Origin of the sequence: Rodentibacter caecimuris, from assembly GCF_001019715.1 — a bacterium.
In the GTDB taxonomy this organism is placed as follows: Bacteria; Pseudomonadota; Gammaproteobacteria; order Enterobacterales; family Pasteurellaceae; genus Rodentibacter; species Rodentibacter caecimuris.
Genome location: NZ_BBXJ01000001.1, coordinates 807,402 through 922,744, shown reverse-complemented (window position 1 = coordinate 922,744; position 115,343 = coordinate 807,402). Strand labels below are relative to the sequence as shown.

The 115,343-nt window shown below is 41.1% G+C and carries 110 protein-coding genes, 2 tRNA genes and 3 rRNA genes (1 of these 115 only partly in view); 77 read left to right on the top strand and 38 right to left on the bottom strand.

The genetic code is table 11. The annotated features are described in order from the left end of the window. The first annotated feature begins 112 nt into the window (after positions 1-112). From rimO to asd, 3 genes are all read left to right on the top strand, one after another. A complete protein-coding gene (gene rimO / locus PNEUHYL_RS04440) occupies positions 113-1,450 on the top strand; it encodes a 30S ribosomal protein S12 methylthiotransferase RimO (RefSeq protein WP_059368814.1) in 1,338 nt (445 codons plus the stop codon). 23 nt (positions 1,451-1,473) lie between these two features. Continuing rightward, positions 1,474-3,501 (top strand): UDP-glucose:protein N-beta-glucosyltransferase, encoded by a 2,028-nt coding sequence (locus PNEUHYL_RS04435; protein ID WP_059366045.1) that lies wholly within the window; start codon positions 1,474-1,476, stop codon positions 3,499-3,501. A 145-nt stretch (positions 3,502-3,646) separates the two neighbouring features. Next, entirely contained in the window at positions 3,647-4,762 is a 1,116-nt protein-coding gene (gene asd / locus PNEUHYL_RS04430; RefSeq protein WP_059366044.1) for an aspartate-semialdehyde dehydrogenase, read from the top strand. A gap of 60 nt (positions 4,763-4,822) precedes the next feature. On the opposite strand, the gene PNEUHYL_RS04425 is transcribed toward asd, so the two are convergent. Continuing rightward, a complete protein-coding gene (locus tag PNEUHYL_RS04425) occupies positions 4,823-5,881 on the bottom strand; it encodes a tetratricopeptide repeat protein (protein WP_059366043.1) in 1,059 nt (352 codons plus the stop codon). After that, the gene (locus tag PNEUHYL_RS04420; RefSeq protein ID WP_059366042.1) at positions 5,882-6,430 is read right to left on the bottom strand and encodes a tetratricopeptide repeat protein; all 549 of its coding nucleotides are present in this window, start codon (positions 6,428-6,430) and stop codon (positions 5,882-5,884) included. Between the two features lie 299 nt (positions 6,431-6,729). Between PNEUHYL_RS04420 and PNEUHYL_RS04415 the strand changes: the two genes are divergently transcribed. The 3 genes from PNEUHYL_RS04415 (at position 6,730) to mutS (ending at position 11,825) form a co-directional block, all read left to right on the top strand. After that, entirely contained in the window at positions 6,730-7,677 is a 948-nt protein-coding gene (locus tag PNEUHYL_RS04415) for an alpha/beta fold hydrolase (protein ID WP_059366041.1), read from the top strand. Between the two features lie 213 nt (positions 7,678-7,890). Next, positions 7,891-8,937, top strand: coding sequence for an extracellular solute-binding protein (locus tag PNEUHYL_RS04410; protein WP_059366040.1), 1,047 nt, complete (start codon positions 7,891-7,893; stop codon positions 8,935-8,937). Positions 8,938-9,242: 305 nt separating this feature from the next. Next, positions 9,243-11,825, top strand: coding sequence for a DNA mismatch repair protein MutS (gene mutS / locus PNEUHYL_RS04405; protein WP_059366039.1), 2,583 nt, complete (start codon positions 9,243-9,245; stop codon positions 11,823-11,825). 100 nt (positions 11,826-11,925) lie between these two features. Here the strand turns inward: mutS and purL are convergent, their stop codons facing one another. Then, a complete protein-coding gene (gene purL / locus PNEUHYL_RS04400) occupies positions 11,926-15,819 on the bottom strand; it encodes a phosphoribosylformylglycinamidine synthase (protein WP_059366038.1) in 3,894 nt (1,297 codons plus the stop codon). Between the two features lie 157 nt (positions 15,820-15,976). Here purL and PNEUHYL_RS04395 point away from each other — a divergent pair, with 157 nt between their 5' ends. Continuing rightward, on the top strand, positions 15,977-16,516 hold the full coding sequence (locus tag PNEUHYL_RS04395; RefSeq protein ID WP_059366037.1) for a DUF924 family protein: 540 nt from the start codon (positions 15,977-15,979) through the stop codon (positions 16,514-16,516). 47 nt (positions 16,517-16,563) lie between these two features. On the opposite strand, the gene PNEUHYL_RS04390 is transcribed toward PNEUHYL_RS04395, so the two are convergent. The 3 genes from PNEUHYL_RS04390 to lpxH all read right to left on the bottom strand — a co-directional run bounded on the left by PNEUHYL_RS04390 (position 16,564) and on the right by lpxH (position 18,942). Beyond that, on the bottom strand, positions 16,564-17,358 hold the full coding sequence (locus PNEUHYL_RS04390) for a formate/nitrite transporter family protein (protein ID WP_059366036.1): 795 nt from the start codon (positions 17,356-17,358) through the stop codon (positions 16,564-16,566). 193 nt (positions 17,359-17,551) lie between these two features. Then, entirely contained in the window at positions 17,552-18,097 is a 546-nt protein-coding gene (locus tag PNEUHYL_RS04385) for a carboxymuconolactone decarboxylase family protein (protein ID WP_059366035.1), read from the bottom strand. Between the two features lie 134 nt (positions 18,098-18,231). Next, complete coding sequence (lpxH, locus tag PNEUHYL_RS04380; RefSeq protein WP_059366034.1) at positions 18,232-18,942, bottom strand: UDP-2,3-diacylglucosamine diphosphatase; 711 nt, start codon at positions 18,940-18,942, stop codon at positions 18,232-18,234. 86 nt (positions 18,943-19,028) lie between these two features. On the opposite strand from lpxH, the gene PNEUHYL_RS04375 reads away from it, so the two are divergent. The 3 genes from PNEUHYL_RS04375 (at position 19,029) to PNEUHYL_RS04365 (ending at position 21,781) form a co-directional block, all read left to right on the top strand. Next, complete coding sequence (locus PNEUHYL_RS04375; protein ID WP_059366033.1) at positions 19,029-19,769, top strand: 1-acylglycerol-3-phosphate O-acyltransferase; 741 nt, start codon at positions 19,029-19,031, stop codon at positions 19,767-19,769. Further along, positions 19,762-21,171, top strand: coding sequence for a multicopper oxidase domain-containing protein (locus tag PNEUHYL_RS04370; protein ID WP_059366032.1), 1,410 nt, complete (start codon positions 19,762-19,764; stop codon positions 21,169-21,171). Before PNEUHYL_RS04375 ends, PNEUHYL_RS04370 begins: the two co-directional genes overlap by 8 nt. 127 nt (positions 21,172-21,298) lie before the next feature. Further along, entirely contained in the window at positions 21,299-21,781 is a 483-nt protein-coding gene (locus PNEUHYL_RS04365; protein ID WP_059366031.1) for a hypothetical protein, read from the top strand. A gap of 44 nt (positions 21,782-21,825) precedes the next feature. On the opposite strand, the gene PNEUHYL_RS04360 is transcribed toward PNEUHYL_RS04365, so the two are convergent. After that, positions 21,826-22,047: a SlyX family protein gene (locus PNEUHYL_RS04360; protein ID WP_059366030.1), complete on the bottom strand. Its 222-nt coding sequence runs from the start codon at positions 22,045-22,047 to the stop codon at positions 21,826-21,828. Between the two features lie 91 nt (positions 22,048-22,138). Here PNEUHYL_RS04360 and PNEUHYL_RS04355 point away from each other — a divergent pair, with 91 nt between their 5' ends. From PNEUHYL_RS04355 to rplQ, 22 genes are all read left to right on the top strand, one after another. Beyond that, on the top strand, positions 22,139-22,861 hold the full coding sequence (locus PNEUHYL_RS04355; RefSeq protein ID WP_059366029.1) for an FKBP-type peptidyl-prolyl cis-trans isomerase: 723 nt from the start codon (positions 22,139-22,141) through the stop codon (positions 22,859-22,861). Positions 22,862-22,960: 99 nt separating this feature from the next. Continuing rightward, the gene (locus PNEUHYL_RS04350; RefSeq protein WP_059366028.1) at positions 22,961-23,623 is read left to right on the top strand and encodes a helix-turn-helix transcriptional regulator; all 663 of its coding nucleotides are present in this window, start codon (positions 22,961-22,963) and stop codon (positions 23,621-23,623) included. Beyond that, positions 23,623-24,003 carry a sulfurtransferase complex subunit TusD gene (tusD, locus tag PNEUHYL_RS04345; protein ID WP_059366027.1) on the top strand — a complete coding sequence of 127 codons (381 nt, stop codon included), beginning with the start codon at positions 23,623-23,625 and terminating at the stop codon, positions 24,001-24,003. The genes PNEUHYL_RS04350 and tusD overlap by 1 nt, the downstream gene beginning before the upstream one ends. Further along, on the top strand, positions 24,000-24,359 hold the full coding sequence (gene tusC, locus PNEUHYL_RS04340) for a sulfurtransferase complex subunit TusC (protein WP_059366026.1): 360 nt from the start codon (positions 24,000-24,002) through the stop codon (positions 24,357-24,359). Before tusD ends, tusC begins: the two co-directional genes overlap by 4 nt. A 9-nt stretch (positions 24,360-24,368) precedes the next feature. Next, the gene (locus PNEUHYL_RS04335) at positions 24,369-24,656 is read left to right on the top strand and encodes a DsrH/TusB family sulfur relay protein (protein WP_059366025.1); all 288 of its coding nucleotides are present in this window, start codon (positions 24,369-24,371) and stop codon (positions 24,654-24,656) included. 162 nt (positions 24,657-24,818) lie between these two features. After that, a complete protein-coding gene (gene rplN / locus PNEUHYL_RS04330) occupies positions 24,819-25,190 on the top strand; it encodes a 50S ribosomal protein L14 (RefSeq protein ID WP_005548786.1) in 372 nt (123 codons plus the stop codon). A 13-nt stretch (positions 25,191-25,203) separates the two neighbouring features. Then, entirely contained in the window at positions 25,204-25,515 is a 312-nt protein-coding gene (gene rplX, locus PNEUHYL_RS04325) for a 50S ribosomal protein L24 (protein ID WP_059366024.1), read from the top strand. 17 nt (positions 25,516-25,532) lie between these two features. Next, positions 25,533-26,072 (top strand): 50S ribosomal protein L5, encoded by a 540-nt coding sequence (gene rplE / locus PNEUHYL_RS04320; protein WP_018356926.1) that lies wholly within the window; start codon positions 25,533-25,535, stop codon positions 26,070-26,072. An 11-nt stretch (positions 26,073-26,083) separates the two neighbouring features. Further along, positions 26,084-26,389, top strand: coding sequence for a 30S ribosomal protein S14 (gene rpsN / locus PNEUHYL_RS04315; protein WP_005701877.1), 306 nt, complete (start codon positions 26,084-26,086; stop codon positions 26,387-26,389). 36 nt (positions 26,390-26,425) lie between these two features. Then, the gene (gene rpsH / locus PNEUHYL_RS04310; protein WP_059366023.1) at positions 26,426-26,818 is read left to right on the top strand and encodes a 30S ribosomal protein S8; all 393 of its coding nucleotides are present in this window, start codon (positions 26,426-26,428) and stop codon (positions 26,816-26,818) included. A 15-nt stretch (positions 26,819-26,833) separates the two neighbouring features. Further along, a complete protein-coding gene (gene rplF / locus PNEUHYL_RS04305; protein ID WP_059366022.1) occupies positions 26,834-27,367 on the top strand; it encodes a 50S ribosomal protein L6 in 534 nt (177 codons plus the stop codon). A 13-nt stretch (positions 27,368-27,380) separates the two neighbouring features. Further along, positions 27,381-27,734 (top strand): 50S ribosomal protein L18, encoded by a 354-nt coding sequence (gene rplR / locus PNEUHYL_RS04300; RefSeq protein WP_018356923.1) that lies wholly within the window; start codon positions 27,381-27,383, stop codon positions 27,732-27,734. A gap of 14 nt (positions 27,735-27,748) precedes the next feature. After that, positions 27,749-28,249, top strand: a complete 501-nt coding sequence (gene rpsE, locus PNEUHYL_RS04295; RefSeq protein WP_059366021.1) for a 30S ribosomal protein S5 — start codon at positions 27,749-27,751, stop codon at positions 28,247-28,249. A gap of 6 nt (positions 28,250-28,255) precedes the next feature. Then, a complete protein-coding gene (gene rpmD, locus PNEUHYL_RS04290) occupies positions 28,256-28,435 on the top strand; it encodes a 50S ribosomal protein L30 (RefSeq protein WP_005543631.1) in 180 nt (59 codons plus the stop codon). Between the two features lie 3 nt (positions 28,436-28,438). Next, positions 28,439-28,873 carry a 50S ribosomal protein L15 gene (rplO, locus tag PNEUHYL_RS04285; protein WP_059366020.1) on the top strand — a complete coding sequence of 145 codons (435 nt, stop codon included), beginning with the start codon at positions 28,439-28,441 and terminating at the stop codon, positions 28,871-28,873. A gap of 7 nt (positions 28,874-28,880) precedes the next feature. Beyond that, the gene (secY, locus tag PNEUHYL_RS04280) at positions 28,881-30,206 is read left to right on the top strand and encodes a preprotein translocase subunit SecY (RefSeq protein WP_059366019.1); all 1,326 of its coding nucleotides are present in this window, start codon (positions 28,881-28,883) and stop codon (positions 30,204-30,206) included. Between the two features lie 30 nt (positions 30,207-30,236). Next, positions 30,237-30,350, top strand: a complete 114-nt coding sequence (rpmJ, locus tag PNEUHYL_RS04275; RefSeq protein WP_005625868.1) for a 50S ribosomal protein L36 — start codon at positions 30,237-30,239, stop codon at positions 30,348-30,350. 140 nt (positions 30,351-30,490) lie between these two features. Continuing rightward, complete coding sequence (gene rpsM, locus PNEUHYL_RS04270; RefSeq protein WP_059366018.1) at positions 30,491-30,847, top strand: 30S ribosomal protein S13; 357 nt, start codon at positions 30,491-30,493, stop codon at positions 30,845-30,847. Between the two features lie 12 nt (positions 30,848-30,859). Beyond that, entirely contained in the window at positions 30,860-31,249 is a 390-nt protein-coding gene (gene rpsK, locus PNEUHYL_RS04265; RefSeq protein WP_005543603.1) for a 30S ribosomal protein S11, read from the top strand. A gap of 29 nt (positions 31,250-31,278) precedes the next feature. Beyond that, the gene (gene rpsD, locus PNEUHYL_RS04260) at positions 31,279-31,899 is read left to right on the top strand and encodes a 30S ribosomal protein S4 (protein WP_059366017.1); all 621 of its coding nucleotides are present in this window, start codon (positions 31,279-31,281) and stop codon (positions 31,897-31,899) included. 31 nt (positions 31,900-31,930) lie between these two features. Continuing rightward, positions 31,931-32,914 carry a DNA-directed RNA polymerase subunit alpha gene (locus PNEUHYL_RS04255; protein WP_059366016.1) on the top strand — a complete coding sequence of 328 codons (984 nt, stop codon included), beginning with the start codon at positions 31,931-31,933 and terminating at the stop codon, positions 32,912-32,914. A 40-nt stretch (positions 32,915-32,954) separates the two neighbouring features. After that, the gene (gene rplQ / locus PNEUHYL_RS04250; protein ID WP_059366015.1) at positions 32,955-33,338 is read left to right on the top strand and encodes a 50S ribosomal protein L17; all 384 of its coding nucleotides are present in this window, start codon (positions 32,955-32,957) and stop codon (positions 33,336-33,338) included. Positions 33,339-33,670: 332 nt separating this feature from the next. On the opposite strand, the gene galU is transcribed toward rplQ, so the two are convergent. The 8 genes from galU to PNEUHYL_RS04210 form a co-directional block, all read right to left on the bottom strand. Beyond that, on the bottom strand, positions 33,671-34,558 hold the full coding sequence (gene galU / locus PNEUHYL_RS04245; protein ID WP_059366014.1) for a UTP--glucose-1-phosphate uridylyltransferase GalU: 888 nt from the start codon (positions 34,556-34,558) through the stop codon (positions 33,671-33,673). A gap of 19 nt (positions 34,559-34,577) precedes the next feature. Continuing rightward, positions 34,578-34,772, bottom strand: coding sequence for a carbon storage regulator CsrA (gene csrA / locus PNEUHYL_RS04240; RefSeq protein ID WP_059366013.1), 195 nt, complete (start codon positions 34,770-34,772; stop codon positions 34,578-34,580). A gap of 80 nt (positions 34,773-34,852) precedes the next feature. Beyond that, positions 34,853-37,477, bottom strand: a complete 2,625-nt coding sequence (alaS, locus tag PNEUHYL_RS04235) for an alanine--tRNA ligase (RefSeq protein WP_059366012.1) — start codon at positions 37,475-37,477, stop codon at positions 34,853-34,855. A 261-nt stretch (positions 37,478-37,738) separates the two neighbouring features. Then, positions 37,739-38,164 carry a universal stress protein UspA gene (uspA, locus tag PNEUHYL_RS04230; RefSeq protein ID WP_059366011.1) on the bottom strand — a complete coding sequence of 142 codons (426 nt, stop codon included), beginning with the start codon at positions 38,162-38,164 and terminating at the stop codon, positions 37,739-37,741. Between the two features lie 93 nt (positions 38,165-38,257). Beyond that, the gene (gene pepP / locus PNEUHYL_RS04225) at positions 38,258-39,556 is read right to left on the bottom strand and encodes a Xaa-Pro aminopeptidase (RefSeq protein ID WP_059366010.1); all 1,299 of its coding nucleotides are present in this window, start codon (positions 39,554-39,556) and stop codon (positions 38,258-38,260) included. 29 nt (positions 39,557-39,585) lie between these two features. Beyond that, positions 39,586-40,134 carry a YecA/YgfB family protein gene (locus PNEUHYL_RS04220; protein WP_059366009.1) on the bottom strand — a complete coding sequence of 183 codons (549 nt, stop codon included), beginning with the start codon at positions 40,132-40,134 and terminating at the stop codon, positions 39,586-39,588. A 109-nt stretch (positions 40,135-40,243) separates the two neighbouring features. Further along, entirely contained in the window at positions 40,244-41,887 is a 1,644-nt protein-coding gene (gene groL, locus PNEUHYL_RS04215; RefSeq protein ID WP_059366008.1) for a chaperonin GroEL, read from the bottom strand. Between the two features lie 56 nt (positions 41,888-41,943). Further along, positions 41,944-42,234, bottom strand: a complete 291-nt coding sequence (locus PNEUHYL_RS04210; protein WP_018356907.1) for a co-chaperone GroES — start codon at positions 42,232-42,234, stop codon at positions 41,944-41,946. 222 nt (positions 42,235-42,456) lie between these two features. Between PNEUHYL_RS04210 and aspA the strand changes: the two genes are divergently transcribed. Next, positions 42,457-43,875: an aspartate ammonia-lyase gene (aspA, locus tag PNEUHYL_RS04205; RefSeq protein ID WP_059366007.1), complete on the top strand. Its 1,419-nt coding sequence runs from the start codon at positions 42,457-42,459 to the stop codon at positions 43,873-43,875. A 188-nt stretch (positions 43,876-44,063) separates the two neighbouring features. Here aspA and pckA read toward each other — a convergent pair whose 3' ends face one another. Next, a complete protein-coding gene (gene pckA / locus PNEUHYL_RS04200; protein ID WP_059366006.1) occupies positions 44,064-45,680 on the bottom strand; it encodes a phosphoenolpyruvate carboxykinase (ATP) in 1,617 nt (538 codons plus the stop codon). 183 nt (positions 45,681-45,863) lie between these two features. Further along, on the bottom strand, positions 45,864-48,173 hold the full coding sequence (locus PNEUHYL_RS04195) for a Tex family protein (RefSeq protein WP_059366005.1): 2,310 nt from the start codon (positions 48,171-48,173) through the stop codon (positions 45,864-45,866). Between the two features lie 111 nt (positions 48,174-48,284). Between PNEUHYL_RS04195 and greB the strand changes: the two genes are divergently transcribed. Next, positions 48,285-48,764, top strand: coding sequence for a transcription elongation factor GreB (gene greB, locus PNEUHYL_RS04190; RefSeq protein WP_059366004.1), 480 nt, complete (start codon positions 48,285-48,287; stop codon positions 48,762-48,764). A 58-nt stretch (positions 48,765-48,822) separates the two neighbouring features. Here greB and PNEUHYL_RS04185 read toward each other — a convergent pair whose 3' ends face one another. After that, positions 48,823-49,725, bottom strand: coding sequence for an AraC family transcriptional regulator (locus tag PNEUHYL_RS04185; protein ID WP_059366003.1), 903 nt, complete (start codon positions 49,723-49,725; stop codon positions 48,823-48,825). A 196-nt stretch (positions 49,726-49,921) separates the two neighbouring features. Between PNEUHYL_RS04185 and hchA the strand changes: the two genes are divergently transcribed. Next, entirely contained in the window at positions 49,922-50,791 is an 870-nt protein-coding gene (gene hchA / locus PNEUHYL_RS04180; RefSeq protein WP_059366002.1) for a glyoxalase III HchA, read from the top strand. A gap of 76 nt (positions 50,792-50,867) precedes the next feature. Further along, positions 50,868-51,842 (top strand): NAD(P)H-quinone oxidoreductase, encoded by a 975-nt coding sequence (locus PNEUHYL_RS04175; RefSeq protein WP_059366001.1) that lies wholly within the window; start codon positions 50,868-50,870, stop codon positions 51,840-51,842. 44 nt (positions 51,843-51,886) lie between these two features. Here the strand turns inward: PNEUHYL_RS04175 and PNEUHYL_RS04170 are convergent, their stop codons facing one another. Then, entirely contained in the window at positions 51,887-52,198 is a 312-nt protein-coding gene (locus tag PNEUHYL_RS04170; RefSeq protein ID WP_059366000.1) for a DUF5389 family protein, read from the bottom strand. Positions 52,199-52,331: 133 nt separating this feature from the next. Here PNEUHYL_RS04170 and PNEUHYL_RS04165 point away from each other — a divergent pair, with 133 nt between their 5' ends. Continuing rightward, a complete protein-coding gene (locus tag PNEUHYL_RS04165; protein ID WP_059365999.1) occupies positions 52,332-54,830 on the top strand; it encodes a class I adenylate cyclase in 2,499 nt (832 codons plus the stop codon). Between the two features lie 129 nt (positions 54,831-54,959). Next, positions 54,960-55,589, top strand: a complete 630-nt coding sequence (locus tag PNEUHYL_RS04160) for a response regulator (protein ID WP_059368813.1) — start codon at positions 54,960-54,962, stop codon at positions 55,587-55,589. 56 nt (positions 55,590-55,645) lie between these two features. Here PNEUHYL_RS04160 and PNEUHYL_RS04155 read toward each other — a convergent pair whose 3' ends face one another. Beyond that, positions 55,646-56,488: a divergent polysaccharide deacetylase family protein gene (locus PNEUHYL_RS04155; protein ID WP_059365998.1), complete on the bottom strand. Its 843-nt coding sequence runs from the start codon at positions 56,486-56,488 to the stop codon at positions 55,646-55,648. Beyond that, complete coding sequence (envC, locus tag PNEUHYL_RS04150; protein WP_418066649.1) at positions 56,488-57,705, bottom strand: murein hydrolase activator EnvC; 1,218 nt, start codon at positions 57,703-57,705, stop codon at positions 56,488-56,490. Before envC ends, PNEUHYL_RS04155 begins: the two co-directional genes overlap by 1 nt. 218 nt (positions 57,706-57,923) lie before the next feature. Here envC and PNEUHYL_RS04145 point away from each other — a divergent pair, with 218 nt between their 5' ends. Together PNEUHYL_RS04145 and PNEUHYL_RS04140 are read left to right on the top strand one after the other, a co-directional pair. Then, positions 57,924-58,607, top strand: coding sequence for a 2,3-diphosphoglycerate-dependent phosphoglycerate mutase (locus PNEUHYL_RS04145; RefSeq protein ID WP_018356893.1), 684 nt, complete (start codon positions 57,924-57,926; stop codon positions 58,605-58,607). 61 nt (positions 58,608-58,668) lie between these two features. After that, positions 58,669-59,304 (top strand): hypothetical protein, encoded by a 636-nt coding sequence (locus PNEUHYL_RS04140; protein WP_059365996.1) that lies wholly within the window; start codon positions 58,669-58,671, stop codon positions 59,302-59,304. A 162-nt stretch (positions 59,305-59,466) separates the two neighbouring features. Here the strand turns inward: PNEUHYL_RS04140 and PNEUHYL_RS04135 are convergent, their stop codons facing one another. Next, positions 59,467-63,921: an autotransporter outer membrane beta-barrel domain-containing protein gene (locus tag PNEUHYL_RS04135; RefSeq protein ID WP_059365995.1), complete on the bottom strand. Its 4,455-nt coding sequence runs from the start codon at positions 63,919-63,921 to the stop codon at positions 59,467-59,469. A gap of 210 nt (positions 63,922-64,131) precedes the next feature. Here PNEUHYL_RS04135 and phoU point away from each other — a divergent pair, with 210 nt between their 5' ends. The 7 genes from phoU to phoR all read left to right on the top strand — a co-directional run bounded on the left by phoU (position 64,132) and on the right by phoR (position 70,660). Then, positions 64,132-64,833, top strand: coding sequence for a phosphate signaling complex protein PhoU (gene phoU / locus PNEUHYL_RS04130; RefSeq protein WP_059365994.1), 702 nt, complete (start codon positions 64,132-64,134; stop codon positions 64,831-64,833). 157 nt (positions 64,834-64,990) lie between these two features. Beyond that, on the top strand, positions 64,991-66,010 hold the full coding sequence (pstS, locus tag PNEUHYL_RS04125) for a phosphate ABC transporter substrate-binding protein PstS (RefSeq protein ID WP_059365993.1): 1,020 nt from the start codon (positions 64,991-64,993) through the stop codon (positions 66,008-66,010). 44 nt (positions 66,011-66,054) lie between these two features. Continuing rightward, positions 66,055-67,002: a phosphate ABC transporter permease subunit PstC gene (gene pstC, locus PNEUHYL_RS04120; protein WP_110890438.1), complete on the top strand. Its 948-nt coding sequence runs from the start codon at positions 66,055-66,057 to the stop codon at positions 67,000-67,002. Next, on the top strand, positions 67,003-67,854 hold the full coding sequence (pstA, locus tag PNEUHYL_RS04115) for a phosphate ABC transporter permease PstA (RefSeq protein WP_059365991.1): 852 nt from the start codon (positions 67,003-67,005) through the stop codon (positions 67,852-67,854). Between the two features lie 6 nt (positions 67,855-67,860). Further along, positions 67,861-68,619: a phosphate ABC transporter ATP-binding protein PstB gene (gene pstB, locus PNEUHYL_RS04110; RefSeq protein ID WP_059365990.1), complete on the top strand. Its 759-nt coding sequence runs from the start codon at positions 67,861-67,863 to the stop codon at positions 68,617-68,619. Between the two features lie 50 nt (positions 68,620-68,669). After that, entirely contained in the window at positions 68,670-69,365 is a 696-nt protein-coding gene (gene phoB, locus PNEUHYL_RS04105; protein WP_059365989.1) for a phosphate regulon transcriptional regulator PhoB, read from the top strand. Then, positions 69,365-70,660 (top strand): phosphate regulon sensor histidine kinase PhoR, encoded by a 1,296-nt coding sequence (gene phoR / locus PNEUHYL_RS04100; protein WP_059365988.1) that lies wholly within the window; start codon positions 69,365-69,367, stop codon positions 70,658-70,660. The genes phoB and phoR overlap by 1 nt, the downstream gene beginning before the upstream one ends. 32 nt (positions 70,661-70,692) lie before the next feature. Here the strand turns inward: phoR and recX are convergent, their stop codons facing one another. The 4 genes from recX to PNEUHYL_RS04080 all read right to left on the bottom strand — a co-directional run bounded on the left by recX (position 70,693) and on the right by PNEUHYL_RS04080 (position 74,710). Then, positions 70,693-71,151: a recombination regulator RecX gene (recX, locus tag PNEUHYL_RS04095; RefSeq protein WP_059365987.1), complete on the bottom strand. Its 459-nt coding sequence runs from the start codon at positions 71,149-71,151 to the stop codon at positions 70,693-70,695. A 68-nt stretch (positions 71,152-71,219) separates the two neighbouring features. Further along, the gene (gene recA / locus PNEUHYL_RS04090; protein ID WP_059365986.1) at positions 71,220-72,329 is read right to left on the bottom strand and encodes a recombinase RecA; all 1,110 of its coding nucleotides are present in this window, start codon (positions 72,327-72,329) and stop codon (positions 71,220-71,222) included. A 142-nt stretch (positions 72,330-72,471) separates the two neighbouring features. After that, positions 72,472-73,023, bottom strand: coding sequence for a TIGR00645 family protein (locus PNEUHYL_RS04085; protein WP_059365985.1), 552 nt, complete (start codon positions 73,021-73,023; stop codon positions 72,472-72,474). Positions 73,024-73,102: 79 nt separating this feature from the next. Continuing rightward, positions 73,103-74,710 carry a DNA recombination protein RmuC gene (locus PNEUHYL_RS04080; RefSeq protein WP_059365984.1) on the bottom strand — a complete coding sequence of 536 codons (1,608 nt, stop codon included), beginning with the start codon at positions 74,708-74,710 and terminating at the stop codon, positions 73,103-73,105. A gap of 180 nt (positions 74,711-74,890) precedes the next feature. Here PNEUHYL_RS04080 and hslV point away from each other — a divergent pair, with 180 nt between their 5' ends. Continuing rightward, positions 74,891-75,418 carry an ATP-dependent protease subunit HslV gene (hslV, locus tag PNEUHYL_RS04070; protein ID WP_059365982.1) on the top strand — a complete coding sequence of 176 codons (528 nt, stop codon included), beginning with the start codon at positions 74,891-74,893 and terminating at the stop codon, positions 75,416-75,418. Between the two features lie 10 nt (positions 75,419-75,428). Then, positions 75,429-76,763, top strand: a complete 1,335-nt coding sequence (hslU, locus tag PNEUHYL_RS04065; RefSeq protein WP_059365981.1) for an HslU--HslV peptidase ATPase subunit — start codon at positions 75,429-75,431, stop codon at positions 76,761-76,763. A 49-nt stretch (positions 76,764-76,812) separates the two neighbouring features. Here the strand turns inward: hslU and ypfJ are convergent, their stop codons facing one another. Next, complete coding sequence (ypfJ, locus tag PNEUHYL_RS04060) at positions 76,813-77,643, bottom strand: KPN_02809 family neutral zinc metallopeptidase (protein ID WP_059365980.1); 831 nt, start codon at positions 77,641-77,643, stop codon at positions 76,813-76,815. 168 nt (positions 77,644-77,811) lie between these two features. Here ypfJ and lysM point away from each other — a divergent pair, with 168 nt between their 5' ends. The 8 genes from lysM to rplA all read left to right on the top strand — a co-directional run bounded on the left by lysM (position 77,812) and on the right by rplA (position 84,193). Then, the gene (lysM, locus tag PNEUHYL_RS04055; RefSeq protein ID WP_059365979.1) at positions 77,812-78,252 is read left to right on the top strand and encodes a peptidoglycan-binding protein LysM; all 441 of its coding nucleotides are present in this window, start codon (positions 77,812-77,814) and stop codon (positions 78,250-78,252) included. 210 nt (positions 78,253-78,462) lie between these two features. Next, a complete protein-coding gene (gene tig / locus PNEUHYL_RS04050; RefSeq protein WP_059365978.1) occupies positions 78,463-79,761 on the top strand; it encodes a trigger factor in 1,299 nt (432 codons plus the stop codon). 118 nt (positions 79,762-79,879) lie between these two features. Further along, positions 79,880-80,461, top strand: coding sequence for an ATP-dependent Clp endopeptidase proteolytic subunit ClpP (gene clpP / locus PNEUHYL_RS04045; protein WP_059365977.1), 582 nt, complete (start codon positions 79,880-79,882; stop codon positions 80,459-80,461). A 9-nt stretch (positions 80,462-80,470) separates the two neighbouring features. Further along, the gene (gene clpX, locus PNEUHYL_RS04040; RefSeq protein WP_059365976.1) at positions 80,471-81,721 is read left to right on the top strand and encodes an ATP-dependent protease ATP-binding subunit ClpX; all 1,251 of its coding nucleotides are present in this window, start codon (positions 80,471-80,473) and stop codon (positions 81,719-81,721) included. A 142-nt stretch (positions 81,722-81,863) separates the two neighbouring features. Further along, positions 81,864-82,277 carry a preprotein translocase subunit SecE gene (secE, locus tag PNEUHYL_RS04035; RefSeq protein ID WP_059365975.1) on the top strand — a complete coding sequence of 138 codons (414 nt, stop codon included), beginning with the start codon at positions 81,864-81,866 and terminating at the stop codon, positions 82,275-82,277. A 1-nt stretch (position 82,278) separates the two neighbouring features. Continuing rightward, the gene (nusG, locus tag PNEUHYL_RS04030; protein WP_059365974.1) at positions 82,279-82,836 is read left to right on the top strand and encodes a transcription termination/antitermination protein NusG; all 558 of its coding nucleotides are present in this window, start codon (positions 82,279-82,281) and stop codon (positions 82,834-82,836) included. A gap of 234 nt (positions 82,837-83,070) precedes the next feature. Further along, positions 83,071-83,499 (top strand): 50S ribosomal protein L11, encoded by a 429-nt coding sequence (rplK, locus tag PNEUHYL_RS04025; protein WP_007241834.1) that lies wholly within the window; start codon positions 83,071-83,073, stop codon positions 83,497-83,499. Positions 83,500-83,503: 4 nt separating this feature from the next. After that, the gene (gene rplA, locus PNEUHYL_RS04020) at positions 83,504-84,193 is read left to right on the top strand and encodes a 50S ribosomal protein L1 (RefSeq protein WP_059365973.1); all 690 of its coding nucleotides are present in this window, start codon (positions 83,504-83,506) and stop codon (positions 84,191-84,193) included. Between the two features lie 234 nt (positions 84,194-84,427). Here rplA and PNEUHYL_RS04015 read toward each other — a convergent pair whose 3' ends face one another. The 3 genes from PNEUHYL_RS04015 to metN are packed head-to-tail and all read right to left on the bottom strand — an operon-like array spanning position 84,428 to position 87,007. Beyond that, positions 84,428-85,255, bottom strand: a complete 828-nt coding sequence (locus PNEUHYL_RS04015) for a MetQ/NlpA family lipoprotein (RefSeq protein ID WP_059365972.1) — start codon at positions 85,253-85,255, stop codon at positions 84,428-84,430. A 35-nt stretch (positions 85,256-85,290) separates the two neighbouring features. Next, a complete protein-coding gene (locus PNEUHYL_RS04010; RefSeq protein WP_059365971.1) occupies positions 85,291-85,980 on the bottom strand; it encodes a methionine ABC transporter permease in 690 nt (229 codons plus the stop codon). Beyond that, positions 85,970-87,007, bottom strand: coding sequence for a methionine ABC transporter ATP-binding protein MetN (gene metN / locus PNEUHYL_RS04005; protein WP_059365970.1), 1,038 nt, complete (start codon positions 87,005-87,007; stop codon positions 85,970-85,972). The genes PNEUHYL_RS04010 and metN overlap by 11 nt, the downstream gene beginning before the upstream one ends. A 173-nt stretch (positions 87,008-87,180) precedes the next feature. Between metN and gmhB the strand changes: the two genes are divergently transcribed. From gmhB to hemN, 9 genes are all read left to right on the top strand, one after another. Next, positions 87,181-87,735 (top strand): D-glycero-beta-D-manno-heptose 1,7-bisphosphate 7-phosphatase, encoded by a 555-nt coding sequence (gene gmhB, locus PNEUHYL_RS04000; protein WP_059365969.1) that lies wholly within the window; start codon positions 87,181-87,183, stop codon positions 87,733-87,735. 335 nt (positions 87,736-88,070) lie between these two features. After that, positions 88,071-89,606, top strand: a 16S ribosomal RNA gene (locus tag PNEUHYL_RS03995). 81 nt (positions 89,607-89,687) lie between these two features. After that, positions 89,688-89,764, top strand: a tRNA-Ile gene (locus tag PNEUHYL_RS03990). Positions 89,765-89,814: 50 nt separating this feature from the next. Then, positions 89,815-89,890 (top strand) — tRNA-Ala (locus tag PNEUHYL_RS03985). 269 nt (positions 89,891-90,159) lie between these two features. Continuing rightward, positions 90,160-93,057 (top strand): 23S ribosomal RNA (locus PNEUHYL_RS03980). 173 nt (positions 93,058-93,230) lie between these two features. Beyond that, positions 93,231-93,346 (top strand): 5S ribosomal RNA (rrf, locus tag PNEUHYL_RS03975). The 16S, 23S and 5S rRNA genes sit together here with 2 tRNA genes alongside, the layout of an rRNA operon. Positions 93,347-93,554: 208 nt before the next feature. After that, positions 93,555-94,112 carry a Der GTPase-activating protein YihI gene (yihI, locus tag PNEUHYL_RS03970; RefSeq protein ID WP_059365968.1) on the top strand — a complete coding sequence of 186 codons (558 nt, stop codon included), beginning with the start codon at positions 93,555-93,557 and terminating at the stop codon, positions 94,110-94,112. 3 nt (positions 94,113-94,115) lie between these two features. Then, on the top strand, positions 94,116-94,562 hold the full coding sequence (locus PNEUHYL_RS03965; protein ID WP_059365967.1) for a DUF2489 domain-containing protein: 447 nt from the start codon (positions 94,116-94,118) through the stop codon (positions 94,560-94,562). Further along, complete coding sequence (gene hemN / locus PNEUHYL_RS03960; RefSeq protein WP_059365966.1) at positions 94,562-95,929, top strand: oxygen-independent coproporphyrinogen III oxidase; 1,368 nt, start codon at positions 94,562-94,564, stop codon at positions 95,927-95,929. Before PNEUHYL_RS03965 ends, hemN begins: the two co-directional genes overlap by 1 nt. Before the next feature lie 34 nt (positions 95,930-95,963). On the opposite strand, the gene PNEUHYL_RS03955 is transcribed toward hemN, so the two are convergent. Further along, a complete protein-coding gene (locus PNEUHYL_RS03955; RefSeq protein ID WP_059365965.1) occupies positions 95,964-96,872 on the bottom strand; it encodes a LysR family transcriptional regulator in 909 nt (302 codons plus the stop codon). A 182-nt stretch (positions 96,873-97,054) separates the two neighbouring features. Here PNEUHYL_RS03955 and PNEUHYL_RS03950 point away from each other — a divergent pair, with 182 nt between their 5' ends. Further along, on the top strand, positions 97,055-98,185 hold the full coding sequence (locus PNEUHYL_RS03950) for an alpha/beta hydrolase (protein WP_059365964.1): 1,131 nt from the start codon (positions 97,055-97,057) through the stop codon (positions 98,183-98,185). 61 nt (positions 98,186-98,246) lie between these two features. Further along, positions 98,247-98,648, top strand: a complete 402-nt coding sequence (locus tag PNEUHYL_RS03945) for a cyclophilin-like fold protein (RefSeq protein ID WP_239690331.1) — start codon at positions 98,247-98,249, stop codon at positions 98,646-98,648. A gap of 285 nt (positions 98,649-98,933) precedes the next feature. Here PNEUHYL_RS03945 and cysK read toward each other — a convergent pair whose 3' ends face one another. Beyond that, positions 98,934-99,881, bottom strand: coding sequence for a cysteine synthase A (cysK, locus tag PNEUHYL_RS03940; RefSeq protein WP_059365963.1), 948 nt, complete (start codon positions 99,879-99,881; stop codon positions 98,934-98,936). 131 nt (positions 99,882-100,012) lie between these two features. Further along, positions 100,013-100,861, bottom strand: coding sequence for a sulfate transporter CysZ (gene cysZ / locus PNEUHYL_RS03935; RefSeq protein WP_059365962.1), 849 nt, complete (start codon positions 100,859-100,861; stop codon positions 100,013-100,015). A gap of 148 nt (positions 100,862-101,009) precedes the next feature. On the opposite strand from cysZ, the gene zipA reads away from it, so the two are divergent. The 4 genes from zipA to PNEUHYL_RS03915 all read left to right on the top strand — a co-directional run bounded on the left by zipA (position 101,010) and on the right by PNEUHYL_RS03915 (position 105,394). After that, positions 101,010-101,963 (top strand): cell division protein ZipA, encoded by a 954-nt coding sequence (gene zipA, locus PNEUHYL_RS03930; protein WP_059365961.1) that lies wholly within the window; start codon positions 101,010-101,012, stop codon positions 101,961-101,963. Between the two features lie 103 nt (positions 101,964-102,066). Then, positions 102,067-104,076 carry an NAD-dependent DNA ligase LigA gene (gene ligA / locus PNEUHYL_RS03925; protein ID WP_059365960.1) on the top strand — a complete coding sequence of 670 codons (2,010 nt, stop codon included), beginning with the start codon at positions 102,067-102,069 and terminating at the stop codon, positions 104,074-104,076. A gap of 221 nt (positions 104,077-104,297) precedes the next feature. Beyond that, entirely contained in the window at positions 104,298-104,954 is a 657-nt protein-coding gene (locus PNEUHYL_RS03920; protein WP_059365959.1) for a cation diffusion facilitator family transporter, read from the top strand. Positions 104,955-105,001: 47 nt separating this feature from the next. After that, positions 105,002-105,394, top strand: a complete 393-nt coding sequence (locus PNEUHYL_RS03915; RefSeq protein ID WP_059365958.1) for a MerR family transcriptional regulator — start codon at positions 105,002-105,004, stop codon at positions 105,392-105,394. An 87-nt stretch (positions 105,395-105,481) separates the two neighbouring features. Here PNEUHYL_RS03915 and PNEUHYL_RS03910 read toward each other — a convergent pair whose 3' ends face one another. Genes PNEUHYL_RS03910 through tsaD form a run of 4 tightly spaced genes read right to left on the bottom strand, consistent with a single transcriptional unit; the run spans position 105,482 to position 108,607 of the window. After that, on the bottom strand, positions 105,482-106,702 hold the full coding sequence (locus tag PNEUHYL_RS03910; RefSeq protein WP_059365957.1) for an aromatic amino acid transporter: 1,221 nt from the start codon (positions 106,700-106,702) through the stop codon (positions 105,482-105,484). 52 nt (positions 106,703-106,754) lie between these two features. Further along, on the bottom strand, positions 106,755-107,336 hold the full coding sequence (locus PNEUHYL_RS03905; RefSeq protein ID WP_059365956.1) for a thymidine kinase: 582 nt from the start codon (positions 107,334-107,336) through the stop codon (positions 106,755-106,757). Then, complete coding sequence (locus PNEUHYL_RS03900) at positions 107,336-107,569, bottom strand: hypothetical protein (protein ID WP_059365955.1); 234 nt, start codon at positions 107,567-107,569, stop codon at positions 107,336-107,338. The genes PNEUHYL_RS03905 and PNEUHYL_RS03900 overlap by 1 nt, the downstream gene beginning before the upstream one ends. Before the next feature lie 9 nt (positions 107,570-107,578). Continuing rightward, positions 107,579-108,607, bottom strand: coding sequence for a tRNA (adenosine(37)-N6)-threonylcarbamoyltransferase complex transferase subunit TsaD (gene tsaD / locus PNEUHYL_RS03895; RefSeq protein WP_059365954.1), 1,029 nt, complete (start codon positions 108,605-108,607; stop codon positions 107,579-107,581). A gap of 221 nt (positions 108,608-108,828) precedes the next feature. On the opposite strand from tsaD, the gene rpsU reads away from it, so the two are divergent. The 3 genes from rpsU to rpoD all read left to right on the top strand — a co-directional run bounded on the left by rpsU (position 108,829) and on the right by rpoD (position 112,925). Then, entirely contained in the window at positions 108,829-109,044 is a 216-nt protein-coding gene (gene rpsU / locus PNEUHYL_RS03890; RefSeq protein WP_018356521.1) for a 30S ribosomal protein S21, read from the top strand. Between the two features lie 135 nt (positions 109,045-109,179). Continuing rightward, complete coding sequence (gene dnaG, locus PNEUHYL_RS03885) at positions 109,180-110,964, top strand: DNA primase (protein WP_059365953.1); 1,785 nt, start codon at positions 109,180-109,182, stop codon at positions 110,962-110,964. A 65-nt stretch (positions 110,965-111,029) separates the two neighbouring features. Beyond that, entirely contained in the window at positions 111,030-112,925 is a 1,896-nt protein-coding gene (rpoD, locus tag PNEUHYL_RS03880; RefSeq protein ID WP_059368811.1) for an RNA polymerase sigma factor RpoD, read from the top strand. 131 nt (positions 112,926-113,056) lie between these two features. Here the strand turns inward: rpoD and PNEUHYL_RS03875 are convergent, their stop codons facing one another. Beyond that, positions 113,057-114,259, bottom strand: coding sequence for an aromatic amino acid transport family protein (locus PNEUHYL_RS03875; RefSeq protein WP_059365952.1), 1,203 nt, complete (start codon positions 114,257-114,259; stop codon positions 113,057-113,059). A 155-nt stretch (positions 114,260-114,414) separates the two neighbouring features. Here PNEUHYL_RS03875 and PNEUHYL_RS03870 point away from each other — a divergent pair, with 155 nt between their 5' ends. Next, positions 114,415-115,278 (top strand): YicC/YloC family endoribonuclease, encoded by an 864-nt coding sequence (locus PNEUHYL_RS03870; RefSeq protein WP_059365951.1) that lies wholly within the window; start codon positions 114,415-114,417, stop codon positions 115,276-115,278. A gap of 8 nt (positions 115,279-115,286) precedes the next feature. Next, positions 115,287-115,343 carry the start of a CAF17-like 4Fe-4S cluster assembly/insertion protein YgfZ gene (ygfZ, locus tag PNEUHYL_RS03865; RefSeq protein WP_059365950.1) on the top strand. It continues 783 nt past the right edge of the window, so 57 of the gene's 840 nt are visible here — the first part of the coding sequence; it begins with the start codon at positions 115,287-115,289; the stop codon falls past the right edge of the window.

Here is a 115,343-nt window from a genome sequence, read left to right as displayed (position 1 = left end):
TGAAAAATAAAAATATAGTTAATTTTATAATCTTTTGCTTTTCTTTGGTCGCATTTTACTCGGAAATTCAGTAAAATTAGGCGCTTTATGGATGTGGAATAGAGATAAACTTATGCAAAATTCAACCCCGAATATTGGCTTTGTGAGCTTGGGTTGTCCTAAAAACTTAGTGGATTCTGAACGTATTCTGACAGAATTACGTAGTGATGGTTACAATATCGTACCGAATTATGAAAACGTTGATTTGGTGATCGTCAATACATGCGGTTTTATTGATAGCGCAGTGCAAGAATCTTTAGAAGCCATCGGAGAGGCGTTAGAAGAAAATGGTCGGGTGATTGTTACCGGTTGTCTTGGTGCAAAAGAAGATCGTATTCGTGAGGTACACCCGAAAGTATTGGAAGTCTCCGGTCCTCATAGCTATGAAGCTATAATGGCTCAAGTACATAAATACGTGCCGAAACCGACACATAATCCTTACTTTAGCCTTGTGCCTAAACAAGGGGTGAAATTAACCCCAAAACATTATGCTTATTTGAAGATTTCTGAAGGCTGTGATCATCGCTGCACATTTTGCATTATACCTTCCATGCGTGGTGATTTGGAAAGCCGCTCTATCACTCAGGTATTAGAGGAAGCCAAACGTTTAGCTGAAGCCGGGGTGAAAGAGTTGCTCGTCGTATCGCAAGATACTTCCGCCTATTCTCTGGATTTAAAACGCCAAGAGGGAGGGGTAAAAACCTCATTCTGGAACGGAATGCCGATTAAAAACGATTTAATGACGCTTTGTAAACAGCTAGGGAAACTCGGCATTTGGGTCCGTCTGCATTATGTTTATCCGTATCCACACGTTGATGATTTAATCCCTCTTATGGCAGACGGTACGTTATTGCCTTATTTGGATATTCCTTTGCAGCACGCCAGCCCGAAAATTCTCAAAGCAATGAAAAGGCCGGGAAGTATTGACCGCACTTTAGAGCGGATTAAAAAATGGCGTGAAATTTGCCCCGATTTAACCTTGCGTTCCACCTTTATTGTGGGTTTCCCGGGTGAAACGGAAGAAGATTTTCAATTATTACTTGATTTCTTGAAAGAAGCCCAACTCGATCGTGTCGGCTGTTTTAAATTTAGTCCGGTGGACGGTGCGCCTGCAACGGATATGCCGGATCAAGTGCCGGAAGAGGTTAAAGAAGCACGTTTCCATCGCTTTATGCAATTACAACAGAAAATTTCAGCCGAGCGTTTAACACAAAAAGTGAGAAAAACCTTAGATGTATTGGTCGATGAAATAGATGAAGAAGGTATCATCGGACGTTCCAAAGCGGATGCACCGGAAGTGGATGGTCTGGTTTATGTTGAGAATATCAGCGGCATGGATGTGAAAGTCGGTGATGTAATTAAAGTTACTATTACCCAATCAGATGAATATGATCTGTGGGGAACTTGTTAAATTAAAATAAAAAGGAAAATAAAATGTCTGAAGTGAAAAAGCCAAGTGTTGTACGTTTTGAAGAAAAAGTGGCAGCCAAAAACTATGAAGACGCTTGCGTTGAGCTACTTGATATTCTTGGTCAGATCGATTCAAATTTCGGTGAAATTAAGGATATTGAAATTGATGTTCCCAAACAGCTTGAACATCTTACCCAAGATAGACATATCTACTTTGCTACTCGCATGGCGGTAGCTATTACAGAATTATTCACCGACCCGAAATTAGACATTTCTGTTTCCGGCGCACGACGTTTCTTAACGTTACAACGCTGGCTAAATCTGATTTTTGCTGCATCGCCTTTTGTTAATGCGGATCATATTTTACAAACCTATAATCGGAAGCCAAATCCTGAGAACCCGTTAGATATTCATTTGGATACGTCAGAATCTGCATTGATTAAGTTCTGCATTTTATATTTGCCAGAATCAAATGTTAACCTTAATTTAGATGCGTTATGGAATATTAATCCGGAACTTTGTGCCTCTCTGTGTTTTGCATTACAGTCACCTCGTTTTATTGGTACGGAACAATCATTTGGTAAACGTGCAGCCCTCTTGCAATGGTTCCCTAAAAAATTAGCGCAGATTGAAAATCTAAACAATCTTCCTAGTGGTATTTCTCATGATGTATATATGCATTGTAGTTATGATGTTGCACAGAATAAACATGATGTAAAACGGGGACTAAACCAGGTTATACGTCGCTTTCTTCTTGAGCAAGGCTGGACTGATCGTGATGTAACAAAATTAGGTGAGCGTAATGGTAAGCCGGTGATGGTTGTACTTTTAGAACATTTCCACTCCGCACACTCAATCTATCGCACGCATTCAACATCAATGATTGCCGCACGTGAACATTTCTATTTAATTGGTATCGGTGGTAAGGCTGTGGATGATTCGGGTAGAGGCGTATTTGACGAGTTCCATTTAATCAACGGTAATAATATCCTTGATAAATTGACGTTCTTAAAAGGGATTTGTGATGAAAACGGCGCAGCTATATTTTATATGCCAAGTATTGGAATGGATCTCACAACCATTTTTGCCAGCAATACCCGCCTTGCGCCGATTCAGACTATTGCATTAGGGCACCCAGCCACGACTCACTCAGACTTTATTGAATATGTGATTGTTGAAGATGATTACGTGGGTTCGGAAGCCTGTTTTAGTGAAACCTTATTACGTTTACCAAAAGATGCACTTCCTTATGTGCCATCCGCTCTCGCACCACAGAATGTGGAATACCGATTACGCGCTCATCCGGAAGTGGTGAATATCGGTATTGCCTCCACAACAATGAAATTAAATCCTTATTTCTTGGAAGCATTAAAAGCCATTCGTGATCGTGCTAACGTAAAAGTACACTTCCATTTTGCATTGGGGCAATCTAGCGGTATTACCCATCCTTATGTAACACGTTTTATTAAATCTTATCTAGGTGATGATGCCACGGCACACCCACACTCGGCTTATCACCAATATCTTCAAATTTTGCATAATTGCGATATGATGGTAAACCCATTCCCATTTGGGAATACAAACGGCATTATTGATATGGTGACTCTTGGTTTAGTCGGTATCTGTAAAACCGGTTCTGAAGTACATGAACATATTGATGAAGGCTTATTCAAACGTTTGGGCTTACCTGAATGGCTAATTGCCAATACCGTCGATGAATATGTAGAAAGAGCGATTCGTTTAGCTGAAAATCATGAAGAACGTTTGGCATTACGTCGTCATATTATTGAAAATAACGGCTTACAAACTCTCTTTACCGGTGATCCAAGCCCGATGGGGAAAGTCTTGTTAGAAAAATTTAATGAGTGGAAAGTGGTTAATTTAGGTGAAAAAACCAAGAAAAAAACGGTAACGAGAAGACCGGCAACAAAAAAAGCGACCACTCAAGCAAAAACTTCAAAAACTACAGCTAGGAAAAGTGCGGTCAAATCTGAAACTAAATCTACTTCGAAAAAAGTTGCAGTGAAAAAAGCAACCGGCAAGACAGCTTAAAAAAATGAAAATCCCCGAAAGGGGATTTTTTGTTGGTAAGAATTAATGAATTTCTTGAGATTAATTATAAAAATACTTGATTTTGACTGCGCTATCTTGTAATTAATAAACCCATTCAAACACAACATAAACAAAGGAAAAAACTATGAAAAACGTCGGTTTTATCGGATGGCGCGGAATGGTCGGTTCCGTATTAATGGATCGTATGGTGCAAGAAAATGATTTTGCCAACATCAATCCTATTTTCTTTACCACTTCCCAAGCCGGGCAAAAAGCCCCTGTCTTTGCCGGCAAAGAGGCGGGCGAACTCAAAAATGCTTTCGATATTGACGAACTTAAAAAATTAGACATTATCGTCACTTGTCAAGGTGGCGACTACACCAACGAAGTGTATCCAAAATTAAAAGCAACGGGTTGGAACGGTTACTGGGTTGATGCAGCCTCGGCATTACGTATGGAACAAGACGCCATCATCGTACTCGATCCGGTAAACCAAAATGTGATTGACGAAGGCTTAAAAAATGGCATTAAAACCTTTGTAGGTGGAAACTGCACAGTAAGCCTAATGTTAATGGCGATCGGCGGTTTATTTGAACGTGATTTGGTGGAATGGGTCTCTGTGGCAACCTACCAAGCAGCCTCAGGTGCAGGGGCGAAAAATATGCGTGAATTGCTTTTGCAAATGGGCTTATTACGTGATGCCGTGAAAGATGAATTGGCCAACCCTGCGGCTTCTATTTTAGACATTGAACGTAAAGTCACCGTAGAAATGCTTTCAAATGATTTCCCAACAGAAAACTTTGGTGCCGCATTGGGTGGCAGCCTTATCCCTTGGATCGACAAATTATTGCCTGAAACCGGACAAACCAAAGAGGAATGGAAAGGCTATGCGGAAACTAACAAAATTCTTGGTTTAAGCGACAACCCGATTCCGGTTGACGGTTTGTGTGTGCGTATCGGTGCATTACGTTGCCACAGCCAAGCCTTTACTATCAAACTGAAAAAAGATTTACCGTTAGCGGAAATTGAACAAATCATTGCCTCACACAATGAATGGGTGAAAGTGATTCCAAACGACAAAGAAACCACATTACGCGAATTAACCCCTGCGAAAGTTACCGGCACATTAAGTGTGCCTGTCGGACGTTTACGCAAACTCGCTATGGGGGGCGAATACCTCGCTGCGTTCACCGTGGGCGACCAACTCTTATGGGGTGCGGCAGAACCGGTTCGCCGTATTTTGAAACAGTTGGTGGGGTAGGTTTTACTCGCTAACGTAAAAACGGTCGGTTGTTTAACAGAACAGCCGACCGTTTGTTATTTACTCGTTCTTCATTTCTTTTTCATTAATTTCACGATATTTATCGCAACCTTTCTGGCTACCAAAATCACAGGCAGAACCAAAATAACCTTTGGCTTTTGTTTGATCTTCCGTTTTCTCACCTAATTTTAGCCAAAACTCAGGATCACGGTTGCTATTCATTTCAGCCTCTAAAATTGCCACTCGTTCTTGGTATGCTTTCGGAATATCCATGGTTAAAATCTCAGCTTTTAATTCATCAAGGGTTAATTCTGTTTTTAGGAATATCTTCAATACCGCATCTTGTAAAAGTGCATTTCTCTCCGCTAATAACTGTTGGGCTTTAGCTTCATTTTTTTCTGTGCCAATCCCTAATAAATAGAAAATTGCCAACTGTTTATAGGTGTCTTCAAGCCAAAGATTGGTATTTTTCATTTCCAGAACAACTGCCGGTTCAACTGCTGCCACATTTAACGCTTTTGCTTGTCGATAAGTTTGTAACGACCAATCAAAGGCTTTCTCCCAGTTTTGTTTTACCCCGATTCCTTCTCGATATATTCCGGGTAATAAGGACATTGCCTGAAAATAACCTGCCTTAGCTGATTTTTCAGCCAACATTGCTGCGGTGAGTTCATCATTTTCCAAATAAAAAATCATCGCTAAATCATAATCAGCTTCAGCATCCCCCAAGGCTGAGGCTTTTTCTAACAAGGCTTTTTTATCAGATTGGTTTTCCTCAAGATCCGCCAATTTCACATAAGCACGAGCCATTTTCTGCTCGGCGGCTTTTTCATACCATTTTTTCGCTAATGTATTATTCTCATTTTCCTGATAAAACTCAGCCAATCCGTATTGAGCGACAGCATAGCCTTTTTCTGCCAGCACTCTCAATCTCTCGGGGGTGATTTCTTTTTCTTCGGAATCAGATAATTTAAATGTGCCACCATAATAATCACGTTGAATTTGTTTTTCCAACTGACGAGCCTCAGCTTGCTCAGGATAATACTGGGTAAAATAAACCCCAGCCCCAATACCTAAGGCTAAAACGAAGCCGCAAAGTAATAAATTTTTGATTTTCATTTATATCCCTTCCTCTAACATAGCCAACACTTCACACCCGTCCTGATTTCCGCCCTTACAGGCTTGGCTTGCCCAATATTTTGCTTTCGAAATATCTTGTTTAACGCCTTGCCCAAGCCTATACATAATCCCCAAATTAGTTTGAGCCATAGCCTCTCCTTGCTCCGCTGCTAAGGTGTACCATTTCACCGCTTGGTGATAATCTTGTTTTATGCCTAGCCCTTGATGATACATCACCCCCAAATTATATTGAGCATTTGCATACCCTTGCTCTGCTGCCAAGCGGTACCATTTCACCGCTTGGTGATAATCTTGTTTTATGCCTAGCCCTTGATGATACATCACCCCCAAATTATATTGAGTCGATGAATCCCCTTGCTCTGCCAACGGTTTCCAAAGATTGTAAGCGGTTTGATAATCGCCTTTTTCTGCGGCTTCAACGCCTTGTTGAAATTGGCTTGCATTATCCGCATAAACCACAGAGCTAATCGTTGCGGTAGAAAATGCAAAAAGTGCGGTGAAAAATAGGGTGGTTTTATTGAATTTCATTGGGTTTTCCTCTTTGGTTAAATCGTTGAATTGGTTAAAAAATGATTATAAGTTGTTTTTTTGGGGGCGCAATATTTTATACTTTAGTCTTCATTAATTGATTGAAACTTGGGTGATATTGGAAAGGTCGGAGGAAAAGGAAGGCTGAACTTAGCACAATTAATGATATAATGCGCCCATTCCATTCTTTTAAGTGCAGTCGTTTTTGGTTGATTTTCTGAATGATGGCATGACATCGAAATATGACAAAAGCCCATTAATTGCGTTATTTTTATCCAAAAGCCGTTGGAATAATGATTATGATTCGAGAACCCCGTTTTTGCCAATTTGCCTTAGTGGAATTATTGCCTTTTTTTGAAAGCACGCCGACTCAATATCTTCTTGGAAAAGGAAATATTCGTATTGCTTATCGTCATTTCGTGCAGCCTGCAAGTAAAACCAAAAAATTGATGATTTTGGTGAACGGGCGGACGGAAAATATGATGAAATGGTCGGAGCTGAGCTATGATTTTTATCATCAGGGCTACGATGTGTTGTTATTTGATCATCGCGGGCAGGGCTATTCCGAACGGCTTTTAAACGACCCGGAAAAAGGGCATTTGGATGAATTTCGTTTTTATGTCGCGGATATGCAAAAAGTGATCGAAAAAACTACCGCACTTTTTGACTATCAAACCCAACATTTGGTGTCGCATTCCCTTGGTTCGTTGATTGCTGCCTACTATTTGGCGAATTGCGATCATCATATTGAAAAAGCTGTGTTATCTTCGCCTTTTTTCGGCGTGCCGTTAAAACATCCGCTGCGTGATGAATTGATTATTGCCACCATGAATTTACTGGGGCAGGGCACGCGTTATGTGTTTGGCAAAGGGGCTTACAAACCGGCACATCTTGAACGTAATGAATTAAGCTTTTGTAAAACCCGAATGAAATGGATGAATCGAATCAACCGAAAATATCCTGCTCTTCATCTTGGCGGCCCGACTTTTCGCTGGGTGCATTTATGCCTCAATGCGATAAAACGCCTTCCTTCTATTCTCCCCCGGATTGAAATTCCCGTGCTGATTTTGCAATCGGAAAAAGAAAAAATCGTGGACAACAAAACTCTGCAAAAACTGACCGCACTTTTCCCCAATGCAAGTTGTGAATTGGTTCATCAGGCAAAACATGAGATTTTATTTGAACGGGACGGTTTAAGGGAAAATGTCATGAAAAACATCACGCAATTTTTTGAAAAGCCGAATTGATAGCCATTGGCTTTTTCTGCGTTTAAAAACTCATCATATATCGCATTATTTCCAATCCCGATATGGGGTGAATGTTAAAAAGATGTTGCAAATTTGACCTTTTGCCCTACAATCACTGAGCCTCAAATACTAAGGTTCTTCCCTCTTTGAGTGTGGCGATCTTACTTTACGGAGATCTGGTTTTATTTTCTGTTACTAGGAGAATAAAAAATTATGAAAAAATGGACCGCACTTTTTACTTCAAGTGTATTTTTATTAGGCACTCACAATATTGCAACCGCAAATGACAATACGGTTTATCTCTATACTTGGAGTGAATATGTGCCGGAGGGGTTACTGGATAACTTTACCAAGGAAACCGGTATTAAAGTCATTGTGTCCAGTTTGGAATCAAACGAAACAATGTATGCCAAACTGAAAACGCAAGGCGAAAACGGCGGTTATGATGTGATTGCGCCAACCAGCTATTTTGTATCCAAAATGATACGGGAAAATATGCTGAAAGAATTAAATCACGAAAAACTGCCCGTTATCAAAGAATTAGATCCGAATATGCTGGATAAACCTTTTGATAAGGGCAACAAATATTCATTACCGCAATTATTCGGGGCGACCGGCATTGCCTATAACGCAGAAACACAGAATCCCGCCCAATTTCAATCTTGGGGCGATCTATGGAACGCTGAATTTAAGGGGCGCTTACAAATGTTGGATGATCCAAGAGAATTGTTCAATATTGCCCTGTTAAAAATGAACAAAGACCCGAATACGCAAGATCCAAAAGTATTGGAAGAGGCTTATCAAGAATTGCTCAAGTTGCGTGGGAATATCTTGGCATTTAATTCGGATAATCCGTCCAACAGCTTTATTTCGGGAGAAACCGAAGTGGGCTTATTGTGGAATGGCTCCGTGCGTATTGCAAAAAACGAAGGGGTTAAAATTGACATGGTTTACCCGAAAGAGGGCACGATGCTCTGGATTGATAATTTAGCTATTCCGAAAACCGCTAAAAATGTGGAAGGGGCACATAAGCTGATTAATTATCTGTTAAGCGCCGATGTAGCTGAGAAACTGACCTTACAAATCGGTTATCCCACTTCCAATCTCAATGCATTGAAACGTTTGCCGAAAGAATTGACGGATGATCGTGCGACATTTATCGCTCAAGATGTGATCGATAGAAGTCAATGGCAACTTGATGTTGATGATGCCATTGAGCTGTATGAAGGCTATTATCAAAAATTAAAAGCCGCTCAATAAGATTGACGATGGCAACATAAACCGCACAAAAGTGCGGTTTATTTTTCTTTAGTTTTATTCCTCGTAGATAATCAAACCTAATTTGAGCCTCTCATTAAGTAGTAAAAGCAAGCAGCGTAGTAAGTTTTAAATAAAAACCAATGTTATAACGACCGCACTTTTTCTTGTGTTTTGGTTCATCATTTCAGTGCCACAGTAATTGTGATTGGCTTTTTCCTCTCTCAACCTCTAAAATAGCCTACTCGAAAACCTATATTTGCCGGCCGATATTGCCGTCTATTTTCTTATCAAAAACAGGTAACTCAATGATTTCAGAAGATAATTTTTCTCAGCACACTCCCATGATGCAACAATATCTCAAACTCAAAGCAGAAAATCCGGATATTTTGCTGTTTTATCGTATGGGGGATTTCTACGAGCTGTTTTATGACGATGCTAAAAAAGCCGCCGCCTTGTTGGATATTTCCTTAACCAAAAGAGGACAATCGGCAGGCGAGCCGATCCCGATGGCAGGTGTACCCTATCATGCCGTTGAAGGTTATTTAGCGAAGTTAGTTGCATTGGGCGAGCCGGTGGCAATTTGTGAACAAGTGGGCGATCCGGCAACGAGCAAAGGGCCGGTAGAACGCCAAGTCGTGCGTATTGTGACGCCCGGTACGGTGAGTGATGAAGCCCTGTTACCGGAACGCCAAGACAATTTGATTGCCGCTGTGTATCAAGAAAAAGACAAATTTGGACTGGCGACGCTGGATATGACATCCGGTCGCTTTCAGCTATGCGAACTCGACGGCAAAGAAACCTTGCAAGCGGAACTGCAACGTATTGCACCGGTAGAATTACTGTACTGTGAAGATTTCGGTGAGATGGCATTAATTGAGCACTACAAAGGTTTACGCCGTCGTCCTATTTGGGAATTTGAACTTAGTACGGCGATTAGCCAGCTCAACCGTCAATTCGGCACGAGAGATCTGCGCGCCTTTGGCGTAGAAAAATCACCGCTTGGACTGAGTGCGGCGGGTTGTTTGTTGCAATATGCAAAGGAAACCCAACGTACGGCATTACCTCATATTCAAAGCATTAGTGTCGTGCAAAATCAAGATTACGTTCAGTTGGATGCCGCAACCCGACGCAATTTAGAATTAACGCAAAATCTTGCCGGTGGGAGTGATAATACATTGGTTGCCGTATTGGATAAATGTGTAACCCCAATGGGTAGCCGTCTTTTGAAACGTTGGATTCATCAGCCGATCCGTCATATTGAAAAACTCCAACAACGCCAACAAAGCATCGCAGAAATTCTGAATTTTGATTTGGTGGATGAATTACAACCTTACTTACAACAGGTGGGGGATATGGAACGCATTTTGGCTCGGGTGGCGTTACGTTCGGCACGTCCGCGTGATTTAACCCGTTTGCGTACCGCTTTGGAACAAATTCCGAACCTGCGTTCAGTTATCCGACAAAAAACACCGCCGTTTATGACCGCACTTTTTGAGAAAGTTGCCGATTTCACCGAGCAATGCGACTTACTACAACGGGCAATTGTTGAAATGCCACCGTTGCTGATTCGTGATGGTGGCGTAATTGCAGAAGGGTATCATAGCGAATTGGACGAATGGCGTATTCTTTCTGAGGGGGCAACCCAATATTTAGAAAATTTGGAACAACGCGAACGTGAAAGCACCGGCATTGATACCCTGAAAATCGGTTTTAATGCGGTTCACGGTTATTATATTCAAATCAGCCAAGGACAAGCACATAAAGCCCCGATTCATTATGTTCGTCGTCAAACTTTAAAAAATGCCGAGCGTTACATTATTCCCGAACTGAAAGAGTACGAAGACAAAGTATTGAAATCCAAAGGTGCGGCATTGGCATTGGAAAAACAGCTTTATGATGAACTCTTTGATTTATTACTCCCACACTTGGGCGCATTGCAGTTGGCAAGCCTTGTGTTATCGGAATTGGATGTATTGGTAAACTTGGCGGAACGTGCCGATACCTTAAATTATGTGATGCCGACATTTTGTGATGATATTTGTGTCAGCATTGAAAACGGCCGTCATCCGGTTGTGGAACAAGTGCTGAAAGAACCTTTTATCGCGAATCCCGTTGAATTGCATAGAGACCGCCATTTGCTTATCATCACCGGCCCGAATATGGGGGGGAAAAGCACCTATATGCGACAAACCGCGCTGATCACGTTAATGGCGTATATCGGCAGCTTTGTGCCGGCAGATAAGGCAAAAATCGGGCCTATTGATCGTATTTTTACCCGAATCGGTGCTTCGGATGATCTTGCCTCAGGTCGTTCGACTTTTATGGTGGAAATGACCGAAATGGCAAATATTTTGCATCAAGCCGGTGCCCAAAGTCTTGTGCTAATTGATGAAATCGGACGTGGAACGTCCACCTATGACGGGCTTTCTCTTGCTTGGGCATGTGCGGAATATCTGGCGAAAATTCATGCGCTGACTTTATTTGCGACCCACTATTTTGAGCTCACGGCTTTACCGGAGCAATTTCCCGGCATTATTAATGTTCATTTGGATGCCCTTGAACACAATAACACCATTGCCTTTATGCACGCCGTGCAGGAGGGCGCGGCAAGTAAAAGTTACGGGTTGGCGGTTGCGGCTTTAGCCGGAGTACCGCAATCGGTAATTAAACTGGCAAAACAAAAACTAACGCAATTAGAAAAAATATCGGGGCATGCTGCTGAACAGCAAATTCAAGCCTTGCGTGAGGCGAATCGACATCAAGGGGAACTTACCTTTGAACAGGAAACAGACGCACTTCGCGAAGCCATTGAAAAGCTTGATCCGGACGAACTAAGCCCGAAACAGGCTTTAGCGTATTTATATCAACTGAAGAAAATGGTGGAGTAAAACACAAAGAAAAACGACCGCATTTGCGGTCGTATATTCAGATGATATCGGGCTTTAAGTATAAATTACATCGATATATTTAAAGCCCAACCGTTCCTGATTATTTAAACTGCACCCGTGCATTTCTAAACAATCGCATCCAAGCGCCATCCTCGCTCCAATCTTCCGGATACCAAGAGTTGCTCACGGCGCGGAATACCCGTTCAGGGTGCGGCATCATTGCTGCGATTCGGCCATCCGCATTAGAAATCGCCGTGATACCTAATACAGAACCGTTAGGGTTTGCCGGATAGCTTTCCGTTACATTTAGGTGGCTATCAATATATTGCGCAATAATTAAATTTTGTGCTTGAAGTGCGGTTAAATTTTCCGCTGTTTTGAATTCAACACGTCCCTCACCATGGGATACGGCGATTGGCATATGTGAACCCGCCATACCTTGGAACCATAAGGAATGTGTGTCATTGATTTTCACTAAACCGACCCGGGCTTCGAAACGTTCCGATTTATTTCGCACAAAGCGAGGCCAGTTTTCCGCACCCGGAATGATTTCCGCAAGATTGGAGATAAACTGACAACCGTTACACACCCCTAAAGAAAGGGTGTTTTCATTGGCGAAGAATTGACTAAATTGTTCACGTAATTGTGGGTTAAACAAAATAGATTTTGCCCAACCACCGCCGGCACCGAGAACGTCACCGTAAGAGAAACCGCCGCACGCGACCATCGCATTAAAATCATTTAAATGGTAACGACCCGCCATTAAATCACTCATATGCACATCAACCGCAGCAAATCCGGCACGGTCAAATGCCGCCGCCATTTCCACATGGCTGTTTACGCCTTGTTCGCGCAACACGGCAACTTTCGGTTTTGCCCCTTTCGCAATATAAGGCGTGGCAATATCTTCATTCGGATCATAGGTTAAGAAAGCAGATAATCCATTGTTGTTCGGATCTTTTTTCGCCTCAAATTCTTGATCGGCACATTCCGGATTATCCCGTAAACGTTGCATTTGATGGGTTAATTCCGCCCAGATTCCACGCAATTCAGAACGTTTTTCACTGAGTAATTTTTTATTGCCGCGAGCGATTTCAATGTGATTTTCCGTTGTGACTGCACCGAGTTCGTGGGTAAGCGGTAATAAATTATGCGCATTCAAGATTTCACGTACAGCGGTTAATTCGCTTTCCGCTACTTGAATGACTGCTCCCAGTTCTTCGTTAAATAACACGGCGAGATCATTATCGCCTAAGGCGGAAATATCCACCTCGATACCACAGTTTCCGGCAAATGCCATTTCCGCCAAGGTGACGATTAATCCACCGTCGGAACGGTCGTGGTAAGCTAATAATTTACGTTCAGCCACAAGGGTTTGCATTGCTTCAAAGAAGTGTTTCAATGCACCCGCATTTTCTACATCTGCCGGTTTATCGCCCAGTTGTTTGTAAACCTGGGCAAGTGCGGTCGCACCAAGACGATTTTTACCTTCACCCAAATCAATTAGCAACAGTCGGGACGCACCTTTATCGGTACGAAGTTGCGGTGTGACGGTTTTGCGAACATCCTCCACGCGGGCAAAGGCACTGATCACTAAAGAAAGTGGAGCGGTGACGGCTTTTTTCTCGCCATTCTCTTCCCAAGTGGTTTTCATTGACATGGAATCTTTACCCACAGGAATGGTGATACCAAGCGCAGGGCAAAGTTCTTCCCCCACCGCTTTCACGGCTTCATAAAGTCCCGCATCTTCGCCACCGTGACCGGCAGCCGACATCCAGTTTGCGGAAAGTTTAATGCGTTTAATCTCGCCAATATTGGTCGCGGCGATATTAGTGATGGATTCCGCTACGGCCAAACGAGCAGAGGCACCAAAATCAAGTAATGCCACTGGTGCACGTTCGCCCATTGACATGGCTTCACCATTATAGCTATCAAGACTTGCGGTGGTGACCGCCACATCGGAAACCGGAATTTGCCATGGCCCGACCATTTGATCCCGTGCCACCATACCGGTGACAGAGCGGTCGCCAATGGTAATGAGGAAGGTTTTTTCTGCCACCACCGGTAAACGTAATACACGGTGGAGTGCTTCTTTCAGCACAATATTGTCTTGTGAAACAGGTGGATTTTTGACCGCACTTGATTGTACATTACGGGTCATTTTAGGTGTTTTACCGAGCAGCACATTCATTGGCAAATCAATCGGATCATTGTTGAAATGGCTGTCGTGCAAGGTTAAATGTTTTTCTTCTGTGGCTTCACCAATCACCGCAAACGGTGCACGTTCGCGTTCGCACAGTGCGGTAAATAAATCCAATTTTTCCGGTGCGATGGCTAAAACATAGCGTTCCTGTGATTCGTTACACCAAATTTCGAGCGGAGACATTCCTTTTTCATCACAAAGGATGGAACGTAAGTCAAATTTACCGCCGCGCTCGCCATCGTGTACCAATTCAGGCATAGCATTAGATAAACCGCCTGCCCCCACATCATGGATAAATAAAATTGGGTTATCTTCACCGAGTTGCCAGCAACGGTCGATAACCTCTTGGCAACGGCGTTCCATTTCAGGATTTTCCCGTTGAACGGAAGCAAAATCCAAATCTTCTTTTGATTTACCGCTGTCCATGGAAGACGCCGCACCGCCGCCTAAGCCGATATTCATCGCCGGGCCGCCTAATACAATCAGTTTCGCCCCAACAGGAATTTCACCTTTTTGGACGTGTTCTGCACGAATATTGCCGATACCGCCTGCCAGCATAATGGGCTTATGATAGCCACGGATTTCCTCGCCATTAAAACTGTTTACTTTTTCTTCATAAGTACGGAAATAACCGAGTAATGCAGGGCGACCAAATTCATTATTAAATGCCGCACCGCCTAACGGGCCTTCAATCATAATATCAAGGGCGGAGGCAATGCGATTAGGTTTAGAAAGCGGGTTTTCCCAAGGTTGCTCAAAGTTTGGAATCACCAAATTTGATACGGAGAAACCGGTTAAGCCCGCCTTCGGTTTTGCACCACGACCGGTTGCGCCTTCATCACGAATTTCGCCGCCGGAACCGGTTGCTGCACCGGGGAAAGGTGAGATCGCAGTTGGGTGATTGTGGGTTTCCACTTTCATTAAAATGTGCGTATCTTCATTGTGGTAACGATATTGCCCGTCTTGATCGGCAAAGAAGCGACCAACTTTTGAACCTTCCATCACTGCGGCATTGTCTTTATAAGCGGAAAGCACGAAATCCGGAGTTTTCTCGAAGGTATTTTTGATCATTTTGAACAAGGATTTTTCTTGTTTTTCACCATCAATTACCCAGTCCGCATTAAAGATTTTATGGCGGCAGTGTTCGGAATTTGCTTGGGCGAACATATAAAGTTCGATGTCGTTCGGGTTGCGGCCGAGTGCGGTGAAATTTTCCACCAAATAATCAATTTCATCTTCAGCTAAAGCGAGCCCCAATTCAATATTGGCGTTTTCCAAGGCTTGGCGCCCCCCGCCTAAAATATCCACTGTGGTGAAGGCCTTTGGCGCTTGGTGGCGGAATAAAATTTCGGCATATTTGGCATCACGTATTACTGTTTCCATCATACGGTCGTGCAAAAGTGCGGTTAATTTTTCTTGTGTTTTTTCATCTAAAGGTTGGTTAAATTCAAAGTAATAGGCAAGACCGCGTTCAATCCGATCCACTTCTTTCAAGCCACAATTATGGGCAATATCTGTCGCTTTGGACGACCAAGAAGAAATGGTACCGACACGTGGAATAACAATAAAGGTTTCACCGTTTGCTTCGTGTTCTGCCAATGTCGGGCCGTAGTGGAGCAAGGCTTTTAGCTTCGTTTCCTGTTCGCTGGAAAGGGGCGTATTGAGTTCGACAAAATGGACATATTCGGCATAGACGGATTGCACTGCCAGCCCGTTTTGTTGGAATTTTTGCATTAAGCCATTGATGCGGAATTCGGAAAGGGCAGGTGAGCCACGGAAAATTTGAAACATAAGGATTCCCTTTGAGTCTGAATAGAAATGAAAATTGCGCGCTATTATAAAGGAAAAGGTAGGAAAACGAAAACGTTTGCGTGTTGTTTTACAGCATTCTTTATCAAGTGGTTTTCTTGTAAAATATCGTTCGTTTTATTATTAACAGGAGAGAGAAATGGCTTATCAACAGGTACTTGATTTTTGGTTTAATGAGGAAACAAAACCGTTTTGGTTTGCTAAAAGTGAGGAATTTGATCGTCAGATCAGTGAGCGGTTTTATGATTTATGGCGGCAAGCGGCTCAATCGGAATTAAGCCATTGGCGTGAAACGGTGCAGGGGCGGTTAGCCGAAATTATTGTGTTAGACCAGTTTTCTCGTAATTTACATCGTGGTAGTCCTTTAGCATTTGCTCAAGACAATATGGCAATTGCATTGGCACAAGAGGCGGTTAAACAACCCGAATTTAAAAATATGACCGTGCGTGAACGCCATTTTATGCTAATGCCTTTAATGCATAGCGAAAGCAAAGTGATTCATGCACAAGCACTGCCTTTATTTGAACAATTTGGCCCTGAGGAAAGCGTTGATTTTGAATTGAAACATAAGGTCATTATTGATCGTTTCGGTCGTTATCCGCATCGTAATGCCGTATTAGGGCGGGAAAGTAGCGCAGAAGAAATCGAATTTTTAACCCAACCGGGATCGAGTTTCTAATCGATGAAATGAAAAGTGCGGTTGATTTTAACCGCACTTTATGACATCTAGATCTGATAGTCTTCTTTCAATAAATGACGGTAAGCGTATAGATAAGAAGCTCCCACAAACGCCGCGCCACCGGTAACATTGCCGAGAAAAACCGGAATCATATTTAAGAAGAATTCACCCCATGTTACCTTTGCGCCGGCAAAGATTCCCGCCGGAATAATAAACATATTGGCGACGAAATGTTGTAAGCCGATAAGGACGAAGATCATCACAGGAAACCACATAGCAAGAATTCGACCCGATGTTTGTTTTGCACCAAAATAAAACCAAATACCCATACAAACCATCCAGTTACAGGCAATGGCAGAAATAAATGCCCGTGAAAAATCCATTTGCACTTTCGCTTCGGCAATGGCTATTGTTTTAGAGGCAGCAGCCCCTTCGGTTAATCCCACGTAATGACCTAAGAAAAATGCCATAAAGAGTGCGCCGGCAAGATTTCCAAGGCTAACGATAATCCAGTTTCGTGTGAGTTTTTTAAGGCTTACCCGCTTACTTAAACGACCTAATGCCATCATCATCATATTTCCCGTCGCAAGCTCACCGCCACCGATGAGAATACAAATTAAGCAAATCGGGAATACCGCCGCTCCTAACAGGGTGGCAAGTCCGCCCCATTCGGATGGGATACCGCTGATAACTTTCAGATAAGCCATATAACCGAAACCCACATAACCGCCGCCTAAAAAGCTTAATATGGTTAAGGTTTTTAGATGACCTTGTGATTTGGCATAACTCTTGTCAATGACATCTTGTAGAATTTCATGGGGATAAAGGTCTCGTTGTGTCATAGTGATTCCTTTTATTAACGGGTAACGGGGTGAAAAATGAAAAGGTGAAAGTATGGGGACTGTGTAGTTTTGATAATGCAGGCAAAAAATAAAGTGTGCACAGTCCCTATTTTATATCTCGTCATATTTGGTTATAACGAAAATGAATAACAGACGGTAACGAGATCTACTGCCGTCGTTAAGACATTAATCCCTATGCAAAAGGTTGAAGTTCAGGATTAAGCGGCGTGTCGGCAATGTTATTAACGTAATTACACAATGTAGCCAAGCTGACACCTAAGATCACATCAATAGCATTTTGTTGGGTGTATCCCGCAGCAAAGAAAGTTTGCAGTTGTGCCGGTGTTAGTTTGGCTTTTTGTAGTATGACGGCAAGGGTAAAGCGTGCCAGTGTATCTAATTTCTGATCTTGCTCAATACGTGCGGTGGCACGAATTTGATTCACTAATTCTTCCTCTAACTTTAATACTTTTAAGGCAATTTTAGTGTGGCCTGCAACACAGAACCCACAGCCGTTCACCACTGCTGCCGTAATTTGTACGACTTCCCGTTCTGTTGTGGTAAGGCTGTTTCTACCGTTTATCCCGCCCACGGTACGGTAGGTTTCTAAAGCCGTCGGAGCATTGGCTAATACACCAATTAAATTTGGAATAAATCCATTGGCATTTTTAACCGCAGTTAATGCATCTTTTGCTTCTTCTGGTGCGCTTTCAATAGTGTGAATGGAAAATTGCGACATAAAAAAACTCCTCTCATAATAATCACTTGCAGATTGATAGTACGTGAGGAGTTTGGCTTTTGGAAAGAAATAAAGGCTATTTGATAGATGAAAAAGTTATAAGTGTGAAAAGATGATCTGCAACACTTGAGGTGTTATTTTAGGAAATAAATTTCGCCATTCTCTTCCGATACTAAAATTGAGGCGTAATCAGTTCGCCAATCACCTAATACAATGCGCTTTTTGCCATCATATTGATGAACCGCTTCACGGTGGGTATGCCCGTGAATCAGGAGTGGAGCATTGAATTGCTGCATTTTGGCTAAAGTGAAAGACTGATTAACATCCATAATGTCATCAGGTTTTTGTGCTTTGTCTTTGCGGCTTGTTGCTCGAATTTTCTCCGCAATTTTTAACCGCACTTTTAAGGGTAAATGGAGAAACAGCCATTGTCGCCACTTTTGATGGACTTTTTGGCGGAATTGTTGGTATTTCACATCATCAATGCAAAGCGTGTCGCCGTGGCAGAGCAGTGTCGGCGTGCCGTAAAGATCAATAAGTTGATAATCAGGTAATAAGACCATACCGGTTTCTTTGGCAAAACGCTGACCGATAAGAAAATCCCGATTGCCGTGGATAAAATAGCAGGCAATGCCTTTTTCCGTGATATTTTTAATGGCTCTTTTTACTTGAGCGATTAATGGCGATTGTTCGTCATCACCAATCCAAAAATCAAATAAGTCACCGAGAATATAAACTGCCTCGGCAGTTGGGGCAACATTGTGCATAAAGTCTAAGAAAAGTGCGGTCAATTTGGGCTGGATTTCGCTCAGGTGAAGATCTGAAATGAAATAAGTCTTTTTCATAAAATTTCCGTAAATTTTTGTCTAGATTAGCACAAAATCCCTTCTAATTTGCTATACTTTTGCGAAATTTTCTCATAGGTATTGATATGTTAAAACTGGCTCGAATCCTCATTGTGGTGGTTTGTTGTATTTTAATTTGTGTGCTTGGCACAATTTATTCATTTATTCGCTTTAAAAACCCAAGTAATGTGGGTGTGATGGCGCGTTGGTTCGGGCGTTTGTATCCGCTTTTCGGTTTACAGGTGGAACACCGTTTCCCGAAAAATAAACAAAACCTTGGACGGGCGATTTATATTGGTAATCACCAAAATAATTACGATATGGTGACGATTTCTTATATGGTGCAGCCTCGTACCGTGAGTGTCGGAAAAAAAAGCCTGATTTGGATACCGTTTTTTGGCATTTTGTATTGGGTGACGGGCAATATTTTTCTTGATAGAGAAAATCGCTCGAGAGCCCATAGCACAATGACCCGGCTGGCAGAACGGATTAATAAGGATAACCTTTCTATTTGGATGTTTCCGGAAGGTACACGTAGTCGCGGACGCGGTTTGTTACCGTTTAAAACCGGTGCGTTTTATGCGGCGGTAGCGGCGGGAGTGCCGATTATTCCGGTGGTTTGTTCCACGACACATAACAAAATTGATTTAAATCGTTGGGATAACGGCAACGTGATTTGTGAAATGATGGAGCCTATTGATACTCGCAATTATAGCAAAGAAACGGTTCGGGATTTAGCGGCATATTGTCATGATGTGATGGAAAAACGCATTGCCGAATTAGATGCTGAAATCGCACAAATCGAAAAGGAAAGTATGAATGCCTAAACTTTCACGCCGTCGTTTTTTAAAAAGCACGGCAATTTCAACCGCACTTGCCTGCGTACCCGCTCCTTTAATGGCGGCAAGCCGTGCAAAATTGACGGTGCCGCCGTTGATTGAGGTTCGTCGCGGTCGCCCGATTATTTTGACGATGGAAGAAACGGGATATCAGTTAGACGGCAAACATCAAGTTAGCGTATGGGGCTTTAATGGCAATTATTTAGGGCCGACAATCAAAATTAAGTCGGGCAGTTTTGCAAAACTTAATTATCACAATAATTTACCTCAACATGTTTCTCTTTCTATCCAAGGTTTACAGGCTTCCGGTGAGTTGTTTGGCGGGGCGGCCCGTGTACTTAAAAAAGGTGAATCTTGGGCTCCGATTGTGCCGATTGAGCAACCGGCAGCGACTTGTTGGTATCGTTCTGCGACATTGGCTAACTCTGCGTATCAAACCTATCGTGGCTTGGTGGGAATGTGGTTGATTGAAGATGAACAAAGCGTTAAATCAGCACTTCCACGTAAATACGGCGTGGATGATATTCCATTGATTTTACAGGATATGGAATTTAATAGTGAAGGGTTACAACTATTCAGACAAAATCAACCGCACTTTGTGGGGAACCGTTTATTAGTCAATGGGGTGGAAGCCCCTTATTTAGACGTGCCGCGTGGTTGGGTGAGATTGCGTTTGCTCAATGCTTCTTTAGCTCGGGCTTATGATCTGCGTTTGGATAATGACCAAGATATCACGGTGATTGCAAAAGATTTAGGTTTTCTTCCGCAAGGTAACGTGGTGAAATCTTTTATTTTGGCTCCGGGTGAGCGGACAGAGATCTTAATTAATTTAAGTGAGGGAGGAAATGTTTCGCTCATTTCAGGGCATAAACGGGGTATTTTTGACAAGGTAAAACAGGTTTTTTCCTCTGATGGCGAATTAGTAGAGAATACTGTGTTAGAACTACGGCCCCAAGGTGATTTTTCCGCTTTTGCGCAGAAAATGGATGTGAAATTTGAAACCGATGCCGTATCTGTGTTAAATACGAAAATTGAACGGGAACGAACATTTGTTTTGGATGTCACAAGCGGTTTAATTAACCAAAAACGTTTTGATCCGCGTCGTGTGGACGTGGTGGCAAAACAAGGTTCGATTGAACGGTGGATTCTGACTAGTTCTTTACCGGTTGGATTTACCCTCCAAGGAGCAAAATTCATTGTAGAGCGCGATGCAAACGGTGTATCGAAAGACAATGAATTAGCTTGGAAAGATACGGTGTGGGTAAGAGGTAAAACACAAATTTTGGTACGCTTTGATCAGTTTTCCTCTAATAACTATCCGTTTATTTTTGGCGCATCAAATCTTATGCTTGCCGATATCGGCTGCATTGGTATGATGGTTGTGCAATAAAGTGCGGTTATAAAAAACAACATTTTTTGAACGTTGGCTTTGCCAACTGCTGCCCCGATAGGGGGGAACAAACGAGTCAGCGAGTTTGTGAATAATTTTTAGTTTATTTTTAATTGAAGGAAAAGAGATGAATAAAACACTCGGTTTAATTTCTACTGTAGCTCTGCTATTTGGTGCGATAAATGTGGTGGAGGCTAAAACGTCTGATAATCAAAAAGAGAAAAAAATGGTTTCACCGGAAATTTATCTTTCTGTGTTTGACGCTTCAACAAAGCCTTTTACCGATCTAAAAACGACCGTATTATCGCGTAGTCAACCCAACCTTTGGCTGTGTTGGGTTGCTGAGGGTCAATTTCCTGAAATGGTTAGCACGATAGAAACTCTAAAAGCACCGGAAAAACAAGTGATTGAGGCAAGGGGTTCTCAAGTATCAACTTCAAAAGACGGCAAAGTGAATGTTATTCGTGGTAGATTAGGGACGTTGGATAGCGGTAAACGTTTAGTAAAATGTTGGTATTTTGACGAGTCTGATCCACTTGGTAACTATAAGTTTCAAATACAAATTATGGGGAAAGTTTATAAAGACTTACCGTTTAGCGTAGTAAAATAATCACAAGTAAAATGGATAATCATATTGTTGATTATCCATTTTTTTCAGTAATGCGGCGGCGGAGTTTCTTCTGCTTGGCTTGCGATATTTGAGGGTTGGAAATCTTTCAATTTATTCGCTACATAACGCAACTGTAGTTGAATTTTATCCATATCAAATTGTTGTTGAACTAACGCTTGGTTTAATTCCTCTAACAATTGTTCTTGAAATGCCACTTTCATTTCAAGTTCGGCAATGCGATTTTCTAACATTTGTTGAATTTGCATGATTTATCTCTAATATTTAAAAAAAAGTTGAGAATAGCTTAAATCCGATTTAATCTATTCGTTGCTTTTCTATTATAAAGGATTAATAAAAATGTTAAAAATTCAAAAGTTTTCCTTCACTGCATTAATCATAAGTGCGGTTGTTTCCGGAACAGTTTTTGCAGATGAAAAGGCGGATGTGAAATTTAATGATGACGTATCCTATGCCTTAACCGCCTATTCTATGACGCAAGCAAAATTAATGGCAGAACAAGGCGAGATTAAGTTAAATGAAGCCCAAGTGAATAAAGCGGTAGAAGATGTGTTGAAAGGTAAATTTACCGAAGAAAAGATTGATGAATTGACACAAACTTTAGAACAGTTTCAACAGAAAATTGTTGCTCGTGAGCAAGCGAAAATGAAAGAAATTGCACAGAAGGCACAAGATGAGGGAGATAAATATCGTACTGAGTTTGCTAAAAAAGAGGGCGTAAAAACCACAAAATCCGGTTTGTTATATCGTGTTGTTGAGGCTGGAAAAGGCGAGGTGATTAAACCAACGGATACGGTGAAAGTCCATTACACCGGTAAATTACCGGACGGTAAAGTTTTCGATAGTTCGGTAGTGCGTGGTCAACCGGCGGAGTTTCGTTTAGATCAAGTTGTAAAAGGTTGGACTGAAGGGCTTCAATTAGTGAAAAAAGGCGGCAAAATTGAGTTGGTGCTTCCTCCTGATTTAGCTTATGGCAAACAGGGTGCAGGTGCTTCCATCCCACCAAATTCAACGCTGTATTTTGAAGTAGAAGTATTGGATGTAAATCCTAAAGATAAATAATTTATCAAATTGAATAAAACATAGCCTTTGGTTATGTTTTATTCTTACCCTCCCTCGCAAAAGAGCGGTTATTTTTTAGCGTAGATTCGGAACTTATTCATGTTACATGACGAATATATTTTCACAGATGAAGATCATACCATTTTGAATTCTTATAAAGCGGTAGTGAATGGTGTGAGCGCACTTATTGGTGAGCATTGTGAGATTGTTTTGCATTCCCTAGACGATATAGAACATTCCGCTATTTGTATTGCTAACGGGCATAATACTAATCGCCAAGTGGGTTCTCCCATTACGGATTTAGCACTGCGATCTTTGCATAATATGCAAAGTGAAGGGGGCTCAAAGCCTTATTTCACAAGAGTAAAAAGTAATGTTTTGATGAAATCCGTGACCATTGCAATTCGTAATAAAACCCAAAGAATAATAGGATTGTTGTGTATTAATATTAATCTTGATGTACCGGTTTCAAAATTTATTCAATCTTTTATGCCTACTATTGAGGCAGAAGAAACCTCTTCGGTGAATTTTGCTAACTCTATGGAGGATTTGGTTTCGCAAACCGTTGAAAAAACTATTGAGGAAGTTAATGCGGATCGCTCGGTAGCAAATAATAATAAAAATCGTCAAATTGTAATTTCATTATATGAAAAAGGGATTTTTGATATTAAAGATGCGATCAATTTAGTGGCGGAACGTTTGGATATTTCTCGTCATACGGTTTATCTTTACATTCGTCAAATTAAACAAGAGCAAGAATAATGAACTATGTACTCGCGGTAAAAAGCCCTATTTACGGTACGCAAGGGGCTTATCTTGCTTATCAATTTGCAGAGGCCTTAATTGAAAAAGGGCATAGCATTAAACAAATTTTCTTTTTCCAAGATGGGGTGAGCAATGGTAATCGCTTTGTTTACCCTGCCGCTGATGAAGTGAATTTACAACGATATTGGCAGGTTTTCTCTACTAAATATAGTGTGCCTTTATATTTATGTGTGGCGGCCTCGCAACGTCGCGGAGTGGTAAATAAAATGACGACAGAAAATAAGAATAATCATAATCTGGCAGAAGGGTTTGTAATTACCGGTTTAGGGGAATTTATGGCTGCAACATTAAACGCCGATAGAGTCATCACTTTATGAAAATGGCTTTTTTATTTCATTCTGCTCCCCATGGCATATCTTCTTCACGAGAAGGGCTCGATGCCTTATTAGCCGCAACGGCATTTTGTGATGAAGAGGACATTGGTGTGTTTTTTATCGATGATGGTGTGCTTAATTTATTGAATGGGCAACAACCGGAGCGATTATTACAAAAAGATTTTATCCGCACCTTTAAGTTATTGGATTTATACAATATCAAACAGCGTTTTATTTGTCGAAAAACGCTTGATAAATTGGGGATCGTAGAGGATAACCTTATCATATCGGCAAAAAAAATTGACCGCACTTTATTACTCGCTAAGCTGAACCAAGCAGAGAAATTGCTAACATTTTAAGGGATAGTTATGCTCTATTGTTTTTCTCAGGCCAATTACGATAAAGAAGAATTAATGAGTTATCTGTCTTTGGTGACGGAGAGCGATGCCGTTGTGCTTTGGCAAGACGCCGTGTTATTGATGGTAAAACACCCCAATCATTTTAAGCATTGTAAAGCGCATTGTTTTGCATTCGAACAAGATATTTTAGCAAGAAATTTGACCGCACTTTTACCGAAAGAGAATACGGTGCAATTAATTTCTTTATTGGATTTAGTCGATATTACAGCAGAGTATTTCCCTCAGATGGCATTATAAAAATACCTGTTTTTTCTCAGATTTTTTTCACATTTTATCTATAAATCTTATTGATTCACCTAGTCCTTTATGCTATATTCCGCAACCTCTTACATCTGTCTTATGCTTATGTAAGTAGGTTCGTCCCGAAAGGGTGTTTTTTTAACTTAACGGAGCACTAATATGATCCAAGAACAGACTATGCTGGATGTTGCTGATAACTCAGGCGCTCGCAGCGTAATGTGTATCAAGGTTCTAGGTGGATCGCACCGTCGTTATGCTGCAATTGGTGACATCATCAAAATTACTGTAAAAGAAGCGATTCCTCGCGGTAAAGTAAAGAAAGGTGATGTATTAAAAGCAGTTGTTGTGCGCACCAAGAAGGGTGTTCGTCGCCCAGATGGATCAGTCATTCGCTTCGATGGCAATGCTTGTGTCATTTTAAATAATAACACTGAGCAACCAATCGGTACTCGTATTTTTGGACCTGTGACTCGTGAACTTCGTTCTGAGAAGTTTATGAAGATCATTTCTTTGGCACCAGAAGTACTGTAAGGAGAAGTGACAAATGGCTGCAAAAATTCGTCAAAACGATGAAGTAATCGTGCTTGCCGGTAAAGATAAAGGCAAGCGTGGCAAGGTAACTAAAGTGTTACCAAACGGTAAAGTATTTGTTGAAGGCATTAATATTGTCACTAAGCATGAAAAACCGGTTCCTGCATTAGGCAAGGCTGGCGGTTTAGTGAAAAAAGAAGCAGCAATTGATGTTTCAAATGTTGCGATTTTTAATCCGAAAACGAATAAAGCTGATCGTGTAGGTTTTAGATTTGAAGAAGGTAAAAAGGTACGTTTCTTTAAATCTAACAATGAAATTATCTAACAAACTGGAGTAATGCGATGGCGAAACTGCATGATTACTACAGAGATCAAGTAGTAAACGAATTAAAAAATAAATTCGGCTACAAATCTGTCATGCAAGTCCCACGAATCGAAAAGATTACCCTGAATATGGGTGTGGGTGAAGCATTGACCGACAAAAAATTGCTAGACAACGCAGTAGCGGACTTAACAGCAATCAGCGGTCAAAAACCTTTAGTAACTAAAGCTCGTAAATCTGTTGCTGGCTTTAAGATCCGTCAGGGATATCCAATCGGTTGTAAAGTGACACTACGCGGAGAGCGTATGTGGGAGTTCTTTGAACGTTTAATTACAATTGCTGTTCCACGTATTCGTGACTTCCGCGGTTTAAGTGCGAAATCATTTGATGGTCGTGGCAATTACAGCATGGGTGTGCGTGAACAAATCATCTTCCCTGAGATCGATTACGATAAAGTAGATCGTGTTCGTGGTTTAGATATCACTATCACAACTACTGCTAAGAATGATGAAGAAGGTCAAGCACTACTTGCTGCCTTTAATTTCCCATTCCGTAAATAAGGCAGGTTATCATGGCTAAACAATCAATGAAAGCACGCGATGTAAAACGCGTTAAATTGGCTGAAAAATTCTATGCTAAACGTGTAGAGTTAAAGAAAATCATTTCTGATGTAAATGCCTCTGACGAGGATCGTTGGAATGCGGTATTAAAGTTACAAACTTTACCACGCGATTCTAGCCCGTCCCGTCAACGTAACCGTTGCCGCCAAACAGGACGTCCACATGGCGTTCTTCGTAAGTTTGGTTTGAGCCGTATTAAGGTCCGCGAAGCTGCGATGCGTGGTGAAATCCCAGGCCTTAAAAAAGCGAGTTGGTAATATACCACTTTATTTTGGAATCGGAGAAAAAGTACAATGAGTATGCAAGATCCAATCGCAGATATGCTGACCCGAATTCGTAACGGTCAAGCTGCGAACAAAGTTGCGATCAGTATGCCTTCATCCAAGCTAAAAGTGGCAATTGCCAATGTGTTAGCTGCTGAAGGTTATATCGAAAGCGTTAAAGTTTCAGAAGGTGTAAAACCTGAGTTGGAAATTACTTTAAAATATTTCCAAGGAAAACCGGTTGTAGAGAGTATCCAACGTGTAAGCCGTCCTGGTCTTCGTATTTATAAACGTAAAGACGAATTACCAAAAGTTATGGGCGGTTTAGGTGTTGCTGTTGTTTCTACATCTAAAGGTGTTATGACTGACCGTGCAGCTCGTCAAGCTGGTTTAGGCGGTGAGATCATCTGTTATGTAGCTTAATAGAGAGGTAGGAAAATGTCTCGTGTTGCAAAAGCACCTGTTAATATTCCTGCCGGTGTTGAGGTTAAACTTAACGGTCAGTTATTAACAGTAAAAGGTAAAAATGGCGAGTTATCTCGCACAATTCATAATTCAGTTGAAGTTAAACAAGATAATGGTCAACTAACTTTTACTCCACGTGAAGGTTTTGTTGAGGCGAATGCTCAATCGGGTACAGCTCGTGCATTAGTTAATGCAATGGTTATCGGTGTTAATGAAGGCTTCACTAAAAAATTAGTATTGGTTGGTGTTGGTTACAGAGCACAACTTAAAGGTAACGTAGTTGCATTAAGTTTAGGCTATTCCCACCCGGTAGAGCACACTTTGCCGGCAGGTATTACTGCTGAATGCCCTTCTCAAACAGAGGTTGTATTGAAAGGTGCTGATAAGCAGTTAATCGGTCAAGTTGCAGCAGATATTCGCGCTTATCGCCGTCCTGAACCTTATAAAGGTAAAGGGGTACGTTACTCTGATGAAGTGGTACGTATCAAAGAGGCTAAGAAGAAATAATTAAGGTAACACTATGGATAAGAAATCAGCTCGTATCCGTCGTGCAGCTCGTGCACGCTATATGATGAGAGAGCAAGGTGTAACTCGTTTAGTTATTCACCGTACTCCACGTCATATTTATGCACAAGTTATTGCACCAAACGGTTCAGAAGTGCTTGCCGCTGCTTCAACTGTTGAGAAAGCAATTCGTGAGCAAGTAAAATATACTGGTAACAAAGATGCTGCTGCTGTAGTAGGTAAAACTGTTGCAGAGCGTGCCTTGGCAAAAGGCGTAAAGGCAGTTGCTTTTGATCGTTCCGGTTTTAAATATCATGGACGTGTCCAAACTTTAGCGGACGCTGCTCGTGAAGCTGGTCTACAGTTCTAATGGGGTAAATTTAGATGTCAAACATCGAAAAACAAGCTGGTGAACTGCAAGAGAAGCTAATCGCAGTAAACCGTGTATCAAAAACTGTAAAAGGTGGTCGTATTATGAGCTTTACCGCATTGACTGTGGTTGGTGATGGTAACGGCCGTGTCGGTTTTGGTTATGGTAAAGCGCGCGAGGTTCCGGCAGCGATCCAAAAAGCGATGGAGAAAGCTCGTCGCAATATGATTAATGTAGCTTTAAATGAAGGTACATTGCAACACCCGGTTAAAGGTGTTCATACTGGTTCTCGTGTATTTATGCAACCGGCTAGCGAAGGTACAGGTATCATTGCTGGTGGTGCGATGCGTGCAGTATTAGAAGTTACTGGTATACGTAATGTTCTTTCGAAAGCATACGGTTCTACCAACCCAATTAATGTTGTTCGTGCAACTATTGATGCATTAGCAAACATGAAATCACCAGAAATGGTTGCTGCGAAACGTGGTAAGACCGTTGATGAAATTTTGGGGTAATTGATAATGGCTAAAACTATTAAAGTAACACAAGTTCGTAGTTCGATTGCTCGTTTACCGAAGCATAAAGCTACCTTGCGTGGTCTTGGTCTTCGCCATATGCACCACACAGTTGAGTTAATTGATACACCAGCAGTACGTGGAATGATTAACCAGGTTTCATACATGGTTAAAGTAGAGGAGTAAGAGATGCGTTTAAATACTCTATCCCCGGCTGAAGGCGCAAAACATAGTTCTAAACGCCTTGGTCGTGGTATTGGTTCTGGTCTAGGTAAAACTGGTGGACGTGGTCATAAAGGTCAAAAATCTCGTACCGGTGGCGGAGTTCGTCGAGGTTTTGAGGGTGGTCAAATGCCATTGTACCGTCGTTTACCAAAATTTGGTTTTACTTCAATGAAAGCTGCCGTTACTGCAGAAGTTCGTTTGAATGACTTGAATAAAGTAGAAAACGGTGTGGTAACTTTAGAAACACTAAAAACTGCAAATATTTTAACCAAGGATATTCAATTTGCTAAAGTTATTTTGGCAGGCGAGTTGAAATCTGCAGTAGTTGTTCGCGGTTTACGTGTGACTAAAGGTGCGAAAGCAGCAATTGAGGCTGCTGGCGGTTCAATTGAGGAATAATTAGCAAATGGCTAAACAACCAGGTTATCAAGCTAGAAGTACCAATAGTGGTAAAAGTGAGCTAAGAAGTAGATTGCTTTTTGTTTTAGGTGCACTTATTGTTTATCGTATTGGTTCATTTATTCCGGTTCCTGGTATTGATGCAGCCGTACTCGCTCAATTAGTTGAACAACAAAAAGGTACCATCATTGATATGTTTAACATGTTCTCTGGTGGTGCATTAAGTCGAGCATCAATTCTTGCGCTAGGGATTATGCCGTACATCTCGGCATCTATCGTGATTCAATTGTTAGCAACGGTTTCTCCTGCTCTAGCTGAATTGAAGAAAGAAGGAGCAGCTGGTCAGAGAAAGATTACCAAGTATACTCGTTATGCCACGGTAGTTTTTGCGACTATTCAGGCTGTTGCGATCTCTACGGGTTTACCAAATATGTTACCTGGACTGGTTCCAAATGTTGGATTCAGTTTTTATTTTACCTCGATAGTAAGTTTAGTAACTGGTACTATATTTTTAATGTGGTTAGGTGAACAAATTACAGAGAGGGGAATTGGTAATGGTATTTCGATTCTTGTTTTCGGAGGGATTGTAGCAGGATTGCCTACTGCTATTCTAGAAACAATTGAGCAGGCTCGCCAAGGACAAATGCATCCATTAGTTCTTTTGCTAATAGCTGCAATTGTGTTTGCAGTAACTTATTTTGTTGTTTTTGTAGAAAGAGGACAACGTCGAATTCGGATTGAGTATGCTAAACGTCAGCAAGGTCGTCAGATCTTAGGTGGACATTCAACACATTTACCGTTAAAAGTTAATATGGCAAATGTAATGCCGGCAATCTTTGCATCCAGCATTATCTTATTTCCTGCAACATTGACGCAATGGTTTGGTCAAAATGATAAATTTGAGTGGTTGAATAATTTATCAATGCTGTTGAATCCTGGTCAACCTTTATATTTGCTTGTTTATGCAATTGCAATTATTTTCTTCAGTTTCTTCTACACTGGAATGCAATATAACCCGCGTGATACGGCAGATAACTTAAAAAAATCTGGTGCATTTATCCCAGGAATTAGACCGGGTGAGCAAACATCGCGTTACATTGATAAAGTAATGACCCGACTAACTTTAATTGGTGGTCTTTATGTAACGTTTGTCTGTTTGGTTCCTTATATTATGACATCGGCTTGGGATGTTAAATTCTACTTCGGTGGAACATCATTATTGATCGTTGTCGTTGTAATTATGGATTTCATTGTACAGGTTCAAAGTCACTTAATGTCGTCTCAATATGAATCTGCATTGAAAAAAGCAAACCTCAAGGGGTTAGGACAATAATTGTCCAATTAACGTAAAAAAGGATAAGCAATGAAAGTTCGTGCTTCCGTAAAGAAAATGTGTCGTAACTGTAAAATTGTTAAACGTGAAGGTGTTGTGCGTGTATTATGTAGCGACCCTAAACATAAGCAACGTCAAGGTTAATTGATAACTTTTTCTTGCAAAGAACCAGTTGAGCAGCTATACTGCCCAACTCATTTACATCCTTGATATTCTGTTTGAGTATCCTGAAACGGGCTTTTCAAGATCAGAATATCAATTAATTTAGAATATAGGAGTGCATAGTGGCCCGTATTGCAGGCATTAACATTCCTGATCATAAACACACTGTAATTGCTTTAACTGCAATTTATGGTATCGGTAAAACTCGTTCAAAAGCTATTTGTGCTGCTGCGGGGATTGCCGAAGATGTTAAGATCAGAGAGTTGTCTGAAGAGCAGATTGACAAACTGCGTGACGAAGTTGGTAAATTTACCGTTGAAGGTGACTTACGTCGTGAAGTAACACTAAACATCAAACGTCTTCTTGACTTAGGTTGTTACCGTGGTTTACGCCATCGTCGTAGTTTACCTGTACGTGGTCAACGTACTAAAACAAACGCGCGTACCCGTAAGGGTCCTCGTAAGCCGATCAAAAAATAGTCGGGGTAAATAATGGCTAAAACACCAGTTCGTGCACGTAAACGTGTAAAAAAACAAGTTGTAGATGGCGTAGCTCATATTCACGCATCTTTCAATAACACAATCGTTACTATTACCGACCGCCAAGGCAATGCTTTAGCATGGGCAACTGCTGGTGGTTCAGGTTTCCGTGGTTCTCGTAAATCAACTCCGTTTGCTGCACAAGTTGCTGCTGAACGTTGTGCTGAAATTGTTAAAGAATTCGGCTTAAAGAACTTGGAAGTTATGGTTAAAGGTCCGGGGCCAGGTCGTGAGTCAACAATTCGTGCATTAAATGCAGCGGGTTTCCGTATCACGAACATTACAGATGTAACCCCGATTCCTCATAACGGTTGTCGTCCACCGAAAAAACGTCGTGTTTAATGGCGTAATAGGATAGTTGGAGAAAGAAAATGGCAAGATATTTGGGCCCTAAACTCAAGCTGAGCCGTCGTGAAGGCACTGATTTATTTCTTAAATCAGGTGTGCGTGCGATCGATTCAAAATGTAAAATTGATACAGCACCAGGTCAACATGGTGCTCGTAAACCGCGTTTATCTGACTATGGTAGTCAGTTACGTGAAAAGCAAAAAGTTCGTCGTATTTATGGTATTTTAGAACGTCAGTTCCGTAACTACTATAAAGAAGCGAATCGTTTAAAAGGTAACACTGGTGAAAACTTATTAGTGTTATTGGAAGGTAGATTAGATAACGTTGTTTATCGTATGGGATTTGCTGCAACTCGAGCAGAAGCTCGTCAGTTAGTAAGTCATAAAGCGATCGTGGTAAATGGTCGTGTTGTGAATATCCCATCTTTCCAAGTTGCAGTTAATGATGTTATTGCTGTTAGAGAAAAATCTAAAAAACAAGCACGTATTAAGGCGTCATTAGAATTAGCAGAACAAAGAGAGAAGCCAACTTGGTTAGAAGTTGATGTAGCTAAAATGGAAGGTGTTTTTAAACGTATTCCTGAACGTTCTGATTTATCAGCAGATATTAATGAACATCTGATCGTTGAGCTTTACTCTAAATAGTAGTGAAGCTTAAAAGTAAAGAGAGGATAAAATGCAGGGTTCTGTTACAGAATTTTTAAAACCACGTTTAGTAGATATTGAGCAGATTAGCTCAACACATGCTAAGGTGATCCTTGAACCGTTAGAGCGTGGCTTTGGTCATACTCTAGGTAATGCATTACGTCGTATTCTTCTATCTTCAATGCCGGGTTGTGCTGTAACTGAAGTAGAGATCGAGGGAGTACTGCATGAGTATAGTAGTAAGGAAGGTGTTCAAGAAGATATTCTTGAAGTGCTTTTAAACCTTAAAGGTCTAGCGGTCAAAGTACAGAATAAAGATGATGTTATTCTGACACTAAATAAATCTGGAATTGGCCCTGTTGTTGCAGCGGATATCTCCCATGATGGGGATGTTGAAATTGTAAATCAAGACCATGTGATTTGTCACTTAACTGACGAAAATGCTTCGATTAGTATGCGTATTCGCGTTCAGCGTGGTAGAGGATATGTTCCAGCTTCAACTCGCATTCAAATAGATGAACGTCCAATTGGTCGTTTACTTGTTGATGCTTGTTATAGCCCTGTTGAAAGCATTTCTTATAATGTTGAAGCAGCCCGTGTTGAACAACGTACGGACTTGGATAAATTAGTTATTAATTTAGAAACAAATGGTACGTTGGATCCTGAGGAAGCAATTCGTCGTGCAGCAACAATCTTAGCAGAGCAACTTGATGCATTCGTTGATTTACGTGATGTTCGTCAGCCTGAAATTAAGGAAGAAAAACCGGAGTTTGATCCGATTTTATTACGTCCTGTAGATGATTTAGAGTTGACAGTTCGTTCTGCTAACTGTTTGAAAGCAGAAACAATTCACTATATCGGTGACTTAGTACAACGTACAGAAGTTGAGTTATTAAAAACACCTAATCTCGGTAAGAAATCGCTTACTGAAATTAAGGATGTACTTGCTTCACGTGGCTTGTCACTTGGTATGCGCCTTGAGAATTGGCCGCCAGCAAGTATTGCTGAAGACTAATTTGGTCATAGATTAAGGTTTTTCTTAGAAGGATAAGATCATGCGCCATCGTAAGAGTGGTCGTCAACTAAACCGTAATAGCAGCCATCGCCAAGCGATGTTCCGTAATTTAGCCAGTGCGTTAGTTAGTCACGAAATTATCAAGACAACTTTGCCTAAAGCTAAAGAATTACGTCGTGTAGTTGAACCGTTAATTACATTAGCAAAAGAAGATAGCGTTGCAAACCGTCGTTTGGCATTCGCTCGTACTCGTAACATTGATACTGTTGCGAAATTATTCAATGAATTGGGCCCACGTTTTGCTCAGCGTGCAGGTGGTTACACCCGTATTTTAAAATGTGGTTTCCGTGCAGGTGATAATGCTCCAATGGCTTACATTGAGTTAGTTGAGCGCCCAGAAGCTGTAGAAACAGTGACAGAATAATTTAGTTGAATAATAAAGTAAAAAAGCTCGCGAATCTGCGAGCTTTTTATTATTTGGAGTTCATAGGTAGGATAGATATGATCAATTCTATTTTTATAGAATATAATTTATATCGAAAAAATAGAAAATTTAGAGTAAAACTCATAGCATAGGTTTTACTGAATGTTCATAGGATGTTTGATTTGAAATTTGTGGAGCTTTGATGCTATCTATCAGAGAAACCAGTCAAAAATACTCACCTTTAATTTATCAAGCTCTATATTTGCCTTGTAGTATCTTATGAGGCTAGGATAATAAAAAAGCGGTAAAATTTACCGCTCTTTTCATAACTTTTATAAGCTCTTGGCAAGGTTTTTAATAAATATTTTAAAATCTTTACCTAATTTTTCATGTCGAATACCGTATTCAACAAAGGCCTGCATGTAACCGATTTTATCACCGCAATCAAAAGAGGTACCGGTCATATGGAATGCTTCGACATTTTCTTTCTCAATAAGCATATCAATCGCATCGGTTAATTGAATTTCATCGCCTACTCCAACTGGGGTCTTTTCTAATAAATCCCAAATCGCAGAAGAAAATACATAACGACCGACTACCGCAAGGTTAGATGGGGCATCTTCAATTGAAGGTTTTTCAACAATGTTTTCAATTTTAGCACTTTCCCCATCTTTTACTTCTACATTGCCGCAATCAACAATACCATAACTACTCACTTCTTCCTGATTGACGGGAGCCACCATGATTTGACTGGATCGAGTATCATTAAAACGTTTAATCATAGCGGACAAATTTTCTTTTTTTTGATTTGCGCTAAAATCGGCAAGTAGTACATCCGGTAGCACAACAGCAAAAGGTTCATTGCCTACTACTGGACGTCCACATAATACAGCATGCCCTAAACCCTTTGCATTACCTTGACGTACATGTATAAGGGTTACATCTTTAGGACAGATAGAACGAACTTCCTCTAAAAGTTGGCGTTTTACACGCTTTTCCAACATTGTTTCAAGTTCAAAAGATGTATCGAAATGGTTTTCTATAGCATTTTTTGATGAATGAGTAACGAGCACAATCTCTTTAATACCGGCAGCAACACATTCACTTACTACATATTGGATTAATGGTTTGTCTACTAATGTAAGCATTTCTTTTGGAATTGCCTTCGTGGCAGGTAACATACGAGTGCCTAAACCGGCAACAGGAATGATCACTTTCATATATTAAAATCCATAATAATTAAGATAAATCATCAGAAGATGGTTCATCTTGTTTCTTTTTTATTTGTTGGTAAATCTCTTCTCGGTGAACAGATACTTCTTTAGGTGCTTGTACGCCAAGCTTTACTTGGTTTCCGCGAACACTTAAAACTGTGATAGAAATATCGTCTCCAATAAGTACACTTTCGCCAACTTTACGAGTTAAGATTAACATCTTTTATCTCCCTAGGTCGCATTTATTAGATATCCCTATCAATCAAAAAATGGTTGGCATCCGACCAACCAAGGATTGTACTACAGATTTTCATTTAGCCAGCTCTGGGCAACAATTAAGGCTTCTGTCACATTTTCCGGTTGGGAGCCTCCTGCCATTGCCATATCCGGGCGACCGCCACCTTTACCGCCAACCTGCTGCGCCATTAAATTCACAAGCTCACCGGCTTTTATTTTAGTGGTTAAATCTTTTGTTACACCAACAATAAGATTAACTTTTTCATCCAAAATAGATGCAAACACAATAACACCGGAACCAAGCTGATTTTTTAAATCATCAACCAGCACCCGCAGTGATTTTGTCTCAACACCATCTAATTGACGAAGGATAACGGAAACATTATTAATTTTGACCGCACTTTTGACTAAATCAGAGCCAGCCTGTACTGCTGCTTTTTCTTTTAAACTTTGAAGTTCTTTCTCTAGTTTCTTTGCTTTATCCTGAAGTTGCTGGATTTTATCTACAAGAGTATTTGTATCTGATTTTAGCAATTCTGTACTTTGGTTCAAAATATCCTGTTGTTTTAATATCCAATTGATCGCATTTTCTGCGGTTACTGCTTCGATTCGGCGAATTCCTGCAGCAACAGCCGTTTCTGTTGTAATTTTAAATAAACCTATATCTCCGGTTCGTTTTGCGTGAATACCTCCACATAGTTCAATAGAGAAATCTCCCATTGTTAATACTCGAACCTGATCGCCATATTTTTCACCAAACAGTGCCATAGCCCCTTTTTCTTTTGCGACTTCAATTCCCATAATCTCTGTTTGAATTGGGAAATTTGCGCGTATTTTTTGGTTTACAAGGCGTTCTATTTCCGAGATCTGTTCTTTATTCAGTGCTTCCGGATGTGAAAAATCAAAACGTAAGGCTGCTTCTGAAACAAGAGAACCTTTTTGTGCAACATGAGTTCCTAATAGTTGGCGTAAGGCAGCATGTAGCAAGTGTGTTGCAGAGTGGTTAAGTGCGGTTTGGTTACGGCGCTCAATATCTACTACCGCTTTCACAGTTTGTCCAACGGACAATGATCCTTGCTCTAATTCACCAATATGTCCAAATATTTGACCATATTTTTGGGTGTCTTTCACATTAAAAGCAACGCCTTCTATAGTTAAGTAACCACTGTCGCCAATTTGGCCGCCTGATTCTGCATAAAATGGTGTATTTTCTAATACAACTACAGCACTTTGACCGGAGGAGATCTGTTCTACCGATTTGCCGTCATGGAAAAGTGCGGTGATTTTTGCTAAAGATTCCGATTCGGTATAGCCTTCAAATTGTGTTTCGCCCTCAACACGAATGACATTATTGTAATCTACACCGAACTGGCTTGCTGCTTGGGCACGAGTGCGCTGCGCTGCCATTTCACGTTCAAATCCCGCTTCATCAATAGTAATATTACGCTCACGACATACATCAGCGGTTAAATCCAATGGGAAACCATAGGTATCATAAAGTTTGAAAGCGATTTCACCGGAAAGCACACCATCTTTCACTTCAGAAAGTGCTTCATCTAAAAGGGTTAAACCACGCTCCAATGTGCGAGCAAACTGCTCTTCTTCCAAACGCAGTAATTTTTCGACATTTGCTTGTTTTTCTTTGATATCTTGACCGGCTTCCGCCATCACTTCAATCAAAGTAGGTACCAATTTGTAGAAAAATGCGTCTTTTGCACCAAGTAAGTGTCCATGACGCACTGCACGGCGAATAATGCGACGTAATACATACCCACGTCCTTCATTCGATGGAATGACGCCATCTGCAATTAAGTAGGCACAAGAACGAATATGGTCTGCAATTACACGAAGTGATTTATTGGCTAGATCGGTTGTGCCAACAATTTCTGCGGTTTTTGCGATTAATGTTTTAAAAATATCAATATCGTAGTTTGAATTGACATGTTGTAGCACTGCGGCAATACGCTCTAAGCCCATACCGGTATCCACCGATGGACGTGGTAATTTTTCCATTGTTCCATCAGCCAAACGATTGTATTGCATGAATACAACATTCCAAATTTCGATGTAACGATCGCCATCTTCTTCCGGTGAGCCCGGAGGTCCGCCCCAAATATGCTCGCCATGATCATAGAAAATTTCAGTACAAGGACCGCAAGGGCCGGTATCTCCCATTGCCCAGAAATTATCCGAGGCATAAGGTGCACCTTTGTTATCTCCGATTCTGATAATGCGCTCTGCTGGCACGCCAACTTCTTTATTCCAAATATCGTAGGCTTCATTATCCGTTTCATAAACGGTTACCCACAATTTTTCTTTCGGTAAGCCAAGCCACTGCGGTGAGGTTAAAAATTCCCAAGCAAAATTAATCGCATCATGTTTAAAGTAATCACCAAAGCTGAAGTTACCCAACATTTCAAAAAAAGTATGGTGGCGAGCGGTATAACCTACGTTTTCTAAGTCATTATGTTTACCACCGGCACGCACACAACGTTGAGCCGTTGTCGCACGCGAATAAGGGCGTTTGTCCAAACCTAAGAATACATCTTTGAATTGGTTCATTCCCGCATTGGTAAAAAGTAACGTTGGATCATTTTCAGGTACAAGCGAGCTACTTGCGACCACTTGGTGTTCTTTACTATGAAAGAAATTAAGGAACGATTGTCTAATTTCCGCTGTCGTTTTCATCATAAACCCGTTGTAAAAATAATTTAAAGTTAAAAAGTAAAGCGCTCCATTGTTGCATATTTTTTGAGTTTATAAAAACTTTTTACGTGTGATTATCTAATGTTGTTTGTTATTTGAGCGATTTGTTATTTTCCTTGTGGAAAAATGTCATTAGATAAAATATCCGCTAAAATCTAAAAATAAAAACCGCACTTCACTACATAATGCAAGAAGTACGGTTGAAGTTTATTTTTCAGTTTAAAAATAGGCAACAACTGTTATTTAATCGTCAAGAAGTGGAACGACTAACATATCAATTTTAATCGTATTCATTACTTGGCGTGTTGAAGACATTAACTTACTCCAAAAATCTTGGTGATGACCTGTAACCAATAAATCAACATCATACTGTTCTATCGCATCGGTCAGCACCTGTCCGAGATCACCACTACCGCTCAATTTCTCTAAAATAGGATAATCAGCTTGCTCTGCGAGTTCCAACAATGCTTTTTGAGTCTCACTTGAAATTCGATCTTGCATAGAATACATATTGACATCAATCAATCCGGTATAAAGATCCGAAAAGTTTACATCTACGTGGATGATTGAAAGTTTCGCCTCATGACGTTTTGCAATTCCTACCGCTTTTTTTACTAAGAATTCACTTTCATCTGAAAGATCCACGGCGACTAAAACATGTTTATACATAATCGACTCCTTATCTGTTGGACTTATTTACTCTGCTAGGATAGTAGCATTTCACCATTTAAAAAAACTTGCTCTAGATCACATTTTGAGAAATTACCGGTCTTTTTCCATTAGATTTTCAATCTCTTCGATTTCTTTTGGTACCGCTGCTGTTAAGATTTTATTGCCGTATTCCGTCATTAATAAATTATCTTCGATACGTACACCAATTCCTTTATATTGTTCCGGCACATCGGCGTCTTCGGAAATATACAAACCGGGTTCCACCGTAATCACCATGCCAACTTCTAAAGTGCGGCTGCGTTCTTCGCCATATTCACCTACGTCGTGTACATCCAAGCCGAGCCAATGGCCTAATCCGTGCATATAAAATTGACGGTAGGCTTTCTGCTCAATGAGTTCCTCTACATTTCCATGTAAAATACCTAACTCAACTAAGCCCTGCACTTTTATGCGGATCACCTCATCATTCACAGTCTTTATTGAATTACCCGGTACTAATAATTCAATAGCGCGTTTTTGTGCTTTTAGAACGAGTTCGTAGATTTCACGTTGAGCTTGGCTAAATTTACCGTTGACTGGAAATGTGCGTGTAATATCCCCTGCATACATCGCAAATTCACAACCGGCATCAATTAAAACTAAATCGCCTTCTTTCAAGGGTTGATCATTTTCTGTGTAATGCAAAATACAGGCATTATCTCCACCGGCGATAATCGAATTGTAAGATGCAAAACGTGCGCCATGGCGGTTAAATTCGTGCAAAATTTCACTTTCAATTTCATATTCAAAACGATTAGGGCGTGTTTTTTGCATTGCTCTAATATGTGCTAATGCGCTAATTTGCCCTGCTTGTTGCATTAAGCGGATTTCATTGGGGGATTTAATCAGACGCATTTCGCTAATCATAGGACTCCAATCCAAAACCTCCGTAAAATTAACCGCACTTTCTGAAAGCAGCTTATCTCCCCATAAATGAAATTCAGGCATATAATAAAGTGCGGTCAGATTTTTGGTCATTTTAGGAAAAACGGCATTAAAATCATCAATAGAGTAGGCCTCGTCTAGCTTGAGTTTTTGTGGGGCTCGTTCAACACCTAAACGACGCCCATTCCAAGTTTCAAGTAAAGGATCTCGCGGTCGAAGAAAGATAATCGCCTTTTCCGATTGTGCGGTTTTCACTAATAGCAAAGCGGCATTAGGCTCATTAAAACCGGTTAAATACCAAAAGTAGCTATCTTGGCGAAAGGGAAAAGTACAATCATTGTTGCGACGTTTTTCAATTTCGGAAAACAGTAACAACGCAGAATGAGGCTGCATGTTTGCCAAAACCCGTTTCCGACGTTCAATAAATTCTTCTTGGGGCAATTCGAGCATATACGCAAGATCCATTTTTCTCTCCTTTTATGTGTGTTTTTTCGTTAGTGTAATACTGGTTTTTCCGTGTTTGATGCTTGATTAAATTGTGTGTAGAACAATGTTGCGATAGTTCTTACGTATTCAATGATTTCTTCAAGCGCTTCGTTCATTTCCTCTTCATCATCGTTTTCATCATAGCCCAATTGGCAAATATCATGTAAATCAGCTACGGCCTCACCGATTTCACCTTTTTCTTTGTCTAAATGAGGCTGTGCTAATCCTAATCCGAGTAAAAAATGATTTGACCATTCGGATAGGCTATCTGCACGTGTGAATACATTTTCGCTCTCAATTAATCCCAATTCAAAAGAAAAACTTTCGACATCTGCCAATGTTTCAGAAATTGTTTGATAAAGTTCACTTACTTGTTCTAAAAGTGCGGTCGGATAAGCGTGATTATCGTGAGTAAATTGGTAGAGCAGTGGTTGCCAACTTTGATCTTTGATGCCACCACAAATTAATCCGCTTAGAAAGCCGTGAAGTTCCGTTGCGTTAATACCGATACCGGAAGATTGGAGTTGTTTGTTAAGTTCGTTTTGAGAAATTGTCATTATTTATTTCCATGATAAAAATTCTTTTCAGTGTAAACCTTTATAAATAAAAAAGCGATCGCTTTCCATTGGAAAACGACCGCACTTTTTATTTGATGATAGGTGGCGATTACATCATTCCGCCCATACCACCCATGCCGCCCATACCGGCACCTAAGTCTGCTTTTTCATCTTTTGGTAGCTCGGTTACCATACATTCCGTAGTAATCATCAAACCTGCTACAGATGCGGCAAATTGTAATGCAGAACGGGTTACTTTGGTTGGATCTAAGATACCCATTTCCAACATATCGCCATATTGTTCAGTGCTGGCATTGTAACCAAAGTTGCCTTCACCGGCTTTTACTGCGCTTGCAACCACAGAGGCTTCTTCGCCCGCGTTAGTCACGATTTGACGTAAAGGTGCTTCCATTGCGCGTAACGCAAGTTTGATTCCCACGTTTTGTTCTTCGTTATCACCGTTTAATGTTGTCGCAACTTTAGACGCTGCTCGAACCAGCGCAACACCGCCGCCGGCAACGATACCTTCTTCTACTGCCGCACGAGTGGCGTGTAATGCGTCGTCAACACGGTCTTTTTTCTCTTTCATTTCTACTTCGGTCGCCGCACCAACTTTGATAACAGCAACACCGCCGGCTAATTTAGCCACACGTTCTTGCAGTTTTTCTTTATCATAATCAGACGTGGATTCTTCGATTTGCTGACGAATTTGTGCGACACGACCATTGATTTGCGTTTGGTCGCCGATACCGTCAATAATGGTTGTATTATCTTTATTGATTACAACACGTTTTGCTTGACCAAGATCTTCTAATGTCGCTTTTTCAAGCTCCATACCGATTTCTTCGGAAATTACGGTACCTGCCGTTAAGATAGCAATATCTTGTAGCATTGCTTTACGACGATCACCAAAGCCCGGCGCTTTTACCGCTGCCACTTTTACAATACCGCGCATGGTATTCACGACTAAAGTTGCAAGTGCTTCACCTTCCACATCTTCAGCAATGATGAGTAATGGTTTACCTGCTTTCGCTACGGCTTCCAATACCGGTAGTAATTCACGGATATTGGAGATTTTTTTATCTACCAATAAAATGTATGGGTTGTCTAATTCAACAATTGCGGCTTCCGGTTTATTAATAAAGTACGGAGAGAGATAACCGCGATCGAATTGCATCCCTTCTACTACGGCAAGTTCATCTTCCAAACCGGTACCGTCTTCCACGGTGATTACACCTTCTTTACCCACTTTTTCCATCGCCTGTGCGATCAATTGACCGACAACGCTGTCTGAATTTGCCGAAATTGTCCCTACTTGTTCAATTTCTTTTGACGTTTCGCAAGGTTTAGAAAGATTTTTAAGCTCAGAAACAACCGCACTGACTGCTTTATCAATACCGCGTTTTAAATCCATGGGGTTCATGCCTGCCGCTACGGCTTTTAAGCCTTCGCTGACAATTGCCTGTGCAAGAACGGTTGCGGTGGTTGTACCGTCACCTGCGGCATCATTGGCTTTAGAGGCAACCTCTTTCACCATTTGTGCGCCCATGTTTTCAAATTTATCTTCTAATTCAATTTCACGCGCTACAGATACACCATCTTTAGTGATGGTTGGCGCTCCGAATGATTTATCTAAAATAACATTACGACCTTTCGGACCAAGAGTTACTTTCACTGCATCCGCTAATACGTTCACGCCGTTTAACATTTTTACGCGCGCATCATTACCAAATTTTACGTCTTTTGCTGCCATTTTATTGTTTCCTTTCATTTAATTTGTTTCAAAGTGCGGTGATTTTTTGTGAAGTTTTATTCAACAATCGCTAAAACATCGCTTTCAGAGATGATTAATACTTCTTCTCCGTCGATTTTTTCGCTTTTCACACCATAACCGTCATTGAAAATCACCGTATCACCTACTTTAACATCCAAAGGTTGAACTGTGCCATTTTCCAAAATACGACCTTTTCCCACCGCTAATACTTTTGCACGGGTTGATTTTGTCGCCGCAGAGCCGGTTAATACGATACCGCCTGCCGATAAGGTTTCAACTTCTTCACGTTTGATAATCAAACGATCGTGTAATGGACGAATATTCATGATTAATTTCCTTCTTTAAAAAATGTGAAATTCCCACCTTATATGGGAATAAAAATTTTACTTTCAAGAGAAAAATTTAAAAATTTTTAGCCCTAAAAAAACTAATTTGAATGATGAAAATATGTCTTGAAGCCTCATTCAAAAATGTGATCTCAATCAATTTTTTTCTTATGAAAATTTCTATAATGTTGGCAGGTTAATTAACTCAAATAGGTGAGAAAAATGACACAATTTAGAAAAGAAGTGGATTTATTGGGTGAACGTGAAGTACCGGCGGATGCTTACTGGGGTATCCATACGCTAAGAGCGGTTGAAAATTTCAATATTTCTAATGTGACCATTTCTGACGTACCGGAATTTGTACGCGGTATGGTGATGGTAAAAAAAGCTACCGCTTTAGCGAACGGCGAGTTAGGCGCTATTCCGGCAGATATCGCAAAAGCGATTGTTTCAGCCTGCGATGAAATTTTGACGACCGGTAAATGTATTGATCAATTTCCGTCAGATGTATATCAGGGCGGTGCGGGCACTTCGGTAAATATGAATACCAATGAAGTGGTTGCGAATCTTGCGTTGGAAAAACTGGGTCATCAAAAAGGGGAATACCAATTCTTAGATCCAATGGATCACGTGAACGCCAGTCAATCGACTAACGATGCTTATCCTACCGGTTTCCGTATTGCAGTATATAACAGTATTTTAAAACTGGTTGATAAAATTCAATACCTGCAAGAAGGGTTTGAAAACAAGGCAAAAGAATTCAATAACATACTGAAAATGGGGCGTACTCAGTTGCAAGATGCGGTGCCAATGACCGTAGGACAAGAATTTAAAGCCTTCGCGATATTGCTTGAAGAAGAAGTCCGTAATTTAAAACGTACCGCCGAATTATTACTTGAGGTTAACCTTGGTGCGACGGCAATCGGTACCGGTTTAAACACACCGCAGGGCTATGCGCAACTTGCTGTGAAACACCTAGCGGAAGTAACCGGTTTACCGTGCGTGTTGGCTGAAAACTTAATTGAAGCAACCTCTGACTGCGGAGCCTACGTCATGGTACATGGCGCATTAAAACGCACCGCAGTAAAACTTTCTAAAGTATGTAATGACTTACGTTTACTTTCTTCCGGTCCGCGTGCAGGATTAAAAGAAATCAATCTTCCTGAGTTGCAAGCCGGTTCTTCCATTATGCCGGCAAAAGTGAATCCGGTTGTGCCTGAAGTAGTAAATCAAGTCTGCTTTAAAGTGATTGGTAACGATACTACCGTGACTTTTGCCTCTGAGGCGGGTCAATTACAATTAAATGTAATGGAACCGGTAATCGGTCAAGCTATGTTTGAATCTATCGACATTTTAACTAACGCTTGTGTCAATTTACGTGATAAATGTGTTGACGGCATCACAGTAAACAAAGAAATTTGCGAAAACTATGTGTTTAACTCAATCGGTATTGTGACTTACTTAAACCCATTTATTGGCCACCATAATGGGGATTTAGTCGGTAAAATTTGTGCCGAAACCGGTAAGGGTGTACGTGAAGTCGTGTTAGAAAAAGGATTACTCACCGCAGAGCAGTTAGATGATATCCTCTCTGTTGAGAACCTGATGAATCCGACTTATAAGGCAAAATTAAATAAATAGTTTTATAAGTTAAGAGAACCAAGTGTGGTCAAATTGACCACACTTTTTTATTGCTAAAAAACAGTCAAGATTGCCTAAGTTTTGTGTAGCGGAATTAAAAATTATATAGGGCTGACTTGTCGGTGCGAATATCTAACGAAAAAAACCGCACTGAAAAGTGCGGTTGAATTACGTAAGATATTTTCCGATTATGCTTCAGGGCCTGCTGAGATTAATGCTTTACCTTCAGCATTGGTTGCATATTTCTCAAAGTTTTTCACAAAACGACCCGCCAAGTCTTTCGCTTTTGCTTGCCATTGATCTTTGTCGGCATAGGTATCACGCGGATCTAAAATCGCAGAATCGACGCCCGGCAACACTTTTGGAATCGTTAAGTTAAAGATTGGTAATTTACCCATTTCCGCTTTTTCGATTGAGCCGTCTAAGATAGCGTCAATAATACCTCGGGTATCTTTAATCGAGATACGTTTGCCCGTGCCGTTCCAACCGGTATTGACTAAATAGGCTTCTGCACCTGCCGCTTCCATTCGTTTTACCAACACTTCAGCATACTGTGTCGGGTGCAGAGTTAGGAAAGCCGCACCAAAACAGGCGGAGAAAGTTGGCGTTGGCTCGGTAATGCCTCGTTCCGTACCTGCCAATTTTGCAGTGAAACCAGATAAGAAATAGTATTTGGTTTGTTCCGGTGTTAATTTAGAAACCGGCGGTAAAACACCAAAAGCATCAGCCGTTAAGAAAATCACTTTAGTTGCATGGCCTGCACGGGAAATCGGTTTAACGATATTATCAATATGGTGAATCGGGTAAGATACACGTGTATTTTCGGTTTTTGATGCGTCATCGAAATCAATAGAACCGTCAGCACGTACAACAACATTTTCTAACAACGCATCACGGCGGATTGCACGATAAATATCCGGCTCGTTTGCTTCAGAAAGATGAATGGTTTTGGCATAGCACCCGCCTTCAAAGTTGAAGACACCGACATCATCCCAGCCGTGTTCATCATCACCGATTAATTCACGTTTCGGATCGGTTGAAAGCGTCGTTTTACCGGTACCGGATAACCCGAAGAAAATAGCAACATCACCATCTTTACCAACGTTCGCGGAGCAGTGCATTGCACCTACGCCTTTTAACGGTAGGAAGTAGTTCATCATGGAGAACATCCCTTTTTTCATTTCACCGCCGTACCAAGTACCGCCGATTAATTGAATTCCCTCAGTTAAATTGAACGCAACAAAATTTTCAGAATTTAAACCCTGTTCTTTCCAGTTTGGATTGGTCACTTTTGAGCCGTTCATTACGACAAAGTCAGGTTCAAAGTCTTTCAGTTGTTCCTCTGTTGGACGGATGAACATATTTTTCACAAAATGCGCTTGCCATGCCACTTCAGTGACGATACGAACGGCGATACGATCTTTTTCGCTCGCGCCGCAGAAACCATCAACGACAAACAAACGCTTACGGGATAGTTGTTTAGTCACCAAGTCTTTTAAGCTTTGCCAAGTCGCTTGATTCATCGGTTTATTATCATTTTTTGCGGCTTCGGATGTCCACCAAACGGTATCTTTGGTTTTTTCATCCAAAACAATATATTTATCTTTCGGTGAACGGCCGGTAAAGATACCGGTATCAACGGCTACGGCGCCGGTATTGGTTAATGTCCCTTTTTCAAAACCCTCCAATCCGGGTTTGGTTTCTTCCTCAAATAATTGCTCGTAGCTTGGGTTATAGACAACTTCTTTTACGTCATAAATACCAAGGGTTTCAAGCGCTTTAATTACTTTGTTTAAGTCTGTCATAAGTCACCTCTGTATAAAAGATTAAAATTTAGCTACGCGCTATTTTAAAGAAAGTAAATCAGAAAAAATGTTAACTTGATCTCATTTTTGAAAATTCACATTAATTTCTACCTATTTAGAGTTGGTTTGACGGGCAAAATGAAAAAAATAAGGGGAATATGTACATTCCCCTATAAATATCGATTATTTTTTCCAATTTTTTAGTGCATCCGCAAAAGCATTACCCATTGAGCTATTGCCACGTGGATTACGCTCTTGGCGTGCAGTATTGCCCCGAGGTTTTGCCGATAAAGTGCGGTCGGATTTATCAGTATTTTTTACCGCACTTTCATCCAATCGCATTGTCAGTGCAATGCGTTTACGCGGTATATCCACATCTAATACTTTGACTTTCACAATATCGCCGGTTTTCACGACTTGATGTGGGTCTTCCACGAACTTATCACTAAGTGATGAAATATGTACCAGCCCGTCCTGATGTACGCCAATATCGACGAACGCGCCAAAATTGGTGACATTCGTAATCGTGCCTTCTAAAATCATGCCGGCTTTTAAATCCGAAATGTCTTCCACGCCCTCAATAAAAGTAGCCGTTTTAAATTCGCCACGAGGGTCACGCCCCGGTTTTTCCAATTCTTTGAAAATATCTTGTACCGTCGGTAAACCAAAACGCTCATCAGTAAACTGTGCAGCATTCAGCTGGCGCACAGTATGGCTTCCCATTAATTCTTGAATGGACTGTTGGGTCGCTTGTAAGATTTTTTCTACCAATGAATAAGCCTCCGGATGAACGCCTGAGGCATCCAGCGGATTTTTCCCATCTGCAATGCGCATAAAACCGGCACATTGTTCAAAGGCTTTTGGTCCGAGACGAGGCACTTTTTTTAGTTGCTCACGGCTGTCAAAACGACCGTTTTCATCACGATAAGCCACAATATTTTGCGCCAAGGTTTTTGTCATTCCTGCGACACGAGCGAGTAGTGGGGCGGAAGCCGTATTTAAATCAACGCCTACCGCATTCACACAATCCTCAACGACCGCATCCAATTTACGCGCTAATTGAGATTGATTGACATCGTGTTGATATTGCCCCACACCGATCGCCTTAGGTTCGATTTTCACCAGTTCAGCCAACGGATCCTGTAATCGGCGTGCAATGGATACCGCGCCACGCAAAGAAACATCTAAATGCGGGAATTCATTCGCGGCAAATTCTGAGGCGGAATAAACCGAGGCGCCCGCCTCACTCACTACTACGGTTTGCGGTTTATTGTCTTTGATTTCTTTAATCACTTCTTTCGCAAAACGTTCCGTTTCACGGGAGGCCGTACCATTACCAATCGCAATAAGTTCAACATTATGCTTGTGAATGAGATTAAATAAGGTCATTGTGGATTCGCTCTCACTACCGGTATGGGGATAAATGGTGGCGGTATCCAATAATTTCCCCGTGTTATCCACAACGGCAACTTTCACACCGGTACGTAATCCCGGATCAAGCCCCATCGTATTTTTTGAGCCGGCAGGTGCTGCCATTAAAAGTGCGGTCAGATTTCGGGCGAAAACATCAATGGCTTCTTCTTCCGCTTTTTCACGCAATGCTCCCATCAATTCTGTTTCTAAATGCAAGGACACTTTGATTTTCCATGTCCATGCAATCACTTGCTCACGCCATTTATCCGCCGGCTGACCGCTGAAACGCACGCCCAAATGTTCTCGAATAATGTCTTCACAATAACTGTGGCGCACCCCTTCCTCTGCCTCAGGATCTGCGTTTAAAGTTAGTTGTAAAATGCTTTCATTACGCCCTCGGAACATCGCCAAGGCACGGTGAGAGGGCACATTTTTCAGCAATTCTTGATGGTCAAAATAATCTTGGAATTTCGCGCCTTCCTGCTCTTTTCCTTCAACCACTTTCGCTTCAAGTTGGGCATTTTGCTGCAAATATTGTCGCACTTTTGCCAATAATTGCGCATCTTCGGCAAAACGCTCCATTAAAATATAGCGTGCGCCATCCAAGGCGGCCTTGACATCTGCCACGCCATTTTCGGCATTCACAAAAGAAAGTGCGGTCGTTTCCGGATCATTTTTTGGCTCGTTCCAAAGTAACTCGGCGAGAGGTTCAAGCCCCGCTTCAATGGCGATTTGCCCCTTTGTACGGCGTTTAGGCTTATAGGGCAAATACAAATCCTCAAGCTCGGTTTTGCTTTGGGTTGCTTCGATTTGCGCGCGCAATTCATCGCTGAGTTTGCCTTGCTCATCAATAGATTTCAAAATACTTTGACGGCGTTCTTCAAGCTCGCGTAAATAGCCTAAACGGGTTTCAAAATGGCGTAGTTGAGTATCATCTAAACCACCGGTGGCCTCTTTACGATAACGTGCAATAAATGGAATGGTGTTGCCGTCATCGACAAGTTGAATGGCGGCGAGAATTTGATTAGGTGCAACGTTAAGCTCTGTTGCGATAATTTGACTGATTTGTTGATTTAACATCGGAATACGTCTTTGTTGAAAATAAAGTTAATGAAAATCGGGGATAGAATACTGGTTTTGATAACTTGGCTCAAATATAATTCAATAAATTTTCCGACCTTTATAAAATAAATGGCAAAATCAAACTACATCACACGTCAAGGCTGGAACAGCTTAGATAAAGAACTTAAATTTTTGTGGAAAGAAGAACGCCCAAAAGTCACTCAGGCGGTTTCTGATGCGGCAGCGTTAGGGGATCGCAGTGAAAATGCCGAGTATATTTACGGCAAGCGCCGATTACGGGAAATTGATCGCCGTGTGCGTTTTCTCACCAAACGTTTAGAGGTTTTACAAATTGTGGATTACAACCCTAAGCAAGAGGGCAAAGTCTTTTTTGGCGCGTGGGTGGAATTAGAAGATGACGAGGGGGAGGTAAAACAATATCGTTTGGTCGGTTGCGATGAGTTTGACCCGGCGAAAAACTGGATCTCCATTGATTCACCTGTGGCTCGAGCTTTGATTGGTAAAACCATTGATGATGAAGTGAGTGTAGAAACGCCTTCCGGACGCATAACCCTTTATGTGAATCGTATTTGGTATGAGGAAAGTTAGGCTCAGCGCTAAAGTGCGGTTGAAATTTAAGGCAAATTTTAACCGCACTTTTTATTTTTTATTCGAGCCGATCTTCTTTTGCTGTCACCCCAAAAAATCGTTTATATTCACGCGAAAATTGAGAGGGACTTTCGTAGCCGACTAAGCTTGCTGCTTCAGCAATCGGGCGTTTTTCTTGCAAAATCAACACGCGGGCTTGCTGTAGGCGTAACTGTTTTTGGAATTTCATCGGGCTAATGCCGACAATAGCGCGGAAATGTTGGCGAAATGCAGACTCACTCATCAATGCCCTTTCGGCAAGGCTTGAAAGCGTATTTTTTGATTGCAGATGCTGTTTCATCCAGACCATCGTTTCAATAATTTTATGCGTTGCAGTGCCATCTTTCAGTAATGTCACCAATTCCGGATGAGCATGAAAAATCCGTAAAGCAATTTCCTGCTTAATCAGTTCTGCAAGAGGCCGGATAAGCGCTTCCTCTTGCAGGGTATCTACCAGTCGGGAAAGGCTTTCAAGCAGTTTTTCATTGGCATCAAACAGGTTGAAAATACGATTGGGCGTGTTGTGTTGCTGCATATTTTTATTATTCAATGCCAATGTACACGCCAAGTGAGAAAGTTGGTTAAAATCAAATTCTAACGCTAAACCTAAAAAAGGCTTGTTGAACGAGCATTCCGGCATATAAGCAAAGCCTGAAATATTCGCACCAATAAACAAAATCTGCCCCACTTCATAACAAATATGCTCGTTCTCCAAAGAAATTTCCTTCCGTCCTTGAAGAGCAACGACAATACCAAGCGGTTGCACGCAAGGTAATGAATAATTCGGATTGTCGTGGCGATAAAAACTCAAGCCTTCTATTTTGGTATGAATACGCCCTTCTTTCGGCATATAAGGCAACACTTTTGTAACCAGTTGATGGTAAAGTGCGGTCAATTTCTCAGGTGTTTTTGAAATTGTCATTTTCTACAATAAATCATGAACGAAATTTTCTGAAAATTTTAATTGAAATCAAGGTAAGATTAGAGTTCTAAATTTGAAATTTATCAGAAAAGGCAATAAAAATATCATTTTAGGCAAGTGTTTTGTATTTGGCTTTCGTTATAATACGCGGCGGTTCATACAACCGTATAAACAATAGCAAAATAGGAGCTTTACAATGACTGAATTAAGCAAACAACCTGTACGTGATTTTGCAGAACACAATGCTTATTTCCCATCAGAATATTCATTATCGCAATACACCAGCCCAAAAACTGATTTTGACGGTGTGAAGTTCGAAACACGTTACCAAGGCGATAAAAAAGTACTGATGATTGCCACCGATGAACGCTATTTACAAATGCAAAACGGTAAATGGTTTTCAACGGGGAATCATCCGGTAGAAACCTTATTACCGATGCTTCATATTCATAAAGCCGGTTTTGAAATTGACGTGGCGACTCTCTCAGGCAATCACGCAAAATTTGAAATGTGGGCAATGCCGGCAGAAGATCAAGCCGTCGCTGAAATCTACAATGAGTATTTGCCGAAATTAGATAAACCGGCAAAATTAGCGGATATCATTGATGAAGTTACCGCTGAAAATTCACCTTATGTGGCGGTATTAATTCCCGGCGGTCACGGCGCATTTAATAAAATTCCGGAAAGCCGTGAAGTAAAACGAATATTGGATTGGGCGATGGCGACCAATAAATTTATCATCACCCTTTGTCACGGCCCGGCGGCATTAGCGGCAGCTGCAATTGATAAGCACGAGGCGGATTTTCCATTCAAAGGCTATGAGCTATGTGTCTTCCCGGATGCGTTGGATGAAGGCGCAAACATTGATATCGGTTATATGCCCGGTAAATTACCTTGGTTATTAGCCGCTCGCTTGGAACAATTAGGGATGAAAGTGATGAATCAAGGCATTAGCGGTCAGGTTCACAAAGACCGTAATCTATTAACAGGTGATAGCCCGTTAGCAGGCAATAAACTTGGTATTTTAGCCGCCGAAGAATTATTAAAATCTGTGGGTTTGAAATAATTTAATCCTTTTCCAATGCCGTTGATTTCAACGGCATTTTTGTTTTAGATAATAGAATTAGTTAAATGTGATGAATATGCAACAAATCAATATGCGTGAAACGGGCGATCCCAGCGTATTATTTATCGAACATGCGCGCATTCCGCAACCTAAAGCTGATGAACTGTTAGTGAGAGTGGCATTTGCGGGAGTAAATCGTCTGGATATTATGCAGCGTCAAGGGTTATATCCAATGCCAAAAGATGTAACACCGATTATGGGATTAGAACTTTCAGGCGAAGTGGTGGCATTAGGGAAAGAGGTAAAAAATTTTAATATTGGTGATCTTGTTTGTGCTTTAACTGACGGTGGTGCCTATGCGGAATATTGTGTGGTGAAAGTAGGGCAAGTTTTGCTGCTTCCGAAAGGCTATACCTTGCAAGAGGCTGCAATGCTACCGGAAACGTTTTTCACTGTGTGGGCGAATCTTTTTATGCAACAGCAAATGAAACCGGGTGAAAGCTTACTTGTACATGGCGGAACCAGCGGCATTGGGATTACGGCATTGGCAATCGCAAAAAGCCTTGGGATAATAACTTTTGCAACAGTCGGAAATGCAGAAAAATGTGAGGTGGTGGCACAACTTGGGGCAATTGCAATCAATTATAAAACCGAAAATTTTGTGGAAAGGATTCGTCAATATCAAACGGGGGTTGATGGTGTACTGGATTTAGTAGGGGCAAGCTATTTTGCACAAAACCTTGACATTCTCAATAAAGACGGGCGGATTTTCCTGATCGGTTTTATGGGGGGACATATTGCGGAACAGGTTGATTTGCTCAATATTGCAGTAAAACGAGCCACCCTCACCGGTTCGACCATGCGTGGTAGAACAGCGGAAGAAAAAGCGGTAATTGCTCAATCTCTGTTGGAAAATGTATGGGACAAACTTGCTAAAGGGGAAATTACTAAACCTATTTTACACAAGTGCTATGACTTCAGAGAAGTTACACAGGCACACAGAGAAATGGATAAAGGCACGCATATTGGCAAGATTTTATTGGCGTTTTAATAAGCCGGCGATTCCTAAAGTGCGGTTGGTTTTGGCGGATTTTTTTAGCGGCTCGCCAAACAAATATAAATTAAAATGCCATAGAAACCGGCAGCGCTTATCCCGAGTAATCGTCCGGCAAGTTTCGGGCGTTTAGCATGTAATTTATACAGTAAACGCGAAATAATGGCGAGAATGAAAGGGTAGATCCAAAATACGGTAGAGAACAAATTGCTTTGCCCTTCCGTTAATGCATGATTTTGAGCGAAATAGGGGGAAATAATCAACGCGAGCGGCCACAGTAAAACCGGCGTGCAAAAAGCCGCAAGCCCCCAAGCGAACCCACTAAATTTTGTTGGCATAGACGGTCGTTCCATAAGCGCAATCCCACAGTAAAATAACAGAGTGGGAAATATAGCAAATAGGCTTGAGATTGGGTAGTAATTCTTTACTTTAACCTGCTTAAAGTGGTAGAGTATTGGCAACTTTTTCCATTCGGTAGGATGCCGCTTGAAATACGATCTCGATCGAGCAAAAAAATGTGTGGAAATTCTTGATAAGCGTCGTTTGGAACGTGCATTATCGGGATCCGGTGATGGGTTTCGACACGTTTTATCTCTGTTTCCTTTACTGTTTCAATTGAACCATTCGAGTTTATCCGGTTATGTGGCGCAATCCCCTTGTGGCGTGGCAAATTTTAAGTTGTCGGCTTATCAGCAACAATTCCTTTCTTCCGAATCTCCTGAACTTTACGAGCAAATAAAAGATCAAGCCTATGGTGATAATCCACCGATTTTAGGTATTTATGTGATGGGCAGTTTTGGCTCTATCAGCCAAAGTAGTAGCTCTGATATGGATACATGGATTTGCTGCCGTGAAGATTTAACAGAAAATGAACGGGATTTATTAGAACAAAAAGCCCAAAAAATCAAAGAATGGGCAATGGGGTTTGAGGTTGAAATTAATTTCTATCTGGTTGATCAACAGCGTTTCCGGCATGGATATTATTCCGAACCTTTGACGAGCGAAAACAGTGGCTCTGCACAATATATGTTATTGCTTGACGAGTTTTATCGCTCTGCCGTTCGCTTGGCTGGGAAACCGTTACTGTGGCTACATTTATGGGTAGAAAATGAAGCGGACTATGAAAACGAAGTCAAAACACGCATTCAGAACGGTTCGCTTGATTCACAAGATTGGGTTGATTTTGGCGGATTAGCGCAGTTTTCCGCTAAGGAATACTTTGGTGCAGGCTTGTGGCAACTTTACAAAGGAATTGATTCGCCGTATAAATCCGTACTAAAAATTTTGTTGTTGGAAGTTTATTCGAAAGAATATCCGAACCCTCATCTTATTGCTCGTCAGTTTAAAGAAGATCTCTTTTCCGGCAACACCACGCCTGCCCATCATTTTGATCCTTATATTGCAATTCTTTCTAAAGTGACGGATTATTTGACCGCACTTTCCGAATTTAAGCGCCTTGATTTTGTTCGTCGCTGTTTTTATGTCAAAGTAACAGAAGATTTAGCCTTATATCAAACCCATAACTGGCGGACTGATTACATACAAATTTTAGCTCAGGAATGGGGCTGGAGTGCCGAACAAATTCACGAACTGAATTATCGCCCGTTTTGGAAAATTAAGCGTGCCAAAGAAAGCCATGATAACTTAGTGAAGTTTTTGATGATGAGCTATCATAATTTGGTGAGTTTTGCCCGTAAATATAAAATTAACTCAAGCGTTGTACCACAAGATATTAATGTTCTTACCCGTAAACTCTACACGACATTTGAGGAACTACCGGGCAAGGTGATTTTACTTAATTCGCAGATTTCCCGTAATTTATCCGAGCCGCATATTTCATTTTTAGAAGTGAGGGGTAATAAGCATTTCCAAGATGGTTGGTATCTTATCAATCGAGCACCAAATACGATGATGTTTTCTCAACATCGTATTATTGAGTATAACAAAAGCCTTAATAAGCTGGTCGCGTGGGCATATTTTAATCGCTTGCTTACTGCGGAAACGCAACTTCACTTATTTAGTCGCACTATTGAGATTGAAACTTTGCGTAATTTTGTCGCTGATCTTCGGTTGTCTTTTTCACGGGAAAACTCAGTAGCAGGCGGTGATATTTTGGCAACCGCTTGTGAAATTCGTAATATTGTTATTGCCGTGAATTTAACCTCTGATCCTACGGCAAGGATTACGGAATTTAAAGATAGTCTTTCAGCCTGTGATTTATTTAGTTTCGGTTCGCTAGAACAAAATCTTGTGGGGAGCATTGATTTTACTTATCGCAATATATGGAATGAAATTCGCACGCTGCACTTTGAAGGGCCAAATGCTATTTTGATTGCGTTAAAAGTGCTATCAAATAAAATTTATCGAGATGCGAATAATCCCCCTTCCGTACAGGTTTTTTGTTACAGCCGGCATTATCGCCGAACATTACGCAATCTTGTCAGCGCGTTAGTAAATCGTTGCATAAACATTCAGCTTGGTAACCAAACCTTCAATATTCCACGTTTACGCGTAGCGGGAAAAAATTGGCAATTTTTCTTTGAAGAAAGCGGACTTAGCTTGCAAGAAGTTGAGAATAGCAGTCAAAGTGCGGTAGATTTTGATGATGTTTTACAAAGTCCGGTGGAAGAAAAAAGTGATATTTATAGTAAACATCGCAAATATCCGATTGAAATCGATCTTTTGGCGAGAGAAGGTTTCCTGCAATTTTTCTTTGAGGACAATAAAGATAATACCTTTAATGTCTATTTACTGAATGAAACCAATCAGTTAGAGATTTATCGCCATTGCGACGGTTCAAAAGATGAAAAAGTACAACAGATTAACCAACTTTATCAAGCTCTAGAGTCGGGTGATGAAAATCCGTATCACATTGAGTCTCGTAATTTTAATTATCCACAGTTTTATCAAATTCAATATAGTGATCAAGGTGATGTGCAAATTCAATCTTTTAAATATCAACAACATGTATCGGCAGTGCATTAGACGCTGTAAAATAATGAACTAGATCAAGTTTCCTGAGTTTCTTGATTGGAAGAGGGGAAAAATCCCGATAGAATGGCTCGTTTTTAGGTGACAGGTTAATAAATGTTATTGTTCACCGATGGGGGGGAAATGCAAGAAAAGTTAAAAGTTTTACTCATCGACGATCATCCGTTAATGCGTCGAGGTATCAAACAACTAATTGAATTAGAAGAAAATTTCGAAGTCGTCGCTGATGTTGGGAGTGGTACGGAAGGCATTTCTGTTGCCTTACAGACATCGCCGGATTTAATTATTTTAGATCTTAATATGAAAGGACTTTCAGGGTTGGATACACTGAAAGGTTTACGTGCTGAAGGGGTGGATGCACGTATCGTTATTTTGACGGTATCAGATGCTAAAAATGATATTTTTGCCTTAATTGATGCAGGCGCGGACGGCTATTTATTAAAAGATACAGAGCCGGAAACCTTACTTGAAGAAATCAAACGTATTGCAAAAGGCGAGGTCATTTTAAGTAACTCAATCAAAGATTTATTGATTGAACGTGAGCATCGTCGTGACCCAATGGATTTACTCACCGATCGTGAAATGGGCGTTTTACGCTTAATTGCCACCGGATTATCAAACAAACAAATTGCAGGGCAGTTATTTATTTCCGAAGAAACGGTAAAAGTACATATTCGTAATTTATTGCGTAAATTAAACGTACATTCCCGCGTCGCGGCTACCGTATTATATTTTGAATACAACGGACGCTAACAACACATTATTAAAAAGTGCGGTCAGAAAAATACTTTATTTCTGACCGCACTTTTTTATTTCGGTACACCTCGCAATAGTGGGATCGGCTCGTAAGGCGCTATTGAAGTCGGGGCGGGGACATCGCTAAACAGTAAAATAAACGGTTTTGGCGGTACGATACGTTCGTTTCGCCATAAACTTCCCATACCGACAAGCTGAATATCTGAGGGTAAATGACGCAAATTTTGCTGCAATACCGCAACGGTGTTTTTACGTGGATGTCCGATAGCGATTGCCGTACCATGCTTTCTTGCATATTGAACGGCAGCTTGAAATTGGCGCTGCACATCAGAAAACTCATTGCTGTCATCTAAGAAAATATGGCGGTCTAACGAACGAACCCCTTGCTCTCTGGCGATTTTGCCGGCAACGGAGCGACCAATCGTGCGGCTATCCAAGAAGAATAAATGCTGTGTACGAAGCGCATTCATTAAATGTGTCATTAGCGGCGTGTCAGCCGTGGCGGCACTGCCCATATGATTATTCATACCGATTGCGTGGGTCACAATATTTTTTGCCTGTTGAACGCGCTTTATTACCTGTTCTGCCGACATACCTAAATGCAATCCCCCTTCTTCAATTCTTGTTTGCTTCAAAGGTTGCATTGGCATATGAATGAGAATATCACGTCCTTGTTTTTTTGCCTCTTGGTTACGGGCTTGGGCATAGGGCGCAGAAGGAATAATTGCCACGGAAATTTCACGCGGCATGGCAAAAATCGCCGCATCTTCTTTAGGGTGGTAGCCCACGTCGTCAATGACGATGGCAAGTTTACTTTGGGCGATTGTAAATGTGGAGAAAAGTGCGGTGGAAAAAACGACGAGATTTTTGACCGCACTTTTAAATGCTATATTCATTATTTAATCCATCCGGCGGGGTTCACCGGTACACCTTTTCGACTGATACCGAAATATAATGCGGGGCGGGAAATTTCACCGGTATTGCCTACCTGTGCAATAGTTTGACCGGCTGAAACAAGTTGGTTTGGTTTGACAAAAACGGCTTGGTTAAAACCGTACAAACTCAGATCGCTGTCGCCGTGTTTGATGATAACCATATAGCCATAACCGGTAAGCTGGCCGGCTAAAATGACCCGACCGTTGGCAATGGCACGAACCGGCGTACCGTTTGAGGCGGCAATGACCATACCTTTCCAACGAACCTCACCGGCTTGAGTGGAACCAAAAGCATAAAGTGTCGAACCGTTTACCGGTTTATTATACTGACGCTTTGCTGCGCCTAAACCACTGGTACTGTTAATCAACTGACGTTCTTGCGCAGTCGGAGTATAAGGTTTGGCGGTTCGTTTCTCCTCTGCTTGTTTACGTTGTGCCAGCGCTTCCCGCTCACGCTGTTCTTGCTGGCGAGCGGCTTGTTCGGCACGTTGAATCTCTTGTTTCAGCGCCGTTTCGTTCGCCCGTAAACTGGATAATCTATCCTGATCTTTATTAATATTTTGATTAATTTCATTCAACGTGGATTGCCGTTCACGCTGAATTTTTTCTAATTCTTGCTGTTGTTTTTTCTGCGTGGCAAGTTGATCCCGGTGAGTTTGTTGTTGCCCTAAGATCGCTTCTTTTTGTTTAACAATTTGTGCCTGTGTCGCCTGAAGATTGCTAATCATCTCAATACGGGCTTGGTTTAAATGCTCGTAATAAACCTTCATTCTTGCCGCTTTCTTAGCATCTTCCGACAGCATTCTTTCCAAAGTGGAGGGATTTAACCCCGAGCGGTAAATGGCGTCCATTTGCTTGGCGAGTTTGGCTTTTTGTTCTTTTTCTTGTTTTTCTAGTTGTTTGATTTGTTTATCGGCTTCTGAGATTTGCTTACGGATTTCTTTTAAACTTAATTCGGTTTCACGTAATTCCCCGGCAACCGCATTGATTTTGCTCTCTTGACTTTTTAAGGTGGACTGAAGCTTTGCCTGCTCACGTTTTTGTTTGGCAAGTTTAGATTCTTGTTGCTTAATTTGTTGTTGGATTTGGTTGAGATTGTTGCCATAACTGGCTGACGAAAATCCTATAAGTCCACACGCAACTAAAAGTGCGGTGGATTTTGAAAGTGTTTTTGTCATCAGTTGCCAATATTGCATAGATTAAACTCTAGAAATAAAAATCAGTGAAAGCTATTTTGTCCACAAAGCGCAGATAGTAGCATTATTTTGATGGCGCTAAAATGGCTAGGTTTAATTTTTTGCGTCAGATCAGGAAATCCCGCCTTTTTGCTTTTAAACAGTGGGATTTTTTGCTATAAAGTGCGCATTCTTTTTTACTTAAATATTAGGAGAGCCCTATGGAATTAGTATTCATTCGTCACGGTTTTAGTGAATGGAATGCAAAAAATTTATTCACCGGTTGGCGTGATGTTAATTTGACTGAACGAGGTGTGGAAGAAGCCAAAGCAGCGGGTAAAAAATTGTTAGACGCAGGCTATGAATTTGATATCGCATTTACTTCCGTGTTAACCCGCGCCATTAAAACTTGTAATATTGTGTTGGAAGAATCACACCAATTGTGGATTCCTCAAGTGAAAAATTGGCGTTTAAACGAACGTCACTACGGTGCGTTACAAGGCTTAGATAAAAAAGCAACCGCAGAGCAATATGGTGATGAACAAGTGCATATTTGGCGTCGTTCTTACGATATTTCTCCGCCGGATTTAGATCCGCAAGATCCAAACTCCGCACATAATGACCGTCGTTATGCGAATCTTCCATCGGATGTTGTGCCAAATGCAGAGAACTTAAAATTGACTTTAGAACGCGCCCTTCCGTTCTGGGAAGATCAAATTGCACCGGCTATGCTTTCCGGCAAACGTGTTTTAGTGGTGGCGCATGGTAACTCACTTCGTGCGTTGGCAAAACATATTATTGGTATTTCCGATGAAGAAATTATGGATTTTGAAATTCCGACCGGTCAGCCGCTGGTGTTGAAACTTGACGATAAATTAAACTATGTAGAGCATTACTACCTTTAATTTTTTAATTTGATTCAAGGTGCGGTTAATTTAGCCGCACTTTTTGTTTAAGGAGAGATTGATGAAAAAATTATTTAAGATTTTACTTACCGTGTTGCTTTTTATTGGTAGTAATGCCGTTGTTGCATCACAAAATAAAAATACAACGATGAAGCAGGTGGTTAAGCAAACTAAAAACATACATACGAAAAAACAGATAAAGAAAAAAACAATACAGAAAAAATCGGCAAGCAAAGCGCGTAAAACGACCACTAAAAATCAAGTTTCGAACGGTAAAAAAGCAATAAAATCAGGGGCGGCTAAGAATAAACAGAAAGGTGTGAAGAAAGTTAAAAAAACAGCTTCACAAAACGTTTCTATAAAGAAAATTGAGAAGGCGGAAAGCCAAGAGCAAACCTTAAAAAACACACCGCCTAAACAAACGACGAAAGCCGTTATCGTACCGAAATGCCAAGATAACCAAGTCGCTAAAGTGCTTTCTGATGCTTTTAAGCAACAAGGTAAGGTGACGGGAACACAAATGACGGTAAAACAAATTAAACAAGCATATGAAACGCAATATTATCCGCAGCAAGGTATTCGGAGTTGTCATGCGTTAGTGGAAACCTTTGGTAAAAAATATCAAACAGATTATAGTGTAATTCTGAATGGGAGTGGCTTTTTTGTTCAGGTAGAAAATGCTCAACCGACGATTTAATTAAAAATTATAGAAGATCAAACCTAATTTGATAGGCACACAATTTTAAACGGGAGCTGTCTGGTTGGGTTTGCTCTTTCTATACTTATTGCATAAATAAACCCACTATTTTTTATATAGTGGGTTTATTTTTCATTGAAGTTTAAATTAAATGAGGTTTATTTAAAAGGTGTAGCCCAATTTTAGTTCCGCAATAGTACCATTTCCTGAGCGGCTAAACGTTTTCCGTGCATTTGTATCAATTGAAAAACCATTATTCCATTCATAGCCTATTCCCCCTCCAACACTGGTAATATGACTATTGGGTTCTGAGCGAATAGTAAATTTCCCTCCATTTTGGAATCCCCCTTGTAAATCTTTTCCTCCCGTAATAAGGGTGTAATCTGCTGAAGCTTTCAATGAGGCTTTACCGCTTGCCATTGGTAAAATGGCAATCATATCTTGCCCAATACGGCTTTCAATACGAGATGTTTGGTATTTATCAATATATAACCCTGCTGTACCTCTTTCGTTAATAACATCTTGTGTTAAGCGGAGATAAGCGACATCTAATCTTGGTACAAATTGCCAATTTTCACTTAATGGGAAAATATATTTGGCTTGAGTATAAAGGCTTGTTGCTTTTAGGTCGGTATTGACATCAAATTGATGGTGACTATATCCATTACTAATATGACGAGTCCCTTTAATATTAGTTGAGATCTGGTTAATACCTGCAGTTAAGCGCAAATTACCCATAGCTTGAGTTAAATAGGCACCAAAAGATAGCCCTTTACCATTTAATAGGCTTTGTCCACCTATTATTTTTTGCTTATGTGTTGAAAGATAAATACCTGAGGTCAAAGTATCATTCATTCCATAATGTATGCCAAGCATTGTCCCTTTTGTTGTTGCATCATCTGCTGTATCTCGATAGTGATGGCGAGAATAAAGCCCTTGGGCTGCAACATACCATTGCTGTGCTTTTAAAGGTTTCATCATCGACAAAAGTGCATTACGTTCATCTTGATTTATTTGAGCAAGCTGGTAAGCCATAGCACCATAAATATTATGCTTAACTGTGTTCTCTAAATAGAGATTAACCGCTTTTGCTGCTTCTTGTGGTGTTTTATCAGTTGTGAGTGATGAGGCTTCTAATGCATTAACACCTGCGTTTTTCCAATTCATTAAATAACTTTGATAGGCCTCGACAAATGGCGTACTAAATGGGGTATTTTCCTGTTTCGACCCGGTTATTTTATGATTTAATTGAGTAATTTTTTGTTGTAACTCACTCAGTTGTTTACTTAGCTGTTCAGTCTGCGTATTGAGTGTTGTATCCGGTTTCTCAAGCTTAGGGTTGTTTTGCAAATCCTTTTCTAACGCTGCTTTGCTTGTTTCTACCTCATTGATTTTCGCTGCTGCTATAGATAATTCCTGCTTAGTTTTATCCTGTTGTGCCTGCGCATTTTCAAGTGATTTTTTAAGCTTATCTTTTTGCTTTTCTGCTTCCTGCAATTGAGCCTGTAACTGAGCCTGCTGTTGTGCTTGTTTCTCAGCCTCTTCAGCAGTCATTACCACTTTAGGTTGAATCAGTAATTTACCATTTTTAACGACCGCACTTTGTAGCACATTATTGGTATCAAACTGAATATTTTGAGGTTCAAGCTGAAAACCGCCAAATTTGATTTCATATTCACTCGCCACTTTGGTGGTATCTACAATGAATTTGCCTAATCCACTTAGGGTTATTTTTTCATTACGCTCAGGGTCAAACAATGCGTGAGTTTCAGCATCAAGTACTTGATAGTGTAAGTCATTATTCAGAGTAATAGTATTTGTGCCTCGAATTTTTGCATTCGCTAATAAATTCGTATCCTGATTAACAATCATATCTTCCGCATTGTAGATAGCATAATCTACTTTAATCGGTTGAGAATTTTTCCTATTAGATTGACCAAAATGCAATTTATCCAAGCCATTGCCTAAATCAATAGCCTGTCCGTTAAATTTCACTTGGTTATCCGCAATAGTAAGCTCATCATTGCCTGCTTTAAGATCAATATCACCATTAATAAGAGTTTGATTGGTTAATACAACTTGGTTAGAACCGGCATCCCCTAAAATCGCCAACGGTTTTTCTGATTGATTAACCTTAAAACCATTTGCATTTAAAATGGTATTATTCAAATAGACTTGGGCGTTTTCTCCTACTTTTAATGCTGTTTTATAGCCATTAATAATAGAGTCAGTGAGGTGTGTGGTATGTTTAGCAAACAATGCGCCGTTCTCCATCCCTACACCATTGATAATTTTATTATTGATAGTGCTTTCCGAAGTTGTTAGCTTTTCGCTATCTTTTTTATTTGATGACAATGGCGCATTTTCTACTTGATAAGTTTTGCCATTATAAGTGAATGGACTGAGAGTATGATTACCAACAGTGATTTTTTCAACCTGTTCATTTTTATCTAACGTAATGTATAAACCGGTATTTTTCACATTATTTGCATTTAATGTCTCAAAATAGCGATAGGATTGGTTAGATGTCGGATCTAATTCGTATCCACCAGCAATTAAGCGCCCGGCTAAAATACCATAGTTCTCAACTTTACCTTTAAAACCTGTTTCATAGGTTGGGTTGCTTGAGCTATAAGCTCTATTCGCCTTGCCTCTAACTAATAAAGCACTATGATTACCTGAAATTATTCCGGCATTGGTAATATTTGCATTACTACTTGCATTTAATGCAACACCCGCGCCGTTATTGCGATAATCCACCCGAGTATAGCCATCTTGAGAAAATCCGTGCCAGACTTTCGCATAACCACTGATCGAACCTGCATTGATAAGCCCTCCTAGTTGTGCTTTTTGTGGAGAATATTCGCTAGACTCATTATAAGTCCAAGCGGTAATACCGTTACCACTTGAATGGGCGGTGGCTACACTCTGAATTGAATTAGAAGACAGATCAGATCTTGTGACTTCAGTAGAAGTATTTGATGTATTGGTTTCAGGCTCACAACCAGGCGTATTTTTTGCTAACCAACGGCAAAGATCTTCGCTTAACCGAGGTGTGCTGGGCTTATTTGATGAAGTTTGCAACACAATATCAGGGATAAATGCTTTATCTTCTTTACTTGCATTTGATTTGCCGCCACTGACTTCAATCTGTCCGGAAATAATACCTCGGTTATCTACACGACCAATCGTTGCAAATTCTCCACTATTTCCTCTGGCAAAAACAGAAATACCATTACCCGTAGCAATTGCATTCGCCATAATCTCACCGGTACCATTACCCGCCTTGACTAAGGCGTTGCCACGCATACTACCACTATTTGTAATATTGCCGATAGTTGAATTGGCAGGATAACGAGTTTGTGCATTAATGGCTTCGCTTGTAATAGACAGCGCATTTCCACTGCCGAGAGCATCCGCATTTGAATATAAATGAACGCCCGGATAATGAGAGTTATGACCAGAAATCTGAGTTAATTGTCCTTTAATCTGCCCACTATTCTGAATATTTCCTATTGCTGATTCAGTTCGATTTTTCGCAAATCGCCCTGTTTTAGCAAGTGCAGAGATTCCGTTTCCGCTATTACTTGATGTCGTACGAGTATGGGTCGTATTTTGTCCACCTAATAGTTTGGCTTCGCCAACTAAACTTCCACTATTAGTAATATCCCCCAATTTCGCAAAATTTTGTTTGTTTTCAGAGTAAGTGTATCTATCAATGGTATTGACATAAGAAGAGATGGCAATAGCATTACCGGATGAGCTCCCCGTCACAGAATAAAATTGAGGTTTATAGTTCGCAGTATGAGGGGGAACGGAAGCGCCTTCAGCATGAATTTTTCCCGTTATTTGACCGCTATTTAGAATATTTTGCAGGCTAACATTAACTGTTTTCCCTTCAAAATCAACTTTGTCTAGTAACGGAGAGCTTTGTGTCGTTGAACTTACTGAACGTGTTGAGGTGCGACTGACACTGTTACGACGGGATACTCCGGTTGCACCACTATAACCATCTACAAAGCCATCAGCACCCACTTCTACATTATGCTTACCAAAATCAGCGAGTCCAACTACAGAAATACCGTTACCACTTCCATAAGATTGAACATCACCGTTCGTTTCTGCCGCCCCGCCTTTCAAGTTGGCTTCTGCTGAAATAGCACCATTGTTTTCTACTTTCTGTAATACAAATACAACATCGTTCGCATTACTTGGTGCAGACCAACCAAGCGCATCAATACCATTTGCTACCCCATCAATTGAAATGGCGCTTCGTCTATCTGCCGATTCTGTCGTATCTTTACCTTTTGCTATCACTTTGCCCACAATGTGTCCTTGATTGTGAGCCCCGGTTTGAGCAACACGACCATCTCCATCTTGTGGATTTCCATACCAAATGATCCGTACTGGATTACCAGAACGATTAAATCGCCCTTGAATTCGCTCTTCAGTACTATCGCTGGTAATCGAATCAATTTTTTCAATTTTTTCTTCAGCATTAATAACGGCCGTTGCACCTTTACCTTGTTCATAAGCATAGACAGAAACGGAACTCATTGCTGCTGCAACCGCACTAATCTTTAGCCCTGTTAATAATAAATTCGATCTATTATTCATATTTGTCTCCTGTGGCGATAAAATTGCGTGCGATTCTAGTTTAAATCTAATTGATATTCAATATCATTTAGAAATATTTAATATTAATCCCTATTTTCGTTTTTTGTAACGTTCGGGATTGCTTTTTAGTACCATCTTACCGTTTGTCATATTCCTGAAACATTTCTCTTTTATACTTCGAACACATTTAATTTATTTTTAAGGATCAACATGAAAAATCAGCATATATCGTCACATTTTAATCAAGAATTGGAAGGCGTTCGCACAGAAGTTATGCAAATGGGCGGCATCGTCGAGCAGCAAATTCAAATTATTCTGCAAACTCTGAGCCAAGCTAATCCGCAAGGATTACAGGAAGTCATTGAAAGTGAGAAGAAAATCAATGAAATGGAAGAATTAATTGATGATCACTGCCAAACAATTATTGCTCGACGCCAACCTGCTGCCGGTGATTTACGTTTTGTTTTAACGACTTCTAGAATTATTGTTGATCTGGAACGTATTGGCGATGAGCTAAAAAAAATTGCCTTCTATACAAATAATTTATTAATTAATAACAAAATTTCGGCTTCCGGATTATACGATACCCACCGCATTTTAGAAATGTCATTTGTAATGATTCGTCGTGCATTGGATGCTTTTGCCCGATTAGATGAGAATGCAGCGGTCGAATTACGTTTATCAGATGAAAAATTAGATATGGATTATCGCAATCAATTGCGCTTACTCACCACGAATATTTTTGAACAACCGCAAAATATCAGCACTTGGATTGATGTCATGATGATGAATAAAGCGGTCGAGCGGATTGGCGATCATGCTAAAAATATCGCAGAACATGTTGTGTATTTGGTGCGTGGTATTGATATTCGCCATAAAGGACTGGCAGAAATTGAGTCTAACTTAAAATAAGTGTGAAAAGTGCGGTTGATTTTTTCTTTGTTTTGAAATGCAGGCAAAGCGCATTCCACTTGATGTAAATAAATGTTTGTTTGTCATACTCATGAAATATTTCTTTACTATATTAACGGCGTGACTAACTTAATCATCCAAACTTAAGGAGAATATAATGAAAATACGTACTGTCACTCTTGCTTTATTATCTGTTTTTGCTTTCAGCCAAGCGGCAAAAGCAACAACGGTAACCGGAGCCGGGGCTTCTTTCCCTCAACCGATTTATGTGCAATGGGCAATGAACTATAAGGCTGAAACCGGTAATCAAATAAATTATCAGTCTATCGGTTCTTCTGGTGGTGTGAAACAAATTCTCTCCGGTACTGTTGATTTTGGTGCGTCGGATTCACCAATGAAAGAAGATGATCTTGAAAAAAATAATCTTGTCCAATTCCCAACCGTTATTGGCGGTGTTGTACCGGTAATCAACGTAGAGGGAATAAAACCCGGAGAGTTAAAATTAACCGGTGAATTGTTAGCCGATATTTACTTAGGAAAAGTGACTCATTGGAATGATGAAAAAATTAAGCAATTAAATCCTTCGTTAAATTTGCCTGATAAAGCAATCACCACTGTGTTTCGTGCGGACGGATCCGGTACGAGTTTTATCTTTACCCACTATTTAAGCCAAGTTTCACCAGATTGGAAAGATAAGGTCGGTGCGGCGAATACGGTTAAATGGCCGACTTCTGCAAGCGGTGCGGCAGGAAAAGGTAATGAGGGCGTATCAATTTATGTAGGGCGTGTTAAGAATTCCATCGGCTATGTTGAGTATGCTTATGCGAAACAAAATAAAATGACTCACGTTCAGTTAAAGAATGCTGCGGGTAACTTTGTTTTACCTTCCCAAGAAAGTTTTGCAGCGGCGGCAAATGTTGATTGGAATAAATCGAAAGGATTCAGTTTAGTATTAACTAACCAGCCTGCTGCGCAAGCTTGGCCACTCGCTGCGGCAACCTTTATCTTAGTACCGAAAAATGTAGCGGATAAGCAAAGAGCGGAAACCGTCTTGAATTTCTTTGACTGGGCATACAAAAAAGGTAATGAGCAAGCGCAAAAATTGGATTATGTTCCTTTACCGGATAATGTAAAACAGCTTGTGCGCGATGAATGGAAAAAAGTTAATTTGAAATAAAAAATGTATTCCCTCCCTTTAACGGGAGGGGATAAGGAAAAATGATGACACTTTCCCAAAAACTAAAACAACAAGCACTTATTGATGCTTTATTTGTTAATACTACCCGTTTTTTTGCTTTGTTTGTACTAGCGATACTCAGTGGCATTTTACTCTCATTGATTATCGGTGCTTATCCCGCAATGCAACAATTTGGTTTTGAATTTTTTAGTTCAAACGAATGGGATACCGTACAAGGCAAATATGGTGCACTCGCGCCAATATACGGTACATTAGTGACTTCTATTATTGCGCTGATTATTGCTGTGCCGGTTAGCTTCGGGATTGCGGTTTTTCTTACCGAACTTTGTCCTGTGGTACTACGCCGTCCGTTAAGTATTGCAATAGAATTATTAGCCGGTATTCCTTCAATCATCTACGGGATGTGGGGATTATTTGTGTTTGCCCCTATATTTTCCGAAACGGTTCAGCCGTTTATGATTGAACATTTTAGCGATATTCCGTTAATCGGTGTGTTATTTGATGGTATTCCAATGGGAATAGGATTATTTGCGGCAGGTTTAATCCTTGCGATTATGATAATTCCTTATATCGCCTCGGTGATGCGCGATGTATTTGAAGTAACGCCGACAATGCTAAAAGAGTCAGCCTATGGTTTAGGTTGTACCCGCTGGGAAGTTATTCGTCGTATTGTACTGCCTTATACTAAGGTGGGGGTAATAGGCGGCGTGATTCTCGGCTTGGGGCGTGCTTTAGGTGAAACGATGGCGGTTACCTTTGTTATTGGTAATACCTTTAATATCAGTGCGAGTCTAAATAACTCTGGTGTGTCGATCACTTCCGCACTTGCAAATGAATTTGCGGAAGCCGTTGATCCAATGCATTTGTCCTCCTTACTTTATCTCGGATTAATTCTTTTCGTCATAACATTTACCGTACTGTGCTTGTCAAAATTACTATTATTAAAAGCGGTAAAATCAGAGGGACGCTAGATGAAAAACACAATAAATCATTCGTTATATGTACGCCGCCAGTGGCTTAACCGCTTCTATTTAATGCTAGCTTGGGTAATGATGGGATTCGGTTTATTTTGGCTTGGCTGGATTTTTTATACACTTTTGGCAAACGGTATAAACGGGTTAGGTCTTCATCTTTTTCGGGTTGATACCCTGCCTCCTGATGCAGGTGGTGGTTTACGCAATGCTATTTGGGGGAGTTTGCTCATCACCTTATTCGGGCTTTTTATCGGTACACCAATCGGCATTTTAACCGGTGTTTATTTAGCGGAATTTGGCAGACATAGCAAAATAGCCGGTATGACTCGATTTATGAACGATATCTTATTGTCAGCACCATCAATTGTTATCGGTTTATTTATCTATGGCATTATTATTGTCAAGCAAGGGCATTTTTCCGGTTGGGCAGGCGCTTTAGCACTATCGCTATTGGTTATTCCGGTTGTCGTTCGCACCACCGAAAATATGTTGAAATTAGTACCGAACGGCTTACGGGAAGCAGCTTATGCGTTAGGAACGCCAAAATGGAAAATGGTTTCAATGGTGACACTGAAAGCAGCGAAAACGGGCGTTTTAACCGGTGTTCTACTTGCATTTGCCCGAATTTCCGGTGAAACCGCACCATTGTTATTTACTGCATTAAACAATCAGTTTTTCAGTTCGGATATGAATCAACCTATTGCTAATTTGCCAAATGTTATTTATCAATTTGCGATGAGCCCTTACAAAGATTGGCAATCACTTGCTTGGGCAGGGGCGCTACTTATCGCGTTTACCGTATTAATTACTAATATAATGGCGAGAATTTTAGGTCGTAAGAAACACTAAGGAATAATGATGAAAACAAAACTCTCAACCCAAAATTTAAATTTTTACTATGGTCATTTCCACGCACTAAAAAATATTAATGTTGATATTTTAGAAAAAAAAGTTACCGCCTTTATCGGCCCTTCCGGTTGTGGTAAGTCCACTTTGTTGCGCATATTTAATCGGATGTATGATCTTTATCCTAATATGCGAGCGGAAGGTCAATTATTATTGGATAACAAAAATATTCTTGATGCGGATGTTGATGTTAACTTATTGCGGGCTAAAGTCGGGATGGTTTTCCAAAAACCAACCCCTTTCCCAATGTCCATTTATGACAATGTGACTTTTGGTGTAAAACTATACGAGAAACTCAGCAAAAGTGATTTGGATGATCGCGTGGAATGGGCATTAAAAAAATCTGCATTGTGGGCAGAGGTGAAAGATAAATTGAAACAATCCGGTAATTCTCTTTCCGGTGGACAACAACAACGTTTATGTATTGCTCGAGCCATAGCTTGTCAGCCCGAAGTGTTATTACTTGACGAACCGACATCCGCTCTTGATCCTATATCAACGGCTTATATTGAAGAGTTGATTACAGAACTTAAGAATGACTATACTATTGCAATTGTAACCCACAATATGCAGCAAGCAGCGCGGGTCTCCGATATGACGGCTTATATGTATCTTGGCGAGCTTATCGAGATCGGTGATACCAAACAGATCTTTACGAAACCGAAACGTAAAGAAACCGAGGATTATATTACAGGTAAATTCGGTTAAAACGGCTCTAAATTTAACCGCACTTTTCAGAAAAATCCAGGGAGTAGACTATGCCAAAAGCAAATATTTTAGTGGTTGAAGACGAAGAGTCTATTATGACATTAATTAAATTTATCTTAGAACAAGCTGGTTTTGAGGTACGAACGGCGGAAACTGTACTACAAGCAAGGCAACACATTAATGATAAGCTCCCTCATCTTATTTTATTGGACTGGATGCTGCCCGGTGTTTCTGGTGTTGAATTTACCAAAGAATTGCGTTCAATGAAGCGCACGGAAAGTTTACCTATTATTTTATTAACCGCGCGTAGTGATGAATTAGATAAGGAGAAAGGTTTAAATATCGGTGCCGACGATTATGTTACCAAGCCTTTTTCTCCAAGAGAATTGGTGGCGCGGGTCAATGCATTTTTACGTCGTCACCATCCTCATAAAACGGAGCAACCGATCAATATTAAAGGATTAAGTTTAGATCCGGTTAATAAAATTGTGATTGGTAATAATATTAGGTTAAATTTAGGGGCAACCGAATTTAAATTACTTCACTTCTTTATGACTCACCCAAATCGTCTATACAGCCGCACACAGCTCCTCGATTTTGTTTGGGGGGATCACGTTTTTATGGAAGAGAGAACTATTGATGTGCATATCCGTCGTTTACGCCAAGCCCTTGAGCCAAGTCGATTAGATTGTTTATTACAAACCGTACGGGGTTCCGGTTATCGTTTCAATGCGGAAGAAGAATAATGAAATTATTTTTTCCGACCTTATTCAGATTAATCCTCACTCTATTTTGTACTGCCGGAGTGGGCTATTTAATTGCCGGTACGGAAATGATGTGGATTTCGCTGAATGTCGTATTGCTGGGGTGGATAAGTATTCAGCTATTTTATTTAGTCCGCTTAATTCGTTGGTTAAACGATCAGGAAAACCCGATACAGGGTTTTGGGCTCTGGGGACATATTTTTGAGAAAATTTTATCTTTACGGAAAGCCAGTATAAAACGTAAAAAGGAACTTTCCGCTTCTCTAGATCGTTTTAATCAAGTGATAGAGGCTATTCCCAGTGGAATTGTTATTTTAACCGAAGGTCGTATTGAATGGTTTAACCCTCTTGCTTGCAAACATCTTAATCTGAACTATGAAAATGATCTCAAAGGTATCCTGCAAAATCTCATCCGTTTACCTGAATTCCAACAATTTCTACAAAAGAAACTGGAAAATGAGCCTCTTACATTAAAAGTTAGTTTACCTAACGGAAATTATTTCAAGCGGATTTTGCGAATCAGCCGCCAACCTTTCTATCAAAATAGCGAATTATTAATCACACAAGATATTACTCAAGAAGAACAATTAGATGATGCTCAAATTGCCTTTGTTGCCAATGTTTCGCACGAGTTACGAACACCACTTACGGTGATTAACGGTTTTATAGAAACATTATCGGATATGCCCGATTTAGCGATTGAACAACGCCAACAGTTCTTAGGTTTAATGCAAAAAGAAGGGCAGCGAATGTTAAATCTTTTATCGGATTTACTGACGCTGTCTCGTTTAGAACGCGGACAGTCCACCGCCGGAGAATTTCAACATTTTGATTTATCCAAAATGGTTCATCAGGTTGTTGAGGCAACACAAAATTTTTCACGAGAAAAGCATAAGTTTATTGTAAAAATTGAACCGAATATTCATTTTTATGGATTGGAACCTGAGTTGTACAGTGCATTAAGTAATATGACTTTCAATGCGGTTCGATATACGCCGGAAAAAGGCACGATTACAATTGAGCTTAGCAAACAGGCGGATAACGCGTTTTTTTCTGTGACTGATACCGGTGTAGGTATTGTGGCAGAACATATTCCTCGATTAACAGAACGTTTTTATCGTGTTGATAATGCCCGCTCACGTCAAACCGGTGGAACGGGGCTTGGGCTTTCTATTACCAAATTTGCGTTGGCAAAATACAATGCAGAATTAGAAATAAAAAGTGAATTAGGCAAGGGAAGTTGCTTTAAAGTTGCACTCCCTATAGTAAAAGTATAGAAACGGACGATTCATATCAAAATGAATGCCGATTAGTCAAAAAATGTCGAGTCATTCCCAACAAAGTGTGAAAATTGTTCGGAGGAAAAACCGTGGGAAAGCATATAGTTCCAAATTTTTTGTTTTACTTTTGGAGAATGCTTTTCTTTGTAATTAGGGAATTTCTTACGCAAAACGGTTAAAGCAAGTTCAAACCAATCTATATCACATTCCGCTAATACTTCATTAATAATTGATGATGATATCCCCTTTAAATGTTTTAGTTCCTGTCTGATTCTATTTTCGCCATAGCCTCGTTGGCTCCGGTAGTGTAAATAATTTTCCGCAAAACGTTTGTCATTTTGCCAATTTTTTTGTTGGCAGTGGGCAATAATTTCATCAATTTCTAATTCGGAAAAGGCTTTTTCTTGCATTTTATTGCGTAGTTCAAACTCACTATATTCACGACGGGCAAGTAAATTAACCACATAACCTAGTGCAATAGAGGACATAACAACTCCTTTAGAAAAAAGTACGGTCAATTTTGACCGCACTTTTAAGCATTAAAATAGCAAATAAATTAAAATTCATCTTCCGAACTGACTTTTTCATCGGTTTGTTCAGTATCGGCGACTAAACCCTGATCAGGATTTGCAACCAATTCGGCACGTAATTTGTTTTCTAATACTTGTGCTTTGTCAGGATTATCCAGTAACCATTTCATTGCATTCATCTTACCTTGACCAATTTTCTCGCCGTCGTAAGAGTACCAAGCACCGGATTTATTCACTAATTTATGTGTAACGCCAAGCTCTATTAATTCCCCGGTTTTAGAAATACCTTCTCCATAAAGAATTTGGAATTCGACTTGGCGGAACGGAGGCGCTAATTTATTTTTAACCACTTTAACTCTAGTGTCATTACCAATAACATTTTCACCCTCTTTCACAGACCCTATACGGCGAATATCCAAGCGAACCGACGCATAAAATTTTAGTGCATTACCGCCGGTTGTGGTTTCAGGATTCCCAAAAGATACCCCGATTTTCATCCGAATTTGGTTAATAAATATCACCAAGCAATTTGCATTTTTAATTTGTCCGGTTAATTTACGCAAGGCTTGCGACATCAAACGCGCTTGTAACCCCATATGGGAATCGCCCATATCGCCCTCAATTTCGGCTTTTGGCGTTAATGCCGCTACGGAGTCAACAATAATCACATCAACTGCTCCGGAACGTACCAAAGCATCGCAAATTTCAAGAGCTTGTTCGCCGTTATCCGGCTGAGAAACTAATAATTCTTTGACATCAACACCTAATTTAGCGGCATAAATAGGATCTAAAGCATGCTCGGCATCAATAAATGCACAGGTTTTACCCGCTTTTTGTGCCTGAGCGATAACTGAAAGTGTTAATGTTGTTTTACCGGAAGATTCAGGGCCGAAGATTTCAACGATACGCCCCATAGGTAAACCACCGATACCTAAAGCAACATCGAGTCCGATAGAACCGGTAGAAATAGATTCCACATCAAGTTTTTGATTATCCCCTAACTTCATAATGGAGCCTTTACCGAATTGTTTTTCAATTTGCCCCAATGCTGCTGCAAGGGCTTTTTGTTTTTCTTCCTGTGTTGCAGGTGTTGTAGCCGTTGTTTTTCCTTTCTTTTTTTCGTCTTGTGATGCCATTTATTTTTCCTCGTTAAACAAAATTTAGCGCATTATAACTGTATTAATATACAGTATCAAGATTATTTTAGATAATTTTATATAAACTAAAAAAAACGCCAACTTTTGGTTGGCGTTTCTGCAGGAGAAATACGGTTTATTGCTAGTGGTTTTTGTGACTGGTGCTGTATAAAATTTTATCGGTGTAAGCTAAGGCAATGGCCGAAACCAAGAATCCGAGATGTAAGAAAAGTTGCCACATCATGGTTTTTTCCGGCAAATTGCTGACATTAACGAAAGTTTGCAACATGTGAATGGAAGAAATCGTGATGATGGACATCGAAAGTTTGACTTTCAATACAGTCGCATTCACATGACTCATCCATTCCGGTTGATCAGGGTGATTGCGTGTTCTTAATTTCGAGACAAAAATTTCATAACCCCCGATGGTAACCATAACCAATAAGTTGGCGATCATCACTACATCAATTAAATTCAACACGGCAAGCATAATGGTGTTGGAATCCATTTCATTGATGTTAGTGAGTAAATGCCAAAGTGATTTCATAAATTTGTAGGCATAAATCCCTTGTACGGCGACCAAACCAAGATAAATCGGTAGTTGCAACCAACGGCTGGCAAAAATAATTTTGCTGATAGTGCTGGATTGGGCATTGTATTTGGCGTAAGGATCTTGAGGTTTTTGCTGTTCCATTTAACTTTCCTAAAATATCAGAATAAAAAACCGCAGAAAAATAGCAGTTTTTTAGAAAATATCAATAACAAATAGAAGTTTATTCTTTGTTTTCTTGCGGTATTAACGCCAAGCGCGACAAATCCACGCCATTATTTAATAATTCTACGTTTGGCATAGTTTTGTTAGCTTTAGCGGAAAGATCTTTAAAGCGTTCTACTTTGCCAACCAAGCCTTGCTGTCCTACCAACGCCGTTACCGTGCTGTTATATTGATTACTCACGGTAGAAAGCGTGTTCCCCAGTTTATTGAGACGCTCTGCAACCAAACAAATTTGGTTATAAATCTCACCGGCTTTTTCGGCGATTTCTTTTGCTTCGGCATTACCGCGTTCAATTCGCCACAGGTTTGCCACAGTACGCAAAATAGGCATAAGGGTTGTGTGCGATACCATAATGACATTTTTCTCATAACCGTAATTGAACAGGCTTGGATCTAATTTTAACGCTTCAATATAAGCCGGTTCTACCGCAATAAACATCAACACAAAATTTGGGCTATGCATACCAATTAAGTTGCTGTAATCTTTTTTGTGCAGATCATCAATATGGTTTTTCAGCGCTTTAATATGCTCTCGAAGCAGGCGTTCACGGTCAAAATCATCCTCGGAATTGACCGCACTTTCATAGGCGATGAGGGACATTTTGCTATCGATAATAATGTTTTTGTCATCAGGGAGATTTAGGACAAAATCCGGATAATTACGCCCGCCTTGTTCATCTTTAAAATGGGCTTGCGCACTGTAATGGACGTTTTCAACTAAGCCGGCGAGTTGTAAAGCCCGTTCCAATTGCACTTCGCCCCAATTGCCAAGGGTTTTCTTTTCACCTTTTAGAGCTGAAGTCAGATTGTTTGCTTCTTGCGACATACTTAGCCCGATTTCCAGCACTTTCTTGATTTCTGCCTCTAAACCGGCATTGCCTTTTAGTGATTCCGAGTGAATTTCATTGACACGTTTTTGAAAACCTTCAATTTGTTCACGAAAAGGTTTAAGCAGCGTTTCCAATGCGGTTTGGTTGGTTTGATTAAAAGATCGGCTTTTTTCATCTAAAATACGATTGGCAAGATTTTGAAATTCAATCCCAAGTTGTTGTTTAGATTGTTCAATATTTTGTTGTTGCTCGACAAAATGCTTTTCTTTTTCCGCCAAGGTGGTTTTCAAACCGGTCAGTTCTTGTGAAAGTGCGGTCAATTTTTCTGTTAAATTTTGTTGCTCTTGTTCTTTACGCAAGAGGTGGCTCTGACTTTGTTGTAGTTGGCTTTGTAAACTCTCAGCCTGTGCGGAGGCTATGCCAAAACGTTCTTTTAATGCCGTGATTTGTGTCGCGATTTGCTCATAACGAAGTTGTGATTCATCTAATTCTTTAGAAAGATAGGCGATTTTTTCATCACGTTCGGTCAAACGAATTTGTAGCCCTTCACTTTCTGTTTGGGCTTTAACGGTTTGCTGTTGCAAAAGATTTTTTTGTTGATTGAGCAAATCAAAGCGTTCGGCAAGTTGATTAAAATCAAGGTTGGTTTTATTTAAATCTTGTTGTAACTCTTGAGCGTCACGCGTACGGCGAGCCAGTAGAAAACCGAGAACAATTAAAATAAAAAGCGATATGCCAAGGAGTGTAAGGAAAGAGGGAGTTATCCAAGTTATCATAATGAGCCTCAAAATTTTTGCGAATTTTACCACAAGGAAACATTTGGGGGGAGGGGCACAGTTAAGCGCAAAGTGCGGTCATTTTTTTATCGTATTTTTTGTTCATTGCCCCGCTACCCTTGAATTTTCCAAATCCTGTCGCCATATAACGGGCAAGTTTTTTCAAAAAAGGACAAAAGAATGACAACAATCGTCAGTGTGCGCCGTAATGGGCAAGTGGTGGTAGGAGGAGACGGACAAGTTTCTTTAGGCAATACCGTGATGAAAGGCAATGCACGCAAGGTACGCCGTTTATACAACGGCAAGGTGTTAGCCGGTTTTGCCGGCGGGACGGCGGATGCTTTCACGCTGTTTGAATTATTTGAACGTAAGTTGGAAATGCACCAAGGGCATTTATTGAAAAGTGCGGTGGAATTGGCGAAAGATTGGCGAACGGATCGGGCGTTGCGTAAATTAGAAGCAATGTTGATTGTGGCGGATGAAAAAGAAAGCCTGATTATCACCGGAATCGGCGATGTGGTACAACCGGAAGAGGATCAAATTTTGGCGATTGGTTCAGGCGGTAATTATGCCTTATCTGCCGCTCGTGCGTTAGTTGAAAATACGGATCTTTCCGCTCGTGAAATTGTCGAAAAATCATTAAAAATTGCAGGTGATATTTGTGTGTTTACCAACACCAATTTCACTATTGAAGAATTACCGAATTAAGGAAAATATTATGTCTGAAATGACTCCTCGAGAAATTGTTTCTGAATTAGATCAACACATTATTGGACAAGCAGATGCCAAAAGAGCGGTCGCTATTGCACTTCGTAATCGTTGGCGTCGTATGCAACTGCAAGAACCGTTACGCCATGAAGTTACCCCTAAAAATATTTTAATGATTGGGCCTACCGGTGTGGGTAAAACCGAAATTGCTCGTCGTTTGGCAAAGTTAGCCAATGCTCCTTTTATTAAAGTAGAAGCTACTAAATTTACCGAAGTAGGCTATGTAGGAAAGGAAGTCGATTCGATTATTCGTGATTTAACGGATAGCGCAATGAAATTGGTTCGCCAACAAGAAATTGCAAAAAATCGGGCTAAAGCGGAAGATGCAGCGGAAGAACGTATTCTTGATGCGTTGTTGCCACCGGCAAAAAATCAGTGGGGTGAAGTTGAAAACCACGATAGTAACGGTAGTACGCGTCAGGCATTCCGTAAAAAATTACGTGAAGGTCAGTTAGACGATAAAGAGATTGAAATTGATGTGCCCGCCGGTGTTTCCATGGGCGTGGAAATTATGGCACCTCCGGGCATGGAAGAAATGACTAACCAGTTGCAATCCATGTTCCAAAACCTTGGTAGCGAAAAAACCAAAAAACGCAAAATGAAAATCAAAGACGCGTTAAAAACGTTGATTGATGATGAAGCGGCAAAATTGATTAATCCTGAAGAATTAAAACAAAAAGCCATTGATGCGGTAGAGCAAAACGGTATCGTGTTTATTGATGAGATTGATAAAATTTGTAAAAAAGGCGAATACAGTGGGGCGGATGTTTCACGTGAAGGTGTACAACGCGATTTACTGCCTTTGGTGGAAGGTTCAACGGTAAGTACCAAACACGGTATGGTCAAAACGGATCATATTTTATTTATCGCTTCCGGTGCTTTCCAAGTGGCTCGTCCTTCCGATTTAATTCCGGAATTACAGGGTCGTTTGCCGATTCGTGTTGAACTTTCCGCATTAAGTGCGGCTGATTTTGAGCGTATTTTAACGGAACCTAACGCGTCTCTTACCGAGCAATATAAAGCCTTAATGGCAACGGAAGGGGTGGATATTGCGTTTACGGCAGATGCAGTGAAGAAAATTGCAGAAGCCGCGTTTCGTGTGAACGAGAAAACTGAAAATATCGGCGCTCGTCGTTTACATACGGTGATGGAACGTTTGATGGATAAAATATCCTTTAATGCGAGTGATATGACGGGTCAAACCGTGAATATTGATGAGGCTTATGTGGCGGATGCACTAGGTGAAGTCGTCGAAAACGAAGATTTGAGTCGTTTTATTCTCTAATTCATTTTTAAGCAAAAAAAGGTCTAGCAAACGCTAGACCTTTCTTTTTTTAATTGAACGTATCACACTGGCTCGGATTGCCCGTTTGTAGCCCTTTTCTAAACCACGTTAGGCGTTGTGCAGAGGTGCCATGGGTGAAACTATCCGGTACCACATAGCCTTGTCCGCGTTTTTGTAGGCGGTCGTCCCCAACCGCTTCCGCCGCGTTAAAGGCTTTTTCCTCATCTCCTCGTTCAAATAAGCCGCTTTTCACGGCTTGGCTTGCCCAAACTCCGGCAAAACAATCCGCTTGTAGTTCCAATTTTACTGAAAGTTGATTAGCCGTTTTGCGATCGGTACTTTGTTGTGCGCGGTGAACTTGCCCTAAGACGCCGAGTAAGTTTTGCACATGATGTCCCACTTCGTGAGCAATCACATAGGCAAATGCTGAATCACCGGCCGCGCCCAATTTATTTTTCATATCATTATAAAAGGATAAATCCAAGTAAACCTTGTGATCATTCGGACAGTAGAAGGGCCCCATCGCCGATTGCCCTGTGCCGCAGGCAGTAGAGGTTGCACCGCTGTAGAGTACCATTACGGGTTCTTGATATTGAGCCCCCCTTTGTTTGAAGTAATTTCCCCACACGGTTTCGGTATCTGCTAACACGACTTTTGATAACCCGGCAAGTTGTTGTTCTTCGTGGGTTTCTAATCGTTGAGAGGATTGACCTGAAAAATCAGGCGTACCGACCAAGCCGGATAAATCAACGCCATAATAAGCTCCAACCAATAAAATAATAAATCCTAAAATACCGGTGCCTTTTCCTCCGCCAAAATTACCACCGGAACCCCGTCTGTCTTCAATATTTGAACTCTCTCTTCTACCTTGCCAACGCATAGTCGCCTCTTTATCTATGATTAAAAATGAGTGCATTCTACCAAAGTGCGGTCAGCTTTAAAGCCTTTTTACTGAAAGATTTACAAGTATTTACGCAGTGTTTTATGGACTTCCTCATTATTTTTCAGTATTGTAGGGGGCGAAATTCACAACTGAAAAGGAGTAAAAATGGGCTTATTTGATTTTGTTGGCGATATCGGCAGAAAACTTTTTTCTAAAGAGGAAGAAGCATCAAAAGCGGTGACTGAGCACATCGCAGAAGATAATCCCGGTGTAGAAAATCTTTCTGTGACCGTTGAAAATGGGGTGGCAAATATTCAAGGTGTCGCTTCTACTGCCGCGGCTTTGGAAAAAGCGGTGTTAATGGCGGGAAACATTCAAGGTATTACTTCCGTTACCAGCGATGCTACCATCAGTAGTGGTGAAACTTTAGCATCTGACGATACTTTCTATGTGATTCAAAAAGGCGATACGCTTTGGAAAATTGCAGAAAAAACTTATGGTAACGGGGCAAAATACACCGCGATTGTCGAAGCCAATAAAGAGGTGATTAAAGACGCGGATAAAATTTTCCCGGGACAGAAAATTCGCTTACCGAAAGGTTTATAAGAAGTTAAAAGTGCGGTCATTTTCAACCGCACTTTTTTATTTAGATTTTGTTGATTAATTCATCAAATTGGGTGACTTTTTGTTTGATTTATCGACTTTCTATCGACTGGTTGATTTTATTTCGTTATAATTCCGCAGTTTTTTCATTATTATTTTTAACAACGTGTTCGGTGTGAGTTTTACCGAGTGCAACATTAATTGAGGTTACAAATGTCATTAAATATTGAAACAACCCAAGGTTTAGAGCGCCGTGTGGCTATCACCGTTCCTGCGGAAACTGTTGAAAAGGCAACCCGTGAAGAATTTAAACGTACGGCAAAAAATGTGCGTGTAGACGGATTCCGTAAAGGTAAAGTTCCTGCACACATTATTGAACAACGTTTTGGCGCATCAATTCGTCAAGATGTATTAAACGATTTATTACCTCGTCATTTTTTTGATGCGGTGATCGCAGAAAAAATTAACATTGCAGGTCGTCCGACATTTGCAATCGAAACCTTTGAACAAGGCAAAGATTTAGTCTTTAACGCCACTTTTGAAGTCTATCCGGAAGTGCAGTTACAAGGTTTGGAAAATATCAAAGTTGAAAAACCAACAGTTGAAATTACGGATGCAGACATTGATAAAATGATTGATGTGTTGCGTAAACAACAAGCGACTTGGGCTGAGAGCCAAGATGTCGCAAAAGCTGACGATCGTGTCACGATTGACTTCGTAGGCTCTATCGATGGCGAAGAATTTGAGGGCGGAAAAGCCTCTGATTTTGTCTTATTTATGGGGCAAGGCCGTATGATCCCGGGTTTTGAAGACGGTATCGTAGGTCATAAAGCCGGTGAGCAATTTGATATTGATGTGACTTTCCCTGCGGAGTACCACGCAGAGAATTTGAAAGGTAAAGCGGCAAAATTTGCAATTACTTTGAAAAAAGTTGAAAACATGGTATTACCTGAATTAACCGATGAATTTGTGACTAAATTCGGTCCTAATACCAAAACCGTTGAAGATTTGCGTGCAGAAATCCGTAAAAATATGGCTCGTGAATTGAAAAATGCATTAGTTTCTCGTGTTAAACAACAGGTTATTAACGGTTTAATCGAACAAAACCCAATTGATGTTCCGGCTTCTGCAGTTGAAGAAGAAATCAATGTACTGCGTAATCAAGCAGCACAACGTTTTGGCGGTAATGCCCAACAAACTGCACAATTACCGCGTGAGTTGTTTGAAGCAGAGGCGAAACGCCGTGTTCAAGTCGGTTTATTATTCTCAGAAGTGATCAAATCAAACGAATTGAAAGCGGATGAAGCACGTGCGAAAGCAATGATCGAAGATATTGCTTCAGCATACGAGCAACCGGCGGAAGTCGTTGAATATTACAGCAAAAATGAAGAATTAATGAGTAATATTCGTAATGTCGTGTTAGAAGAACAAGCGGTTGATGCGGTTCTTGCCAAAGCACAAGTGACGGAAAAAGTTTCTTCATTTGATGAAGTAATGAATCCACAAGCATAATTATTTTTGATTAAAAAGTGCGGTCGTTATTTATAGTGAATTTCGACCGCATTTTTGTTTTAACTGAAAATCGAGTAAAATACTGCCCGATTTTTATATGATTTAGGTAGGAGCGAAAATGAGCGTAATTCCTATGGTCGTAGAACAAACCTCACGAGGTGAACGTTCTTACGATATTTATTCCCGTCTATTAAAAGAACGTGTGATTTTCCTAAGCGGTGAAGTCGAAGACCGTATGGCAAACCTGATTGTGGCACAACTACTTTTTTTAGAATCAGAAGATCCGACGAAAGACATTAATATTTATATTAATTCTCCGGGTGGTTCAGTCACTGCAGGTATGGCAATTTACGATACGATGCAATTTATCAAACCGGATATACGAACGCTCTGTATTGGACAGGCATGCTCTATGGGAGCATTCTTATTGGCAGGTGGTACGGCGGGTAAACGTGCGGCACTGCCGAATGCACGTATTATGATTCACCAACCGTTGGGCGGATTCCGTGGTCAAGCGTCGGATATTCAGATTCATGCGCAAGAAATTTTGAAAATCAAGCACACCTTAAATGAACGTTTAGCCTTTCATACAGGGCAAAGTATTGAGCGTATTGAGCAAGATACCGATCGCGATAACTTTATGTCTGCAGAAGAAGCAAAAAATTATGGGTTAGTGGATAGCGTGTTGATTAAGCGTTAAGGATGTAAGATGACAACTGAGAATAAAGAGCTGCATTGTTCTTTTTGTGGTAAAGAAAAAAGTGAAGTCGATAAATTGATTGCCGGAGCAGAGGGCTATATTTGCAATGAATGTATCGAACTTTGTCATTCAATGCTGGAAGAGAATCACGAAGATAATAATGAAGAAACGGCTGAAAGTGCGGTTGAAAATGAAGCTAAATTGCCGACACCCCATGAAATCCGAGCGAATTTAGATGATTATGTAATTGGTCAAGACTATGCGAAAAAAGTGCTTTCGGTGGCTGTGTATAATCACTATAAACGCTTACGTACCAATCATGAAAGTAATGAAGTTGAATTAGGTAAAAGTAATATTTTGCTGATTGGCCCGACAGGAAGCGGTAAAACATTGCTTGCACAAACTTTGGCTCGCCGTTTGAATGTTCCTTTTGCGATAGCGGATGCAACGACATTGACTGAGGCTGGCTATGTGGGCGAGGATGTTGAAAATGTATTGCAAAAACTTCTGCAAAATTGTGACTACGATACAGACAAAGCAGAGCAAGGCATTATTTACATTGATGAAATTGATAAGATTAGCCGCAAGTCAGAGGGAGCCTCTATTACTCGTGATGTTTCTGGTGAAGGCGTACAACAGGCATTATTGAAATTGATTGAAGGCACAATTGCTTCAGTACCGCCACAAGGGGGGCGTAAGCATCCTCAACAAGAAATGCTGAAAGTAGATACGTCAAAAATATTGTTTATTTGCGGTGGTGCATTTGCCGGTTTGGATAAAATTATCGGTAAACGCACCCAAACGAATACCGGCATCGGTTTTGATGCTCAAGTGGAAAAAGATGGTGAAGATCAATCTTTATCCGAATTATTCCGTCAGGTAGAGCCGGATGATCTGATGAAATTTGGATTAATTCCGGAATTCATTGGTCGTTTACCGATGATTGCACCGTTAAGTGAATTGGATGAAGAAGCACTGGTGCAAATTCTTACCCAACCTAAAAATGCTTTAATAAAACAATATCAAACATTATTCGGGTTAGAAAACGTAGTGCTAGAGTTTACGCCGGAGGGGTTGAAAGCTATGGCGAAGAAAGCCCTTGAGCGTAAAACCGGAGCTCGTGGTTTGCGTTCAATTGTTGAGGCGGTACTCCTTGATACTATGTATGATTTACCATCCATTGAAAATCTGGAAAAAGTGATTGTGGATGAATCAACGATTGTTGATAACGAAGCACCTAAGTTGATTTATCGCGCTTAGCGTTTGTTTACATAAAAGTGCGGTTGATTTTTTGATTGTTTTCTAGGTTACTCATTTTTCAATAGGAAACAGGCAAAGAAAGTGCTACAATCGCACGTTCTTAAATTTATTCTTATTTCTCCCTTTTTAAACGGATTCAATTATGGCAACTGAAATTGTTGATAAAAAGAAAAAAACAGAAGAGCCGATAGAAGGTAAATCAAAAGGCTTAAATACACTCCTTTGGATATTAGTTGTAGTTTTCTTCTCTGTCGCTGCCATTGGCAATGCTTATTTCCAAAAAGATTATTCGACACCTGTTCGCGTGATTGGTGTAGCGGTTATCCTTGTATTGGCTTTTGTTTTTGCTGCAATTACTAATCAAGGAACAAAGGCACGTAATTTCTTTAAAGAATCAAGAAATGAAGCACGTAAAGTTGTATGGCCGACTCGTTCGGAAACTCGTCAGACTACCTTGATTGTGATAGGGGTGACGATTATTGCTTCATTATTTTTCTGGGCGATAGATTCTATTATCGTATCAATCATTAACTTTTTAACCGATTTGAGATTCTAAAATGACCGAAGAAATAACAGTATCAAAAAAACGTTGGTATGTTTTACAAGCGTTTTCTGGGTTTGAAAGCCGTGTCGCATTAACTTTGCGTGAATATATTAAACAGCATCAAATGGAAGATCAGTTTGGTGAGGTTTTGGTGCCTACGGAAGAAGTCGTCGAAAATGTAGCGGGTAAACGTCGTAAAAGTGAACGTAAATTTTTCCCCGGCTATGTGCTTGTAGAAATGGAAATGAATGATGACACTTGGCACTTAGTGAAGAGTGTACCTCGAGTAATGGGCTTTATTGGCGGAACGCCGGATAAGCCAGCTCCGATTTCTAAACGTGAAGCAGATACCATTTTAAATCGTTTGGAGCAAAGTTCGGAGAAACCGCGCCACCGTAATGAATATCATCCTGGTGAAGAAGTCCGTGTAACGGAAGGGCCGTTTGCCGACTTTAACGGTACAGTGGAAGAAGTTGATTATGAAAAAGGTCGCTTGAAAGTATCCGTTTCTATTTTTGGCCGTGCGACACCGGTTGAGCTTGAATTCAGTCAAGTGGAAAAAGCTTATTAGTGATAGAAATTATCTGAATAAATAACCGCATTTAGAATATAAAACGCGGTTATTTTTTTAGCATCTTTTTCTATGTAAAATGCTTGAAAAACAAGCTTACCTTTTATATAATCCGCAGCCTATTATGAGCCATCTATTGGCTCATATTTTTGTGTGCATATTTTCTTTTAGATATGTGTCGAAGTCATCGGGGAGCTATTTATAGCGTTATTACCCAATTAGAGGAAAACAAAAATGGCAAAAAAAGTCCAAGCCTATGTTAAGTTGCAAGTTGCAGCTGGTATGGCAAACCCATCACCACCGGTTGGTCCTGCATTAGGTCAACAAGGTGTGAACATTATGGAATTCTGTAAAGCGTTCAATGCTCGTACTGAGAGCTTAGAAAAAGGTTTACCTATTCCGGTTGTGATCACTGTATATGCAGACCGTTCTTTCACCTTTATTACTAAAACTCCGCCGGCAGCTGTATTATTGAAAAAAGCAGCAGGTATCAAATCTGGTTCTGGTAAACCGAATAAAGATAAAGTGGGTAAAGTAACTTTAGATCAAATCCGTCAAATTGCTGAAACTAAAGCAGCAGATATGACTGGTGCGACTATTGAAACCAAAATGAAATCAATCGCTGGTACCGCTCGTTCTATGGGCTTAGTGGTGGAGGAATAATACGATGGCTAAATTGACTAAAAAAATGAAAGCAATCAAAGCTGGCGTAGATTCTACTAAAGCATACGAAATTAACGAAGCAATTGCATTGTTAAAACAATTTGCAACCGCTAAATTTGTTGAAAGCGTTGATGTTGCGGTAAACCTAGGTATTGATCCTCGTAAATCCGATCAAAATGTACGTGGTGCAACCGTATTACCACACGGTACCGGTCGTGAAGTTCGCGTAGCTGTATTCACTCAAGGGGCGAACGCTGATGCTGCAAAAGCTGCGGGTGCTGATTTAGTGGGTATGGAGGATTTAGCAGAGCAAATCAAGAAAGGCGAAATGAACTTTGATGTAGTTATTGCTTCTCCTGATGCTATGCGTGTTGTGGGTCAATTAGGTCAAGTATTAGGGCCGCGTGGTTTAATGCCAAACCCTAAAGTAGGTACTGTGACACCAAACGTTGCTGAAGCCGTAAAAAATGCGAAATCTGGTCAGATCCGTTATCGCAATGATAAAAACGGTATCATTCACACCACTATTGGTAAAGCAAACTTCTCTGAAGAACAATTAAAAGAAAATCTTCAAGCATTGTTGGCTGCATTAACAAAAGCAAAACCAACCACTGCAAAAGGTATTTTCATTAAGAAAGTAAGCATTTCTACCACTATGGGTGCAGGCGTTGCAGTAGATCAAGCATCGCTATAATTGAATTAAAAAACTTAGATAAATTTAACCGCACTTTGTTATGCAAAGTGCGGTTTTTTATATAAAAGTTTAAGGAATTTGATAGCGTATATTCTCTCATCTATTTTTTATAAAGTGATTAATTCTAACCTCTAACCCAAGAAAAATGGGGCAGTCTTTTAGTAGCTAATCCCATTTTATTCAATAAAAAAACCGCAGGTTTTATCTGCGGCTTTCTTTAACGTGCGCTAAAAATTACCAGCCTTTCACGACTCCATCTTTGAAGTGTTTTTTAGCTTCTTGATAGACTTCTTCGGTTTGATAAGCTTTCACGAAATCTTGTACGGCTTTGCTGTCTTTGTTATCTGTGCGTGAAACGATAATGTTTACATAAGGAGAATCTTTATCTTCCACAAACACACCATTATCTTGTGCATTCAAGCCAACCTGACCGGCGTAAGTATTATTTACGACAGCTAAATCAACATCATCTAATGCGCGAGCCGCAATAGAAGTATCTACTTCGGTGATATTCAGGTTTTTTGGATTTTCAACGATATCCAATACTGTTGATAATAGATTATTGGCATCTTTAAGTTTAATTAAGCCTTGTTTTTCAAGCAAAATTAATGCACGTCCACGGTTACTTGGATCGTTTGGTACGACTACCTTCGCACCTTCTTGTAGATCATTTAGATTCTTAATCTTTTTAGAATAACCCGCTAACGGATAAACAAAGGTATTGCCTACAATTACCAGATTATTTAAGTTTTTGGCTTTTGCATCTTGATCTAGATAAGGTTTATGTTGCATTGCATTTGCATCTAAATCACCGGTGGAAACCGCAGTATTCGGTAACGCATAGTCATTAAATTCTACAAACTGTACATCTAATCCGTATTTTTCTTTTGCTACTTTTGCTGCAATTTCTGCTACTTGATGTTCCGGACCTGACATTACCCCAACTTTGATTTTAAGCGGTGCAGTAGTTACCGACGTTTCGGTTTTTTTATCATCCTTACATCCTGTTAGAACAAGGGCGGATGCGATGGCTGTGATAGCGAATAAATTTTTTAATTTCATAAGGTTTCCTCTTTTGGTTAGTAGTAAGTTGTGTTTTAGCGATGATCAACTTTCTTCGCCAACGTATCACCGAGTTTTTGGCTAATCATGACGAAAAGAACGATAATAATAGTAGCAACCCAGGTAATATAAGGCATATTGCGATATACACCATAGTTGATAGCCAGACTTCCAAGCCCGCCACCACCTTGTGTTCCCGCCATGGCTGAATAACCTACCAAGGTAACGAGCGTAAGTGTGATACCGTTAATCAGAGTCGGTAAGGCTTCCGGTAAGTAAAATTTACGGACAATTTGCCATTTGGTCGCACCCATTGCTTGGGCAGCTTCAGTTAACCCATTCGGAATTTCCATTAGAGCATTGGCGGTTAAACGTGCGACAAAAGGCATTGCACAGATACTTAATGGAATAATTGCTGCGGTGGTGCCAAGTACAGTGCCGACAATAAAGCGTGTTACAGGCAGTAAAATCAAAAGTAAAATGATAAATGGAATAGAGCGCCCAATGTTAATGATGGTATTCAAAATAAAGTGGGTACGTTTATTTTGTAAAATTTCATTTTTACCGGTCAAGAAGGTCCATACACCTATGGGTAAACCTATGATAACTGCCAATAAAGTAGAAACAAAACTAATATAGACGGTTTCATAAGTTGCTGTTGCGACAACACCCCACATTTGTGGTGTGAGCTGTTGGGTAAATGTTGTCCAGAAATCATTGAACATAACCGAGAACCTCCACACGTACGTTGTTTTCCATTAAATAAATTTTGGTTTGTGTAATAGCATCTTCATCACCTTCTACTTCAGCAATGGTATAACCAAATTTCACACCGCCGGCATAATCAATTTGAGATGTTAAAATACTCAGCTCCACACCAAATTTTTTTGATGCTTGTGAAAGTAACGGTGCATCGACGGAACGTCCGGTAAACTCAAATTTAATAATCGGATAGGCTTTACTGTGTTTAGGAGTATCGGTGAGATTTTCCAAATACTCATCAGGTAAACTGATATGAAAGGTTGAACGGATAAAGTTTTGTGCCAATTCGGTTTTCGGGTTAGAAAAAATTTCACCCACCGAGCCTTGTTCTACCAGCTGTCCTTTATCAATGACTGCTACCTGATCACAGATTTGCTTTACGACTTCCATCTCATGTGTGATGAGTAAAATTGTGATACCTAAAGTGCGGTTGATTTCTTTAAGTAATTTTAGAATAGATTGCGTAGTTGCCGGATCTAAGGCACTCGTAGCTTCATCACATAATAGTATTTTGGGATCACTTGCTAAAGCACGAGCGATGGCAACACGTTGTTTTTGACCACCGGAAAGATTGCTAGGATAAGCATCGCGTTTTTCACTCAACCCCACAAGAGCCAAAAGTGCGGTGATTTTTTCTTGAATTTTTGCTTTTGATGTTCCTTCTAATTCTAATGGCAGAGCAACATTTTCAAATACTGTGCGTGAATTGAGCAAATTAAAGTGTTGGAAAATCATCCCAATATGACGGCGTGCACGAACCAATTCTCGCTCAGAAAGTTGGGTCAGTTCCACTCCATCTACCATCACGGAACCGCTACTTGGTTTTTCCAATAAATTTACACAGCGAATTAGCGTACTTTTTCCTGCTCCGGATGCACCAATTACCCCACAAATCTGTCCTTTTTCAACATTAAGCGAGACATTATCAAGTGCGGTCAGTTTTTTGCCCGATAACTCAAAAATTTTCGTAATATTACTTAGCTTAATCATATAAGCCCTTGTTCTTTTGCTATTTTCAAATCTATTTTCAGTATTCTAGACGTCTAGATTGCCGTGTCAATACATAGGGGAATCTTTTTTAGATGAATTGGTTATAGCTTATATTTGCTAATTGATAGAATTAAAGGGATAATTTTAAATATTGAACTAACATAGAGTAAAAGATGAACAAAGCTATTTTTTTGGATCGTGATGGCACATTAAATATTGATTATGGTTACGTGCACGAAATTGATAATTTCAAATTTATAGATGGAGCAATCGGAGCATTACGGGAATTAAAAGCGATGGGCTATCTATTAATTTTAGTCACAAATCAATCGGGAATTGCGCGCGGTTATTTTTCTGAAGAGCAGTTTTTGCAGCTGACAGAATGGTTTGATTGGTCGTTAGCAGAACAGGGTGTAGATTTCGATGGTATCTATTATTGCCCTCATCACCCGGAAGGAAAAGGCGAATATAAAGCAGATTGCAATTGTCGTAAGCCAAAATCGGGAATGTTATTGCAGGCAATAAAAGAGTTAAAAATCGATCCGGCAAAATCGGTAATGGTTGGGGATAAAGTCGATGATCTAAAAGCGGGAATTGGCGCAAATGTGAGAATGAATGTGCTGGTTCGCACTGGAAAAGCAGTGACAGAGGAAGGCGAACAGCTGGCTGATTATGTATTGGATTCGGTGACGGATTTACCAAATATTTTAAAACGCGCAATAAAATAACAGAAAAGAACGAAATTTTAACCATTTTGTATGAACTTCAAGCGAAAGATCATTTTTTCAAATTTTTTGCAAAAAAGTGCTTGCATTGATTTTGAATTTCCCTATAATGCGCACCACACAACGACGCGCTGTTGTGAAGTAAGAAGATTTGCCGGTGCGTCGTTATTTTTTGCTCTTTAACAACGAATCAGACAATCTGTGTGGGCACTTGTTAATAGACTTGTTAAAATATTTTTAATTTTGAAGTCTTAATAGGTGCTTAAACTAGAAATTCATTATTACTTTTATAGTAGTGTTTATTAATAGCTAAGCAGTTTATTGAGCGATTGAACTTTGAATTGAAGAGTTTGATCATGGCTCAGATTGAACGCTGGCGGCAGGCTTAACACATGCAAGTCGAACGGTAGCAGGAAGGAAGCTTGCTTTCTTTGCTGACGAGTGGCGGACGGGTGAGTAATGCTTGGGAATCTGGCTTATGGAGGGGGATAACTGCGGGAAACTGCAGCTAATACCGCGTAAAGTCTTTGGACTAAAGGGGGCGTTTGCTCTTGCCATAAGATGAGCCCAAGTGGGATTAGGTAGTTGGTGGGGTAATGGCTCACCAAGCCGTCGATCTCTAGCTGGTCTGAGAGGATGACCAGCCACACCGGGACTGAGACACGGCCCGGACTCCTACGGGAGGCAGCAGTGGGGAATATTGCGCAATGGGGGGAACCCTGACGCAGCCATGCCGCGTGAATGAAGAAGGCCTTCGGGTTGTAAAGTTCTTTCGGTGATGAGGAAGGCAGTTTGGTTAATAGCCAAGCTGATTGACGTTAGTCACAGAAGAAGCACCGGCTAACTCCGTGCCAGCAGCCGCGGTAATACGGAGGGTGCGAGCGTTAATCGGAATAACTGGGCGTAAAGGGCACGCAGGCGGATTTTTAAGTGAGGTGTGAAAGCCCTGGGCTTAACCTGGGAATTGCATTTCAGACTGGGAATCTAGAGTACTTTAGGGAGGGGTAGAATTCCACGTGTAGCGGTGAAATGCGTAGAGATGTGGAGGAATACCGAAGGCGAAGGCAGCCCCTTGGGAATGTACTGACGCTCATGTGCGAAAGCGTGGGGAGCAAACAGGATTAGATACCCTGGTAGTCCACGCTGTAAACGCTGTCGATTTGGGGGTTGGGGTTTAACTCTGACGCCCGTAGCTAACGTGATAAATCGACCGCCTGGGGAGTACGGCCGCAAGGTTAAAACTCAAATGAATTGACGGGGGCCCGCACAAGCGGTGGAGCATGTGGTTTAATTCGATGCAACGCGAAGAACCTTACCTACTCTTGACATCCAGAGAATCCTGTAGAGATACGGGAGTGCCTTCGGGAGCTTTGAGACAGGTGCTGCATGGCTGTCGTCAGCTCGTGTTGTGAAATGTTGGGTTAAGTCCCGCAACGAGCGCAACCCTTATCCTTTGTTGCCAGCGATACGGTCGGGAACTCAAAGGAGACTGCCGGTGATAAACCGGAGGAAGGTGGGGATGACGTCAAGTCATCATGGCCCTTACGAGTAGGGCTACACACGTGCTACAATGGCGTATACAGAGGGAGGCGAAGCAGCGATGTGGAGCGAATCTCACAAAGTACGTCTAAGTCCGGATTGGAGTCTGCAACTCGACTCCATGAAGTCGGAATCGCTAGTAATCGCGAATCAGAATGTCGCGGTGAATACGTTCCCGGGCCTTGTACACACCGCCCGTCACACCATGGGAGTGGGTTGTACCAGAAGTAGATAGCTTAACCGCGAGGGGGGCGTTTACCACGGTATGATTCATGACTGGGGTGAAGTCGTAACAAGGTAACCGTAGGGGAACCTGCGGTTGGATCACCTCCTTACCGAACGAGCTATAGTAAGTGTCCACACAGATTGGCTGAGAGTTGTAGACAAGATAGAGAGCGGAAATCAACATTGTCCTTGGGTCTGTAGCTCAGGTGGTTAGAGCGCACCCCTGATAAGGGTGAGGTCGGTGGTTCAAGTCCACTCAGACCCACCACTCTAAGAGTGAGTGAAGTAAGGGCAAGTATCTGCAAATTAATGATAACTGGGGATATAGCTCAGCTGGGAGAGCGCCTGCCTTGCACGCAGGAGGTCAGCGGTTCGATCCCGCTTATCTCCACCACTTATCATCGTTAAGTAAATGTTGCATTGATAGAAAATGGTATTGCGTTTACTTAACGATGATAACTGAAAAGTTTTATCTTCTGTTCTTTAAAAAATTGGAAACAAGCTGAAAACTGAAGAGACTTTTAAGTTCCAAAAGGAATAGAGGAAGTCTGAGTAGAAAAATCTTGACTGGAGAAAGGCAGTCAAGTGTTTAGTTGAATTAAAGATTCGCTTCAAGATGTAGGCCTGACTGAGTAGGCAGGCTGAAAACATTTGAGGTTGTATAGTTAAGTGACTAAGCGTACAAGGTGGATGCCTTGGCAATCAGAGGCGATGAAGGACGTGCTAATCTGCGAAAAGCTTGGATGAGTTGATAAGAAGCGTTTAATCCAAGATATCCGAATGGGGAAACCCGATGGATGAAGAATCCATCATTTCATTATGAATTCATAGTAATGAAAAGCAAACCGGGAGAACTGAAACATCTAAGTACCCCGAGGAAAAGAAATCAACCGAGATTCCGTGAGTAGCGGCGAGCGAAGGCGGAAGAGCCGGTAAGTGATAGTGAGCGTGTTAGGAGAATGAGTTGGGAAGCTCAACCGTAGGGGGTGATAGTCCCGTATCTTAAAACATGTTGATGGTACTAAGCTTACGATAAGTAGGGCGGGACACGTGATATCCTGTCTGAAGATGGGGGGACCATCCTCCAAGGCTAAATACTCCTGATTGACCGATAGTGAACCAGTACTGTGAAGGAAAGGCGAAAAGAACCCCGGCGAGGGGAGTGAAATAGAACCTGAAACCTTGTACGTACAAGCAGTGGGAGCCTGAAAGGGTGACTGCGTACCTTTTGTATAATGGGTCAGCGACTTATATTTTGTAGCAAGGTTAACCGAATAGGGAAGCCGAAGGGAAACCGAGTCTTAACTGGGCGATTAGTTGCAAGGTATAGACCCGAAACCCGGTGATCTAGCCATGGGCAGGTTGAAGGTTGGGTAACACTAACTGGAGGACCGAACCGACTAATGTTGAAAAATTAGCGGATGACTTGTGGCTGGGGGTGAAAGGCCAATCAAACCGGGAGATAGCTGGTTCTCCCCGAAATCTATTTAGGTAGAGCCTTGAGCGGACACCTTCGGGGGTAGAGCACTGTTTCGGCTAGGGGGCCATCCCGGCTTACCAACCCGATGCAAACTGCGAATACCGAAGAGTGATACTCAGGAGACACACGGCGGGTGCTAACGTCCGTCGTGGAGAGGGAAACAACCCAGACCGCCAGCTAAGGTCCCAAAGTGTATGTTAAGTGGGAAACGAAGTGGGAAGGCTTAGACAGCTAGGATGTTGGCTTAGAAGCAGCCACCATTTAAAGAAAGCGTAATAGCTCACTAGTCGAGTCGGCCTGCGCGGAAGATGTAACGGGGCTCAAACATAGCACCGAAGCTGCGGCATCAGGATTAATCCTGTTGGGTAGGGGAGCGTTGTGTAAGCGGATGAAGGTGTATCGGGAGGTATGCTGGACGTATCACAAGTGCGAATGCTGACATAAGTAACGATAAAACGGGTGAAAAACCCGTTCGCCGGAAGACCAAGGTTTCCTGTCCAACGTTAATCGGGGCAGGGTGAGTCGGCCCCTAAGGCGAGGCTGAAAAGCGTAGTCGATGGGAAACGGGTTAATATTCCCGTACTTGGTAAAGCTGCGATGTGGGGACGGAGCAGGTTAGGTTAGCGTGCTGTTGGATATGCACGTTTAAGTTGGTAGGTGGGGTGCTTAGGCAAATCCGGGCGCTTATTAACACCGAGAAATGATGACGAGGCCTCAAGGGGCTGAAGTAACTGATACCACACTTCCAGGAAAAGCCACTAAGCTTCAGGCTTTATTAAACCGTACTGAAAACCGACACAGGTGGTCAGGTAGAGAATACTCAGGCGCTTGAGAGAACTCGGGTGAAGGAACTAGGCAAAATAGCACCGTAACTTCGGGAGAAGGTGCGCCGGCGTAGCTTGTAGCCCCTAGCGGGTGAAGGGTGAACCGGTCGAAGATACCAGCTGGCTGCAACTGTTTATTAAAAACACAGCACTCTGCAAACACGAAAGTGGACGTATAGGGTGTGATGCCTGCCCGGTGCTGGAAGGTTAATTGATGGTGTAATCGAAAGAGAAGCTCCTGATCGAAGCCCCAGTAAACGGCGGCCGTAACTATAACGGTCCTAAGGTAGCGAAATTCCTTGTCGGGTAAGTTCCGACCTGCACGAATGGCATAATGATGGCCAGGCTGTCTCCACCCGAGACTCAGTGAAATTGAAATCGCCGTGAAGATGCGGTGTACCCGCGGCTAGACGGAAAGACCCCGTGAACCTTTACTATAGCTTGACACTGAACATTGAATTTTGATGTGTAGGATAGGTGGGAGCCTTTGAAGCGGTCACGCCAGTGATTGTGGAGGCGTCCTTGAAATACCACCCTTTAACGTTTGGTGTTCTAACGAAGATTGCGGAACGCGGTCTCGGACAGTGTCTGGTGGGTAGTTTGACTGGGGCGGTCTCCTCCCAAAGAGTAACGGAGGAGCACGAAGGTTTGCTAATGACGGTCGGACATCGTCAGGTTAGTGCAATGGTATAAGCAAGCTTAACTGCGAGACGGACAAGTCGAGCAGGTACGAAAGTAGGTCATAGTGATCCGGTGGTTCTGAATGGAAGGGCCATCGCTCAACGGATAAAAGGTACTCCGGGGATAACAGGCTGATACCGCCCAAGAGTTCATATCGACGGCGGTGTTTGGCACCTCGATGTCGGCTCATCACATCCTGGGGCTGAAGTAGGTCCCAAGGGTATGGCTGTTCGCCATTTAAAGTGGTACGCGAGCTGGGTTTAGAACGTCGTGAGACAGTTCGGTCCCTATCTGCCGTGGGCGTAGGAGAATTGAGGGGGGCTGCTCCTAGTACGAGAGGACCGGAGTGGACGCACCACTGGTGTTTCGGTTGTGTCGCCAGACGCATTGCCGAGTAGCTAAGTGCGGAAGAGATAAGTGCTGAAAGCATCTAAGCACGAAACTTGCCTCAAGATGAGTTCTCCCAGACTTAGAGTCTGTAAGGGTTGTTGGAGACGACGACGTAGATAGGTGGGGTGTGTAAGTGTAGTGATACATTGAGCTAACCCATACTAATTGCCCGAGGGGCTTAACTATACAACGCTCAAGTGTTTTTGGGCGGCTAGTGTGAAGTACAACGAATTAAAGTATACCGTAATCAGTCATCAGCTTGTATCCGATAGAACAGATGAAAAAGATAAAAGAGATAAAACGAGATAAAAAGATAGAACAAGATAAAACTTGAAGAGAAGAAGTTATCGAAGAATTATCCCGGCGGCGAGAGTGCAGTGGTTCCACCTGAATCCATCCCGAACTCAGAAGTGAAATGCTGTAATGCCGATGGTAGTGTGGGGTATCCCCATGTGAGAGTAGGGCACTGCCGGGTTTTATATTATGTCATCCCCTGAATCGAGAGGTTCAGGGGTTTTTGCATTTTGATTTAATTTTATTTAGTTAGTAAAAATACAATTTTGGGATGATTATTTCTATTTATGGCTATTAGACTTATCGTTAAATTAACCTATTTTATTAATGAGAAAAAGTTGCCCAAATGATACAATCCACCAAATTTTATTGAAAGGATAAATATCTTAATGGCTCGAAAGAAGAAAACTCGCCGAATAACTGATGTGATGCCAATACGTAAAGCTGATAAAAAAACTGAAATGCCAAAACGTTCCGGTAAAAAACTTACTCGTTATGAGCTTGATGCAAAAGCCCGTGAGGATAAGAAAAAACGTAAACATAAAGGCTTAGATTCAGGCTCACGCCATAGTATGGTAGAAAATCGCTCAACGAAACCTCTTCAAGAAATCAAAGATCCTAAAATTGGGAGTAAAAAGAAAATACCTTTAGTTGTGGAATTCGTGAATAAACCGGAAAAAGGTCAAATTATTCCTGTGTTAGGCGCCGTGAAAAAACAAGATCCGATGCAAGAGTTGGAGAGTTTGGAAAATAACGAAATTCTTAATGAATTATTGGATATATTGGAAGAAGGTAAAACTATTAGTAAGGCGGATCAACAGTTCGTTGATGAATGTTTGGATCGTATTGCAGAATTAATGGAAGAGCTCGGTATTGAAGACGAAGAAGAAAACGAAGCTGATTTATACCGCACTTTTGAGAAAATAAATATCGAGCAATTTAGATAAAAGATGATTTGGATAATTATTCTAGGCTTACTTGGAATTTTTGTTATTGCAACTCTGTCTTGGTATGCGTTGCGTTTATTGAAGCAGTTGAAACAGCAAAAACAAGTTCTCTTACAAGCTAAAATGGTGAGAGCAACGCGATTAAAAGAAAGTATCGAAATTATTGCAAAAGCAATGAAAAGTAAGGAATGTAACCATTCTGAAGGCGTGATTCGCCTTACGATGTTGTTAATGCCTTTCGGTAAAAACCTGCAGCCTTATCCTAGCATGATGCAACTTTATGAGATCGTGCGGGATATGCCAACGCATGAGGCGAGAAAAACACTTGAAAAGAAAGAAAGGCTGCGTCTTGATCTTAAACGTGAAAGCGCTGAGGCTAAATTTGAGCAGGATATACTGGAAGAATTACAGCAATTACTTGATGATGTGAGAAAATTTGGAGTGCTTTAATGTCCGAGATTATTTGGGATGACAAACTTATACAAAAATACAATCAATCGGGTCCGCGTTATACATCATATCCTACCGCATTAGAGTTTCACGAAAATTATACTAATCAGGATTTTATTCGTGCGGCGGAGCGTTATCCGGATCGTCCCCTGTCCTTATATGTACATATTCCGTTTTGTCATCAGCTTTGCTATTTCTGTGCCTGTAACAAAGTGATTACCCGTCATCAGCATAAAGCGGATATCTATCTTGATTATCTTGAGAAAGAGATAATTGCTCGTGCTCAGTTGTTTAAGCATCGAGTTGTAACCCAAATTCACTGGGGCGGTGGTACGCCAACTTATTTAAGTGAAGCGCAATCGGCACGTTTAATGGAAATGTTAAAAACGCATTTTACAATTGCGGATAATGCAGAAATTTCTATTGAGATGGATCCCCGTAGAATTGAACTTTCAATGCTTGATCATTTACGTGCGATTGGCTTTAACCGAATGAGCATGGGGGTGCAGGATTTTAATAAAGAAGTTCAAAAAGCCGTCAATCGTGAGCAAGATGAAAACTTTATTGCCGCTTTATTAGAACGAGCCCGAGAGCTAGGATTTCAATCAACCAACCTTGACTTGATTTATGGTTTACCGTTGCAAAATGTAGAAAGTTTTATGTTTACTCTGAAAAAGGTGATTGAGTTAAATCCTGATCGTTTGAGTATTTTTAATTATGCCCATTTACCAAGCCGTGTACCCGGGCAAGCAAAAATTAAAGAAGAACAATTGCCGAAGCCGGAAACTAAACTGACTATTTTACAGAAAACAATTGAAACCTTAGGGGATGCCGGTTACCAATTTATTGGTATGGATCACTTTGCAAAGCCTTATGATGAATTGGCTATTGCACAGGAAAAAGGCATATTGCATCGTAATTTCCAAGGCTATACCACACAAGAAGAATGTGATCTACTTGGTTTGGGTGTTTCTTCTATTAGTTTATTAGGGGATACTTACGCGCAAAATGAAAAAGATCTCAAAGCCTATTATGCTCTGGTTGAGGAGAATGCTCATGCCTTACATAAGGGGCTTGCATTAACGAAAGAGGATTGCCTGCGCCGTGATGTAATCAAGCAATTAATTTGTAATTTTAAACTAGACTTTGAACCGATCGAGAGAGAGTATAATATCTGCTTTACAGTGCATTTTGCTGAAGATTTAATGCTGCTCCAGCCTTTAATTGAAGATGAACTCATTAGTCTAACCGAGCAAGGGTTAAAGGTTTCACCTAAAGGTCGTTTGCTCATTCGGAATATTTGTTTATGTTTTGACACTTATTCTCGTGTCGCGGCAAAACGCCAGCAATTCTCAAGAATTATTTAACGCTATATGCCACCGAAAGGTGGCATTCTTTTTTCTATTGCTCTGTAAAAAACTGTCTTAAAATTCTTTCCAATTCTTCAAATACCTTAAGAACCCTTTTAGGGGTAACGGTTTCATAAGGACGATATAAAAACAGTTGCCATTTTTGGATCTTTATTTCTGGAAATAATTGGTGTAATTCGCCTGTTTGTAAATAAGGTTGAGCGATAAAATCACTCACTAAACCGACCGCACTTCCCTGTAGTACGACTTGTAATTTACTGTAAATATTGTTGCTTTGGAAAGCAATACAATGTGGTTTAAGTGTACGTTCGGGAGTAAGTGGAAAATGCCAAGGGCGACCGGTATTCACATTAATCAGTGCAGCAAACGGGAAACTTTGCTCCAGATCTTCGAGTGATTTTGGTTCGCCTAAGCGTTCCAGCAAACTTGGTGCGGCAACTAATACATCGCCAATGTCGGCGATTTTCCGTACAATAAAATTCGGCTCGGATTTTGGCCCGATACGTATGCCAATATCAATGCGATGACTAACCGAATCCAGCTTGCTCATATCATCACGCCAATCGATAATCAAGTTGGGATAAGGCGAAAGTGCGGTCAATAATTTCGCTAAAATTTCATCATTAATTCGCCAGCTTGGTGCAGTAATTCGTACAATACCGTTCATTTCAGCATAGGCTCTCTGTTTGTTTGGTATGAATAGTTTTTCGCTATCTACCAATAATTGTTGTGCCTGTGGTAAAAATTGCTCGCCAAAATCCGTTAAATGCACTTGTCGGGTATTGCATTGGAATAGGGATTCTCCCAAATAATCCTCCAACTCGGCAATCAATCTTGTTACCACCGGTGGCGATATTGCAAGGCGATTGGCTGTTTCTTTAAATTGCAAGGTTTCCGCAAGGGAGCAAAAAACTTTTAGCGTTTCAAAGCGGTTATTCATTTGATTATTCCATTTATAGAAATTGTGAAGTTTATTTTTGCAAATTTACAGGAATAAATCTAATTTTTACAATAAGTGCCATAAACAAAAAGCACAGCAAAGAAAAATTCTTGTAGGATGATTGTTTGTTTTTTTGTGCAGTTTTTCAAATTTATGCATTTAATTTTTTATAGGAAAACAAAATGGTAAAAAAAATCTTAAAAACGACCGCACTTGCGGCAGCACTTTCCGCAACTTTTGTCACTTCAGCGATGGCGGATGTCAATATTACACCGATGAAAGGAGTACAGATTATGCCGTTAGAAAATAAATGGGACAAAACTTTCAAACAATCCGACAAAGTAGCACATCATAAAGTGACCTTTAAAAACCGCTATGGCTTTACCCTTGTCGGTGATTTGTATGTGCCGAAAAATGCAAAAGGTAAACTACCGGCAATTGCAGTGAGCGGGCCGTTTGGTGCAGTGAAAGAGCAAACATCGGGCATTTATGCGCAAACATTGGCGGAGCGCGGTTTTGTTACGCTTGCTTTTGACGGTTCATATACCGGCGAAAGTTCGGGCGAACCACGTAATATTGCCAGCCCTGAGATTGCAACGGAAGATTTTAGTGCGGCAGTGGATTTCTTAGGTTTACAAGATTTTGTTAATCGTGAAGAAATCGGGATTTTAGGTATCTGCGGATGGGGCGGTTTTGCGTTAAATGCGGCACTGTCGGATACCCGTGTCAAAGCCGTCGCAGTCAGTACGATGTATGATATGACAAAAGTAATGGGTGAGGGGTATGAAATTAACTTCACACCAAATGCCAAAGGTACTTATGATAGAACGTCGGCGATTGATACGGACACTCGTTATAAAATGAAAGAGGCGATGAATACCCAACGTTGGGCGGATGCAGAAAAAGGCGAACCTGAACATACGGCGGCAAACGAGCATTTACCTGCGCCGGAAATACATACTGCTGAGACGCCTAAATTTGTGAAAGAATATGCGGATTATTATAAAACCTCGCGCGGTTACCATCCCCGTTCGGTCAATTCAAATACGGGTTGGTCAAAAACAACACCGCTTGCGTTTATCAATATGCCGATTTTACAGCGAGCCGCAGAAATGCGTACGCCGGCGTTAGTGGTTCACGGCGAAAAAGCGCACTCGCGTTATTTTGGCGAAGAAGCGTTTCAATCCCTTGGTTCAAAAAATAAAGAGTTGTACATCGTGCCGGAGGCGACTCACGTTGATTTATACGATAATCAAGCGAACAAAATCCCATTTGATAAATTTGAAACATTCTTCAAAGCAAATTTAAAATAATCACTGAGATGAAATTAAAGTCCGCTCAAAAGAGCGGTCGTTTTTTAGCGAGATTTTGTCAATGAAAGTCTTAATCACTATTTTACTTAGCTTAACCAGTTTATATGTCGGAGCAGAAATGAAAGTAAAAGTCAGCCTTGATAGCGGTGTTTATTCCGCCACTCTAGCCGATAATCCAACCAACCAAAGTTTTTGGCAAAAATTACCCCTTGAATCCAAATTGGATAACTACGCGCATAATGAAAAAGTCGTTTATATGAACGATAAGCTCAGCATTGAAAATGCTCCTGCCGCCTACACTGGCAAAGTGGGGGATATTACCTATTATGCCCCTTGGGGAAATATTGCTATGTTTCTTGATAAGGGACCTTATGCACCGGGTTTAATTTACATGGGGAAATTTGATGGCGATTTGACCGCACTTTCCCGCTCAACGCATATTAAATTTGAACGGGAAGAATGAATCAACAAGATTTTATTAATTGCTGTTGTGCCGCTTATCTGATTCGTTGAGATTTTCGATACACCATTGCGTGAGTCATTGTCGGTATTATGTAGCCGTTGCACAACCTAAATTTTATTTCATAGGTAGAGATACCATGCCGGCATCCGTAAAAAATTAAATGATTTTAAAAGGTTGTATAGCGTCTCTACATTTTCTTTAAATTGTGCATTTGCGACATAATGCCGGTTTTTGTAAAAAGTGCGGTCATTTTTAACCGCACTTTCAACTATTGATAACCGCAAATTACGCTTCAATACCTTCAAACAACGCAGTACTTAGGTAGCGCTCAGAGGCGGAAGGGAGTACGGCGACAATAAGTTTATCTTTAAATTCAGGTAATTTTGCAATGCGATCAGCGGCGGCAACCGCTGCACCGGAGGAAATACCGGCTAAAATGCCTTCCTCTGCCATTAAGCGACGGGCTGTCGCAATAGCTGTCTCGCTGTCCACGGTTTCTACACGATCAACTAATGATAAGTCTAAGTTTTTCGGTATGAAACCTGCACCGATACCTTGGATTTTATGAGGCGCCGGTTTCAATTCTTCTCCGGCTAAAGTTTGGCTAATCACCGGTGATTCGGCCGGTTCTACCACGACAGAAGTAATTGCCTTACCGAAATCTAATTTAATTGCACGTGAAACGCCGGTAATTGTGCCGCCTGTACCAACCCCTGCCACAACGACATCCACTTTACCTTCCGTATCCTGCCAAATTTCCGTGCCGGTTGTTTCTCGGTGAATTTGGGGATTAGCCGGATTTTCAAATTGTTTTAGCATGACATAACGGCTTGGATCGGAAGCCACGATTTCTTCGGCTTTGGCAATCGCCCCTTTCATTCCTTTTGCCCCTTCGGTTAATACAAGATTTACGCCTAATCCGCGTAATAAACGTTTACGTTCCAAACTCATCGTTTCCGGCATGGTGAGGGTGATTTTATAACCCCGTGCGGCTGCCACATAGGCGAGCGCAATACCGGTATTACCGCTGGTGGCATCAACAATTTCTTTGCCTTTGGTGAGAATACCGTCTTTTTCTGCTTGCCACACCATGTTAGCGCCAATACGGCATTTCACACTGAAACTTGGGTTTCGTCCTTCAATTTTTACCACGATATTATCGTGACCAAAGTGCTTTAATCGTACAAGCGGTGTGTTGCCGATAGTGTAAGAGTTGTCTGCATAAATTGTCATATTTATTCCCTTATTTTGAGATTATTAGTAGCCTAGTTATAGCATTGGCGGTTTTATTCAAAAAATAGTTATTTGATCTATTTTATAACCAAACGCTATTTTATAACCAAACGCTATTTTATAACCAAACGCTATTTTATGATTTGATTGTTGTTTGTGCGAATATCAGTACTATCACTGCGAGTCGCGATTTTGATGGAACGGTTGTCACGGCGATAATTAAAATTCATATCAAAGCGTAACCGATCACGATAATTTTCTACCCACATTACCGTTGCACCACATACGGCAACGGGAATAATCACTAAATTCACCACAGGTAAAAAGGTGCAACAAGTCACCAATCCACCGAAAGTGAGGCTTTGTGAGCGTTGCTCGCCTAAAGCGTTTTTCATCACATTGAAAGAGATTTTATGATTGTCGAAAGGATAATCGCAATATTGAATCGCCATCATCCATGCAGTGAATAAAAATGTTAAAACCGGTACGATGGTTTGCCCGACAACAGGGATAAAACTTAATAAGAATAAGCCGATAATTTTGGGTAGGCTATACCATAATTTTTGCCATTCGCGGCGTAGCATACGCGGTATATCTTTCATCACATCTAACCAGTTATCGTCATTAATGCTTTCTCCCGTTAGCATTTTTTCCAATTTCTCCGCCAGTAATCCGTTAAAAGGAGCGGCAATAAAACCGGAAAGTGTGGTGAACATAAAATAAAATAATAACAAAATCATACCGATAGAAAGCACGAGTAAAATAACGCTTAGAAATCCGAGCCAATCCGGTACGAAAGTCATCATCCAATCGATCATTGAGCTAATCTGCGAAACCAGCAGCCAAAGTAAAGCACTCAGTAAAACAATATTGAATAAAATAGGCATAATGACGAAACGGCGCAGCCCTTTTTGGGCAATAAAATGCCATCCCATCACAAAATAATGGAATCCCGATTTGATTTCTTGCGGATTAATCATGCTTTTTTCCTTTTGTTATATTAATAAACTCAAGAAGAGCGGTTAATTCTGACAGCATTTTTGCTGTTAAATTCCCTATGGGTTTTGTTTTTTCACCCTTTAAAATATGGTAGCATTAGCTCAGTTTTATTGCCTGTAAGGAGCAAAAATGGATCTGAATACCATTTTGATTATTTTAGGGGTGGTGGCACTCATTGCCCTTGTTGCACACGGATTATGGTCAAATCACCGTGAGAAATCAAAGTATTTTAAAAACTCGACGACCTTTGATCGCTCTTTTACTCAAGAACAGCAGAGTCGGGAACAACAAGAATTTTCCAGCGCGGTTATTCAAAATACGCCTTCACCGGCGCTTGCTCAAAAGGTACGGCAACCATCCTTTGAAGAGAATCAAGCAACATCACAAGTGGATTATCGCCAAACCGAGCGCACAGTAGATGATATTAAAATTTCTATTCCCAATGTTGAGCCGGCACCTGAACCTGTTTGCGTAGAATACGATATGAAACAGGCGGAAGCTAAGCCGAATCCTGCAACTATGACGCTTGAACAACTGGAAGCGCAAACCAATGAACTTGAAGGGATTAATCCTTCTTCACCTGAATTGCGGGAACAGCTTTCGCAAATGTCATTAGGGGAGTTGGATGGGATAAAATCTACCGTGCATTTTAATGAAGCGCGCACATTGGAGGCAAACACGGAAAAACAAACCTCCGGTTACATTCAACTTTATGTCGTTTCACCACAACATCGTGAATTTCACGGTTTAAGGTTGATACAATCCCTTGAAAATTTAGGCTTTATCTTTGGCGAATACAATATGTATCACCGTCATTTTGATTTAAGCGTGGCAAGCCCAACATTATTCAGTGTGGCAAATTTGCAAGATGACGGCGGTTTTAACCCGTATAACACGGAGTTTAACACCATTGGCTTGGCATTATTTATGAAACTGCCTTCTCCGGGTAGTGATCTTGCCAATCTTAAATTAATGATTCGTGCCGCTAAAACTCTTGCGGAAGATTTAGGCGGTTCGGTGCTTACCGAAGATGAACAAATTTTTGATGATTACCAAGAACAACGTTATCTTTCACGTGTGTAAAACAGATTGATTTTCCACCGCACTTTTAATTTGGGCGAACATTGGGTTCGCCTTTATTGTGTAAAGCATTAGAAAGTGCGGTTATTTTTCACCGAGATTTTTTATGACTGACATTCAAACCCAGATTAACAATTTACGAAAAAAACTGCGTCAATATGAATATGAATATCACGTTTTGGATAATCCAAGCGTGCCGGATAGTGAATACGATCGCCTTTTTCATCAGCTTAAAGCCTTAGAATTGGAACATCCTGAATGGGTTACTGCCGATTCTCCAACTCAGCGGGTCGGAGCAAAACCGCTTTCTGCTTTTCACCAGATTCGCCATGAAATTCCTATGTTGTCTTTGGATAATGCCTTTTCCGATGAAGAATTTTATGCCTTTGTAAAGCGTATTGAAGATCGATTGGGAAAATCAGTTTCACCTTTAACCTTTTGTGCCGAGCCTAAATTGGATGGGCTTGCCGTGAGTATTTTGTATGAGAATGGTGTTCTAACCCAAGCCGCAACCCGTGGAGACGGGACAACGGGTGAGGATATAACCTTGAATATTCGCACCGTTCGTAATATTCCTTTGCAACTCCTTACAGAAAATCCGCCGGCGCGTTTAGAAGTGCGGGGCGAGGTATTTATGCCGCATGAAGGGTTTGAGCGCTTGAACGAATATGCCCTCGAACACGGCGAGAAAACCTTTGCCAATCCGCGTAATGCCGCAGCGGGATCGCTGCGTCAGCTCGATCCAAAGATTACCAGTAAACGTCCGTTGGTATTAAATGCCTATAGTGTCGGTATTGCCGAAGGCGTGGATTTACCAGTCACCCATTATGAACGTTTACAATGGCTGAAATCAATTGGTATTCCGGTAAATCCGGAAATCCGTCTTTGTCATGATGTTGAGGCTGTGTTGGCGTTTTATCACGCTATGCAAAATAAACGTAGCGACCTTGGCTATGATATTGACGGCACCGTATTGAAAATTAATGATATTGCCCTGCAAAACGAACTCGGTTTTATTTCTAAAGCCCCCCGTTGGGCGATTGCTTATAAATTCCCTGCACAAGAAGAATTAACGGTATTAAACGATGTGGAATTCCAAGTGGGGCGCACCGGTGCAATTACACCGGTAGCAAAACTTGAACCGGTATTTGTCGCAGGCGTTACCGTGAGTAATGCCACCTTACACAATGGTGATGAAATTGCCCGTTTGGATATTGCCATTGGCGATACCGTGATTGTTCGCCGTGCCGGTGATGTGATTCCGCAAATTATTGGTGTCTTACGTGAACGCCGCCCTGAAAATGCCAAACCAATTATTTTCCCGACACATTGCCCGGTGTGCAATTCGCAGATTATTCGTATTGAAGGCGAAGCCGTGGCACGCTGCACCGGCGGATTATTTTGTGAAGCACAACGCAAGGAAGCGTTAAAACATTTTGTTTCACGCAAAGCAATGGATATTGACGGCGTAGGCGGTAAATTAATAGAACAATTGGTGGATCGTGAGCTGATTCATACCCCAGCGGATTTATTCAAACTTGATCTTACTACTTTGACACGCTTAGAACGTATGGGGAAAAAATCAGCGGAAAATGCTTTAAACAGCTTAGAAAAAGCTAAACATACAACCCTTGCCCGTTTTATTTTTGCTTTGGGTATTCGTGAAGTGGGCGAAGCTACGGCATTGAATTTAGCCAATCATTTTAAAACGCTTGAGGCGTTGCAAAATGCTGATTTTGAACAGCTCCAACAAGTGTCGGATGTGGGGGAAGTGGTGGCCAATCGTATTTTGGCATTCTGGCGTGAACCGCATAATGTAGAGGTGGTTAACGATCTACTTGCACAAGGGGTACATTGGGACACCGTGGAAATCAAAGAAGTGCAGGATAATCCGTTCAAAGACAAAACAATCGTCCTCACAGGTACGCTCACTCAAATGGGGCGTAATGAAGCCAAAGTGTTACTGCAAGAAATGGGGGCAAAAGTCAGCGGTTCTGTTTCGGCTAAAACGGATTTCGTTATCGCCGGCGAAGCCGCAGGGTCAAAACTCACCAAAGCACAGGAATTGGGCGTGGCAATATTAACAGAAGAAGAATTTCTAGCACAGATTCGTTGATCATCATCAGGGCAAAAATGTGAGTGAGAAACCCGTTATTTCAAACCGCAGTTTATTTGCCCTTTCTGAAAATGTTTGAAAACGAAAAATCACACCGATTTATCCGTTGAAGTGCGGTTAATTTTGTGAATGTTTTAGATTGGTATAAAAAATTTTCTTGACCCTGTACTCACTACGGACTTTACACTTGCGTCAAGTTAATTAATTGGAAAGGGCATATCATGGAAACTATTCTTGTCAAGAAAGCGCAGCATAGTAAACATCAACATTCTCACACGCCGAAAGATAAAAAAATTCTAACCATCAGTTTGTTGATCATCACAAGTTATATGGTGGTGGAGTTTTTAGGCGGCTATTTTTTCAATAGTCTTACTTTAATGGCGGATGCCGGCCATATGGCAAATGATAGTTTGTCGCTTGCGTTAGCGTTAATCGCACTCTTTTTAAGTGTGAAATGGCAAAAATGGTTTGCGTTGTTAAATGGCATTTCGTTAATCGGCGTGGCAATTTGGATTTTTCTGGAGGCCGTAGAGCGTTGGCTGACCCCGATAGAAATGACGGTATTGCCCATGTTAGGCGTGGCGATAGTCGGACTTTTAGTAAATATTTTAGTGGCATGGATAATGCTCAAAAGTGATCAGGATAATTTAAATGTCCGCGCGGCTTATTTACATGTATTAGCCGATTTATTCGGTTCGGTGGCTGCGATTTTGGCAGGGGTAAGTGCATATTGGCTAAATTGGCAATGGGTTGATGTGGTGGCTAGTGTCGTGTTGGGCTTATTGGTATTACGCAGTGGCGGCTCCGTAGTATGGCAGGCATTCAACGCGTTACGTGATCATTCCGAACATTTTTCGATGGGAAAGCATAAGCACTAAATAGAGGGGATTTAGCTCCGATTTCGTAAGATGAATTGAGGAAAATAATGAAAGCCAATGAGTTAAGTCTTCGTACCGGAGTCAATCTTGAAACGATTCGTTATTATGAACGACAAGGGATTTTGCCCGAGCCTAAGCGGGCGCTAAACGGCTATCGCTACTATGATGAGGAGAGCGTTACGCTGCTAAACTTTATTAAAAAATGTCGCACTTTAGGTTTTTCTCTAGAAGCTATTCATGAACTGAATCGTTTGAAATTAGGTTTAGCCGATCATTATCAGGTTGATCAAATGGTGTTAAAGCAACTTGCCCAAGTGGAGAAGAAAATTACTCAGCTACTGGAAATTAAGGCTTTTTTACAATCTATTGCAATAAAAGAAGCGCATAGCGAGACAGACTGTAAGGCAATGGCTGGGTTGGAGGGTAAACTTGATTTTTGACAGGGCTATTTAAGATAAAAAGGAAACCGCATTATTTGGGGTTTCCTTTTTTAAAGGATAAAAAATCAATGAAAAATTGACCGCACTTTATCCCGCAACCGCCGGTAAATAGCCTGTTTGGATTAAGAACGGGATCAGCATAATTATGATACCTATAATTAATGCTACGGCTAATGCGGTATTTCCGCCCATCACCCGATAAGGAAGATTAGGGTGGGTTTGACGGGTTCGCCACGCTAAACCGATCGGTAAAATCAAGCAATAAAAAGCACATAATAAACCGGCATAACTTAAAGCGGATATAAAGCCCTCGGGGTAAAATAACGCAAATATCAACGGTGGAGTAAAGGCGGTAACCGTCAGAGAAATACGGTTATGCGGCAAATGACAACGTTTGAATAAATCGACTAATCCTTCAAAAACACCAAGCATTACGCCAAGGAAAGAGGTGATCAATGCGAGCGCAGAAAAAATACGCACCATTTCCCCCATCATATTTGACCCTGTGATTTCACGCACGGCATTAACTAACCCGTTTAAGGTCGGATCGGCTTGTAGAATCCGTACAAATTCACTTTGTGCCAATACGCCATGGGTGGCGAGTTGCCATACTAAATAGGCAAAGAGCGGGATCGCGGTGCCGACCAAAATCGCTTTTCGGAATTGGCGAACATCGCCGTCCAAATAACTGTTTACACTTGCCATAATGACATGGTAACCGAAAGAAGTGAAAAAAATCGGCGCGGCAGAAATCACAAAGGCATAATTGAGGGGGAGTGCCATAAGATTGTCCGTTGCCACTTTCGGTAGCATCATAAACAGTACAAAAGCAAAGGCGAGTAATTTCCCGATGAAGAGTAGGCGTGTGATTCCATCAACCCCTTTTGTACCGATCACAACGAAAGAGCCCAGTACGACGGTGAAAAGAATAATCGCTGTTTTAAGTGATATGGCTTCCATACCGAATGCAGTGGGTAAGCCCGAAAGTAAAGAACCGCCACCGGTAATATAGGCTGCTGAAAGCGCGTAAAGCAAAATTAACAAACTTAAGGTTGCGAGAATACGTCCGGGTACGCCAAAATATTTTTCTGCCAAAGTTGCTACGCCGTCATTAAGTTGATCGGCGGTTTGATACACTTCGACAAACAGCAGACCGCTATAAACAAGCAATGTCCAAAGCCCTACAAGCAATAATACGGTATAACCGAAACCCATTCCGGCAGAGGTTAAGGGCATGGCAAGCATGCCTGCTCCGATGGTTGTTCCAGCGATAATTAAGGCGCTTCCGAAAGTTTTATTTTTTAGCATAACACTGACCTTTTTATATGTTGTTGTGTTTGAAGATAACGTTAAAACGTGGCTAAATTTGACCGCACTTTTCTTTGTAATGGTAGCGGCAAACAGAAAGGTAGCTATCGTTTCCGCCGATTTGGATTTGTTCGCCCTCTTTTACGACTTCACCGTTTTCAGTGAGACGAAGGACAAAATTCGCTTTGCGTCCACAATAACAAATGGTTTTAAGTTCTTCCAATTGATCCGCCCAAGCGAGTAAATATTTGCTGCCTTCAAAAAGTTCGGCTTGGAAATCGGTACGCAGACCGTAGCATAATGTAGGAATGTTGAGTTTATCAACCACATCACTAAGCTGATAAACTTGCTGCTTGGTGAGAAATTGTGCCTCATCGACCAACACGCAATGTATTTTTTCTTGTTGTAAGTGCCGGCTAATTTCATTAAATAAATTAGTGTTTGCGTTGAACAATCGGGCATCTTGACTAATCCCAATACGCGATGTGACTTTTCCCACACCAAAACGATCATCAATGGCTGCGGTGTAAACCATTGTGTTCATATTACGTTCACGATAGTTATAGGAGGATTGCAGTAAGGTTGTCGACTTACCGGCATTCATGGTGGAATAATAAAAATACAATTTTGCCATTATTTAATGATCCATTTCCAAATGTGATAAACCATAAAACCGGCAAAAGGGGGCAATGCGGAGAGCAAAAAGACGCCGTAGGTCGTGCCGCCTCCCACCTGCTGACCGACGAGGGTAAGGAGATTAACCATTTCATCACTTGATGTGGTAAAAACCCATATGCCGATTATGATTAATACGGTAAAGCAAGCAATACCTGCGGCACGCATAGCTCGGAATTTAATATCGTTCATGTTTGTTCCCTAAATGGTTGAGAGTTCTGTCATTGGCCAACGGGGTTTAACCTCTATCTCTAATTCATCGTGCTGACCTTGTTTTAAACGTAAAAAACCGGTATAGGCAATCATTGCACCGTTATCAGTACAGAATTGAGGCTGGGGATAAAATACTTCTCCTTGTAAATCCTTCATCATTGTAGCTAAGGTTTCACGCAATTTTTTATTTGCGCTCACACCGCCGGCAATAACTAAACGCTGATACCCCGTTTCCTTTAAGGCGCGTTTGCATTTTATTGCCAATGTATCAATAACCGCTTCTTGAAATGCATAGGCAATATCCGCTTTGGTTTGCTCTGCTAGTTCGCCCTCTGCTTTAATTGCTTGATTTACCGTATTGGCAGCAAAGGTTTTTAAACCGGAAAAGCTAAAATCCAACCCCGGACGATCCGTCATTGGGCGTGGAAAGGTAAAGCGGGTTGGCGAGCCTTTTTCTGCTAAACGAGACAGTGCCACCCCGCCGGGATAGTCTAAACCAAGCAATTTAGCGGTTTTATCAAAGGCTTCACCGGCGGCATCATCAATAGATTCGCCAATGACGTTATATTTTCCCACGCCTTCCACTTGCACCAATTGGGTATGTCCGCCCGAAACTAATAAGGCAATAAACGGAAAGTGCGGTCGATTTTCATCTAACATCGGAGCAAGTAAATGCCCTTCCATATGATGTACCCCGATTGCCGGCACATTCCACGCATAAGCAAGGGAGCGGGCAATCGTAGAACCTACCAGTAATGCTCCCACAAGTCCGGGGCCGCTCGTGTAAGCCACACCGTCGATTTGCTCGGCGGTTAGGTTTGCTTCGGCTAGGGCGGCTTGAATGAGCGGTGTCGTTTTGCGGATGTGATCGCGTGAGGCAAGTTCCGGCACTACACCGCCGTAATCGGCGTGAAGTGCAATTTGTGTATAAAGTTGATTCGCAATTAACCCTTTTTCTTCATCATAAATTGCGACGCCTGTTTCATCACAGGAGGTTTCAATTCCCAAGATTTTCATTGATTTTCTTAATTTATTTTATAAAAATGACGCGTGATTTTACCTTGTTTATGTGTTTTTAGCCAGTTGAAACCACGAAATTCAACGAGGTTGAGTATTCTCCCCTTTACTTTTGCCCCTAAAGTAGATTAGAATTGCGACCTTTATTAAGTTTGTCGTATTTGCGACAAAAATAAAATTTAAAATTGCAATTAAATTAAACTCATTGAGGTGATTGGCTTATGCCTGTAATTAAAGTACGTGAAAACGAATCATTTGACGTAGCTTTACGTCGTTTCAAACGTTCCTGCGAAAAAGCGGGTATCCTAGCGGAAGTTCGCGCTCGTGAATTCTATGAGAAACCAACGACAGTTCGTAAACGTGAAAAAGCAACACTTGCTAAACGTCACGCTAAACGTAATGCTCGTGAAAATGCGCGCAACACCCGTTTATACTAATTTGTAGTATTTTTAACTCGAGTTAACGCAAACCGTGATTCCTTTGGTATCACGGTTTTGTTACATTTCAATAAATGTAAAAAATACCAACAAAATTAACCTCACTTTCACATCATATTTAAGGAGGCAAAAGCGATGAAAGGCTTAATTCCGCGCCCGTTTATTGATGATTTGCTGACAAAATCCAACATTATTGATGTGATCAATTCACGCATCAAACTCAAGAAAGCCGGGCGGGACTACCAAGCGTGTTGTCCTTTCCATCACGAAAAAACGCCGTCTTTTACAGTGAGTGAAAAGAAGCAATTTTATCATTGCTTCGGTTGTGGTGCACACGGTAATGCGATTTCCTTTTTGATGGATTATGACAAATTAGAATTTGTTGAGGCAATTGAAGAACTTGCGGCAATGGCTGGCTTGGAAGTACCTTATGAAAAACGTAATAATTCCGCTAACCAGCGACCGCAAGCAAACTATCAGACTAAGCGTAATTTATATGAGTTAATGCAAGAAATTGCTAAATTCTACCAAGCACAATTACCCTTGAATATTCCGGCACAGAGCTATCTGCAACAGCGCGGGCTTTCTGCAGAAGTGATTGAACGATTTCAAATTGGGTTTGTGCCAAATGCAATGGATAGCGTTCTCCGCAAGTTTGCCGTCAACCGTGAAGAACAGCAAAAGTTACTCGATCTTGGTATGCTCTCTCGCAATGATCGGGGCAATATTTATGATAAGTTCCGTAACCGGATTATGTTCCCCATTCGGGATAAACGCGGGCGTACGGTAGCGTTCGGAGGACGAGTTTTAGGTGATGAGAAACCCAAATATCTCAATTCACCGGAAACGATTACTTATCATAAAGGCAATGAACTTTACGGTTTATACGAAGCGCTACAAATGAATGATGAACCGCAAAAATTGCTGGTGGTTGAAGGGTATATGGATGTTGTGGCGTTAGCGCAGTTCGGTGTGGATTATGCGGTTGCCTCTCTTGGTACTTCGACAACATCAGAACAAATTCAACTGCTTTTTCGATCCACAGAACAGGTTATTTGTTGTTATGACGGTGACAGAGCGGGTAGGGATGCCGCGTGGCGTGCCTTGGAAAATGCTTTACCTTATTTGGAAGACGGGCGACAAATTAAATTCATTTTTTTGCCGGATGGCGAAGATCCGGACACTTATGTCCGCCAATATGGTAAAGCAAAATTTGAAGAATATATCGAAAGTGCGCAATCACTCACGGAATTTTTGTTCGCCCATTTAAATCCGCAAGTGGATTTTTCCACTAAAGAGGGACGAAGTAAATTAGTCGCACTTGCCGTACCGTTAATTCGACAAATTCCGGGTGAGGCATTACGTCTATCTTTACGCAATACGTTGGCGCAAAAATTAGGTATTTTTAACGAATCGCAACTAGAGAGTTTAATCCCAAAACAAGTGGAAAATCACAAGGTAAAGAGAGCGGATTCACAACCAAAAATTAAACAAACGCCAATGCGTGTATTGATTTCACTTTTATTGCAAAATACGTATTTGGTTAATCGTATTACCGAATCCGGTCTTGTCGCACTACGCGCAGAGGCGGGTTACGATTTATTGGAAAAATTGACCGCACTTTGCCGGGCAAGGGAAGGGATTACTGTCGGACAAATTTTAGAATATTTTCGCGATACGGAATATAGTCGCCCCCTTGAAATTTTGGCGACTTGGGAGCATTTACTAGATGATACGGAAATTATTAATGCTTTTTCACAAAATTATCGCCGTTTGAACATTCAGGCTATTGAGCGGAATATTGAAATGCTCATTGCCAAAGAACGAGCTGAAGGATTAACCGAGCAAGAAAGAGAAATGCTTGTCACACTACTTACGAGTAAAGAAGAACAGAAAAAACAGTTAGTTAATCCTCAGTAACAATGATAAAATTCTTCGCTTAAGCGAAAAATTCATCCATAAAATAATGCGACACGGGTATGAAAATGGAACAAAACCAACAATCTACTGCTGAACAATATTCAGAGCAAATTGAACAACTGATGGAATTAGGTCGTACGCAGGGCTATTTAACCTATGCGGAAATTAACGACTTATTGCCAGAAGATGTGATTGACCCTGAATATTACGATAAATTACTACAAACCTTGCAAAATGATGCGGGTATTCCGGTGTTGGATGAACCGCCGGAAAGTGATGACATGATCTTAAATGACACGATTCCGGATGAAGACGCAGTGGAAGAAGCCACACAAATTCTGTCCAATGTGGAGTCTGAAATTGGTCGTACAACCGATCCTGTCCGTATGTATATGCGAGAGATGGGGACGGTGGATTTGCTGACCCGTGAAGATGAAATTAGCATTGCTAAACGCATTGAAGAAGGTATTGATGAAGTTCAAACTTCAATTGCCGCTTATCCGGAAGCACTTTCGGATTTATTGGCTCAATATGATCAAGTAGAAGACGGACACGTTCGTCTTGCGGATCTTATTACCGGTTTTGTCGATCCGAATGCGACCGAAGAGGATACTCCGGAACTATCTGAAGATTTTGATGAAGACGAAGAAGACTATGATACCGACACCGATGTGGATGATAGTGAAGAGGAAGAAGATGAGGGAGATTCGGCTTCAGATAAAAGCGATTCGGATAACAGTATTGACCCTGAGGTTGCCCGTGAAAAATTTACTGCATTAAAAGAACAACACATAAAAACGCTTGCGGCAATTACCAAATATGGTCGTAACCACAAAAAGGCACAGGAGCAAGTGGTTATCCTTGCTGAAATTTTTAAACAATTCCGTCTTGTTCCGAAACAATTCGATCAGCTTGTTTTATTGATAAAAAATATCATGAAACGTGTGCGTACCGAAGAACGCCAATTACAAAAAGTATTGGTTGATATTGCAGGTATGCCGAAAGATGAATTCGAAGCCATTATTATTAAGTTCGGAAGTAGTGATGCTTGGTTGGATAAAGCCTTAAAATCCTCTAAACCATGGGCAAAACGTTTAACAAAATACGAAGATCGTGTCCGTCAAGCACTGACCAATTTGGTGACATTTGAAGAAAATTCAAACTTGACCATCCAACAGATGCGTACAATTTGTGATGCGGTGGCGCGTGGTGAACAGAAAGCACGCCGTGCGAAAAAAGAAATGGTAGAGGCGAACCTCCGCTTAGTGATTTCTATTGCCAAAAAATATACCAACCGCGGCTTACAATTTTTGGATTTAATTCAAGAAGGTAATATTGGTTTGATGAAAGCGGTGGATAAATTTGAATACCGTCGCGGTTACAAATTTTCTACTTATGCAACGTGGTGGATTCGTCAAGCGATTACACGTTCTATTGCGGATCAGGCACGTACTATTCGTATTCCGGTTCATATGATTGAAACCATCAATAAGCTCAATCGTATCTCTCGCCAAATGTTGCAGGAAATGGGGCGTGAAGCGACACCGGAGGAACTAGCGGATCGGATGGGAATGCCGGAAGATAAAATTCGTAAAGTGTTGAAAATCGCCAAAGAACCGATTTCTATGGAAACGCCAATTGGTGATGACGATGATTCACATTTAGGTGATTTTATTGAGGACAATACCCTTGAATCACCATTGGATTCGGCGACGGCACAGAGCTTGAGAGTGGCGATACAAGATGTATTGGAAGGTTTAACGCCACGCGAGGCTAAAGTATTACGTATGCGTTTCGGTATTGATATGAATACCGATCATACCCTTGAAGAAGTCGGCAAACAATTTGATGTCACGCGTGAACGTATTCGTCAAATTGAAGCCAAAGCCTTGCGTAAGCTCCGCCACCCGAGCCGCTCGGAGATTCTGCGTAGTTTCTTAGACGCTTGGATGCACAATTAAAGTTATTAAATAATAAAAGGTAACCGACAGGTTACCTTTTTTATTATATCGGGTAAAAATAAAATGACGCCTCGAAATAGAATTTGAGGCGTCAAATAGGGCAAAGTGCGGTTGGATTTTACCGTGTTTTATTAACCTACAACAAAAGGTAAGTAACCGGCACGGATTGCGAACGGAATAGACGTGATTACCACACCAAGCACGAGTACGATAAGCAAGGTTAAATTGCCACCCCATACGCGGTATGGAAGAGCTGGATGCATACGGCGTGCTTTCCATACAAGGCTAACCGGTAATACCACTGCATAGAAGGCGAACATTTGACCGGCATAGCCCAATGCCAAGATGAAACCTTCCGGATAGAATAAGGCGAAAGCAAGCGGTGGAATAAAGGTGAGCAATCCGAGGGAAATTCGCCCTGCGGAAATATTAAAAGAACGCTTTAATAGATCCTCTATACATTCTAGTAAACCTAACCCCACGCCTAAGAAAGAGGTCACCAAGGCTAAAGTTGAGAATAATTTGACCGCACTTGTGATCACAGAACTACCGGTGATGGCAAGTGTCGCTTTTACCAAACCGTTTAATGTGGCGTCTTCTTTTAATATCTGTAAAAACTCATTTTGTGTGAGCAAGCCGTGGGTGGATAGTTGCCATAAAATATAAGCACCCAGAGTAATACTCGAACCGACTAGAATCGAAATACGCAAAGCTTTTACATTCCCACCTAAGTATTTATTCAAACTTGGAATAGAACCGTGGAAACCAAACGCGGTAAAAAATACCGGGCTGGCAGAAATGATCAATGCATTATCAATAGGCATGGCTAATAAATTATCCATTTTAATTTCAGGCAGCATTAATCCCAGTACGATCACAAAAGAGGCAAGCATCACAAAAAAGAGTAGGCGATTAATTTTATCTACACTGTGCGTGCCGATCACAATAAACGACCCAAAAATGACAGTGAACAATAAGATACTGATTTTATTATCGAAACTTTCCGGCAATAAATCATTTAATAGAGAACCGCCACCACTGACATAGGCCGCAATGAGGGCATATAAAAAGATAATAAGTACCGCAGTGGCGACAATCCGCCCGAATTTTCCGAAATATTGTTCTGCCAGCGTGCCAATGCCCGCATCGCTTTCAGCGGTTTGGTAGAGTTCCACAAATAACAACGCTGTAAAAGTGAGCAATGTCCAAAGTGCCAATAATAAAACTAACGTAAAACCGAAACCGATTCCGGCAGATGTGAGAGGCATTGCCAACATTCCTGCACCAATCATCGTGCCGGAAACAAGTAAAGTACTACCAACCGTTTTGTTCATTTTCTTTCCTTGAGTGTAATTTAAAATTTACGGCGATTGTATTTTAAAATTTACACCATGTAAACATCTTGCTGATAAAAATATTTTTAGAATTCATTACGCTTTCTCGTTACAATAATTGACAAATCAACTAAGACAGAAAATCAGGAGTTCTTATGATTTATAGTATGACAGCCTTTGCCCGGCTCGAATTGAAAAAAGATTGGGGTGATGCGGTGTGGGAAATCCGCTCGGTAAATCAACGTTATTTGGAAAATTTCTTTCGATTACCGGAGCAATTTCGCGGTTTGGAAAATGTTTTACGTGAGAAACTTCGTCAAAATTTGACGCGTGGTAAAATCGAATGTTCTTTACGTATTGAAAGCAAAAAACAAACGAATAGCGAACTTAATATTAATCGGGAATTAGCAAATCAGGTGCTTCAATCTTTGCAGTGGCTGAAAGCACAAGCCGGCGAGGGCGAAATTAATTTAACGGATGTATTGCGTTATCCCGGTGTAGTGGAAGCGCAGGAACAGGATTTAGATGCGATTAGCCAAGATTTATTGGCTGCTTTTGATGAGCTGCTAAAAGAATTTATTGCTATGCGTGCTCGTGAAGGGGATAAATTACAAACAATTATTCAACAACGTTTAGAGGCTATTGGCATAGAGGCGGACAAAGTGCGGTCACAAATGCCGGAGATTTTGCAATGGCAACGTGAGCGTTTAATACAGCGTTTTGAAGAGGCGAAAATTAGTCTTGAACCGCAGCGCGTGGAACAGGAAATGGTTTTATTGGCGCAGCGTGTGGATGTTGCGGAAGAACTTGATCGCCTGCAAATGCACGTAAAAGAAACGGCGAATATCTTAAAAAAAGGGGGAGCTGTCGGGCGTAAATTGGATTTTATGATGCAAGAGCTTAATCGTGAATCCAATACCTTGGCATCTAAATCCATTAATGCGGATATCACTGCCTCAGCGGTTGAATTAAAAGTGCTGATCGAGCAAATGCGTGAGCAAATTCAGAATTTGGAATAGGAGAGAAGATGACTCAATTTATTCAACTGAATCAATATCAATTGATAGAAGCGCATGGTGTGGAT

Bases quoted from the DNA above. Each gene is read 5' to 3' on its own strand.
- PNEUHYL_RS03910 (WP_059365957.1), bottom strand. From the start codon at position 106,702: ATGCTAAAAAATAAAACTTTCGGAAGCGCCTTAATTATCGCTGGAACA.
- PNEUHYL_RS03875 (WP_059365952.1), bottom strand. From the start codon at position 114,259: ATGAACAAAACGGTTGGTAGTACTTTACTTGTTTCCGGCACGATGATT.
- PNEUHYL_RS04425 (WP_059366043.1), bottom strand. From the start codon at position 5,881: ATGAAAATCAAAAATTTATTACTTTGCGGCTTCGTTTTAGCCTTAGGT.
- PNEUHYL_RS04085 (WP_059365985.1), bottom strand. From the start codon at position 73,023: ATGGAACAGCAAAAACCTCAAGATCCTTACGCCAAATACAATGCCCAA.
- PNEUHYL_RS04335 (WP_059366025.1), top strand. From the start codon at position 24,369: ATGCTCTATTGTTTTTCTCAGGCCAATTACGATAAAGAAGAATTAATG.
- pstC (WP_110890438.1), top strand. From the start codon at position 66,055: ATGACACTTTCCCAAAAACTAAAACAACAAGCACTTATTGATGCTTTA.
- hslV (WP_059365982.1), top strand. From the start codon at position 74,891: ATGACAACAATCGTCAGTGTGCGCCGTAATGGGCAAGTGGTGGTAGGA.
- rpmD (WP_005543631.1), top strand. From the start codon at position 28,256: ATGGCTAAAACTATTAAAGTAACACAAGTTCGTAGTTCGATTGCTCGT.
- rplA (WP_059365973.1), top strand. From the start codon at position 83,504: ATGGCTAAATTGACTAAAAAAATGAAAGCAATCAAAGCTGGCGTAGAT.
- recX (WP_059365987.1), bottom strand. From the start codon at position 71,151: ATGTCCTCTATTGCACTAGGTTATGTGGTTAATTTACTTGCCCGTCGT.
- secY (WP_059366019.1), top strand. From the start codon at position 28,881: ATGGCTAAACAACCAGGTTATCAAGCTAGAAGTACCAATAGTGGTAAA.
- PNEUHYL_RS04220 (WP_059366009.1), bottom strand. From the start codon at position 40,134: ATGACAATTTCTCAAAACGAACTTAACAAACAACTCCAATCTTCCGGT.
- PNEUHYL_RS03905 (WP_059365956.1), bottom strand. From the start codon at position 107,336: ATGGCAAAATTGTATTTTTATTATTCCACCATGAATGCCGGTAAGTCG.
- PNEUHYL_RS03870 (WP_059365951.1), top strand. From the start codon at position 114,415: ATGATTTATAGTATGACAGCCTTTGCCCGGCTCGAATTGAAAAAAGAT.
- PNEUHYL_RS04385 (WP_059366035.1), bottom strand. From the start codon at position 18,097: ATGTCGCAATTTTCCATTCACACTATTGAAAGCGCACCAGAAGAAGCA.
- pstA (WP_059365991.1), top strand. From the start codon at position 67,003: ATGAAAAACACAATAAATCATTCGTTATATGTACGCCGCCAGTGGCTT.
- rpoD (WP_059368811.1), top strand. From the start codon at position 111,030: ATGGAACAAAACCAACAATCTACTGCTGAACAATATTCAGAGCAAATT.
- PNEUHYL_RS03965 (WP_059365967.1), top strand. From the start codon at position 94,116: ATGATTTGGATAATTATTCTAGGCTTACTTGGAATTTTTGTTATTGCA.
- envC (WP_418066649.1), bottom strand. From the start codon at position 57,705: ATGACAAAAACACTTTCAAAATCCACCGCACTTTTAGTTGCGTGTGGA.
- PNEUHYL_RS03915 (WP_059365958.1), top strand. From the start codon at position 105,002: ATGAAAGCCAATGAGTTAAGTCTTCGTACCGGAGTCAATCTTGAAACG.
- tig (WP_059365978.1), top strand. From the start codon at position 78,463: ATGTCATTAAATATTGAAACAACCCAAGGTTTAGAGCGCCGTGTGGCT.
- PNEUHYL_RS04175 (WP_059366001.1), top strand. From the start codon at position 50,868: ATGCAACAAATCAATATGCGTGAAACGGGCGATCCCAGCGTATTATTT.
- mutS (WP_059366039.1), top strand. From the start codon at position 9,243: ATGATTTCAGAAGATAATTTTTCTCAGCACACTCCCATGATGCAACAA.
- tusD (WP_059366027.1), top strand. From the start codon at position 23,623: ATGAACTATGTACTCGCGGTAAAAAGCCCTATTTACGGTACGCAAGGG.
- galU (WP_059366014.1), bottom strand. From the start codon at position 34,558: ATGAAAGTGATCATTCCTGTTGCCGGTTTAGGCACTCGTATGTTACCT.
- gmhB (WP_059365969.1), top strand. From the start codon at position 87,181: ATGAACAAAGCTATTTTTTTGGATCGTGATGGCACATTAAATATTGAT.
- rpsK (WP_005543603.1), top strand. From the start codon at position 30,860: ATGGCTAAAACACCAGTTCGTGCACGTAAACGTGTAAAAAAACAAGTT.
- PNEUHYL_RS04415 (WP_059366041.1), top strand. From the start codon at position 6,730: ATGATTCGAGAACCCCGTTTTTGCCAATTTGCCTTAGTGGAATTATTG.
- rplK (WP_007241834.1), top strand. From the start codon at position 83,071: ATGGCAAAAAAAGTCCAAGCCTATGTTAAGTTGCAAGTTGCAGCTGGT.
- pstS (WP_059365993.1), top strand. From the start codon at position 64,991: ATGAAAATACGTACTGTCACTCTTGCTTTATTATCTGTTTTTGCTTTC.
- rplX (WP_059366024.1), top strand. From the start codon at position 25,204: ATGGCTGCAAAAATTCGTCAAAACGATGAAGTAATCGTGCTTGCCGGT.
- PNEUHYL_RS03900 (WP_059365955.1), bottom strand. From the start codon at position 107,569: ATGAACGATATTAAATTCCGAGCTATGCGTGCCGCAGGTATTGCTTGC.
- PNEUHYL_RS04370 (WP_059366032.1), top strand. From the start codon at position 19,762: ATGCCTAAACTTTCACGCCGTCGTTTTTTAAAAAGCACGGCAATTTCA.
- PNEUHYL_RS04350 (WP_059366028.1), top strand. From the start codon at position 22,961: ATGTTACATGACGAATATATTTTCACAGATGAAGATCATACCATTTTG.
- phoU (WP_059365994.1), top strand. From the start codon at position 64,132: ATGAAAAATCAGCATATATCGTCACATTTTAATCAAGAATTGGAAGGC.
- cysK (WP_059365963.1), bottom strand. From the start codon at position 99,881: ATGACAATTTATGCAGACAACTCTTACACTATCGGCAACACACCGCTT.
- rpsH (WP_059366023.1), top strand. From the start codon at position 26,426: ATGAGTATGCAAGATCCAATCGCAGATATGCTGACCCGAATTCGTAAC.
- rplQ (WP_059366015.1), top strand. From the start codon at position 32,955: ATGCGCCATCGTAAGAGTGGTCGTCAACTAAACCGTAATAGCAGCCAT.
- zipA (WP_059365961.1), top strand. From the start codon at position 101,010: ATGGATCTGAATACCATTTTGATTATTTTAGGGGTGGTGGCACTCATT.
- PNEUHYL_RS04145 (WP_018356893.1), top strand. From the start codon at position 57,924: ATGGAATTAGTATTCATTCGTCACGGTTTTAGTGAATGGAATGCAAAA.
- alaS (WP_059366012.1), bottom strand. From the start codon at position 37,477: ATGAAAACGACAGCGGAAATTAGACAATCGTTCCTTAATTTCTTTCAT.
- rpsN (WP_005701877.1), top strand. From the start codon at position 26,084: ATGGCTAAACAATCAATGAAAGCACGCGATGTAAAACGCGTTAAATTG.
- rplR (WP_018356923.1), top strand. From the start codon at position 27,381: ATGGATAAGAAATCAGCTCGTATCCGTCGTGCAGCTCGTGCACGCTAT.
- rpsD (WP_059366017.1), top strand. From the start codon at position 31,279: ATGGCAAGATATTTGGGCCCTAAACTCAAGCTGAGCCGTCGTGAAGGC.
- hchA (WP_059366002.1), top strand. From the start codon at position 49,922: ATGACTGAATTAAGCAAACAACCTGTACGTGATTTTGCAGAACACAAT.
- PNEUHYL_RS04360 (WP_059366030.1), bottom strand. From the start codon at position 22,047: ATGCAAATTCAACAAATGTTAGAAAATCGCATTGCCGAACTTGAAATG.
- PNEUHYL_RS03950 (WP_059365964.1), top strand. From the start codon at position 97,055: ATGGTAAAAAAAATCTTAAAAACGACCGCACTTGCGGCAGCACTTTCC.
- PNEUHYL_RS03955 (WP_059365965.1), bottom strand. From the start codon at position 96,872: ATGAATAACCGCTTTGAAACGCTAAAAGTTTTTTGCTCCCTTGCGGAA.
- rpsE (WP_059366021.1), top strand. From the start codon at position 27,749: ATGTCAAACATCGAAAAACAAGCTGGTGAACTGCAAGAGAAGCTAATC.
- ligA (WP_059365960.1), top strand. From the start codon at position 102,067: ATGACTGACATTCAAACCCAGATTAACAATTTACGAAAAAAACTGCGT.
- dnaG (WP_059365953.1), top strand. From the start codon at position 109,180: ATGAAAGGCTTAATTCCGCGCCCGTTTATTGATGATTTGCTGACAAAA.
- pstB (WP_059365990.1), top strand. From the start codon at position 67,861: ATGATGAAAACAAAACTCTCAACCCAAAATTTAAATTTTTACTATGGT.
- PNEUHYL_RS04255 (WP_059366016.1), top strand. From the start codon at position 31,931: ATGCAGGGTTCTGTTACAGAATTTTTAAAACCACGTTTAGTAGATATT.
- PNEUHYL_RS04410 (WP_059366040.1), top strand. From the start codon at position 7,891: ATGAAAAAATGGACCGCACTTTTTACTTCAAGTGTATTTTTATTAGGC.
- tsaD (WP_059365954.1), bottom strand. From the start codon at position 108,607: ATGAAAATCTTGGGAATTGAAACCTCCTGTGATGAAACAGGCGTCGCA.
- rplN (WP_005548786.1), top strand. From the start codon at position 24,819: ATGATCCAAGAACAGACTATGCTGGATGTTGCTGATAACTCAGGCGCT.
- rplE (WP_018356926.1), top strand. From the start codon at position 25,533: ATGGCGAAACTGCATGATTACTACAGAGATCAAGTAGTAAACGAATTA.
- PNEUHYL_RS04015 (WP_059365972.1), bottom strand. From the start codon at position 85,255: ATGAAATTAAAAAATTTATTCGCTATCACAGCCATCGCATCCGCCCTT.
- csrA (WP_059366013.1), bottom strand. From the start codon at position 34,772: ATGTTAATCTTAACTCGTAAAGTTGGCGAAAGTGTACTTATTGGAGAC.
- PNEUHYL_RS03920 (WP_059365959.1), top strand. From the start codon at position 104,298: ATGGAAACTATTCTTGTCAAGAAAGCGCAGCATAGTAAACATCAACAT.
- tusC (WP_059366026.1), top strand. From the start codon at position 24,000: ATGAAAATGGCTTTTTTATTTCATTCTGCTCCCCATGGCATATCTTCT.
- PNEUHYL_RS04390 (WP_059366036.1), bottom strand. From the start codon at position 17,358: ATGACACAACGAGACCTTTATCCCCATGAAATTCTACAAGATGTCATT.
- PNEUHYL_RS04135 (WP_059365995.1), bottom strand. From the start codon at position 63,921: ATGAATAATAGATCGAATTTATTATTAACAGGGCTAAAGATTAGTGCG.
- PNEUHYL_RS04435 (WP_059366045.1), top strand. From the start codon at position 1,474: ATGTCTGAAGTGAAAAAGCCAAGTGTTGTACGTTTTGAAGAAAAAGTG.
- rpmJ (WP_005625868.1), top strand. From the start codon at position 30,237: ATGAAAGTTCGTGCTTCCGTAAAGAAAATGTGTCGTAACTGTAAAATT.
- phoR (WP_059365988.1), top strand. From the start codon at position 69,365: ATGAAATTATTTTTTCCGACCTTATTCAGATTAATCCTCACTCTATTT.
- metN (WP_059365970.1), bottom strand. From the start codon at position 87,007: ATGATTAAGCTAAGTAATATTACGAAAATTTTTGAGTTATCGGGCAAA.
- rpsU (WP_018356521.1), top strand. From the start codon at position 108,829: ATGCCTGTAATTAAAGTACGTGAAAACGAATCATTTGACGTAGCTTTA.
- uspA (WP_059366011.1), bottom strand. From the start codon at position 38,164: ATGTATAAACATGTTTTAGTCGCCGTGGATCTTTCAGATGAAAGTGAA.
- groL (WP_059366008.1), bottom strand. From the start codon at position 41,887: ATGGCAGCAAAAGACGTAAAATTTGGTAATGATGCGCGCGTAAAAATG.
- PNEUHYL_RS04210 (WP_018356907.1), bottom strand. From the start codon at position 42,234: ATGAATATTCGTCCATTACACGATCGTTTGATTATCAAACGTGAAGAA.
- PNEUHYL_RS04080 (WP_059365984.1), bottom strand. From the start codon at position 74,710: ATGATAACTTGGATAACTCCCTCTTTCCTTACACTCCTTGGCATATCG.
- rplF (WP_059366022.1), top strand. From the start codon at position 26,834: ATGTCTCGTGTTGCAAAAGCACCTGTTAATATTCCTGCCGGTGTTGAG.
- PNEUHYL_RS03945 (WP_239690331.1), top strand. From the start codon at position 98,247: ATGAAAGTCTTAATCACTATTTTACTTAGCTTAACCAGTTTATATGTC.
- phoB (WP_059365989.1), top strand. From the start codon at position 68,670: ATGCCAAAAGCAAATATTTTAGTGGTTGAAGACGAAGAGTCTATTATG.
- PNEUHYL_RS04170 (WP_059366000.1), bottom strand. From the start codon at position 52,198: ATGGAACGACCGTCTATGCCAACAAAATTTAGTGGGTTCGCTTGGGGG.
- lpxH (WP_059366034.1), bottom strand. From the start codon at position 18,942: ATGAAAAAGACTTATTTCATTTCAGATCTTCACCTGAGCGAAATCCAG.
- secE (WP_059365975.1), top strand. From the start codon at position 81,864: ATGGCAACTGAAATTGTTGATAAAAAGAAAAAAACAGAAGAGCCGATA.
- clpX (WP_059365976.1), top strand. From the start codon at position 80,471: ATGACAACTGAGAATAAAGAGCTGCATTGTTCTTTTTGTGGTAAAGAA.
- pckA (WP_059366006.1), bottom strand. From the start codon at position 45,680: ATGACAGACTTAAACAAAGTAATTAAAGCGCTTGAAACCCTTGGTATT.
- PNEUHYL_RS04395 (WP_059366037.1), top strand. From the start codon at position 15,977: ATGGCTTATCAACAGGTACTTGATTTTTGGTTTAATGAGGAAACAAAA.
- cysZ (WP_059365962.1), bottom strand. From the start codon at position 100,861: ATGATTAATCCGCAAGAAATCAAATCGGGATTCCATTATTTTGTGATG.
- PNEUHYL_RS04155 (WP_059365998.1), bottom strand. From the start codon at position 56,488: ATGAATATAGCATTTAAAAGTGCGGTCAAAAATCTCGTCGTTTTTTCC.
- rplO (WP_059366020.1), top strand. From the start codon at position 28,439: ATGCGTTTAAATACTCTATCCCCGGCTGAAGGCGCAAAACATAGTTCT.
- PNEUHYL_RS04355 (WP_059366029.1), top strand. From the start codon at position 22,139: ATGTTAAAAATTCAAAAGTTTTCCTTCACTGCATTAATCATAAGTGCG.
- rimO (WP_059368814.1), top strand. From the start codon at position 113: ATGCAAAATTCAACCCCGAATATTGGCTTTGTGAGCTTGGGTTGTCCT.
- aspA (WP_059366007.1), top strand. From the start codon at position 42,457: ATGACACAATTTAGAAAAGAAGTGGATTTATTGGGTGAACGTGAAGTA.
- PNEUHYL_RS04365 (WP_059366031.1), top strand. From the start codon at position 21,299: ATGAATAAAACACTCGGTTTAATTTCTACTGTAGCTCTGCTATTTGGT.
- purL (WP_059366038.1), bottom strand. From the start codon at position 15,819: ATGTTTCAAATTTTCCGTGGCTCACCTGCCCTTTCCGAATTCCGCATC.
- nusG (WP_059365974.1), top strand. From the start codon at position 82,279: ATGACCGAAGAAATAACAGTATCAAAAAAACGTTGGTATGTTTTACAA.
- PNEUHYL_RS04195 (WP_059366005.1), bottom strand. From the start codon at position 48,173: ATGTTAAATCAACAAATCAGTCAAATTATCGCAACAGAGCTTAACGTT.
- lysM (WP_059365979.1), top strand. From the start codon at position 77,812: ATGGGCTTATTTGATTTTGTTGGCGATATCGGCAGAAAACTTTTTTCT.
- ypfJ (WP_059365980.1), bottom strand. From the start codon at position 77,643: ATGCGTTGGCAAGGTAGAAGAGAGAGTTCAAATATTGAAGACAGACGG.
- recA (WP_059365986.1), bottom strand. From the start codon at position 72,329: ATGGCATCACAAGACGAAAAAAAGAAAGGAAAAACAACGGCTACAACA.
- yihI (WP_059365968.1), top strand. From the start codon at position 93,555: ATGGCTCGAAAGAAGAAAACTCGCCGAATAACTGATGTGATGCCAATA.
- PNEUHYL_RS04185 (WP_059366003.1), bottom strand. From the start codon at position 49,725: ATGACAATTTCAAAAACACCTGAGAAATTGACCGCACTTTACCATCAA.
- PNEUHYL_RS04140 (WP_059365996.1), top strand. From the start codon at position 58,669: ATGAAAAAATTATTTAAGATTTTACTTACCGTGTTGCTTTTTATTGGT.
- clpP (WP_059365977.1), top strand. From the start codon at position 79,880: ATGAGCGTAATTCCTATGGTCGTAGAACAAACCTCACGAGGTGAACGT.
- PNEUHYL_RS04160 (WP_059368813.1), top strand. From the start codon at position 54,960: ATGCAAGAAAAGTTAAAAGTTTTACTCATCGACGATCATCCGTTAATG.
- PNEUHYL_RS04010 (WP_059365971.1), bottom strand. From the start codon at position 85,980: ATGTTCAATGATTTCTGGACAACATTTACCCAACAGCTCACACCACAA.
- greB (WP_059366004.1), top strand. From the start codon at position 48,285: ATGGCAAAATCAAACTACATCACACGTCAAGGCTGGAACAGCTTAGAT.
- PNEUHYL_RS04375 (WP_059366033.1), top strand. From the start codon at position 19,029: ATGTTAAAACTGGCTCGAATCCTCATTGTGGTGGTTTGTTGTATTTTA.
- PNEUHYL_RS04420 (WP_059366042.1), bottom strand. From the start codon at position 6,430: ATGAAATTCAATAAAACCACCCTATTTTTCACCGCACTTTTTGCATTT.
- hemN (WP_059365966.1), top strand. From the start codon at position 94,562: ATGTCCGAGATTATTTGGGATGACAAACTTATACAAAAATACAATCAA.
- asd (WP_059366044.1), top strand. From the start codon at position 3,647: ATGAAAAACGTCGGTTTTATCGGATGGCGCGGAATGGTCGGTTCCGTA.
- hslU (WP_059365981.1), top strand. From the start codon at position 75,429: ATGTCTGAAATGACTCCTCGAGAAATTGTTTCTGAATTAGATCAACAC.
- pepP (WP_059366010.1), bottom strand. From the start codon at position 39,556: ATGGATCTTGCGTATATGCTCGAATTGCCCCAAGAAGAATTTATTGAA.